Source organism: Pseudomonas frederiksbergensis (assembly GCF_003732275.1).
Classification (GTDB): domain Bacteria; phylum Pseudomonadota; class Gammaproteobacteria; order Pseudomonadales; family Pseudomonadaceae; genus Aquipseudomonas; species Aquipseudomonas frederiksbergensis_H.
On record NZ_MOBM01000039.1, the window covers coordinates 228287 to 343629 of the forward strand.

Consider the following 115343-nt stretch of genomic DNA (forward strand, 5'->3'; position numbering starts at 1 on the left):
AAGCTTTCCTCTCGGAGATGGTTTCGGCGCAGCCGCTGCAAGGCGAGCGCAACATGAGCATGGAATCCCTTTACGAGTATGGCAGCCGTGCCGGCGTCTGGCGGACTCTGAAACTGTTCAAGGAATTCGACATTCCGCTGACCATCTTCGCCGTGGCCATGGCCGCCCAACGCCACCCGGACGTGATCCGCGCGATGGTCGATGCCGGCCACGAGATCTGCAGCCACGGCTACCGCTGGATCGACTACCAGTACATGGACGAAGCCCAGGAACGCGAGCACATGCTCGAAGCGATCCGCATCCTCACCGAAATCACTGGCGAGCGCCCACTGGGCTGGTACACCGGCCGCACCGGCCCGAACACCCGTCGGCTAGTGATGGAAGAAGGCGGTTTCCTCTACGACTGCGACACCTACGACGACGACCTGCCCTACTGGGAACCGAACAACCCGACCGACAAGGCGCATCTGGTGATCCCGTACACCCTGGACACCAACGACATGCGCTTCACCCAGGTCCAGGGCTTTAACAAGGGCGACGATTTCTTTGAATACCTGAAAGACGCGTTTGATGTGCTGTACGCCGAAGGCGCCGAAGCACCGAAGATGTTGTCGATCGGCCTGCACTGCCGCCTGATCGGCCGTCCGGCGCGTCTGGCCTCGCTCAAACGCTTTATCGAATACGCTAAAAGTCATGAACAGGTGTGGTTCAGCCGTCGCGTTGACATCGCTCGCCACTGGCACGAAACCCACCCGTATCAAGGGGCCGCGAAATGAGCCACTTCCAAACCCTGAAGCCATCGACTCTGAGTCGCGACGCGTTTGTCGCCGCCTTCGCCGACATCTACGAACACTCGCCATGGGTGGCCGAGAAGGCCTTCGACCTGGGCCAGGACGCTTCGATCGACGAGATCGAAACCCTGCACCAGCGCATGAGCGACATCTTGTTGAGCGCTGATCACACCAGCCAACTGGCCCTGATCAATGCTCACCCGGACCTGGCCGGTAAAGCCGCCGTCCAGGGTCAGCTTACCGCAGCCAGCACTGAAGAACAGTCTGGCGCGGGTATTCACCAATGCACGGCCGAAGAGTTCCAGCGCTTCACCGAGCTGAACGACGCCTACAAAGCCAAGTTCAAGTTTCCCTTCATCATGGCGGTAAAAGGCAGCAACCGGCATCAGATCCTCGCAGCGTTCGAAACGCGCATTAACAACTCGGTCGACGCCGAATTCAAATGCGCGCTGGCGCAGATCAACAAGATCGCATTGTTCCGTTTACTGACTCTTTAGCTTAGCGAACCTGGCCCGAGTGGATTCATGAACGCCGAAATCACCCAGGGCCCTGCAAGCATCCCAAGCCAACTTATTTAAAGGCAGACAAGAAGAATGAAAGCTTACGCCGTACCTTTCGAGAAGTTCGTCAACCTGGCCGACGCCCGTCTGGGCACCAAAATCATCTCGGTCACCGATGACTGGTTCGCAGACGCCAACCGTCTGTTCCAACCGACCCCGGCCGTGTGGAAGGAGGGTGTGTTCGATGACAACGGCAAGTGGATGGACGGCTGGGAGTCGCGCCGCAAGCGCTTCGAAGGCTACGACAGCGCGGTGATCCGCCTGGGCGTACCGGGCTCGATCAAAGGCGTGGACATCGACACTTCATTCTTCACCGGCAACTTCCCGCCGTCGGCCTCCCTGGAAGCCTGCTTCCTGGCCTCCGGCGAGCCGGACGAAAACACCCAGTGGACTGAAGTGCTGTCAGCCGTCGAGCTGCAAGGCAACAGCCACCACTACCACGAAATTAACAACGACCAGGCCTTCAGCCACCTGCGCTTCAACATCTACCCGGATGGCGGCGTGGCCCGTCTGCGCGTGTATGGCATTCCATTCCGCGACTGGTCGGCAATTGGCGACAACGAGCAAGTTGACCTGGCCGCAGCCCTGAACGGTGGCCGTGCGCTGGCCTGCTCCGACGAACACTTCGGTCGCATGAGCAACATCCTCAACCCGGGCCGTGGCATCAACATGGGTGATGGCTGGGAAACCGCACGTCGTCGTACGCCGGGCAATGACTGGGTGATCGTTGCGCTGGGCCATGCGGGCGAGATCGAAAAAGTCATCGTCGACACCCTGCACTTCAAGGGCAACTACCCGGACACCTGTTCGATCCAGGGTGCATTCGTGAAGGGCGGCACCGACAGCCAGATCGAAACCCAATCGCTGTTCTGGCGTGAACTGTTGCCAAGCCAGAAGCTGGAAATGCACGCCGAACACACCTTCGCCGAGCAGATCAAGGCCCTGGGCCCGATCACCCACATCCGCCTGAACGTGTTCCCGGATGGTGGCGTGAGCCGCCTGCGGGTCCTCGGCAAGGTCGCCAAGTAAGCGGTGAGGCCATTCGCGAGCAAGCCCGCTCCCACATTTGAAATGCATTCCCCTGTGGGAGCGGGCTTGCTCGCGAAGACGCCAGAACAGACAACACAGAACTTAACGAAAAGAAGACCAGCATGCGCACATTGACGATTGAACCGCTGACCAAAGAAGCCTTCGCCCCTTTCGGTGACGTGATCGAAACCGACGGCAGCGATCACTTCATGATCAACAACGGTTCGACCATGCGCTTTCACAAACTGGCGACGGTGGAAACCGCCACGCCAGAGGACAAGGCGATCATCAGCATCTTCCGCGCCGACGCGCAGGACATGCCACTGACCGTCTGCATGCTGGAGCGTCACCCGCTGGGCAGCCAGGCTTTCATTCCGCTGCTCGGCAACCCCTTTCTGATCGTGGTCGCGCCACTTGGCGATGAACCTGTATCAGGCTTGGTCCGCGCCTTCGTCACCAACGGCAGGCAGGGCATTAATTACCATCGCGGCGTCTGGCACCACCCGGTGCTGACGATCGAAAAGCGGGATGACTTCCTGGTGGTTGATCGCAGTGGCACAGGCAATAACTGCGATGAGCATTTTTTCAAAGAGGATGAGCGTTTGATCCTCGCCCCCCACCAATAAGAGAAGGTCTGATCACTCGACGACAGAGTGACAGGCGAGAGGTAAAGACTGTGGAAGCACATCTGTTGGAATGGCTGAACCTGAGCGTGCGCTGGGTTCACATGATCACTGGCGTGGCCTGGATCGGCGCGTCGTTCTATTTCGTCTGGCTGGAGAATAACCTCAATCGGGTCAACCCGAAAAACGGGCTGGCGGGCGATTTGTGGGCGATCCACGGCGGCGGTATCTATCACCTGGAAAAATACAAACTGGCTCCACCGACCATGCCGGACAACCTGCACTGGTTCAAATGGGAAGCCTATTTCACTTGGCTGTCGGGGGTCGCGCTGCTGTGCGTGGTGTTCTACTCCAACCCGACGCTGTACCTGCTGGCTCCGGGCAGCACCCTGAGCGGCCCAGAAGGCGTGGCCATCGGCCTCGGCTCGTTGTTCATCGGCTGGTTCATCTACTCCTTCCTCTGCGACTCAGCCCTGGGCAAACGCCCTGCCCTGCTAGGCGTAATCCTGTTTGTGCTGATCATTGGCGCCGCTTACGGCTTCAGCAAAGTGTTCAGCGGTCGTGGTGCGTACCTGCACGTCGGCGCGATCATCGGCACCATCATGGTCGGCAACGTGTTCCGCATCATCATGCCGGCGCAGCGCGCCTTGGTGGCGGCGATCGCCGAGAACCGCACGCCCGATCCGGCCCTGCCGGCCAAAGGCTTGCTGCGTTCGCGGCACAACAATTACTTCACCTTGCCGGTGCTGTTCATCATGATCAGCAACCACTTCCCGAGCACCTACGGCAGCCAATACAACTGGCTGATCCTGGCCGGGATCGCGGTGCTGGCGGTGTTGGTGCGTCACTACTTCAACACCCGTCATGACAGCCACAAATTCGCCTGGACCCTGCCCGTTGCGGCGGTCGGCATGATTTGTCTGGCCTACGTGACCGGGCCGGCGCCGATGTCCAGCGCACCTGAAGTGGCCAAGGCGCCTGGGACCATCGAGTACCAGCCGCTGCCGGAAACGGCCCTTGGTGGTGGTGCCAAACCTGAAGCGGCAAAAGCAGCACCGGCAGTTGAACCAGCTCAGGCGTCAAATCAGGGGCCGTCGTTCGACAAGGTTCACAGCGTGATTCAGGAACGTTGCGCTGTGTGCCATTCGGCCAAACCGACCAGCCCGCTGTTCAGCGCGGCGCCGGCTGGCGTGATGTTCGATACCCCCGAGCAGATCAAGCTCCAGGCCCCGCGCATCCAGGCCCAGGCTGTTGCCAGCCAGATCATGCCGCTGGGCAACATCACCCAGATGACCCAGCAGGAACGTGACCTGATTGGTGCGTGGATTGTTCAGGGAGCCCAAACCCAATAAGCAACACGCCGTTGTGGCGAGGGGGCTTGCCCCCGTTCGATCGCGAAGCGGTCGTAAAACCAGAGGATGCGGTCCTCCAGATGGGACGCGGTTGTTGGTTTTGGGGCTGCTCCGCAGCCCAACGGGGGCAAGCCCCCTCGCCACAGGTCCACCTGATACAAAAATCACAAGAATAAAAAAGATCCGAGGTGTTGCATGTCCGAGCTATCCGAAGCCCGCATCCCCCACGCACCCGCCATTCAGCGTTTACCCCTTTTGCAACTGATTCTGGTCAGTCAGCAACACGTTCTGCTGATGTATGGCGCAGCCATCAACGACTGCCACGCCCACCCGCATTGACACAGTAAAAACACAACCCCCTGTGGGAGCGAGCTGTGGCGAGGGGGCTTGCCCCCGTTGGGCTGCGAAGCAGCCCCAAAATCTCTGATGTACCAAAGATCTTGTGAGTGCTACGCACTCAAACGGGGGCAAGCCCCCTCGCCACAGGCTCACTCCATAGAGGGTGGCTGCCTGCGCCTCAAAAAATAAAAACAAGAGGGAGCAACAGATGATTCGTACCCAGACAAGCCTGTCGTTCAGCGACACCGGGCTGACCGTCGACAACCGTGCCCCAAACCTGTCCCCGACGCTCTGTTGCGGGGCACTTGAGCCATGGCGCGAGAGTAAGTATTCTCCGCGCCCGCCCGGGTCCGGTCTAAAAAAAAGCGCGAATTCAATTCCTGACCAGAAAGCCAACTTACCCCGGCTCTGGACCGTACCAAGGCATCCCGAAATGACGCTCAATCGACTGTTTTCGAACAGCCGAACGGGCGTTTTTTTGCTTTTCGAAAGCCTTGGCTCAGCTCTTGCTAACAGCATCAAAGCTGACCGAATGGATGATTTTTTTCAGCAGCAAGAAAAGGCGCCACACCAGAGCGCCGACCTTAGAAAAATAACGTGGAACCACCTACTTTTTGGGAGCAACCGAATGAAACGTACGTGCACCAGCCTGATGCTCGCGGGATCCTTGCTGGCCGGGGGCCAGGCAATGGCCGGCGACTTGCTGCAATGGCAGAACAACAGCCTGACCTACCTCTATGGCAAGGACTTCCAGGTCAACCCGCGCATTCAGCAAACCGTCACCTTCGAGCACGCCGATGCCTGGAAATACGGCGACAACTTCGTGTTCGTCGACAAGATTTTCTACAACGGCAAGGAAGACAGCGGCGTCGGCTCGAACACCTATTACGGCGAAATCAGCCCGCGCTTGTCGTTTGGCAAGATCTTCGACCAGAAACTGGAGTTCGGCCCGGTCAAAGACGTGCTGCTGGCCATGACGTACGAGTTCGGTGAGGGTGATACCGAGTCTTACCTGATCGGTCCGGGTTTCGATCTGGCGATTCCCGGGTTCGACTACTTCCAGTTGAACTTCTACCAGCGTCACACCGAGGGCAGCCGCCCGGGTGACAACGTCTGGCAGATCACTCCGGTCTGGTCCTACACCATTCCCGTGTGCGATTCGAACATCCTGATCGATGGTTTCATGGACTGGGTGGTCGACAACGACCAAAACAGCAAAGGCACCTACCACGCCAACCTGCACTTCAACCCACAGATCAAATATGACTTGGGTAAAGCCCTGAACATTGGCGAGAAGCAGTTGTATGTCGGCGTCGAGTACGACTACTGGTCAGACAAGTACGGGATCAAGGACAGCCAGTACTTCAAGACCGATCAGAGCAACACGAGCTTCCTGGTGAAGTTCCACTTCTGATTTAAAGTCAAAAGATCGCAGGTATCGCCAGCTCCTACGAACGTGCGCATCCGGGGTGGGAGCTGCCGCAGGCTGCGATCTTTTGCTTTATGACAACCCCAGAAACCGGCACAGCTCATCCCGCTTGGCCAACGCATCGCGCCGCCCCAGATCAATCAACTCGCTGCAATACCCCGCCTCGAACAACAAATAACTCAGCACCCCCGCCCCGCTGGTCTTGGTCGCCCCTGGCCCGCGCAAAAACAGACGCAAGGCCGCCGGTAATTCCTGGCGATGCCGCGCCGCAATTTCATCGATCGGCTGACTCGGCGAAATCACCAGCACCTCCACTGGTGCCGCTCCCAATACACGACTCGGCGTGCCGTCGGGCAGCAGATGGCTGAACTGATTCAAACGCTGCAGCAACTCGATGTCACTTTCCAGGCTATCAATGAACGTACTGTTGAGCATGTGCCCGCCGATTTGTGCCAGGGTCGGCTGTTGACCGGTATAGGCGCGTTGCAGCGGCTGTTGCGGGTCGACCCCGCGCGGGTTGCCGCTGACGCCCACCACCAGCACACGGCTGGCACCCAGGTGCAGGGCCGGGCTGATCGGCGCTGATTGACGCACCGCGCCATCGCCGAAATATTCTTCGCCGATTTTCACCGGTGCGAACAGCAATGGAATTGCCGAACTGGCCAGCAAATGGTCGACACTCAATTGGGTCGGCACGCCGATTCGCCGATGGCGCAACCAGGACTCGATGGTGCCTCCGCCCTGATAAAACGTGACGGCCTGACCGGACTCATAGCCAAACGCCGTGACAGCCACCGCTTGCAATTGCTGTTGCGCGATGGCCTCGGCAATTCCGGGCATGTGCAGTTTGTCGTTGAGTAAACCGCGCAGCGGTGAGCTGTTGAGCAGAGCCACCGGCACCGGAGCGCCAATCCCCATCAGATTGTGACTGACAAAGCGAGCGGCTTGATGGATCACCCCCGGCCAGTCGCTGCGCAACACCAAATGGCTGCGAAAACCCTGCCAGAAGGCGGTCAGACGCTGAATCGCGCCGCGAAAGTCCATTGCCCCACTGGCCAGGCTGACCGCGTTGATCGCGCCGGCCGAGGTGCCGACGATTACCGGAAACGGATTCGCCGCTCCCACCGGCAGCAGCTCGGCAATCGCCGCCAGCACGCCCACCTGATAAGCCGCCCGAGCCCCGCCGCCGGAAAGTATCAACCCTGTAACCGGTTCAGCAGAACTCATCGCAACACTCCATGGTGCTTAAAAGGATCGGTGGCTCAAGCGCGTTTGGCGTACAGCTTCGGCTCGCCCGGTGGACGGCTCTTGAAGCGTCGATGCGCCCAGAGATATTGCTCCGGACATTCGCGCAACGCGCTTTCGACCCACTGGTTGATGCGAATGCAGTCAGCCTCTTCCGTCTCGCCGGGAAAGCCCTCGAGCGGCGCATGAATCATCAATCGATAACCACTGCCGTCAGCCAGGCGCTCCTGAGTGAACGGCACCACCAGCGCCTTGCCCAGCCGCGCGAACTTGCTGGTGGCGGTGACGGTCGCCGCCTGAATCCCGAACAGCGGCACGAAGATACTTTGCTTGGCGCCGTAGTCCTGATCCGGCGCATACCAGATTGCTCGGCCTGCCCGCAGCAGTTTGAGCATGCCGCGTACATCGTCGCGCTCCACCGCCAGCGAGTCGAGGTTGTGCCGCTCGCGGCCACGGCGCTGAATGTAGTCGAACAGCGGATTCTTGTGTTCGCGGTACATGCCGTCGATGGTGTGCTGCTGACCGAGCAGCGCCGCGCCAATCTCCAGCGTGGTGAAATGCACGGCCATCAGGATGACGCCCTTGCCGTCGCGCTGGGCCTGCTTCAAATGCTCCAGGCCTTCGACATGGGCCAGTTTCGCCAGACGCTTGCGCGACCACCACCAGCTCATGGCCATCTCCAGGAAGGCGATGCCGGTGGAGGCGAAGTTTTCCTTGAGCAGGCGCTTGCGCTCGGCAGCGGACTTTTCAGGGAAACACAGCTCAAGATTGCGCTTGGCAATGCGCCGTCGGTCGCCGGCCACCCGATACATCAATGCGCCCAGAGCGCGACCGATCGACAGCAACGCCGGATACGGCAACTGCACAATCAGCCACAACAGCCCCAAGCCACACCACAGCGGCCAGAAACGTGGAGAAAGAAATGCTGTTCGAAAACGCGGGCGATCCATTAAAGGTTCCGTCAAGACAGTGGCCGCGCATTCTACATCGTTCGACCCGGCTTGCGGCCCGCGGGCGTTCTCGTTATAAGTCTCGGCACTTTTAGTGACAAGTCGTTGTATGCCGACCATGAGCCAAACCGAACCGCTAGACCAAGATCCCGTGTTCCAGTTGAAGGGCAGCATGCTCGCCATTACGGTGCTGGAACTGGCCCGTAACGACCTTGAGAGCCTTGATCGGCAACTGGCCGCCAAGGTCGCCCAGGCGCCCAACTTCTTCAGCAACGCGCCGCTGGTACTGGCCCTGGACAAACTTCCAGCCAACGAAGGCTCGATCGATCTGCCGGGGCTGATGCGCATCTGCCGCCAACATGGCCTGCGTACCCTGGCGATCCGTGCCAGCCGCATTGAAGACATTGCCGCCGCCATTGCGGTCGATCTGCCAGTGCTGCCGCCGTCCGGCGCCCGTGAGCGGCCGCTCGACCCGAACGAAGGCACTGTTGCGAAAAAACCGGAAAAACCACCGGAACCGACCATCAAACCGACCAAAATCATTACCTCGCCGGTACGCGGTGGCCAGCAGATTTATGCCCAGGGTTGCGATTTGGTGGTGATTTCGTCGGTCAGCCCGGGGGCGGAACTTCTCGCCGATGGGAACATCCATGTATACGGCGCGATGCGCGGTCGTGTCTTGGCCGGCGTCAAAGGTGACACGAAGGCCAGGATTTTCTGTCAGCAAATGACCGCCGAACTGGTCTCCATCGCCGGCCATTACAAGGTTTCCGAGGATCTGCGTCGTGATCCATTGTGGGGCGCGGGCGTACAAGTCAGCCTGTCGGGCGACGTGTTGAACATCATTCGGCTTTAACGGATACTGCCGCATTTTCCAAGCATCTCTAAAACGTAGCGAAAACGGCTCAAACGAAGTAGGAAAAAGGCTAAAAGCAGTGTTTACCGGGGGTAAACGCCGCTCAGAACCGGATTCCAGCCAAGGCTGTCCGACTGCAGTAGTTTTTCAAGAGATGTTTTTCAGGGGCTAAACGTCCTTTTTCCTTAGGGGTAAAACACCTTGGCCAAGATTCTCGTGGTTACATCCGGCAAGGGTGGTGTGGGTAAGACCACCACCAGCGCCGCTATCGGTACCGGCCTCGCTTTGCGTGGTCACAAAACAGTAATCGTCGACTTCGACGTTGGTTTGCGTAACCTCGACCTGATCATGGGTTGCGAGCGCCGCGTGGTGTATGACTTCGTCAACGTGGTAAACGGCGAAGCCAACCTGCAACAGGCTCTGATCAAAGACAAGCGTCTGGAAAACCTCTACGTACTGGCCGCCAGTCAGACTCGCGATAAAGACGCGCTGACTGTCGAAGGCGTCGAAAAAGTCCTGATGCAGCTCAAGGAAGACTTCGAATTTGTGGTCTGCGACTCTCCGGCGGGTATTGAGAAAGGCGCCCACCTGGCCATGTACTTCGCTGACGAAGCGATTGTAGTGACCAACCCGGAAGTCTCCTCCGTACGTGACTCGGACCGCATGCTGGGCCTGTTGGCCAGCAAATCCCGTCGCGCCGAAAACGGCGAAGACCCGATCAAGGAACACCTGCTGCTGACTCGCTACAACCCTACACGCGTGAGCAACGGCGAAATGCTCGGCGTCGAAGATGTCAAGGAAATCCTGGCGGTGACCCTGCTGGGCGTGATTCCGGAATCGCAAGCCGTCCTCAAGGCCTCCAACCAGGGCGTGCCGGTGATTCTGGACGACCAGAGCGACGCCGGTCAGGCGTACAGCGATGCTGTTGATCGTCTGCTGGGTAAAACCGTGGACCATCGTTTCCTCGATGTCGAGAAGAAGGGATTCTTCGAGCGACTTTTTGGAGGTAGGTAATGAACCTTTTTGACTTCTTTCGTGCCAGTAAAAAGGTCAGCACCGCGTCGGTAGCGAAAGAGCGTCTACAGATCATCGTGGCGCATGAACGCGGCCAGCGCAGTACGCCGGACTACCTGCCAGCCTTGCAGAAGGAACTGGTGGAAGTGATCCGCAAGTACGTCAATATCGGGTCCGATGACGTGCATGTCGCTCTGGAAAACCAGGGCAGTTGCTCGATCCTGGAACTCAATATCACCCTGCCAGATCGCTGAGTCGATCCGGCGGGAGCCACGGCGGCTCAGAACCTTTGAGCCCGTGTAGGAGTTGCCGCAGGCTGCGATCTTTTGATCTTGTTTTAACAGCAAAATCAAAAGATCGCAGCCTGCGGCAACTCCTACACGGGACAATGAAGGTTCTGAGCCGCCGTTGGCGTTTGTTACGAGGCTGTTTTAATGCCGTTGTCCAACATCCGTATCATCCATCAGGACGCCGCCGTACTGGTGGTGGACAAACCGACCCTGTTGCTCTCCGTCCCTGGCCGGGCTGATGACAACAAGGACTGCCTGATTACGCGCCTGCAAGAAAACGGCTACCCGGAAGCACGAATTGTTCATCGGCTGGACTGGGAAACTTCCGGCATCATTCTGCTGGCCCGTGACCCGGACACTCATCGCGAGCTGTCTCGGCAATTTCACGACCGAGAAACCGAAAAAGCCTACACCGCCCTGTGCTGGGGACAACCGGAACTGGACAGCGGCAGCATCGACCTGCCCCTGCGCTACGATCCGCCGACCAAGCCACGCCATGTGGTGGACCACGAGTTCGGCAAGCATGCCCTGACATTCTGGCGTGTGCTGGAGCGTTGTGGCGACTGGTGCCGCGTCGAGCTGACGCCGATCACCGGCCGTTCTCACCAGTTGCGTGTGCATATGCTCTCCATCGGTCACCCGCTGTTGGGTGATGGGCTCTATGCCCATGAGCAAGCACTCACTGCCTGGCCACGTCTGTGCCTGCACGCGAGCATGCTCAGCTTCACTCATCCCCAGACGGGCGAACGCCTGCGCTTCGAGTGCCCTGCACCGTTCTAAGGCCAATGAGCAACCTGTGGGAGCGGGCTTGCTCGCGAAGAGGGAGTGCCAGTCGACATCCATGTCGCCTGATACACCGCTTTCGCGAGCAAGCCCGCTCCCACAAGGAGATCTCTGGCAGGCACAGATTCGAGTGCAACCCAGCAGCAGGCCGCCGCCAATTCTGTGGCCAATACGTTAAACTGGCGCCACTGCTGTCTGGAGCTTCTTATGCGCGAAGAGTTGAACCAAGGCCTGATCGACTTCCTCAAGGCCTCCCCTACCCCGTTCCATGCCACCGCCAGCCTTGTTCAGCGTCTGGAAGCGGCCGGCTTTATGCGCCTCGACGAGCGCGAGCCGTGGAACACCGAAGCCAATGGTCGTTACTACGTCACCCGTAACGACTCTTCGATCGTCGCGTTCAAAATGGGCCGTCATTCGCCTCTGCACGGCGGTATCCGCCTGGTCGGTGCGCACACCGATAGCCCGTGTCTGCGGGTCAAACCCCAGCCGGAACTGCAACGCCAGGGCTTCTGGCAACTGGGTGTCGAAGTTTATGGCGGTGCACTGCTGGCGCCGTGGTTCGACCGCGATCTGTCTCTGGCCGGCCGTGTGACGTTCCGCCGTGATGGCAAGGTCGAGAGCCAGTTGATCGACTTCAAGGCACCGATCGCGATCATTCCGAACCTGGCCATTCACCTCAATCGCGAAGCCAACATGGGCTGGGCGATCAATGCCCAGACCGAACTGCCGCCGATCCTCGCGCAATTCGCCGGTGACGAGCGCGTGGACTTCCGCGCCGTGCTCACCGATCAACTGGCCCGCGAACATGGCCTGAACGCTGACGTGGTGCTCGATTACGAGCTGAGCTTCTACGACACCCAAAGCGCCGCGGTCATCGGCCTGCATGGCGATTTCATTGCGGGCGCGCGCCTCGATAACTTGCTGTCGTGCTACGCCGGTCTGCAAGCTTTGCTGACAACCGAAACCGACGAAACCTGCGTGCTGGTCTGCAACGATCACGAAGAAGTCGGTTCCTGCTCGGCCTGTGGCGCCGACGGCCCGATGCTTGAGCAAACCCTGCGTCGTCTGTTGCCCGAAGGGGATGAATTCGTACGGACCATTCAGAAATCCCTGCTGGTCTCAGCCGACAACGCCCACGGCGTGCATCCCAACTATGCGGACAAGCACGACGCCAACCACGGCCCGAAACTCAACGCCGGCCCGGTGATCAAGGTCAACAGCAACCAGCGCTACGCCACCAACAGCGAAACTGCCGGCTTCTTCCGCCACTTGTGCATGGCCGAAGAAGTCCCGGTGCAGAGCTTCGTGGTGCGCAGCGACATGGGCTGCGGCTCGACCATCGGCCCGATCACCGCCAGCCATCTGGGCGTGCGCACTGTGGACATCGGTCTGCCGACGTTCGCCATGCACTCGATCCGCGAGCTGTGCGGCAGCCATGACCTGGCGCACCTGGTCAAAGTGCTGAGCGCGTTCTACGCCTGCCGCGAATTGCCGTAGCCCTTGGTGATTAAAAGGTAACTTTTGTGGCGAGGGAGCTTGCTCCCGCTCGGCTGCGAAGCAGTCGTAACTTGGCGAACCCAGTCTCACTGATAACCTGATATTGCTTGTTTTTGGGGCTGCTTCGCAGCCCAACGGGAGCAAGCTCCCTCGCCACGATGATCTTCATCACCTCCGCTCGTCCGAAAGCCGCCTAGACTTGCAATACCCCTCTCCGACAAGGCTGTCACCATGATCTCCATGTCTTCGTTCCACGCCATGCTGATCCCGATTCTTTCCGGGATGATCATGCTGGCCATCGGCTTCAACTTTCGCGACAAGAACGCCGGTGTGTTCGCGATGTGGGTTGGCATGCTGATGATCCTCGCCACCGTGATCTACAAGATCCTCGCCAAACTCAACGAATAAATCCTCACGTGGCTCGCATTGATTTTGACGGGCTCGTACACTCGGCCGATTCGCTCATCCGAGGTTGACCGCCTAGTGTTCGCTCGTCTTTTTGCCCTGCCGTGTTTGTTTCTTGTCTGCCTGATGACACTGCTGCCGATGGCACCTGCCCAGGCAGTCAGTTTGCCGGGGCTGCTCAACGGCTCGGCGAAAACCCAGCCGCAAGCACAAGCGCCGCTGGGGCAGTCGCTGGACGAAGTCATCAAATCCCTGGAAAACGATCAGCAGCGCACCCAGCTACTGACGGACCTGAAAAAACTTCGCGACGTCACCCAAAAGGCTCAGCCGACCACTGAAGAAGGCGTGCTGGGGCTGATCGGCGGCACGCTGGCTGGTTTCGAGAAGCAATTTTCCGGCGCCGACAGCCCTCTCAATCGCTGGTCCGAAGAGGTCGATCTGGCCAAGGATGAACTGGCGGCGCTGATGCTGCCGGCCAATGAATGGCTGCCGATCATCTTCGCGTTCGCTGTGATCCTGATGGTCTGGAGCCTGCTGGCCGCCGCCCTGATCTGGCTCGGTCACCGGGTGCGCATGCGCTTTGGCCTCACCGAAGAATTGCCGCAACACCCCAAGGCCCTGGACATGTTGCGCTTCGCCTTGCGCAAACTCGGGCCGTGGCTGATTGCCTTGGTCATGACGGTTTACATGACCTACGCCCTGCCTTCGTCATTGGGCAAAAGCCTGGCCATGGTGCTGGCCTATGCGCTGGTGGTCGGTACCTGTTTCTCGGCGATCTGCGTGATTGCGTTCTCCGTGCTGGATGGCCCGCATCGCCATCGCGCCTTGTACATCCTGCGGCATCAGGCCTTCCGCCCGTTGTGGCTGATCGGCAGTTTCGCCGCCTTCGGTGAAGCCCTGAGCGATCCACGCCTGGTTGAAAGCCTCGGCAGTCACCTGGCGCACACAGCAGCGACGTTCGCCAATGTGTTGGCAGCGATCTTCACCGGTTTTTTCATTCTGCTTTTCCGTCGGCCCATCGCCCACTTGATCCGCAACCAACCATTGTCCCGGCGCCTGACTCGTCGAGCCTTGAGCGACACGATCGAAATCCTCGGCACCTTTTGGTATCTGCCCGCGCTGGTGCTGGTGGGCATCTCGCTGTTTGCCACCTTCGTCTCCGCCGGCGATACCAGCACGGCCTTGCGTCAGTCACTGATCTGCACTGTGCTGCTGGTGTTGTGCATGGTCATCAACGGGTTGGTGCGCCGCCACTCACTCAAACCGCAACGCAGCGTAAAGCGCCACGCGCTGTATTCGGATCGCCTGAAAAGCTTTTTCTACACCCTCGCTCATCTGCTGGTGTGGCTGGCATTCATCGAACTCGGCCTGCGGGTCTGGGGAATGTCGTTGATCCGCTTCACCGAAGGCGAAGGCCATGAAGTCAGCGTCAAACTGTTCAGCCTCAGTGGCACGCTGATTTTTGCCTGGCTGATCTGGATCCTCAGCGACACCGCCGTGCATCACGCCCTCACCCGCTCGCGCAAAGGCCTGGCCAATGCCCGGGCGCAGACGATGATGCCGCTGATCCGCAACGTGCTGTTCGTGGCGATTTTCATCATTGCGCTGATCGTCGCCCTGGCGAACATGGGCATGAATGTCACGCCGTTGCTGGCCGGTGCCGGCGTGATCGGTCTGGCCATCGGTTTCGGCGCGCAGTCGCTGGTGGCCGACCTGATCACCGGGCTGTTCATTATCATTGAAGACTCCCTGGCCATCGACGACTACGTGGACGTCGGCGGCCATCTGGGCACGGTCGAAGGGCTGACCATCCGCACCGTGCGCCTGCGGGACATCGACGGCATCGTCCATACCATTCCGTTCAGTGAAATCAAAAGCATCAAGAACTACTCCCGGGAATTCGGCTACGCGATCTTCCGGGTGGCGGTGCCCTCCAACATGGACATCGACGAGGCGATCAAACTGATGCGCGAGGTCGGCCAGAAAATGCGCACCGACCCGCTGCAACGGCGAAACATCTGGTCGCCGCTGGAGATTCAGGGTGTCGAAAGTTTCGAGTCCGGCAACGCGATTCTTCGCGCGCGCTTCAAGACTGCGCCGATCAAGCAGTGGGAAGTTTCCCGGGCATTCAACCTGTCGCTCAAGCGACATCTGGATGAAGCCGGGCTGGATCTGGCGACGCCGCGGATGAGTGTCCACGTTGCCACGGCGACGGGTGGGCCGCAGAAAGAATAGCCTTGGCTGTCAGGCCGCCATCGCGAGCAGGCTCGCTCCCACATGGGGTTTTGTGAACGACATAGATCCATTGTGGGAGCGAGCCTGCTCGCGATGGCGGCGACTCGGTTTTTCTGCGAACTAAACCACATCCACCCCGACATGAATCGCATCATGGCGCCAGAACTCCAGGTCACAGTCGATCAGTCGTTGATGTTGATCGTAATTGACCCGGGCAATCCGCAACCCCGGGCTGCCCACCGACACCCGTAAAGCCGCCGCCGCGTCCACCGACAACGCCGTCGGCACAATCTCGAAACGCACCCGCCCGTAGTGCAAGTCGTAATGCCGCGCATACAGCTCGGTCATCGACTGATTCAGATCGAAGTCCAGAATCCCCGGGAAAAACTGCGGGTTAAGATAGTGCTCCACATACAGCACCAATCGCCCGTCAATCCGTCGCGAGCGGCAGATCTGGATCACGCTCGACAGCGCCGGCAACTGCAACCAGGCACACACCGCCGCCGACGCCGGTTGCAACCGCGCCGAAATCACCTCGGTGGACGGCACCCGCCCCTGCGCACTGACCATCGCGTGAAAGTGGCTGCGCTGCATCAGGTTATAAGCCAGTCGCGGTGGCGACACGAACCAGCCGCGTCGCTCCTCGCGATAAATCTGGCCCTGGGCTTCCAGTTGCAACAATGCCTCACGCACGGTGATCCGCGTGGTACCGAACAACTCACTGAGCTTGCGCTCCGCCGGCAACTTGCTCCCGGGCGCCAACAGCCCATGGTCGAGCTGTTCCTGCAGAACCTGCCCGATGGCTGTCACCGCTTTAGTTGTCTCGATGCGCATCAACGTTACCTATCTGGACTAGACCAGCACTGATTCAGGGCAGAACCGTGATTCAAATCGGTTCCTTCAACTGCCTGCAAGCCTAGGCACTGCACATGACTGACAGATGACAAAGCCGCCGAACGGTTGCGCCAGACACCTGCAATTTTATGGCCAAGTCCCTTTCATATCAGCTCTTTAGCCATGGTCTACGCTTATCTCGCACCCCGCGTATCCGAGCGCAGAAAATTCAGGCCGACCGGTCGTCGACATCAAAATGTCATCCAACCCGCCTAAATTGGCTCAGGTATTGCTGACCTAGACCAACACAACCGCAATCGCAGCGTTGAAAACGCCCAAAGGAGCTTCGGATGAAACAGTTTTTCCTGGCATCACTGTTAGGCTCGACCATTGCCCTGTGCACCACCGCCATGGCGGCGGATGATCTGAAAACCCTGGAAGCCGCTGCGAAAGCGGAAGGCGCAGTCAACAGCGTCGGCATGCCCGATGACTGGGCCAACTGGAAAGGCACCTGGGAAGACCTGGCCAAGAAATATGGCCTGAAACACATCGACACCGATATGAGCTCGGCCCAGGAAATCGCCAAGTTCGCCGCCGAAAAAGACAATGCCAGCGCCGACATCGGCGACGTCGGTGCCGCCTTCGGCCCGATCTCGGTCAAGCAGGGCGTGGTGCAACCTTACAAGCCAACTACCTGGGAACAGATTCCGGATTGGGCCAAGGACAAGGACGGTAACTGGGCGCTGGCCTACACCGGCACCATCGCGTTTATCGTCAACAAAAAACTGCTGCACGGTTCTGAAGCACCGACCAAATGGGCCGACCTCAAGACTGGCAAGTACAAAGTCTCTATCGGTGACGTGAGCACCGCGGCCCAGGCGGCCAACGGTGTACTGGCCGCCGCCCTCGCCAACGGTGGTGACGAGAAAAACATTCAGCCAGCCCTGTTGCTGTTCGCTGACATCGCCAAGCAAGGCCGCCTGTCCATGGCCAACCCGACGATCGCCACCATGGAAAAGGGTGAAATCGAAGTCGGTGTGGTCTGGGACTTCAACGGTTTGAGCTACAAGGCCAAGATGGCGAATCCGGATGACTACATCGTGCTGATTCCGTCCGACGGCTCGGTGATTTCCGGTTACACCACCATCATCAACAAATACGCGAAGAACCCGAACGCCGCCAAGCTGACCCGCGAATACATCTTCAGCGATGCCGGCCAAATCAACCTGGCGAAAGGCAACGCCCGTCCGATCCGCGCCGAACACCTGAAGCTGCCGGAAGAGGTCAAGGCCAAGCTGCTGCCTAACGAGCAGTACAAAAAGGTTACGCCGATCAAAGACGCCGATGCATGGGAAAAGACCTCCAAGTCGCTGCCGCAGAAGTGGCAGGAAGAAGTCATCATCAACATGCCGTAACACCGTAGATCCCCATTCGGGGATCTGATGGAGATCCAATGTGGGAGCGGGCTTGCTCGCGAAGGCGGACTTACATTCAACACCTTTGTTGACTGACCCGCCGCTTTCGCGAGCAAGCCCGCTCCCACACTCGACCGCGTACGGTCTGAGCCTTTTCGAATACCTGTTTTGCGGAGTCCCAGCCCTATGAAGCACAACGTCATCCTTGTCGTGCTCGACGGCCTCAATTACGAAGTCGCGCGCCACGCCATGGGGCATCTGCAGGCTTACGTTGGCGCAGGACGCGCGACACTCTACAAACTGGAGTGCGAACTGCCGGCCCTGTCCCGACCGCTTTATGAATGCATCCTGACCGGCGTTACGCCGATCGACAGCGGCATTGTTCACAACAACATCTCGCGCCTGTCCAACCAGCGCAGCATCTACCACTACGCCACCGACGCAGGCCTGAAAACCGCGGCCGCGGCCTATCACTGGGTCAGCGAGTTGTATAACCGCTCGCCGTTCGTGGCCGCCCGGGATCGTCATACCGATGACCCCAAACTGCCGATCCAGCACGGTCACTTTTACTGGAGCGACCACTACCCGGACTCGCACCTGTTCGCCGACGCGGAACACCTGCGTCTGCGCCACACACCGAACTTTTTATTGGTCCACCCCATGAACATCGACGACGCCGGGCACAAGCACGGCCTCGACACCCCGCAGTATCGCAATAGCGCTCGCTCAGTCGACATCATCCTCGCCGATTACCTGCAAGGCTGGCTCGACGCCGGTTACCAGGTGCTGGTGACAGCTGACCACGGCATGAACAACGACCGCTCGCACAACGGCCTGCTGCCCGAAGAACGCGAAGTGCCGCTGTTCGTCCTCGGCGATGCCTTCAGCTTCAACCAAAACGCCGCACCGAAACAGACCGAAATCTGCGGTACCGTCTGCGAACTACTGGGCGTGCCCCACGACAAACCTGTGTGCCGGGAGCTGCTCAAGTGAACGCCATGACCCGCGGTAAATGGCTGGCCGTTCTGTGCCTGGTGCCCTTTGCGATTTTCTTCTTCGTGTTCCAGATTGCCCCGCTGCTCTGGGTGATGATCAACAGCCTGCAATCGGAAGAGTTCGGCTGGGGCCTGGCCAACTTCAGCAAAATCTTCAACTCGAAGTTCTATTTGCAGGCGATCCAGTACAGCCTCGAGATCAGTTTCTGGTCCAGCGTGTTCGGCATCATCATCGCCGTACTCGGCGCCTACTCCCTGCGTCGGGTCGACTCGAAACTGCGCAACTTCGTCAATGCCTTCGCCAACATGACCAGCAACTTCGCCGGCGTGCCCCTGGCCTTTGCGTTCATCATTTTGCTGGGGTTCAACGGCACCTTCACCATCATGCTCAAACAAGCCGGGATCATTCAGGACTTCAACCTGTACTCGAAAACCGGTCTGATCATTCTCTATACCTACTTCCAGATTCCCTTGGGCGTGCTGCTGCTCTACCCGGCTTTCGATGCCCTGCGCGAAGACTGGCGTGAGTCCGCTGCGTTGCTTGGCGCCAACGGCTGGCAATTCTGGCGACACATCGGTTTGCCGGTGCTGACCCCGGCGCTGCTCGGCACATTCGTAATCCTGCTGGCCAACGCCCTCGGCGCGTACGCCACGGTCTACGCCCTGACCACCGGCAACTTCAACGTATTGCCGATCCGCATTGCGGCGATGGTCTCCGGCGACATTTCCCTCGACCCGAACCTGGCCAGTGCCTTGGCCGTGGTGCTGGTGGCGTTGATGACCCTGGTGACCATTGTGCATCAGCTGCTGTTGAAGAGGAGCTACCATGTCTCGCGTTGAACTGGGGCCCGTCGGTGTCTATCACCGCGTCGTGGCGTATTTGCTGTTTGCCATTCTGCTGTTGCCGCTGCTCGGAACGCTGATCTACTCGATCTCCAGCAGTTGGTCCGCGACGATTATGCCCAGCGGTTTTACCTTCAAGTGGTACATCCAGCTGTGGAGCGATCCGCGCTTTCTCGACGCGTTCGGCCAGTCGTTGCTGGTCTGCGTCGGCTCGCTGATTTTGTCGGTGGTGCTGATTCTGCCGCTGCTGTTCGTGGTGCATTACCACTTCCCGAAACTCGACGCATTGATGAACATCCTGATCCTGCTGCCCTTCGCGGTGCCGCCGGTGGTGTCGTCGGTGGGGCTGTTGCAGCTTTACGGTTCGGGGCCGTTCGCGATGGTTGGCACGCCGTGGATTCTGATCGGTTGCTACTTCACCGTGGCGCTGCCGTTCATGTACCGGGCGATCACCAACAACCTGCAAGCGATCAACCTGCGCGACCTGATGGACGCCGCGCAACTGCTCGGCGCCAGCACTTGGCAAGCGGCATTTTTGGTGGTGCTGCCGAACCTGCGCAAGGGTTTGATGGTGGCGTTGCTGCTGTCGTTCTCGTTCCTGTTCGGTGAGTTTGTGTTCGCCAACATTCTCGTCGGCACCCGTTACGAAACCCTGCAGGTCTACCTCAACAATATGCGTAACAGCAGCGGCCACTTCACCAGTGCGCTGGTGATCTCCTATTTCTTCTTTGTGCTGGTTCTGACCTGGGCTGCCAATATCTTGAACAAGGACAAAAGCGAATGAGCTATGTCAGCGTCCAACATCTACAGAAAAACTACGCCGGCACCACGGTGTTCAGCGACATCAACTGCGAAGTCAAAAAAGGTGAATTCGTTACCCTTCTAGGCCCGTCCGGTTGCGGCAAGTCCACCCTGCTGCGCTGCATCGCCGGCCTGACCTCGGTGGACGGCGGCAAGATTCTGCTGGAGGATCAGGACCTCGTCCCGCTGAGCCCGCAAAAACGCGGGATCGGCATGGTGTTCCAGAGTTATGCGCTGTTCCCGAACATGACCGTGGAGCAGAACGTCGCCTTCGGTTTGCGCATGCAGAAGGTCAACGCCGACGACAGCCACAAGCGCGTCGCCGAAGTACTGACACTGGTGGAGCTCAATGACTTCGCCGCCCGTTACCCGCATCAACTGTCCGGTGGCCAGTGCCAACGTGTCGCCTTGGCTCGCTCGCTGGTGACCCGGCCTCGGTTGTTGTTGCTGGATGAGCCGCTGTCGGCGCTGGACGCGCGGATTCGCAAGCACCTGCGCGAACAGATCCGTCAGATCCAGCGCGAACTGGGGCTGACCACGATCTTCGTCACTCACGATCAGGAAGAAGCCCTGACCATGTCTGACCGAATCTTCCTGATGAATCAGGGAAAGATCGTACAAAGCGGCGATGCCGAAACTCTCTACACCGCGCCAGTCGATGTTTTTGCCGCAGGCTTCATCGGCAACTACAACCTGCTGGACGCCGACAGCGCGACGAGACTGTTGCAACGACCGATCACCCATCGCCTCGCCATTCGCCCGGAAGCCATTGAACTGAGCCTGAACGGCGCACTCGACGCGCAGATTCGCAGCCACAGCCTGTTGGGCAACGTGATTCGCTACCGGGTCGAAGCCCGGGGCGTGGAATTGGTGGTGGATGTGCTGAACCGTTCGGCGGCCGACCTGCATCCCGATGGTCAGCGCCTGGCGCTTTCCATCGATCCGACGGCCCTGTGTGAGGTAGCCTGATGACTTTGCTGATGTTGAAGAGAGAACTGCACTGATGGCCCTGGCAATTTTTGATCTGGACGAAACCCTGATCCACGGCGACTGCGCCACCCTCTGGAGCGAGCAAATGGGTCGACTGGGCTGGGTCGATCCCGAGTCGTTCATGCGTCAGAACAACGAACTGATGGACGCTTACAGCCACGGCAAGTTGCGGATGGAGGAGTACATGACCTTCAGTCTGGAACCGATGATCGGTCGCACGCCGGAAGAGCTCGAGCACTTGGTGGCACCGTGGGTGGAAGACTTCATCGAGCCGATCATCTTCAGCGACGCCACCAAAGCCATTGCCGCCCACCGCAAGGCCGGCGACCGGATTCTGGTGATCTCGGCCTCGGGCACGCATTTGGTCAAGCCGATTGCCGACCGTCTGGGCATCGACGAGATTCTCGGCATTGAGCTGGAACTGCTGCACGGGGTGTACAGCGGCAATACCGTTGGCACGTTGACCTACCGCGAAGGCAAGATCACCCGGTTGCTGGAATGGCTGGATGCCGAAGAGGAAAACCTGGAAGGCGCGAGTTTCTATTCCGACTCACGCAACGATTTGCCGCTGCTGCTGAAGGTGGATTTCCCACACGTGGTGAACCCGGATCCGGTGCTGCTCGAACACGCCGAAAAGGCCGGCTGGCCGATCCATATCTGGAAATAAAAGCAAAAGATCGCAGCCTCGCTTCGCTCGACAGCTCCTACAAATGGATTGCTTACACCTGTAGGAGCTGTCGAGCGAAGCGAGGCTGCGATCTTTTGGCTGCCAACCTGATTTCAGGTCAGGCTTTCATCAATCACCAACACCAACTTGCCCGACACCTTATTGGCCGCCAGTTCCGCAAACGCCGCTTCGGCATCCTTGATCGCAAACGTCTTGGCCAGTTGCGGGCTCAAACGCCCTTCGGCAAACAGCGGCCAGACATGCTGGCCAAGATCGCTGAACAAATCGGCCTTGAACTGCTCGTCGCGACTGCGCAGGGTCGAACCCAGCAGTTGCACGCGTTTGGCCAACACCTGCGCCAGATCCAGCTGCGCCTCACGACCGCCCATCAAGCCGATCAGCACCCAACGTCCATCGCGAGCCAGCAGTTTGAGGTTCAACGCTGCATAGTTGCCACCCACCGGGTCGAGGATTACGTCGAACGGCGCAAGATCATTCAAGCTATCCAGATCGCCATTGCGCACTACCCCGCCCTGCGCACCCAACGCTTCGCAGTAAGCCAGACGCTCGGCAGAACCGACGCTGACCCAGCACGGGTTACCAAACGCCTTGCACAGCTGAATGGCAGCTGAACCGATTCCACTCGCCCCGGCGTGCAGGAGAACTTTCTCACCCGGTTTGAGCGCAGCCAGTTGAAACAAATTCAGCCAAACGGTCGCATACACTTCCGGCAATGCTGCCGCCTCGGCCAGAGACAAACCTTCGGGAACCGGCAACACATGCCGTCCGTCGACAACTACCTCTTCGGCCATCCCGCCCCCGGCCAGCAAGGCGCAAACCCGATCACCCACTTGCCAGGATGAGCCCGGGCCGACCTCGCTGATCACCCCGGAACACTCAAGACCCAGTACTTGACTGGCCCCCGGCGGTGGCGGGTAAAGTCCTGCTTTCTGTAACAAATCGGCGCGATTGAGTCCTGCTGCCGCTACTCGGATGCGAACTTGTCCTACATCGCACGTAGGACTCGGCTCTTCAACCCACTCCACTCGCCCCTCAACGCCTTGCAATGCTTTCACAGTGCCTCCATAGTGAGTCTGGACTGAGCCCGAAGCTGTAGCGCCGGGCTTTTTGCATTATGCGACCGGTCCTTGTGGATCCGGCGACTTCAAAGACGGCCTAATATGCGTTATCAATTGTCCCCGCGTCGAATCAGCATGAAGCATCTGCTCCCCAGCACCGCCCTCGCTCTTGTCATTGGTCTCGGTCTTTTGCCGATGTCGAGCAATTCGTTCGCAGCCAACAGCTGGGACAAGCTTCAGCCCGATCGTGATGAAGTCATCGCCAGTCTGAACGTCGTCGAGTTGCTCAAGCGTCACCATTACAGCAAACCACCGCTCGACGATGCACGCTCCGCGATCATCTACGACAGCTATATCAAGCTGCTGGATCCATCGCGCAGCTACTTCATGGCCAGCGATATTGCCGAATTCGACAAATGGAAAACCCAGTTTGACGACTTCCTCAAAAGCGGCGACCTGAACGCCGGGTTCACCATCTACAAGCGCTACCTGGACCGCGTCAAGGCGCGTCTGGACTTTGCCCTTGCCGAGCTGAACAAAGGCGTCGACAAGATCGATTTCACCACCAAGGAAACCTTGCTGGTCGATCGAAAGGATGCCCCTTGGCTCAAGACCCCCGCAGAACTGGACGACCTGTGGCGCAAACGCGTCAAGGACGAAGTGCTGCGGATGAAGATCTCCGGCAAAGAGTCGAAGCAGATTCAGGAAACCTTGACCAAGCGTTACAAGAATCAGCTGACGCGTCTGGACCAGACCCGTGCGGAAGACATCTTCCAGGCATACATCAACACCTTTGCCATGTCCTACGACCCGCACACCAACTATCTGTCGCCGGATAACGCGGAAAACTTCGACATCAACATGAGCCTGTCCCTCGAGGGCATCGGCGCCGTGTTGCAGAGCGATAACGATCAAGTGAAAGTCGTGCGCCTGGTGCCTGCCGGCCCGGCCGACAAGACCAAGCAGGTTGCACCGGCCGACAAGATCATCGGCGTGGCCCAGGGCAACAAAGAGATGGTCGACGTGGTCGGCTGGCGCCTGGACGAAGTGGTCAAGCTGATTCGTGGGCCGAAAGGCACCGTGGTGCGCCTGGAAGTGATTCCGGCCAGCAATGCGCCGAACGACCAGACCACCAAGATCGTGCCGATCACCCGCGAAGCGGTGAAGCTCGAAGACCAGGCGGTGAAGAAGTCGGTCCTCAACCTCAAGCAGGATGGCAAGGACTACAAGCTCGGCGTCATCGAGATCCCGGCCTTCTACCTGGACTTCAAGGCCTTCCGTGCCGGCGATCCGGACTACAAGAGCACCACCCGCGACGTCAAGAAGCTGCTGACCGAGCTGCAGAAAGACAAGGTCGACGGCGTGGTCATCGATCTGCGCAACAACGGCGGCGGTTCCTTGCAGGAAGCCACAGAGCTGACCAGTCTGTTCATCGACAAAGGTCCGACCGTACTGGTGCGTAACGCCGACGGCCGGGTCGATGTACTGGAAGATGAAAACCCGGGCGCATTCTACAAAGGCCCGATGGCGTTGCTGGTCAACCGTTTGTCCGCCTCGGCTTCGGAGATTTTCGCCGGCGCCATGCAGGACTACCACCGCGCACTGATCATCGGCGGCCAGACCTTCGGTAAAGGCACCGTGCAGACCATTCAGCCGCTGAACCATGGCGAACTGAAACTGACCCTGGCCAAGTTCTACCGGGTTTCCGGCCAGAGCACCCAGCATCAGGGCGTGCTGCCGGACATCGACTACCCGTCGATCATCGACACCAAGGAAATCGGTGAAAGCGCCCTGCCGGAAGCCATGCCATGGGATACCATTCGTGCGGCCATCAAGCCTGCGCTTGACCCGTTCAAACCGTACATCACGCAGCTCAAGTCCGAGCATGACGTGCGCACGGCCAAGGACGCGGAGTTCGTGTTCATCCGCGACAAACTGGCCCTGGCGCAGAAGTTGATGAGCGAAAAAACCGTCAGCCTCAATGAGGCCGACCGTCGCGCACAACATGCCGATATCGAAGCCAAGCAGCTTGTCATGGAAAACATCCGTCGCAAGGCCAAGGGCGAAGAGCCGCTCAAAGAGTTGAAGAAAGAAGACGAGGATGCCATCGCGGCGGAGCAGGACAAGACCAAGCCAGAAGACGATGCCTACCTGAGCGAGACCGGGCGGATTCTGCTGGATTACTTGAAACTCAACACCGCGGTTGCCAAGCATTAAGTTATTACAACCAAAATGATGGCAATTTAATGCCAACGCTCCCCGGAGCGTCATCAAACAGTCATCATTCTGTCGTGAAATACAGGACTGGGCGTGCTCTTTAACGAGTGTACGCCCAGTCCTTTTTTTATCGCCAGAGAACGCCATGACCACGACCGAACAGCTGAGTGCCTTGAGCTCGATACTGACTCAAAGCGGTTTGCACAGCCTGTTCCAGCCAATCATTTCCCTCTCCGAACGATGCATCATCGGTTACGAAGCCCTCAGCCGTGGCCCCTCCAATAGTGCGCTGCACTCCCCCATCGCCCCCGTTTCAATGAACAGCAACTGCCCGGCAAACTCTTCCTCAATGTATCCCCGGAATCCCTGCTCGAAGCCGCCCACCAACCCGGACGCACTCTGCAACTGCTGCAGGATTTCGGCATACCACCGAGCCAGGTGGTGATCGAACTCACCGAACAGACACCGACCGACGATTTCCAGTTGCTGCAAACCGCCCTGCATCACTATCGCGCGATGGGTTTTTCCATTGCGCTGGATGATCTGGGTGCGGGCTATTCGAGCTTGCGGCTCTGGTCTGAATTGCGCCCGGATTACGTCAAGATCGATCGGCACTTTATCGACGGCATTCACCAGGACGCGCTCAAGCGTGAGTTCGTCGGCTCGATCCTGCAGATCGCCAAGGCTTCGCGGGCAAAAGTGATCGCCGAAGGCATCGAATTGCCGGAAGAACTGGCGGTATTGACCGAAATGGGCGTCGATCTGGTCCAGGGTTATCTGCTCTGCCGGCCCCAGGAGCACCCACCTCGCGATGCTCGAACCTTGATGCCCAAAAAAGACAGCACTGCGGTGGCTCTGAACGATGAAGTCAGTGACCTCAGTGCCCTGCTCAACGACCAACCGGCGGTGACCAACGACACCCCGACCGCCACCGTGCTGGAAGCCTTCCGCCGCCAGGCCAACCTGAACTCCCTGGCGGTGCTCGACGAACAGGGCCAGCCCTGCGGCATCGTCCACCGTCATTCGCTCTCGGATGCCCTGCTCAAGCCCTTTGCCACCGACCTGTTCGCCCGCAAGCCCATCAGCCGCTTGATGAGCGACGACTTCCTCGCCGTGGAGCTGAGCCAGTCGCTGCAACAGGTCAGCCGCCTGATCACCAGCCGCGCCCGTCAGCGCATCGAAGAAGACTTCATCATCACCCTCAACGGCGGCTATCTGGGGTTGGGCCGAGTGATCGACGTGCTCAAGCTGATTACCGAACTGAAAATCCAGCAAGCCCGCTACGCCAACCCGCTCACCCTGCTGCCGGGCAACGTACCGATCCAGCAGTGCCTGACACGGCTGCTGCAACAGGAACGGGAATCGGTGATCTGCTACGTGGACATCGACAGCTTCAAACCCTTCAACGACATCTACGGCTACGGTCGCGGGGATGAAGTCCTACTGTGCCTGGCGCAATGCCTGAACGATCGCGTCGACCCTTCCCGCGATTTCGTCGGCCATATCGGCGGCGATGACTTCCTGCTGGTACTCGGCCCGGAAGACTGGCGCAAGCGCCTGAATCAACTGCTGGATGACTTCCACAGCCAATGCCGACGCTTCTATCGTAGCGAACACCTGGAAGCCGGCTGCTTCATCGCTCCCAATCGCCAGGGCATAAGGCAAGAGTTTCCATTGCTGTCGCTGTCCATCGGCGTGGTGCATTTGCATCCACAGGCCTGCGGACAACTCGATGCGAGCCAGTTGGCGGAAATGGCATCACAGGCCAAGCATCACGCGAAGAATGTGCCGGGGTATAGCGTGCATGTGATTGATAGCTTGGCGGTGCCTGTCGTCGAAGAGGCACTGATCTCAGGTCATCGGTGATCTTTTGATCTTGCTCTTGTGGTGAGGGAGCTTGCTCCCGTTCGACTGCGCAGCAGTCGCCAAACCAAACACTGCGGTATGCCTGAAAAACCGGATGTCAGGTTTTGGGGCTGCTGCGCAGCCCAGCGGGAGCAAGCTCCCTCGCCACAAAAACCCGCGCGACGCTACTCCGAAGGCCGAGCCCGCAACCGTCGCCCAATCACATCCAGCACATCACACCCATCGCGCAGTGGAATGGCACAGAGCAAGGCAAAGTCGCTGAGTATCGTCGAATCACACTCGACTGAGCCGCGCATGGATAGGTTCTCAAGCACCTGGGTGACGGCACGAATTCGATAGCTGGCGGCGTCGGTCAAGATATCGAGTGGCGCGTGGGTATCGACGAACAGGGTGGGCATGTCGGTGCAGTTGCTGGTGAGCGCCATGAAGCGGCTTTTGGGGTGGGGAATTGGTTTTTCGTAGGGTGGATCAGGGGTAATTGCCGTCATTATTTGATTCCTAACGTATGGATTGGAGCCGCCAGAAATCACTTCCACGCAATAGGTGGCGGCTGTACGCAGGTGTGGAAGACCAGGACGTTAGGCACCTGGCGCACTCGAAAGCGCCCCGCGCACAGCCACCATAAAACACAGACGATAAAAAACGCCGAACTGGTGGCGCTTGATGCGCCTAACGATAGAAGGGCTTCCACGCCCTGTCACTGAATTTGCAGTGACAACCCCAAGACTATCGATGGAGCGCATCGCGCACCAGTTCATGCAAACAGCTACAACTTGAAGGAAATCTCCGATGGATCTGCCCGGCAATAAACGCGCGAGACTTTGCGGGGGATCGATCAGGAAAGAAGTCAGGAAAGGATGATGTTGATGTGGGGCGATTCGCTAATGATCACTCCATTAATCAACAAGCAGGTAAAAACGCAAACGTGGCGGAAGGTTTCCCTCACGCCACGTTCGTTTGTCAGACACACAATGGTTTAATCTGCAGAACCACGAGACGCCAATTCTTTCAATTTGATCTCAGCCAGCGGATGCCCGGCCTTCGCCGCCATTTCCCACCAGCGAGCGGCTTCAACCGGATCCGGCGCCTTGCTCGGCGTTCCCGCGAGGCTGATCACGCCAACCTGATAGGCCGCCTTGCCATCCCCCGCCAAAGCCGCCAGGCGCAGTAATCGCACCCCCTCCTCGCGTGCCCCAAGACCGACGCCGCGAAAGGTCAGAATGTGGCCGTAGAAGCTCTGGGCGCCGACATCACCCAGGTTCGCCATGCGGGCGAACTGGCCCTCAAGCCAACTCCAGCCTCGCGGCTGACGCACAAACCACGACCAGTGGAACAACCGGCGAGCCAGCCAGTAACTGGCCCGCGCCTTGAGTCGTAAAAACACTCAGGCTTCCGCCGACTCGGGGTACTCGTATTCGAACACCCGCACCACTTCCGAGGCATGCCAGGACGCGGCAGCCACGCCATCGGACGGGCCGGAAAAGCGCCCGAGGCGCTCGACACATTCGAAGAAGCCGGTGCGCGGCAAGCGGCTGGCGCCCTGGCTGATCACCAACGAGCTGCGCAACGGCTGCTCGGCTCTGGCATCCAGCGCCGCCAGGTGCTCAAGGGCTGCGGTCAAGGTTTGCATGGCCGGCGTGGGTAGCTGCAAACGCTCCAGCAACGCCCGATAAGTCAAAAGATGGCGCTGACGACGCGCCTGATCCAGCTCCCCCAACAATCCGTCCCAATGTTGACGACTGATGCGTACGCTCACGATTCATCCCTCCATCCTGGCACCGTCAATTCCCAGGCGAGGCTGCGGCGAATAGCAGCGTCGGGTTGACGCTCACCGCTTTCGATCAAGGCGAGATATGACGGGCTGATGCCTACCGTGCGGGCCAGCGCCTCAATGGCGATGCCCTTCCCTTCGCGCAAATTGCGTAGTTGATCCAGACCCGGAAGAATCTGGTCGGATGCCGCCGCGGGAGGCACTGTGGCGTCGCGCGGTGGTTGTTGCTTGATGCCTGCTGCTTTCAGTAGAGCCTGATACTGAGCCCATGGCAGAACCGCATATTCGGGTTCGCCTTCGCGTGTAATTATCTGAATATCCATGACTACCCCGTAGGACAACGACACTTAGCGAGTCGGCGCTTTTCCCTAGAAGTGTAATCCTAACAGCGGCCAAGGTCGCGGGGGTATGAATATGGATGATCCTGAATCGGTTCAGGTTTTTTTCGGGCCCTGAAGTTGCAGTTGTTCCGGGGTATCAGGCAGGCGTTCGACCACCGCGAGCTTTTCCGGCAGCTGACGCTTGCGCCAGGCACGGAAGGCGTTGAGTTCGTCATCGAGGACTTTCATCAACCAGGCCAGCACGGCAATGTCGTCGAGCATGCCGAATACCGGGATGAAATCCGGGATGGCATCCACCGGGCTCAGGAAATACATCAGGCCGGCCACCACCGAGACCATTGCTTTTGGGCTGATGGCCCGGTACTCGCCACGCCAGTAGGCCAGGCAGAGTGCCTGCAACAAACGCAGATCATCTTTGAGTTTACCCAGGCGATTGCCCTGGCTCGCGCCTTTGCTGGCAACAGCGAACAGCAGGGTCGGCAAACGACCACGGGCGAGCAGGCGTCCGGCCAGAGGCAGGAAACGAGCGAAATTCCAGGGCGTTTTCATTTGTTCCTCCCACTGAAATGTTATCCACACAAATTGTGGATAACCTTGTGAACAGAGCTGCATTTCATCGCTGAAAGCCCCGTTTCATAAGGGCCTGACTCAGATCGGGCGTTTTTTACTCACATAAAAAAACCCAAGATTTCATTGACTTGGCGCCTCGGCCCGTCTAGCTATGACGTCCTCACTGGCTATGACTCCAGCGTACCGCATCCGTTCGCTTTGTTTACCTCCCCTGAACCCCAGATGCAACAACGCCCCGCATAAGCGAGGCGTTGTTTTTCGAGCAGACGCTGATTACTTGGCGGCGTCTTGTTTTGCTGGATCCTTGATGGCCAGCAGTTCCAGGTCGAATACCAGCACCGAGTTGGCTGGAATCGCCGGGCTTGGGCTTTGGGCGCCGTAAGCCAGTTCGCTAGGGATGTACAGTTTGTACTTCTCGCCAACGTGCATCAGTTGCAGGCCTTCGACCCAACCCGGAATCACACCGCTGACCGGCAGATCGATCGGGCTGCCGCGCTCGACGGAACTGTCGAAAACGGTGCCGTTGGTCAATTTACCGGTGTAGTGAACAGTCACTACGTCGGTCGGCTTGGGCTGTGCGCCATCGGCCTTCTTGACCACTTCGTATTGCAAGCCGGAAGCCGTAGTGACGACGCCCGCTTTCTTGCCGTTTTCTTCAAGGAACTTCTTGCCGGCGGCTGCCGACTCTTCGCTCATCTTGGCCAAACGCTCTTCGGCACGCTTTTGCAGTGCGGCGAAGGCTTCGACCAATTCTTCATCTTTCAGCTTCTGTTCTTTCTTGCCGACGGCATCTTCGATGCCTTGGGCTACCGCTTTGGAATCCAGGTCATCCATGCCTTCCTGAGCCAGGCTTTTGCCCATGTTCAGGCCGATACCGTAGGAAGCTTTTTGCGCCGGGGTTTTCAGCTCTACGCTGGTCTGCGAATCACAACCCGCAAGTACCAGGCCAACCAGGGCCACCGCCGCCGCCAACCGATGCTGTTTCATGCTATTTCCTTGTTCATGCGCCTAAAGGGCAATCGAGTAAAGCCGCGAGCTTATCAGGCCGCCACGACCAATGGCTACCGGCATGAGAGCAGGAAACGTCTGATAAGTTCAGGTGTTTAAACGCATTTCGGCCATAGAACGATGAAGCTTCTGTCATTTGGCTCTTACAGACTCAAGGACCGGTTCCCACAGCCTCTGACGTAATGGCCTCTTGCCGCACTTCGTCAGCTGAGGCATAAGAGAGCTACAAATTGACAAGGATGTTTATCTTGCGCCTCATATTCCGCTTGCTGATTCTGATCGCAGTATTACTGGGGCTAGGCCTCGCCATAGTGCTGTATTACGTCGCCAACCCGAAATTGCCGGTTTGGTCACCGGCGCAACAGGTGAATTACCTGGAGCAATGGAGCGCCGCCGACCGCCAGGCTTACTACTTCACACCTCAAGGTACCCAGGTCAAAGGCTTGCGTTATGACTGGTTCAACGCCCTGGAATTGCCCTTCTCGCAAAAACGATTCGCCGCACCTGAATACCTCGCACGCTTTGGTTTTCTGATCGACCCGAGCCAGAAAGCCACGCCGAACAACCCCGGTAACCTGCCCGTCGGTTTTGCCCGTCATCAAAACCCCGGCAGCCAGGACGAGTTTCTGGACATCACCTGCGCCGCCTGCCACACCGGCGAATTGCGCTTCAATGGCCAGGCCGTACGCATCGACGGCGGCTCGGCCCAGCATGTGTTGCCATCCAGCGTTCCGACCCTGCGAGGCGGCAGCTTCGGCCAGGCACTGGTGGCCAGCCTCGCCTCGACTTACTACAACCCCTGGAAGTTCGAACGTTTCGCACGCAACGTTCTGGGTCAGGACTACGACGCACGGCATCAACAGCTACGCCAGGATTTTAAAGTCTCACTCGATACCTTCTTGAAAGTGGCCTGGAACGACACCCATCGCGGCCTCTACCCCACCGAAGAGGGCCCCGGCCGCACCGATGCCTTCGGGCGCATTGCCAACGCCAGCTTCGGCGACGCGATTTCACCCGCCAACTACCGTGTGGCCAACGCTCCGGTGGACTACCCGCAACTGTGGGACATGTGGACCTTCGACTGGGTGCAGTGGAACGGCTCGGCGCAGCAACCGATGGCCCGTAATATCGGAGAAGCCTTGGGTGTGGGCGCCACGCTGAATTTCTTCGACAGCAGCGGGCAGCCGCTCAAAGGCGACGACCGCTACCCGTCCAGCGTCCGGGTGCGCGATCTGCACCGGATCGAAGAAACCCTGCAACGACTCAAACCGCCCGCCTGGCCGGAAGCCCTGCTGGGCAACATCGACAAGCCACTGGCCGCAAAAGGCCGCGAACTGTTCGCGGAAAACTGCGCCGGGTGCCATGTACCCCGCGTCACTCAAAGCGACGGCAGACCGGTGCATCATCTGAAATTAGTGCCTGTGGAGGCGATTGGCACAGACCCCGGCGCCGCCAACAATATTGCTGATCATCGCTTCGATCTGACGGCCTTGCAGTGGGATCCGGCAGAGCTTGCGCAACTGGACGTACAACTGCATCCCAAACCCGCAGAACCATTGGATATGAGCCGGTTGTCAGTGGCCAAGGGGCTGGCTTACGTCACTGCTTTCGTGAGCAACCAGGCCTACCGCGAAGCCAACGTGACACCCGCAGAGCGCCCGAACTTGGACGGATTCGGCCTGCCGATCGGCGTTCAGGAATTGCGTAGCTACAAAGCCCGACCACTGGCGGGCGTCTGGGCCACGCCGCCGTTTCTGCACAACGGTTCGGTACCGAGCATTTATCAACTGCTCTCGCCCCAGGATGAACGCACGACCACGTTCTACAAGGGCACCTTCGAATACGACCCCAAACATTTGGGTTATCGCACCGAAGCCTTCACCAACGGTTTTGTGTTCGACACGCGCATCACCGGTAATCACAACAGCGGTCACGAGTTCCGCGCAGGTGAGCGCGGTAACGGCGTCATTGGTCGTCTGCTGCAACCGGAGGAACGCTGGGCGCTGCTGGAATACCTGAAAGTGTTGGGCGGCCCGATGGAGTCGCAATTGCCAGACCGCCGCCTCAGTCAAAAGGATTGACCCATGCTGATTACTCTCTGGTTGCGCCTGGGCGCCTTCCTCGGCAAAACCCTGCTGTGGTTACTGGGTCTGGGCTTGCTCGGCTGGGCGCTGATCATGGCCTGGTCCGCCTGGCAGCATCGCGGCCCGGTATCGGCCGAAGAACTGATTCCGGACGGCGAAGCGGCAATGACCCAGGACATCATCCAGACGGCCGTGCGTATCGTCGATCAACACCGTGAAAGTACCCGCTATCTGCGCGATGCCCATGCCAAGGCCCATGGCTGCGTGAAGGCCGAGGTTCAGGTGCTGCCGGATCTGGCAGCGGAATTACGTCAAGGCGTGTTCAGCGAACCCGGCAAAACCTGGCAAGCGACGATGCGGTTGTCCAATGGCAATGCGTATCCGCAGTTCGACAGCATCCGCGATGCCCGGGGCATGGCGATCAAACTGCTCGATGTGCCTGGTAAACAGTTGCTGAGTGACCGACAAGGGCGCAGCGAACAGGATTTCGTGATGTTCAACCATCCGAACTTCTTTGTCAGTGATGTCGCCGAGTATCGTCAGAATGTGGCCGCTCAGGCTGATGGCAAAAAGGTGACGGCGTTCTTCCCGGGTTGGGACCCGCGCACCTGGCAGGTTCGCCATCTGTTTATTGCACTGGCGACGCTCTCCCCCGCCCCGGCAAGCCCGACGCAGACCACTTACTTTTCGGTGTCGCCGTACAAGTTTGGTGAAGCCAATGCCAAATTCCGGGTGATACCGGATCCTGATAACTGCCCGGCCTACGTGCTGCCCACGCAAAATCAAAACCTGCCGAACTTTCTGCGCAGCGCGCTGAACCAGCAGCTGTCGACCGATCGGGTGCCGGCGTGTTTCGCCTTGCAGATCCAGCGCCAGGATGCGGGTAAATACATGCCGATCGAAGACACCAGCATCGAGTGGCGTGAACACGACGCGCCCTTCGAAACCGTGGCCAGGATCAAACTGCCCGCCCAGGATTTCGACAGGCCGGCGCTGAACCTGCAATGCGACAACCTGTCGTTCAACCCATGGTTCGGTCTTGAAGCCCATAGGCCGATTGGCGGGATCAACCGGTTGCGCAAAGCGGTGTACGAGGCCGTCAGCGACTACCGGCACAGCCGTAACGCAGAACAATAGGCAAGGCAGAAACGAAAAAAGCGACCCGAACAGGTCAATGCTGGTCAGGTGCAGAACCTGTGGGAGCGAGCCTGCTCGCGATGACGGCGGTGAATTCAGCATCAATGTTGGCTGACCCGCCGCTATCGCGAGCAGGCTCGCTCCCACAGGGGCTGCGGTGTTCAAGTCCTAACTGACGGGCGCTGCCCGAACAGGTCGCTTTTTTCAGTGAAGCCAGCACAAAGCCAAATCCCAGACAGCAAAAAGCCCGCATTAAGCGGGCTTTCTGTGGTGATCTGGCGTTCAGCGTTCCAGATACCGAATATGGCGCAGCGGACGGGACTCGAACCCGCGACCCCCGGCGTGACAGGCCGGTATTCTAACCGACTGAACTACCGCTGCGCGTAGCGTTGAAAGTAAGTGGTGGGTGATGACGGGATCGAACCGCCGACATTCTGCTTGTAAGGCAGACGCTCTCCCAGCTGAGCTAATCACCCTTTACCTTCGTTGCGGGGCGCATTGTGCCACAGATTTTCATAAAGTGTTGATTTAATTGATAAAAAATCAAAAAAATCTGAAAACCGGTAAAACGATACACCCTGCAGGAACTTCAGACAGAAAAAAACCCGCGTTAGCGGGCCTTTCCGTGGTGACCTGGCGTTCAGCGTTCCAGGTTACCGAATATGGCGCAGCGGACGGGACTCGAACCCGCGACCCCCGGCGTGACAGGCCGGTATTCTAACCGACTGAACTACCGCTGCGCGTAACACTAAAGCGAATGGTGGGTGATGACGGGATCGAACCGCCGACATTCTGCTTGTAAGGCAGACGCTCTCCCAGCTGAGCTAATCACCCTTCACTTTCGGTGTGGCGCGCATTCTACGGAGCGACCCAACCTCTGGCAAGCACTTTTTTAATTAATTTTCTCAGGCCTTCCAAAGGCTTAGAGAAGGGTTGGCCTATGGCACACGGAGGACAATAATGCCCCCCTTTGTATAAAGGAGAGACTCACCCCATGTGGTTCAAAAACCTGCTTATCTATCGCCTGACCCAAGATCTGCCTTTTGATGCCGAGGCGTTGGAAACTGCACTGGCCACCAAACTGGCGCGTCCATGTGCAAGCCAGGAGTTGACCACCTACGGTTTCGTCGCGCCATTCGGCAAGGGCGAAGACGCGCCGCTGGTGCACATCAGTGGCGACTTCCTGCTGATCGCCGCCCGTAAGGAAGAGCGCATTCTGCCGGGCAGCGTCGTACGCGACGCGGTGAAGGAAAAGGTCGAAGAGATCGAAGCCGAACAAATGCGCAAGGTCTACAAAAAGGAACGCGATCAGATCAAGGATGAAATCATCCAGGCCTTCCTGCCCCGCGCCTTTATTCGCCGCTCGTCGACCTTCGCCGCCATCGCGCCGAAACAGGGCCTGATCCTGGTTAACTCGGCTAGCCCGAAACGTGCCGAAGACCTGCTGTCCACTCTGCGTGAAGTGATCGGCTCGCTGCCAGTGCGTCCGCTGACGGTGAAGATGTCGCCGACCGCCACCATGACCGAATGGGTCACCACCCAGAAAGCCGCGAATGACTTCTTCGTGCTGGATGAGTGCGAGCTGCGCGACACCCACGAAGACGGCGGCATCGTGCGCTGCAAGCGTCAGGACCTGACCAGCGAAGAAATCCAGTTGCACCTGAGCACCGGCAAAGTGGTCACTCAACTGTCGCTGGCCTGGCAGGACAAACTGTCGTTCGTGCTCGACGACAAAATGGTGGTCAAGCGCCTGAAGTTCGAAGACCTGCTGCAAGATCAGGCGGAACAGGACGGTGGCGACGAAGCCCTGGGCCAACTGGATGCCAGCTTCACCCTGATGATGCTGACCTTCGGCGACTTCCTGCCGTCGATGGTTGAAGCGTTGGGTGGTGAAGAGACCCCGCAGGGTATTTAAAGTCGTGTGATGCCTACTGTGGGAGCGAGCCTGCTCGCGATAGCGGAGTTTCAGTCAACATCAATGTTGAATGTCAGTCCTCATCGCGAGCAGGCTCGCTCCCACATTGGTTTTGTGGTGCTACTTAACAATAAGGATCAGGCCATGCGCGCACTGGCTGCATTGAGTCGTTTTGTCGGCAACACTTTCGCTTACTGGGTACTGATTTTCGCCGTCGTGGCGTTTCTGCAGCCGGCCTGGTTCATCGGCTTGAAAGGCGCCATTGTGCCGCTGCTGGGGCTGGTGATGTTCGGCATGGGCCTGACCCTCAAGCTCGAAGACTTCGCCGAGGTCGCTCGCCATCCGTGGCGCGTGGCACTGGGCGTGGTCGCCCATTTCGTGATCATGCCCGGTGTGGCGTGGTTGCTCTGCCAGGTTTTCCACCTGCCACCGGAAATCGCCGTCGGCGTGATTCTGGTCGGCTGCTGCCCAAGCGGCACCTCGTCGAACGTGATGACCTGGCTGGCGCGTGGCGATCTGGCATTGTCGGTGGCCATTGCCGCCGTCACCACCCTCCTCGCTCCGCTGCTGACCCCGGCACTGATCTGGCTGCTGGCCTCGGCCTGGTTGCCGGTATCGTTCATGGAGCTGTTCTGGTCGATCCTGCAAGTCGTGCTGCTGCCGATCGTGCTCGGCGTGGTTGCCCAGCGGGTACTCGGTGATCGAGTGCGTCACGCGGTAGACGTGTTGCCACTGGTGTCGGTGGTGAGCATCGTGATCATCGTCACTGCCGTAGTGGCTGCCAGCCAGGCGAAGATTGCCGAATCCGGCCTGCTGATCATGGCCGTGGTGATGTTGCACAACAGCTTCGGTTACTTGCTGGGTTACTTCACCGGGCGCCTGTTCAACCTGCCACTGGCCCAGCGCAAATCCCTGGCACTGGAAGTAGGCATGCAGAACTCCGGCCTGGGCGCGGCCTTGGCCAGTGCGCACTTCTCGCCGTTGGCGGCGGTGCCCAGCGCGTTGTTCAGCGTCTGGCACAACATTTCCGGGGCGCTGCTCTCGACGTATTTCCGTCGTATGAGCGAGAAAGAAGATCGGCAAATCGCTGCTCAGCAGGCAGCGGATTAAGCCGCAAACTTGATCCTCGGATTAATGATGGGCACTCTATGGCGCAACGCGGGGACGACCTCGCGGCTAGATCGAATCATTAATCCGGGGACGACCCCATCCATCGATGGAGGTCTTTGATGTCCTGGATCATTCTGTTTTTCGCTGGCCTGTTCGAAGTCGGCTGGGCCGTCGGCCTGAAATACACCGACGGCTTCAGCCGCCCTCTTCCTACCGCACTGACCATTGCCGCCATGGCGATCAGCCTTGGCCTGCTGGGCCTTGCCATGAAGGAATTGCCGCTGGGCACGGCCTATGCGGTCTGGACCGGGGTGGGTGCAGTCGGAACGGTGATCGCCGGGATCATTTTGTTTGGTGAATCCATGGCGCTGTTTCGGCTGGCCAGTGTGGCGTTGATCATTGCCGGCTTGGTAGGGCTCAAGGTTAGCGCTTAGGCCACTACCGCTTTCGCGAGCAAGCCCGCTCCCACATTTGACCGCATTCCAATGTGGGAGCGGGCTTGCTCGCGAAGAGGCCCGCAAAGTCACCGACTATCTAACGGCCCCACGCAATTCCCCTACCAAGCCTTGCAATGTCGCCGGTTCAGCCACTTCAACGGCCACCGCCGGCCCCGCCACCAGGGTCACCCGCGACCACAGCCGACGAAACACGCCCTTGTCTGGATCGCGGCTGAAGAAACTCCCCCACAACCCCTGCAATGCCAGCGGAATCACCGGCACCGGTGTTTCTTCGAGAATCCGCGTCAGCCCTCCCTTGAATTCATTGATCTCGCCATCGGCCGTCAACTTGCCTTCTGGAAAAATGCACACCAGCTCACCGTCCTTCAGATACTGGGCGATGCGGGTGAAGGCTTTTTCGTAGATCTGAATGTCTTCCTGACGTCCGGCAATCGGAATCGTCCCCGCCGTGCGGAAGATGAAGTTCAGGACCGGCAGATTGTAGATTTTGTAATACATCACAAAGCGAATCGGCCGACGCACTGCGCCGCCAATCAGCAACGCATCGACGAACGACACATGGTTGCAAACCAGCAATGCCGCGCCTTCATCGGGAATCAGCTCCAGGTTGCGATGTTCGACGCGGTACATGGAATGGCCAAGCAGCCAGATCATGAAGCGCATGCTGAACTCGGGGACGATTTTGAAGATGTAAGCGTTGACGCCGATGTTCAGCAGCGACACCACCAGGAACAGCTGTGGGATCGACAGCTTGGCGAGGCTCAGCAAGACGATCGACACAATCGCCGAGACCACCATGAACAGGGCGTTAAGAATGTTGTTGGCGGCGATCACCCGCGCCCGTTCGTTCTCGACGGTGCGCGACTGGATCAGCGCATACAGCGGCACGATGTAGAAACCGCCGAAAATTCCGAGCCCGAGGATATCGATCAACACCAGCCAGGCGTGGCCAAACCCCAGGACTTCGATCCAGCCATGGCCGGCAACGCTGTCCGGAATTCCGCCGGAATGCCACCACAACAGCAAGCCAAACACCGTCAGACCGAATGAGCCGAACGGCACCAGACCGATCTCGACTTTGCGCCCGGAGAGTTTCTCGCAGAGCATCGAACCCAGTGCGATCCCGACCGAGAACACCGTAAGAATCAGCGTCACCACGGTCTCGTCGCCGTGCATCCATTCCTTGGCATAGGCCGGGATTTGCGTCAGATAAATCGCCCCGACAAACCAGAACCATGAGTTGCCGACGATCGAACGCGATACCGCAGGCGTTTGCCCGAGGCCCAGCTTCAAGGTGGCCCAGGACTGACTGAAAATGTTCCAGTTCAGGCGCATTTCCGGCGATGCCGCTACGGCCCGGGGAATGCTGCGGCTGGCCAGATAACCGAGCACGGCGATACCGATGATCGCTGCGGACACCACCGGCGCGTAGTTGCTGGAGGACATCATGATCCCGGCACCAATCGTCCCGGCGAGAATCGCCAGGAAGGTGCCCATTTCCACCAGACCGTTGCCGCCCACCAGCTCTTCTTCGCGCAAAGCCTGCGGCAGGATCGAGTACTTCACCGGCCCGAACAGCGCCGAGTGGGTGCCCATGGCAAACAGCGCCACCAGCATCAGCGACAGGTGATCGAACATGAAACCCACCGCACCCACCGTCATGATGACGATTTCCCCGAGCTTGATCAGACGGATCAGTGCGTCCTTGGCGAACTTTTCCCCGAATTGCCCGGCCAGGGCCGAGAACAGGAAGAACGGCAGGATAAACAGCAACGCACACAGATTGACCCAGATAGAGCGGTCACCTTCGATTGTCAGCTTGTACAAAATGGCGAGGATCAGCGACTGCTTGAAGATGTTGTCGTTGAAGGCCCCGAGGGACTGCGTGACAAAAAACGGTAAGAAGCGCCGAGTTCGAAGCAAGGTGAACTGTGAGGGGTGACTCATCTTCCATGTGTCCCTTTGGGTGGCGTGGATACTGTTATTGGAATGTAGAGCGTCGATCCAGGCCACAGATTACCTAATCTTTGCAGGTTATTTCTTTAATCCTGCAATGCACGGCGAGACAAATAGCTCACCTCGCCACGCCCCCTCCACCGTCCGTTTGGAAACAAGCAGCCACATCACCGCCAGCATTGCCACCAATACACAACCAAAGACACTGAAAAACGTCAGGTTCAAGGTGCTGGCCAGTTTCAGCGTAGCCAGTGAATAGACACCCAGCGGGAAAGTGAAGCCCCACCAGCCGAGGTTGAACGGGATACCGGCGCGCAAGTAACGCACGGTGATCAACAGCGCTATCAGCATCCACCAGAGCCCGAAGCCCCACAACGTGATGCCGGCCACCAAGCCAAGCCCAGCGGCGATCTCGCCAATACCCGACAGACCGTTGGCGGTAAAGATCGACGGCGCGTCGGCGCCCAACAGCAACATGCCCAATGCGCCGGTACCGATGGGACCGAGGGCCAGCCAGCTCGAGGCAGCCATGTTTTCGTGGGGCAATTTATGCAACGCCATGCGCAGTAACAGGATGGTCAGAATGCTGAATGCCACCGGCAGGGAAAACGCCCAGAGCACGTAGCTGGTCACCAATACCACCAGTTGTGAATGAGCATCGGCCAGGTGCGGCGCCAGCAAGCCACCGCTGGCAGCCGCCACTTCCGCCGCCACCACCGGCAACAGCCAGACGGCGGTCATCTGGTCGATGCTGTGCTCCTGCCGGGTGAACATCATGTAGGGAATCAATACGCCGCAGGCCAGCGACATCGCCACGTCCAGCCACCACAGCACTTCGGCGAGATGAATCACACCGTCACCCCAGCGCGGCAAACCGAATATCAGAAAGCCATTGATGATGGTCGCAAGGCCCATGGGAATGGTGCCGAAAAACATCGAAACCGTGGAATGGCCGAAAATCCGTCGCGCCTCGTCGAAGAACATGACCCAACGGGCGGCATACATGGCCGTGAACACCACAAACAAGGCGATGTTGAATAGCCACAGGCCTTCGGCAAACGCATGCAGACCGGGATTCGACACCGGCAATTGCGCAAGCGCCAGCGCCAATACACCGGTGCCCATAGTCGCCGCGAACCAGTTGGGGGTGAATTGGCGGATGGCCTCACGAGGATGCTGCAAATGACTGAGCGGTTTGATACCGGGTTTAACGCTATGGGTGCAGGTCATGGTGAACTCCTGTCCTCTTGTGAGGTGGAGCTCATGGTAGATCCGAATCGAATATCGATATAACCGGTAATATCTCTAACTGTTATCTGTTTTACAGATATAGCATCAGACGCTGCCTTCAGTCTCGATCACCAATATCCTCGCCACACCCAGCGGATGAGCCACATGCTCGGTGCCCACCGACGCATAAAAGATATCGCCGACTTCGAGTAGCGTTTCCTTTTCCAGGCCTTCTTCGCGATAACGCATCTGCACCTGTCCGTCGAGCACCACGAACACTTCCTGACCGTCGTTGATGTGCCATTTATAGGGCTGATCGGTCCAGTGCAAACGGGTAGTGATGCCGTTCATGTTGGCGATGTCCAGCGCCGCCCAGGCGCGGTCACCGGTGAAGGATTTGCTGCGGATGATCTTCATGGGTCGGTCCGTCGAAATGAAATGGCGGCTCAAAGGCTAACGGTCATCGAACATCGACGCCACAGACTTTGACAGTCTGCACACGCATCAACCCGACCAGCGCCCCAAGCGACAGAATGATCAGCACCGCGCCATAACCATCGGTGGTTGCCACCAGGCCAAAGGTCCGCGTCAGACCGCCAGCCAGCAACGACGGCAAGCAGAACGCCAGGTAACTGAGCGCATAAAACGCCGACATCAAACCCGCCCGCTCATGAGGCAAGGCCAGCGGCACGATGCTTCGCAAGGCACCCAGGAAACCCGCTCCAAAACCGCCGCCCGCCACCAGGGTACCGAAGAAAAACAACGGCAGGCTGGCACTGTGTACCGCCAGCAGAATCAGCGCAACGCCCGCAGGCAGCAGGCTCGCGCCCAACAGCAAGACTTTGTCGGCCGGCCGATTGCGTAAGGTGTAGATCATTAATGCACCGGTCACTGTCAACACGGCCACCGTAGCCCCACCAATCAGATTCGAGGTAGACCCAGTGGCGGTCCGCACCAGAGACGGCGCCAGGGAAGCGAAAAAACCACCGAGCGCCCAAACCGCCAGATCTATCGGCAGCACCCGCCACAGCATACGCCGCGCCTGAATCGGCACATGCAAGGTCGGGCGCAGCGAGGCCCAGGCACCCGATTGCCGTGTGACGCTTTCCGGCAGGCGCCAGACGTACAGCGCTTGCATCACAAACAGCGCGAACAGCACCCAATAGGTCAATTGCAGCGGCAGCGGCGCAAACTCGGCCAACACGCCGCAGCCCATGGCACCCAGCGCCATGCCCAGCAACGGCGCGACGCTGTTGACCATCGGCCCTTGCTGACGGTCGGTGTCCAGCAGCGCCGCACTTAAAACCGCGGTGGCCATGCCCGTGGCAAAACCCTGCAGGACCCGCGCACTGATCAGCCAGGCGACGCTGTCGGCGTTGATAAACAGCAACATCGCCAGCATGTTCAGCAATACGGCGGTAAAAATCACCGGTTTGCGCCCCAGATAATCCGAAAGCGAACCGACCGTGAGCAATGCCGCCAGCAAGCTGAGGGCGTAGACGCCGAAAATCAGGGTCAGGGTCGCTGCCGAGAACTGCAGGAGTTCTTGATACAAGTGATACAACGGCGTTGGCGCGGTGGAAGCGGCGAGAAAACTGAGTAAGGTGATCGCCAGAAACCACAGGCTGGAACGGTTTGACGTTAGACGGGACATAAGCACACTCCGCAAAAGCTAATTTTTTGCTTTTGCGGAGTGTGCTACTGGTAAACGCTTAAAGCAAATTCTTTGTGTTAAGGTCCGCCGCATGGCTATTAAAGAAGGTTTACGTCCTGGTGGCCGCAGCGCCAGGGTGCAAGAGTCGATTCATTCGGCAGTCCGCGCGCTCCTCGAAAAACAGGATCGCGCGAGCGTGACCGTGCCGCAAATCGCTGCCCGGGCCGGGGTGACGCCGTCGACCATTTACCGACGCTGGGGTGATCTGTCCTCGCTACTGGCCGACGTCGCCCTCGCCCGCATGCGCCCCGACAGCGAACCGGCCAACACCGGCAGCCTGCGCGGTGACGTGCGGGCCTGGGCGGAGCAGTATCTGGACGAGATGAGTTCCGAACCCGGGCGGAACATGATGCGCGACGTGCAATCCAGCGCCACGCCGGGCTATTGCGTGACGATCATTGGCGGGCAGTTGGAGACGATTCTGAATCGCTATCCCGAGCAGCCGAAGCCAAGTGTCGATCGACTGATCAATATGGTGGTGGCGCCGACGGTGTTTCGCATCCTGTTTGCAGCGCAGGCGCTGGAGGTTGAAGAGCTGCATCGGTTGATTGATATTGCGTTGAGTCAGTGAGGCCGCTATCGCGAGCAGGCTCGCTCCCACAGTTGATCTTCAATAGACACATAAATAGTGACCGGCATGGATCCAATGTGGGAGCGAGCCTGCTCGCGATGAAGCCCACACAGGCACCAAAGATCTGACGGTCTCCCAACCTGCGACACCCCACCACGCCACGACCTTGGTCGACACTGACTAACTCAAGCGGTCATGCGAGACTGTCCTGACCGGGCGGAGTCCCGGATGTCTTTTGTCTGGAGTTCCCATGTCGCTGTCCATCGGGCTGATCGCCACCGTCGCCCTGGCCTATATGGCCATCCTGTTCGCTATCGCCTTTTATGGCGACCGTCGCAGCACACCGTTGCCGCCACGGGTGCGTGCCTGGGTGTACAGCCTGTCGCTGGCCGTTTATTGCACCAGTTGGACCTTCTTTGGTGCCGTGGGCCAGGCGGCCGAACAACTCTGGTCATTCCTGCCGATCTACCTCGGGCCGATCCTGCTGCTGGTGTGCGCGCCGTGGGTCCTGCAAAAAATGGTGATGATCAGCAAGCAGGAAAACATCACCTCCATCGCCGACTTCATTGCCGCCCGCTACGGCAAATCCCAGTCGCTGGCGGTGGTGGTGGCGCTGATCTGTCTGGTCGGCGTGCTGCCGTACATCGCCTTGCAGCTCAAGGGCATCGTGCTGGGGGTGAACCTGCTGATCGGCGCCGGTGCCGACGCCATGGGCACGCGCGCGCAGGACACGGCGCTGATCGTATCCTTGGTGCTGGCGCTGTTCACCATCGTCTTCGGTACCCGCAACCTTGACGCCACGGAACACCACCGCGGCATGGTGCTGGCAATCGCCTTTGAATCGCTGGTCAAGCTGTTCGCGTTTCTCGCGGTCGGCGCATTCGTGACCTACGGCCTGTACGACGGTTTCGACGACCTGTTCGACCAGGCCATGCTCGCCCCGCGCCTCGAAGCGTACTGGAAAGAAACCATCAACTGGCCGTCCATGGTGGTGCAAACCGGTGTAGCGATGATGGCTATCATTTGTCTGCCCCGGCAGTTCCATGTGACCGTGGTGGAAAACATCGAGCCCCAGGATCTGCGTCTGGCCAAGTGGGTGTTCCCGGCCTATCTGGCGCTGGCGGCATTGTTTGTCGTGCCGATCGCGCTGGCCGGCCAGATGATGCTGCCCAGTTCGGTACTGCCGGACTCATTCGTCATCAGCCTGCCCCTGGCCCAATCTCACCCTGCCTTGGCGATGCTGGCGTTTATCGGCGGTGCTTCGGCGGCGACCGGCATGGTGATCGTGGCCAGCGTGGCGCTGTCGACCATGCTTTCCAACGACATGTTGCTGCCCTGGTTACTGCGGCGTAACAACGCCGAGCGACCGTTCGAAGTGTTCCGCCAGTGGATGCTTTCGGTGCGGCGGGTGAGCATCGTGGTCATTCTGCTGTTGGCCTATGTCAGTTATCGACTGCTGGGCTCTACCGCAAGCCTGGCAACCATCGGCCAGATCGCCTTCGCCGCCGTGACCCAACTGGCCCCGGCCATGCTCGGTGCGCTGTACTGGAAACAGGCTAACCGTCGTGGTGTATTCGCCGGGCTGGCAGCCGGGACATTCCTCTGGTTCTACACCCTGGTGTTGCCAATCGCCGCCAACAGTCTTGGCTTGCCGCTGAGCAGTTTTCCGGGCCTGGCCTGGTTGCAAGGCAACCCGTTGAATCTGCCGATCACCCCGCTGACTCAAGGCGTGGTGCTGTCTCTGGCGGGCAACTTCACCTTGTTCGCCTGGGTCTCGTTACTGTCACGCACGCGGGTTTCGGAGCACTGGCAGGCCGGCCGCTTCATCGGCCAGGAAATCAGCGCCCGCCCGAGCGCCCGTTCGATGCTGGCGGTACAGATCAACGACTTGCTGCAACTGGCCGCCCGTTTTGTCGGCGAAGAACGCGCTCGTCAGAGCTTCATCCGTTTCGCCTACCGTCAGGGCAAAGGCTTCAATCCGAACCAGAACGCGGACGGTGAATGGATCGCCCATACCGAACGCTTGCTGGCTGGTGTACTCGGCGCATCTTCGACCCGGGCAGTGGTAAAAGCCGCCATCGAAGGTCGGGAAATGCAACTTGAGGATGTCGTGCGAATCGCCGACGAAACTTCAGAGGTGCTGCAGTTCAACCGCGCCCTGCTGCAAGGCGCCATCGAGAACATCACCCAAGGCATCAGCGTGGTCGACCAGTCGCTGAAGCTGGTGGCCTGGAACCGGCGCTACCTTGAGTTATTCAACTACCCCGACGGTTTGATCAGCGTTGGCCGGCCGATTGCCGACATCATTCGCTACAACGCCGAGCGCGGCCTGTGCGGCCCCGGTGAGGCGGAAGTGCATGTCGCCCGTCGCTTGCACTGGATGCGTCAGGGCCGGGCCCATACCTCCGAGCGGTTATTCCCCAATGGTCGAGTGATCGAGCTGATCGGTAACCCGATGCCCGGCGGCGGTTTCGTCATGAGTTTCACCGACATCACCGCGTTCCGCGAGGCCGAGCAGGCGCTGACCGAAGCGAACGAAGGCCTCGAGCAACGGGTCACCGAACGGACCCATGAGCTGTCGCAACTCAACGTTGCCCTGACCGAAGCCAAGGGCACCGCCGAATCGGCCAATCAGTCGAAAACCCGTTTCCTGGCCGCCGTCAGCCATGACTTGATGCAGCCGCTGAATGCTGCACGGCTGTTCTCTGCCGCCCTCTCCCACCAGGAAGAAAACTTATCCGGTGAAGCCCGGAAACTGGTTCATCACCTGGACAGTTCACTGCGCTCGGCCGAGGACCTGATCAGCGACCTGCTGGACATTTCTCGCCTGGAAAACGGCAAGATCAACCCTGATCGCAAGCCCTTCATGCTCAATGAGTTATTCCATACGTTAGGCGCCGAGTTCAAGGCTCTGGCGCAGGAACAGGGGCTGAAATTCCGGGTCCGGGGCAGCGCGTTACGGGTCGACAGTGACATCAAACTGCTGCGACGGATTTTGCAGAACTTCCTGACCAATGCCTTCCGCTACGCCAAAGGCCCCGTGCTGCTCGGCGTTCGACGGCGCAATGGCGAGCTGTGTCTGGAGGTCTGGGACCGTGGACCGGGCATTCCGGAAGACAAACTGCAGGTGATTTTCGAAGAGTTCAAACGCCTCGACAGCCACCAGACCCGGGCCGAGAAAGGCCTGGGCCTGGGCCTGGCGATTGCCGATGGGCTCTGTCGTGTGCTGGGTCATACCTTGCGCGTGCGCTCCTGGCCGGGTCGCGGCAGTGTGTTCAGTGTCAGTGTGCCGCTGGCTCGGGCACAAACCGCGGCGCCGGCCAAGGCTGCCGAACTCAATGGTCATGTGCCCAGCGGCGCGCAGGTGCTGTGTATCGATAATGAAGACAGCATTTTGATTGGCATGAACAGTTTGCTCACACGTTGGGGTTGCCAGGTCTGGACCGCGCGCAACCGTGATGAATGCGCGACGCTGCTCGGCGACGGGATGCGTCCGCAATTGGCGCTGGTGGATTACCACTTGGACGATGGCGAGACGGGAACCGAGTTGATGGCGTGGTTGCGTACGCAACTGGGCGAACCGGTGCCGGGGGTGGTGATCAGTGCCGATGGACGGCCAGAGACGGTAGCCCAAGTGCATGCGGCGGGCCTGGATTACCTGGCCAAACCGGTGAAACCGGCGGCGTTGCGAGCGCTGTTGAGTCGGCATTTGCCGTTGTAGGGTGATGATTGAGGTCTGTGTTGCCTTCGAAAAGATCGCAGCCTTCGGCAGCTCCTACAGGATCGGGTTTCCACGCGGTCAATGTAGGAGCTGCCGAAGGCTGCGATCTTTTGCTCTTTATTCGGGTAACTCGGCCAAGCCATCGACATCCGTCATCGCCCGCTCCAGCAGGTCCGCCGGCAAGCTCTTGCTGGCCCGCGCCCCAAGCAACTTGAGCTGTTCGCTGCGACTGACCAGGTTGCCGCGGCCTTCTGTCAGCTTATTGCGTGCAGAGCTGTAGGCCTTGTCCAGTTGCTGCAGGCGATTGCCGACCTCGTCCAGATCCTGAATGAACAACACGAACTTGTCGTATAGCCAACCGGCGCGCTCGGCGATTTCCCGGGCGTTCTGGCTCTGGCGCTCCTGCTTCCACAGGCTGTCGATGACCCGCAAAGTGGCCAGCAACGTGGTCGGGCTGACAATCACGATATTGCGGTCGAATGCCTCCTGAAACAGCGTCGGCTCAGCCTGCAACGCCGCAGAAAACGCCGCTTCGATCGGGACGAAAAGCAGAACGAAATCCAGGCTGTGCAAACCGTCGAGCCGCTTGTAGTCCTTGCCGGCCAGGCCTTTGACGTGACTGCGCAGGGACAGCACATGCTGCTTGATGGCGATCTGGCCGATGGCGTCGTCCTCGGCCGCCACATATTGCTGATAAGCCGTGAGGCTGACCTTGGAATCGACCACGACCTGCTTGTCGCCGGGCAGGTAGATAATCACATCCGGCTGGAAGCGCTCACCGTCCGGCCCCTTGAGATTGACCTGGGTCTGGTACTCACGCCCCTTCTCCAGCCCCGCATGCTCAAGCACCCGCTCGAGAATCAGTTCGCCCCAGTTGCCTTGGGTTTTCTGCCCTTTCAAGGCCCGCGTCAGGTTGGTGGCTTCGTCGCTCAGGCGCAGGTTCAGTTGTTGCAGCCGTTCCAGTTCCTTGGCCAGGGAAAAGCGCTCGCGGGCTTCAGCCTGATAGCTTTCCTCGACGCGTTTTTCGAACGACTGGATACGTTCCTTCAACGGATCGAGCAACTGCCCCAAACGCTGCTGACTGGTTTCGGCAAAACGCTGCTCACGTTCGTCGAAGATTTTGCCCGCCAACTCGGCGAATTGCGCGCGCAGCTCGTCTCGCGAGCCTTGAAGGTCGTTGAGGCGCTGCTGATGGCTTTCCTGCTGCTCACGCAGCTCGGCATTGAGGGAGGCGGCCTGCGCGTCGAGGCGGCGCAACTCAGCCTCTTTGCCAGCGCGTTCGATGTTCCAGGCGTGGGCCGCGTCGCGGGCGTCGTCGCGTTCGATCTGGAGCAGTTCGACTTCACGGCGCACGGCGGCCAGATCGGCCTGTTTGGCGGCGTTGGCCTGGCTCAGGTCGGCGATTTCATCACGGCAGGTGTCAAGCTGAGCATTCAAGCCGTCCTGCGTCAGTTGGGCGATGGCAAGGCGCTCTTCCAGCAGCGCCAGCTCGGCCTGCCCCGCACTCGCCCGACGCTGAAGCTGCCAGGCCAATACCAGTAACGGCAGTCCAGCGCCCGCCAGACCCAGCAATGCGCTGGTCAAGTCCATCGCCATAGCCACTCCTGCCGATTAGATAAAGCGTGAAGGTTAACCAAGGCGTCAGGTCTTGGACAGCTCAGTCTTCGGTCAGGCCCAGTTCCTGTAGTGCGCGTCGGTCGCCCGCACGCGCGGCCAGACGCAACAGTTCCTGGCCAATGCGACGATCACGGGCATTACCGCATTCGCGGCACATCAGCTGGCCGAGACGGCTTTGCGCGGCCACCACGCCTTCACGGGCAGGCTGCTTGAGCAAGCGTCCGGCAAAGTGTTTGACGTTGGCGTTTTCGCCCAGGCGCGGGCTGTCCAGCAGCCACTCGGCCACGCGCATCGAAAAGCGCTTGGGAGGGGTAACACTGGGGGATGTTGAGGGAGTAGAGACTGATACTGAGCGAAACTTCATAAAGCACTGTGGGGCAGATCGGAAGGCGCGCCACTCTACTCTTTTTTTCGTACAGGTAAAGTCGAAAAAAGCCTGCACGCCCGTCCTAGAGCAAGCGCTTGGGACAATCCACAGAAGCTGTGGATAACTCAGTGGACAACCGCCTTTGAACTCGCGCAAAGCCCTGTGGAATGGGGCTCGCAGTCAAACTGACGATTTTTTCACCAGTAAAAAAAAGCGATGTTTTTCATTGACTTAAATTTTCGTTACAGGCACCCACTCCCGTTGAAGCAAGGATGACAGTGGGATGACAGTCCGCGCAACTTATGTGCACAAGTACCTGCGAGGCGGTTATATCGATGCGCTTTTTCGGCGCGTTTTTCCGCAAAGTCTTGGGATAAACCCGGGCAACCCGCTCTACAGATTGATCCTGGCTCGATCGTCTTCTCGGATCAACGGTCGGGTTCCGGGCTATTACGGGGCGCGGGGTCTGCCGGTGGTTCTTCCGATCACTCAACCGGGACTGGTCGGCAGGCACTCCAGCGATCTTTTTTGCGAACAGGCTTCCCTTCAGCCATTCAATCCGTTAGTATCCGCGGCGTTAGTACCAAGCTGAAAGTCAATTCTGGTCGAACAAATCCCCCCGGTCAGCCTTCTCCAAGAGAAGCCTCTACCGACAAAGCGGGATCGACCACCTCGATGGTTTCCAGGTAAATCTTGCGCCAACACAGCCTTTGAATCGAAAGCGAAGGGTGTTGCGAAGCTCACTTACTCTGACCGAACCAACCTGCAAATTGATCAGGATCTTCACCCCGGGCCCAGAACCTTTGCCCTTGCTGTGTTGCCTGCCCTCCTAAGTACCTACCTGCCAGCCCAAGCGCGCCAATTTATCAGCGCTTCAAACTGGCTGCTTTGTTCCAGTCGGGTTCTTCGTTCGACCAATGGTGGTCGTCGTCACTGGAACGTTTTAACTTTGCACGGCTCTTATCCGTGTCGCTTGTAGGAACACCAATTATGTCCACTCAAATCCACACTCAGGATGCCATTCGCACCCTAACCAACGCTTTTGCTCCAATGAACTGCCTGATCATGGCCGCTCGCAAAGGCTGTTTCAGCTTCACTCTGGTCAATGAACACGGCATCGCTCGTCACAGCGAACGCCTGTACCCCGATCAATACTCCAGCGCAGAACCGCTGCAGGCTGTGATCGAACGTACTCGCCAGGCACTGGTTGCCTGAGACGCCAGAAAGGCTGAAAACCTCAAAAGCCCTGCTGAAAAGCGGGGCTTTTTATTGCCCGATATTTCTTATTTCGTGGTCTACGGCTAAGCACCAACCGATATAACGGTTATAACTCGAAGCCGGAAATATTTTAAAAACAGTCCTTTACAGCGAAATAATGACACTACACTTCAACTCAAGCGGCTTGATCCGCTTCCGGCGAGCCTGAATCGATCATTGCTGCCAAGGCCCCCTTCAGGTATCGCCGACCACTTCAGGTTTCGAGGGCTTTATGGGTATCGCTGCCAGCGAACTATGTCGTTATGTGATCCGTCCGACATTGATCTATCTCGGACGCCATAGCGCAACTGCAGAATCCCTGCTGCTGGGCATCGCCGCCAGTCAGTCAGCCCTTGGTTCCGCCCTGCATGACCGCCGTGGACACGGTTTGTATCGAATCGCCGAGCCCCGCCACCAAGCCCTTTGGGATCACTACCTGGCCCTGGACCCCGATAGGGCGAGCCTGGTTCGCGGCCTCGCCAGCCAGCATGCTTTTCTTAGCGGGCCGCATCTGGAATTGACCGTCAACCTGCGTTACGCCACTGCCATCGCCTGGCTGCTGATAGAAGAACAGAACACTCCTCTCCCCGCTTCCGATGACCTCTTGGGAATGGCCCGAATCTGGCGCCAGACTTTCCAGCCCCAAGGTCGTCTGAGAGATTTCACCTACGCCTGGCACACCTGTGTTTCATCGTTGAATCAGGTCGCCTGCTGACCCACCCTTTTCCGAAAATCGCACAACTTGTCGCGATTCTGGTCGGATTGTCCTACAAAACCGCTCTAACTCAAGCGATACAGGCTATAGCGCCCGGACGAAAATGTTGGTAATTTTCGCCCCGGTGATCACCAGGAGTTCTAATAATGAAAAAAGTAATGCTCAAAACCACCCTTAGCCTCGCCGTTGCCTTGGCATCCACCCAGATCTTCGCAAGTGGCTTTGCCATCAACGAACAAAGCATCAGCGGGATGGGCACAGGTTTTGCCGGGCGATCTTCTTCTGCCGACGACGCAAGCACCATTTTCGGCAACCCTGCCGGCATGTCTCGCCTCAAGCGCGAACAAGTGACCGGCGGCGCTGCACTGCTCGACGCACACACTGACATCAGCCACGCCAGCTCCAGCCCGAACAGCGGCAGCAACGATGGCGACATGGTTCCCTTCATCGCCGTGCCGATGGGTTACTACGTCAAGCCAATCGATGACCATTGGGCATTCGGCATTGGCATGTACGCCCCGTTCGGCCTGGTGACCGACTATGAGAACGGCTTTGCCGGCCGTTACTTCGGCAGCAAGAGCGAAGTAAAAATCGTAACCCTGCAGCCAACCGTCAGCTATGCCTTCAACGACAAGGTGTCGATCGGTTTCGGTCCGACCATCAACCGCATTGACGGCACCCTGGAATCGAACCTGTCGATCACCCAGGCCGCGCCGGACGGCAAGGTCAAGATCAAGGGCGACGACACCGCGCTGGGCTACAACATCGGCGTGCTGGTTCAAGCCACCGACAGTACGCGCGTCGGCCTGACCTATCATTCGAAAGTGAAGTACAAGCTCGAAGGTGATACCAAGGTTAACTACAACGTCCTCGCGGCCGTGGGTCAGAACCCAAGCCAGAAGTACGATGCTTCGCTGGACCTGACGACGCCTGAGTCGGTGGACTTCTCGCTCACTCATCAACTCGATGACAAGTGGACCCTCTACGCAGGTAGCACCTGGACTCGCTGGAGCCGCCTGAAAGAAATCACCGTCGAAAACAAAGGCGTTCCGGGCATCCTGAATGGCCAGTTCGGCACCATCACCGAAGAACAGAACTGGCACGACACCTGGGCTCACGCCATCGGCGCGTCCTACCAGCTGAACAAGGAATGGGTGCTGCGTACCGGCCTGTCTTTCGACCAGGCACCGACCAATAACGTCGACCGTTCCCCGCGCATTCCGACAGGCGATCGCAAGATTTTCAGCCTGGGCGCCGGCTGGAGCCCGACCGACGACCTGACCATCGACTTGGCGTACTCGTACCTGCGAGAAGAGTCGGTCAAGGTCAACAACAGCAACAACCGTGGCCAGACCTACAACGCCAAGTATGAAAACTGGGCGAACGGTTTCGGTGTAGGCGCGACCTACCGTTTCTGATGATTCACGGCGAGCTTGGCTCGCTCGCCGCCTGAATTGAAAAAGCCCCGCGCTCTTGTACAGAGGCGGGGCTTTTTAGTGCGCGTCGATCAAGGTTCCGAGGCCAGGGCTTTCTCCACCGCCTCGATGAACTCGGGATTGTCAGGTTTGGTCAGGCTGGAAAAATTGGCGATCACCTTGCCTTGGCGATCGACCACGTACTTGTAGAAATTCCACTTCGGCGAACTGCTTTGTTCAGCGAGAACCTTGAACAAATGCGTTGCGTCATCGCCGCGGACTTTCTGCGGTTCGGTCATGGTGAAAGTGACGCCGTAGTTCACGTAACAGACTTTGGCAGTCTCTGCGCCATCTTTGGACTCTTGTTTGAAGTCATTGGATGGAACACCAATCACCTCAAGCCCTTGATCCTTGTAACGCTGATACAGCGCCTCAAGGCCTTTGAACTGTGGGGCGAAGCCACAGAAACTCGCGGTATTGACCACCACCAGCGGCTTGCCGGCGAAGCGCTGGCACAGATCGATGGATTCCTTGGCACGCAGCTTGGGCAATGAGCCTTGTAACAACTCCGGGCATTCTGCCGCCTGGACCAACCCGGTAAAAGCCGCCAGCAACGCGGGGACTGCAAGCCAGCGCATCAGCATGTCGGTGCATCCTTGAACAATCGTCAGAAAACGAAATTACTCGCCTTCGCCGCTCGCTAGCAAGCACCCATGCCCAACTGCATCAATGCCAAACCACCCTGACGCCAGCCCCACCACGCCAGGGCCAGCAGCAGTACACCGATAGCGATTACAGCCATCCGCGGCCAGAGACTGTTCATGCGGCACTCATCCGGGTTTGCAGACGTGCCACCGGCTGCTCGCGCACCGGCCAGTTCAGGGCTGCGGCCACCAGACTCAAGAGAATCGCCACTTGCCAGATCAAGTCATAACTCCCGGTTCGGTCATACACCACCCCACCCAACCAGCCGCCGAGGAACGAGCCGAGCTGATGGAAGAGGAAAACGATCCCACCGAGCATGGACAAATTTCGTACACCGAACAAGGTCGCCACCGTGCCGTTGGTCAAGGGCACCGTCGACAACCAGAGAAATCCCATGGCCATGCCGAACAAATAAGCCGTGACCTGGGTGACCGGTGCCCAGAGGAACAGCACAATCACCACCGCCCGCAACAGATACAGACCGGTGAGCAAACGCGGCTTGGACATCCGCCCGCCGAGCCAGCCTGCTGTGTAGGTGCCGAAGATATTGAACAACCCGATCAGCGCCAGCACCGTGGTGCCGACGGAGGCTGGCAAGTGTTGGTCCACCAGATAGGCCGGCAAGTGCACGCCAATGAACACCACCTGAAAACCGCAGACAAAGAAGCCGAACGCCAACAGCCAGAATCCTGAATGGGAACAGGCTTCACGCAGCGCTTCAGAGAGGGTTTGCTCGTGCCCGAGAACCGGCAGCGGCTTGTCCTTGAGCATGCTCACCAGCGGCACGATCAGCGCCACCACCAGGCCCAACACCAGCAATGCCGCAGACCAGCCAAGCCAGCCGATCAGCCCCAGTGTGCCGGGCAACATGGCGAATTGACCGAAAGAACCGGCGGCACTGGCGATCCCCATGCCCATGCTGCGTTTTTCCGGTGGCACGGCACGGCCGACCACGCCGAGGATCACCGAGAACGAGGTGCCGGACAGACCGATACCGATCAACAGCCCGGCGCTCAAGGACAAGGTCACCGCCGAATCGGACAGCCCCATGAACACCAGGCCCAAGGCGTACAGAACACCACCGATCAACACCACCTTCGCGGCGCCAAAGCGGTCGGCCATTGCGCCGGTAAACGGCTGCGCCAGGCCCCAGATCAGGTTCTGCAAAGCAATGGCGAAGGCAAACACTTCGCGCCCCCAGCCGAACTCGGCACTCATGGGCGCCAGAAACAGCCCGAAGCCGTGTCGCACACCCAGGGATAATGCCAAGATCAGCGCACTTCCCAACAGAACCCAACCGCATGTACGCCACATTGATGTCATTCTTATTCTCCGGTAGCGGGTATATACCCGCTTAAGATCGAACAAACCGGCCTCAAGCCAGTTCGTCCAGCAATTTCAGCAAGGTTTCACGCTTCTCGGCACCCAGACGGTCAATCAACCGCTGCTGCGCCGCTTCCCAGGCCGGCAAGGCCGCTGCCAGACGCTCGCGCCCGGTCTCGGTGAGCAGGACGATGCGATTGCGCATGTCCTCGCCCTCGACCAGCGTCACCAGACCTTCACCTTCCAGCACCCGCAGATTACGTCCGAGGGTGCTGCGATCCAGGCCCATGGCTTCGGCCAGCGACGAGATGCTCGGCTGATCCAGACGCTGCAGATTGCACAGCAGAGAATACTGGGCAACGTTGATCCCGAAGCCGTCGAGGGCGCCGTCGTAATGCCTGCTGACGCCACGAGCGGCGCGACGCAGGTTGGTACACAAACATTGAGAAGGAAGCATAGTGCGTGTATATACCCGCGGTTAAATGAAAGCAAATTTATTGATACATATTACCTGTGGGAGCGGGCTTGCTCGCGATGGCGGCAGCACAGCCAACATTGGTATCGCCTGACACACCGCCTTCGCGAGCAAGCCCGCTCCCACATGGGCAAGCCTCGCTCGGGATTCAGAGCAGCGCCAATCCCGCCAGCAGTGCCACTTCCAGCAATTCCACCAACGCCCCGGCAGTGTCGCCAGTCGTGCCGCCTAATCGCCGAATCATGACTTGCCGCAACCAGACAAACACCACAGCAGCCAGCGCAAGCGCCCATACAGCGCTGAGGCCCGCGATCAACACACCAGCCACGGCACTGATCACCAACACCTGTTTCCCGGCCAAACGCGGCAGATGGTCGGCCAGCGCTTGCCCCAATCCACCAGGACGCACGTAAGGTGTGGTGAGGAATAATCCCAACAGCGCGCTGCGAGCAATCAGTGGAACGATGATCAGGACTACGCTGTGCTGCTGCTCGATCAACGCCTGCAACGCGGCGAATTTGAGCAGCAACACCAACACCAGCGTCACCACGGCGATCGGCCCGCTGCGCGGGTCTTTCATAATCGTCAGGGTGCGTTCACGGTCGCCGTAACCGCCGAGCCACGCATCGGCGCTGTCGGCCAGGCCATCCAGGTGCAACGCGCCGCTGAGCACGACCCAAACGCTCAGCAGCAACGCGGCGTGAAGCAATAATGGCGCGCCCAGCAATAGCCCGTTCAGCCCCCACAGAACTGCGCCGAACAGCAAACCAACCAGCGGATAAAACAGTAGCGACCGGCCCAGTTCCTCGGGCGTCGGCATGCCCGGCAGACGAATCGGCAGGCTGCTCAAAAATTGCAGGGCGATCCAGAACGGCAACATGGTCAGATCGCTTCCCTTAATGAGACGCCGGATTCGACCGACAACGAGAACAACGCGCCATGGCCAACTTCAACGTTGAGCAACTGCTCACGCGGCAATCCACGCGCTTGAGCCAGCAACAAACGCATGACGCCACCATGGCTGATCAACAAGATTCGCTCACCCGCATAGGCCGCGTGCAGCCGTTCGATGGCCGCCAACACCCGCGTTGAAAAGTCCGCCACCGGCTCACCCTCGGGCGGCGTGAACGAATAAGGATCGGCCCAGAACAAGCCCAACGCCTCAGCGCTGGTTTCCATCAGCGCCGCCGCGCTCTGCCCTTCCCAGGCGCCGAAGTGCAGCTCTTGCAGATCCTTTTCCAGCTGCACCGGCAAACCCAGTTGCGCCCCAAGTTCTTGCGCAAAGCGTGCGCAACGCTGCAACGGCGAACTGACCAGTCGATCCCAGGGCCCCTGCTCGATCACCGCGGCATGCATTTGCTCCCAGCCCTTGCCGGTCAGCGCATCGTCGAGGCTGCCGCGCAAACCGCCGCCGAGTTCGGTTTCGCCATGGCGCAACAGGTCTAGGCGCAAGTTCATGCCGGGCGATCCGCCACCGCGGCTTCCGCGAACGTCGCCATCTGCCCGTGCAGGTCGCAGGCCAGACGCAGCAATGGCACGGCCAATGCCGCACCACTGCCCTCGCCCAGTCGCAGACCGAGGTCCAGCAACGGTTCGGCGTTCAGGGTTTCGAGCACATGGCGATGACCCGGCTCGGCGCCGCGATGACCGAACAGCAACCACTCACGGCAGGCCGGATTCAAACGCACCGCTACCAGCGCGGCGACACTGCAAATAAACCCGTCGACCAACACCGCGATACCTTCCTGAGCACAGGCCAGGTACGCGCCGACCAGCGCAGCAATTTCGAAACCGCCGAGGTTGAACAGGGTCTGCAACGCATCGCCCCGTTGAGCGCTGTGCAACGCCAAGGCGCGTTCGATGACCTGGGCTTTATGGCTGACACCCGCCGCGTTCAAACCGGTGCCCGGCCCGGCCAGATGCACCACCGGGCAATCGAGTAACACGCAGGCTAACGCGCTGGCCGCGGTGGTGTTGCCGATGCCCATTTCGCCACCGATGAACAACTGCGCGCCGGCTGCGATGGCGCGTTGCACACTGTCACGGCCAGCCTGCAAGGCGAGTTCGCCCTGGGCCTGAGTCATTGCCGCCCCTTGGACGAAATTCGCCGTGCCCGGGCCGATGTTCAGGTGACGCACACCCGGCAGATTCAACGACGGCGTGACGGTGCCGAGATCGACCACTTCCAGGGAAGCACCCAACTGCCGCGCCAACACGCTGATCGCTGCGCCGCCGCTGACAAAGTTGAGCAGCATCTGCCCGGTGACTTCCTGCGGAAACGCCGACACTCCTTCAGCAACCACACCATGATCACCGGCAAAAATCGCGATCCACAGCTGATCGAGCGTCGGCTTGACCTGCCCCTGCAAACCGGCCAATTGTACCGCCACCGATTCGAGCTGGCCGAGCGAGCCGGCAGGCTTGGTCAGTTGCTGTTGACGCGCCTGCGCCTGTTCGACCGCTTGCGCGTCGATTGGCTTGCATGGATTCAGCCACCAGGAGTGAGTCATAACGCAGTTCCTTTCAAAGTCAGGGGCAGGCCGGCGACGGTCAGGACGACTCGCTGACAGCGCTCGGCCAAGGCTTGATGCAGCCAACCGGCTTCATCGACATAGCGGCGAGTCAATTCGCCCAGCGGTACGACACCCATCCCGGTCTCGTTGCTGACAAAAATGATTTCACCCGGCAATGACGCCAGGCAGTCCAGCAAAGCTTCGCGTTCGGCCGACAAGCGCTCAGCATCGTCTAGCATCAGCAGATTGGTCAGCCACAGCGTCAGGCAATCCACCAGCAAGCAATGATCGGCACTGGCGGTTTCGCGCAGCACGCGGGCCAGTTCCAGCGGTTCTTCGATCAACGCCCATTCGGCCGGACGACGGGCGCGATGATGGGCCACCCGTTCGTTCATTTCACCGTCCAGAGGCTGGCTGGTGGCGATGTAAGTGACTTGAAGCTGACTGTCTGTCGCCAGTTTTTCAGCCAGGCGACTTTTGCCGGAGCGGGCGCCGCCGAGGATCAGTTGCAGCATGGTCATCAACCTTCTAATTGCTGGTGTAGCGACGTACCCCATCGCGAGCAGGCTCGCTCCCACAAGTTGACCGCGTTCCAATGTGGGAGCGAGCCTGCTCGCGATGGCGGTCTCGAAATCACCTCAAAAACCACAGAGCTCCCGCAACAACCCGGTATCCAGATGCTTCTCCACCAGATCCGCCAGCCGTTCGATATCGCGCTCGCGCAACCCGTGGTAATCCACCTCCTGCACATCCTGCAACCCGGCCCAGCGCAACAGCGCACTGCACGCCGCCGGTGATTCGAACAGGCCATGCAGATACGTACCGAAAATCTGCCCATCGACACTTTGCGCGCCATCGCAGCGACCATCGTCGAGCTGCACCGCGGCGTTTTCCAGCGCCGGCCCGGTGGTCACGCCGGCATGAATTTCATAGCCGCTGACCTCCGCGTCCTCCAGCGCCAGGCGCCCACGCACATTGCGCAACTGCTTCTCTTCTTCAAGCTGCGTTTCGAACGCCAGCAAGCCCAAACCGGCACTGGAACCCGGCGCGCCTTCAAGGCCCAGCGGGTCATGCACCTGCTCGCCGAGCATTTGCAGACCGCCGCAGATACCCAGCACTTTTCCGCCGTAGCGCAAGTGCCGCGAGATAGCCGCGTCCCAGCCGTTGGCACGCAGGTACGCAAGGTCGCTGCGCACGCTTTTCGAGCCGGGAAGAATGATCAGGTCAGCCGGCGAAATTGCCTGACCGGGGCCGATGAATTGCAGGTCCACTTGCGGATGCAGGCGCAGCGGATCGAAATCGGTGTGGTTGCTGATGCGCGGCAGTACCGGCACCACCACGTTGAGCACTTGATCAGCCTTGTCGGTCTGACGCTGATCGAGGCCGTCCTCGGCCTCAAGATGCAGGTCCATTACATACGGCAAAACGCCGATCACCGGTTTTCCGGTGCGCGCCTCCAGCCAATCCAGCCCCGGTTGCAGCAAGGTGATGTCGCCGCGAAAACGGTTGATGATGAAGCCTTTGACCCGTGCCTGCTCGCTGGGCGACAGCAGCTCCAGCGTACCGACCAAATGCGCGAAAACTCCGCCGCGATTGATGTCGGCAATCAGCACCACCGGGCAATCCACCGCCTCGGCAAACCCCATATTGGCGATGTCGCCGGCGCGCAGGTTGATCTCTGCCGGCGAACCCGCCCCTTCGACCATCACCACCGGATACGCCGAGCTCAAACGTTCATGAGAGGCCAGCACCGCTTGCATGGCGATGGCCTTGTAGTCGTGATAAGCGACGGCGTTCATGGTGGTGACTGCGCGACCATGAATGATCACTTGGGCGCCGGTATCGCTATTGGGTTTGAGCAGCACGGGGTTCATGTCGGTGTGCGGTTCGAGGTTGGCCGCTTGGGCCTGCACCGCTTGAGCACGGCCAATCTCGCCACCGTCGGCGGTCACCGCACTGTTGAGCGCCATATTCTGTGGTTTGAACGGCACGACACTCACGCCCTGACGCGTGACCCAGCGACACAGCGCCGTCACCAGTGTGCTTTTACCGGCGTCCGATGTCGTGCCTTGCACCATCAACGTAGTCATTGCGCTTCCTTAACGTAGGCTTCAAGCGCTTGCTCGAGACGCAGCCAATCCGCTTCATCGGCGGGCAAGCCAAACCGCACGCTGCTGTTGTGAGTAAACAACCGCAGCAGAATGCCGCGCCGGGCCATGAACTCATGCAACGCTTCGGCACGCTCGGTGATCAGCCATTGAAACAATGCGCAGCCACCCTGAGGTTTGAAACCGTACTGCTCAAGCAGCAACGCCAGACGCTCGCCGGCCTCGTCAGTGCGAATGCGCTGCCGAGTGTGCCCGTCCGTATCCGTCAGGCACGCCTGGCCCAGTACTCGGGTCGGACCGCTGACCGCCCAAGGCCCGACCTGTTCGGCCAGCAGCTTGAGCAACTTGCGCTCGGCCAGCACAAACCCCAGTCGCACACCGGCCAGGCCGAAAAATTTGCCGAAGGAGCGCAGCACGATCAAGCCGATCTGATTGGCGAATGGCGCCAGACTCAAATGCGGGGTGTTGTCCATGAACGCCTCGTCCACCACCAGCCAGCCACCACGCTGGGCCAACCGCGCATGCCAATCCAGCAGGCGAGCCGGGGTCAGGCTCAACCCCGTGGGATTGTTCGGGTTCACCACCACCAGCACATCGAGGCTGTCGAGAAAGAAATCGACTTCCGACTCCAGCACTTCACGCACGATGTAACCGTTGCGACGCCAGGCTTCGGCGTGTTCGGCGTAACACGGCGACAACACGCCGACCTTGCCGGCCCGGCGCAAACGCGGCAGCAACTGGATCGCCATTTGCGAACCCGCCACCGGCAACACCTGAGCCGCACCGTAATAGTCACAGGCAGCCTGCTCCAGACCGTCATCGGTTTCCGGCAACCGCGCCCAGGCCCGCAGCGGGATCTCCGGGACCGGGAACGGCCAGGGTGCCAGGCCACTGGACAGGTCGAGCCAATCGGCTTCGGCGATACCGTATTCAAGCGCCGCCTTGCGCAAGCGGCCACCGTGCTCAAGCATAGAACTCAGCCCCCACGCATAGAATCAGCAGCCATAACCATACCCCGCGCTGGACCAATTGCCAGCCACGGTCGATGGAATCGGCATCCGCCGGCACGCCTTCGCCCAATGGCGGACGCTGATGCAGTTCACCGTGATAAATCGCCGCCCCGCCCAACTCGACCCCCAGCGCACCGGCACCGGCCGCCATCACCGGCCCGGCATTCGGGCTGTCCCAGGTCGGGCCCTGGGTACGCCAGCACTTCAGCGCCAGTCGGGTTTTGCCCAGCAGCGCGTAGGTCAACGCCACCAGGCGTGCAGGAATGTAGTTCAGAACATCATCAATCTTCGCTGCCGCCCAACCGAAACGTTCGAAGCGTTCGTTGCGATAACCCCACATCGCATCGAGGGTGTTGCTCAGGCGATAGAGCACCACGCCGGGCGCCCCCGCCACGGCAAACCAGAACAGCGCGGCGAATACCGCATCGCTGCCGTTCTCCAGCACCGACTCAGTGGCGGCGCGGGCGACTTCGGTTTCATCCAGCTCGCTGGTCTGACGGCTGACCAGATAGCCAACGCGCCTGCGCGCCTCGATCAGATCATCACTGCGCAGGGCCTTGGCCACTGGTTCGACATGCTCACCGAGACTGCGCATGCCGAGGGCGCAATAGAGCACGAGAATCTCGACGATCCAGCCAACGTAAGGCGCCCAGGAAAGTGCGGTGGCCAGCAAGGTCAGCGGCACGACCGCCATCACCCAGGCCGTAACGCCATGACTGCGCCAGCCGCGGCCACCGGAGTTGAAACGTTGCTCGATGCGATCGGCAAAACGACCGAACGCCACCAGCGGATGCCAGCGTTTGGGCTCACCCAGCAGCGCATCCAGCGCGACCGCGGCGACACACAACAACGCCACACTCATTGACTCACTCCCCAATAATTTTCATACAGCAACTCGCTCAGTGGACGCGCCTGCGCCCAGCCTTCGAGTACCAACATCGGCACCGGATAGAATTCCTTGACCGGCCCCAGGCAAAGAACGGCCAAAGGCTTGGCCCCGCTCGGTAAACCCAGCAAGTCCGCCAGCGCTTTCGGCTCGAACAATGACACCCAGCCCATGCCCAGGCCTTCGGCGCGGGACGCGAGCCAAAGGTTCTGGATGGCACAGGACAATGAGGCCATGTCCATTTCCGGCAATGTACGACGGCCGAAGATATGCCGCTCACGATCGTCCATCAGCGCGGCGACCAGCACCTCGGCGCAGTCGTTGATGCCTTCGACCTTGAGCTTCATGAATTCGTCGGAGCGTTCGCCGAGGGCTTCGGCCGTGCGGATGCGTTCTTCTTCCACCAGCTGCTGGATCTTGCCGCGCAGTGCCCGGTCGCTGATGCGAATGAAACGCCAGGGCTGCATCAGGCCGACACTCGGCGCTTGGTGCGCGGCTTCGAGCAGACGACGTAGTAGTTCGGGCTCGACCGTGCCGCCGCTGAAGTGCCGCATGTCACGGCGCTCTGCAATCGCGCGATAAACAGCTTCGCGTTCGGCCTGGCTGAATGCGTTATCCGTCATGGCCTCTTCGCGAGCAGGCTCGCTCCCACAGTGGACCGCGTTTCTTCAGACAACACACTTTCTAATGTGGGAGCGGGCTTGCTCGCGAAGGCGGCCTCAGGGTCAGGCACAAACAGCGCAGCAATCGCCGATGGATTGGACGGAAAATAGAAATGCACATAGGAGGCCGTCATCCGCCCCTCGCGATAAACCGCCTCCGCCCCTCGCCCGCCATTTGGACTCAGCCCACGAGCAATCGGCTCAAGTTCGGTGCTGGTCAGCGAGTGGTGATAGGTGTGCCCACGCAGCAAACCTTCCGGCAATTCGACCGCCTGCAAGGCCAACGCGGCAAGACGCTTCTGCATCACTGCATCACCGGCCAGCAAGCCGACCAGTTCAGCGCGCATGCCCTCGACATCGGTCAAGGAATCCAGCAAATACAGCATACCGCCACACTCAGCCAGCAACGGTTTGCCCGCTGCGTGGTGAGCGCGGATCGCGGTCAGCATCGGCGTGTTTTGCGACAATGCCACATGGTGCAGTTCAGGGTAACCGCCCGGCAGATAAAGGCTGTCTGCCTCCGGTAGCCCGGTGTCGCGGATCGGCGAAAAGAAAGACAATTCGGCGCCCATGGCCCGCAGCAGATCCAGGCTCGCGCCGTAGGTAAACGCGAAAGCTTCGTCCCGGGCCACGGCAATCCGCACACCGGCCAGCAATGGTTCGGTTGCGATCATTTCAGGCGCGGCGAATTCCACGGCCGGCGGTAGAGCCACATCGCAACTACTGGCCAGTGAGTCGGCCGCCGCATCGAGACGCAGGTCGAGATCATTCAACTCGCTGGCCTGAACCAGACCGAGATGCCGACTCGGCAATTCGATCCCGGTCTCTCGGGACAACGCGCCGTACCAGCGCAAACCTTCAGTCAGGCTGCCTTCGAGCAACTGCGCATGGCGCACGGTGCCGACCCGGTTGGCCAACACACCGGCAAACGGCAAGTCCGGCTGATAGCGTGCAAGGCCCAGGGCCAGCGCGCCAAACGTCTGCGCCATGGCGGTGCCGTCGATCACGCCGAGCACCGGCACACCGAAGTGCCGCGCCAGATCGGCGCTGGACGGCGTACCGTCGAACAGCCCCATGACGCCTTCGATGAGGATCAGATCGGCTTCGCCAGCTGCCTCCCACAATAGACGCCGACTTTCTTGCTCGCCGACCATCCACATGTCGAGTTGATAGACCGGTGCACCGCTGGCGCGCTCGAGAATCATCGGGTCGAGAAAATCCGGGCCGCATTTGAACACGCGAACCTTGCGCCCCTGATTGCGATGCAATCGAGCGAGCGCGGCGGTGACGGTGGTCTTGCCCTGACCGGAGGCCGGCGCGGCAATCAGTACCGCCGGGCATTGACGATGGCTATTCATAAAGTGCAGTTCACAACTCGACGCCTTTTTGCGCTTTGATTCCGGCCTGGAAGGCGTGCTTGATCATGCCCATTTCAGTGACGGTGTCGGCCAGCTCGATCATCTCCGGTTTGGCACCCCGACCGGTGACCACCACATGTTGCATCGGCGGACGGGCCTGCAAGTCGCTGAGCACCTGATCGAGATCGAGGTAGCCGTGCTTGAGGGCGATGTTCAATTCATCGAGCACCACCAGGCCAATGGCCGGATCACGCAGCAGTTCGCGAGACACCGCCCACGCGGCTTCGGCGGCGGCGATGTCACGTTGGCGGTCCTGGGTTTCCCAGGTGAAGCCCTCGCCCATCACATGAAAACGCACTTGCTCCGGGAAGCGCCGGAAGAACAGCTCCTCACCGGTGCTGGTGCGCCCCTTGATGAACTGCACCACGCCGCACTGCATGCCGTGGCCCATCGACCGTGCAAGCATGCCGAACGCCGAGCTGCTCTTGCCTTTGCCGTTGCCGGACAGCACCAGCAGCAAACCGCATTCATTCGGCGAGTTGGCGATGCGTTCGTCGATCACGGCTTTTTTGCGCAGCATGCGCGCCAGATGGCGTTCGTCACGATCGGGGGTATCAGTCATGGGGGAGCTCTCCGTTGAGGCTGGATAACGGCGGGCAGGCACAAGAATAGACGGCAAGAAGCCTGGCATCGCCCACCGTGATGCCGTTGGATGAATCAGGCCGGTCTCCGGGCTCATGAGCGGCTTGCGCCTGACTGCGCGCCTTCCCATGTCGACAGTCGACACAGTGGCTCAAGACGCAGCTTTTACTCATTTACCGTTGCGGGGGCAGCGCCGGGATTGTGATCATTCTTCGTGGGAAGAAATTCACTCACCGGTTTCCCTGTTTCACTCTGTCGACCAAGGTCACAGAGCACCTGAAACAAGCCGCGAAGGTTAGAGGGTTGGGGGGGGAGCGTCAATTAAAGCCGGGGCGCCACTGAGCGAATAACTGCCGTCGATCAATTAACTGGTCATCCAGGGATCGCCGTATTGTTCAAGGAAGCCCACGGTTGACGGGTTGAACCATCGAACGTCTACGCTTCTCTATGATTACGTCAATGCATTCATAGGGAAGATCAGTAATGCGCAAACCCCAACTCGTTCTCATCATCGCGCTCGCTGGAGGGCTCGCCGCCTGTGGTGAAACCTCCAGCCTGCAAGTCTCGGACGGCACCGGACCGTCGCCCAAGCTGCCAGAACCGAATAAAACCCTGATCCCGACGGTGAACATCGCCCCGGCGATCGGCTGGCCTGAAGGCAAGAAACCCGTCGCCGCGACCGGGACTCAAGTGGCGGCGTTTGCCGAAGGCCTCGATCATCCGCGCTGGCTCTATGTGCTGCCCAACGGCGATGTGCTGGTAGCCGAAACCAACGCACCACCCAAACCCGATGATGGCAAAGGCATTCGTGGCTGGGTCATGGGCAAAGTCATGGGCCGCGCCGGTGCCGGCATCCCCAGCCCGAACCGCATCACCTTGCTGCGGGATAAGGACCACGACGGCGTCGCCGAAACCCGCACGGTGTTCCTGGAAAACCTCAACTCGCCCTTCGGCATGACCCTGGTCGGCAATGACTTGTATGTCGCCGACACTGATCGCCTGCTGAGCTTCCGCTATGAAAACGGCGAGACGGCGATCAAGTCGCAGCCAATCAAGGTGGTCGATCTGCCGGGCGGCACGCTGAATCATCACTGGACCAAAAATGTCATCGCCAGCAAGGATGGCAGCAAGCTGTACGTCACCGTGGGGTCGAACAGCAACGTCGGTGAAAACGGCATGGATCAGGAGGAAGGCCGCGCAGCAATCTGGGAAGTGGATCGCGCCACCGGCAATCATCGGATCTTCGCCTCGGGGATTCGTAATCCAAACGGCCTGGCCTGGGAGCCTCAGAGCGGCGCACTGTGGACCGCCGTCAACGAGCGCGACGAAATCGGCAGCGACTTGGTGCCGGACTACATCACATCCGTGAAGGACGGCGGGTTCTACGGTTGGCCTTACAGCTATTACGGCCAGCACGTCGACATTCGCGTCGAGCCGCAAAACCCTGAGCTGGTGGCCAAGGCGATTGCACCGGACTACGCGGTGGGGCCACATACCGCGTCACTGGGCCTGACGTTTGCCGAAGGCAGCAAACTGCCCGCGCCGTTCACTCAAGGTGCCTTCATCGGCCAGCACGGCTCGTGGAACCGCAAGCCACACAGTGGCTACAAAGTGATTTTCGTGCCGTTCAGCGCCGGCAAACCGACCGGGCAGCCGGTGGATGTGCTCACTGGCTTCCTCAATGACGAGGAAAAAGCCATGGGCCGGCCGGTGGGCGTGGTGATCGATCAGCAAGGAGGCTTGCTGGTGGCAGATGATGTCGGGAATAAGGTGTGGCGCGTTTCCGCAGCTAAGTAAATGTCAAAAGATCGCAGCCTTCGGCAGCTCCTACAGGGTGTACGTCATCCCAATGTAGGAGCTCTCGCAGGCTGCGATCTTTTCCGGCAGACGCCTACATCCGCTATGGATTATGTGCCAAGTGCTCGGGTTGCAAGACGCGTTTGGCGCTCAGATAGGCTTTCTGCCAGTAAGCTTTGGACAAGCTGTCCAGCTTGACCGTGCCGCCCGTAGCTGGCGCATGGACAAAGCGGCCTTCGCCGACGTAGATCCCGGCGTGACTGACCTGGGAGCCGCCATTGGTGGCGAAGAAAATCAGGTCGCCGGTTTGCAGGCCTTCCTTGCCGATATCGGGGGCCTGCATGCCGATCATCTCGCGGGTGGAGCGCGGCAAGGAAATGCCTGCGACATCGCGATACACGTAACCGATCAGACCGCTGCAATCGAACCCGGAATCCGGCGTGTTGCCACCCCAGCGATAAGGCGTCCCAACCAGACCCAGTGCGCGAAACAGCACGTCTTCTGCCGCAGGGGAAAAGGCTTGGGAAGGACCGAAAACAATCGGAGCGCGGACCACCGGCGCAGGTGGCGGTGGGCGGCTGGCGCAGGCGCTGAGCAGCGCTGCAAAGAACATGAGTGCGAGGCGGGCCGACATCGTCATAAACAGAACATCCTGATCTGGCTGCGGCTTTTTCCACCGAGAAGGCAGAAAAGAAAACCGCCTGCGTAGAACGCAGGCGGTTTGCCATCAATAATAGATCAGGATTCTAGCGGCTACGCGGCAAACTTCAAGTAAGACTTTAAGTTCGCCTTACAAACTGTCCGCTTACTTGCGTGCCGTGACGATAGCCGGGGCCGCAGTCGGCGCCATCGCGAGTGCGCGCTTGGCTTCGATGAAGGTCTTGTTCCAGTAGCTGTCGCCCAGGCTATCAATCCGGACACCACCGCTTTTGCGGCTGCTGGAGTGGATGAACTGGTTGTCACCCAGGTAGATCCCGGCGTGACTGACACGACCGCGACGACCATTGGTGGCGAAGAACAGCAGGTCACCCGGCTTGAGGGCGCTGCGAGCAACCAGAGGAGCGTCAACGTTGATCATTTCGCGGGTGGAGCGCGGCAGGTTCATGCCGGCCTCTTCACGAAACAGATAACCGATGAAGCCGCTGCAGTCGAAACCAGCCTCGGAGGTGCCGCCGAAACGGTAACGGGTACCGATCAGGGACATGCCACGTTCGAGGATGCTGTCGGCCAGAACCGGAAGCTGGTACGACTTGCCGCCGGCGAAGTCTGCCAGTTCTTTATTGGTGGCCAGCTCTTCCTGGAAAAGAACGGAAGAAGACTGCGCGGTAACTGAATTTGAAACCTGCTGTTGTGGCGCTTGCTGGGACACTGGAGAGTGAGCAGCGCAACCGAACAACAGGGTGACGAGTGCGAGAGGCACGAGGGGTGCGAAGCGATTTAGCATGGGCACGACCGTGGCTGATAGTTTCTAAAGAAGCCGCGACTATGCCCGCTATCAACCTCATTTGCAAATTCAATCGATCTTTATGTGACTTATCGGTTTCTCGTTTACATCTAAGCGCTTAAGCCCATTTTGAACTTTTGCGCAGCCTGTCATCTTGCAGGAAAGCGGATTTGTTGACGCCTGAAATTTGCCGAAACCCGCGTAAAACCTGAGCTTTATCAGGTTTTTTACCAACCAAGGGTTTCTTTCAGGAACGGGATTGTCAGCTTGCGCTGAGCTTGAAGGGAGGCCTGATCGAGGCGTTCAAGCAGCTCGAAAAGCGCACTCATGCTGCGGGTACCGCGGGTCAAAATAAAATGCCCGACCTCGTCGGTCAGGTGCAGGCCGCGACGGGATGCGCGCAACTGCAAGGCACGCAATTTGTCTTCGTCAGAGAGTGGGCGCATCTGGAAGATAAGTGCCAGTGTCAGCCGAGACTTGAGGTCTGCCAGCTTCACCGGCAGTTCGCGCGGGGATGTCGAGGCGGCGATCAGCAGACGCCGGCCGCTGTCACGCAGACGATTGAAAAGATGGAACAGCGCCTCTTCCCAATCCGCCTTGCCGGCGACCGCCTGCAGATCGTCCAGGCAGACCAGTTCGTACTGTTCGAGGTTGTCGAGGATTTCAATGCCGCGGTCCAACAACTCGGCCAACGGCAGGTACACCGCCGGCTCCCCCAGTTGTTCGAAGCGCAGACACGCTGCCTGCAACAAATGCGTGCGCCCTACCCCGTCCTTGCCCCAGAGGTAAATCAGGCTTTCCGTCCAGCCGGCGTCGGCTTCGCAGAGCCGCTCGACATAGCCGAGTGCAGCGGCATTGGCGCCTGGGTAGTAATTGATAAAGGTAGCGTCATCACGCAGACGCACACCTAGGGGCAGCTGAATCGGTTTCATGCTGACTGAACAGTTCCAAAGGAACCGTTAGTGGCCTCTGTGTAAAGTTTGCGAAGTTTATACCCGTGAGGCTGACCGCACAATGCGACAGACCACAAGCAAAATCAAAGGTTTGCGTTAACGTGCTGGTTTTATGACAGTTTCTTTGACGGCGCATGTGACAGCCACGCCAGCGATACGGGCAAACCTGGCACGAAACCAGACTGCCCGCTACGAGCGATTAAAAACTTACAGCTCGGATTCGTCGACACCGCCGTAGATATCTGAATCCTTATACAAATCGTGTACGTGACGCACCAGGACCATGATCACCGCCGCCACAGGCAATGCCAGCAACACACCGGTAAAACCAAACAACTCGCCGCCAGCCAGGATCGCGAAGATCACCGCCACCGGGTGCAGACCGATACGGTCGCCCACCAGCAACGGCGTCAGGACCATGCCTTCCAGCGCCTGACCGACCATGAACACCGCGACAATACCGATCATGGGATATAGATCGCCACCGAACTGAAACAGACCGGCAATCAAGGCCGCACCAATCCCGATGACGAACCCCATGTACGGCACGATCGCCGCCAACCCGGCAATCAGACCGATCAACAGCCCCAGCTCCAGCCCGACGATCATCAAGCCTGCGGCATAGATCACGCCCAGCGCCAGCATCACCAGCAACTGTCCGCGCACGAACGCCCCGAGCACTTCATGGCATTCTCCCGCCAGGGACATGACGCGCTCTTCACGATCACGGGGCAGCAGGCTGCGGATCTTGGCCATCATCAGGTCCCAGTCGCGCAGCAGGTAAAAACTCACCACCGGAATCAGCACCAGATTGGCCAGCCAGCCGATCAACGCAAGGCCTGAAGCCGTCGCCTGACTCAGCACCACGCCGACCACGTCGGTGGTCTGGCCCATGTGCTCGCTGAACGCCGCCTTGAGCTTGTCGAACTTCCAGAAGCCGTCTGACAACCCGATCTTCGATTGCGCCCACGGCACGGCGGTATGCTGCAACCAGTCGAGCATTTGCGGCGCCAGTTCATACAAACGAAACAGCTGCTTGGCGAGCATCGGCACCAACACCAACAGCAACGCGGTGACGATCAATGTGAACAACGCAAACACCGCTACCACGCCCCAGGTCCGTGACAGACCGTACTTCTCCAGCCGATCCACCAGCGGGTCGAACAGATAGGCCAGCAACAGCGCCACCAGGAACGGCGTCAGGATCGGGTGCAACAGGTAAATAAACGCGCAAAGCAGGACCACCCCACCGAGCCAGAACCAACGCCGTGTATCGGCCATGTACCACTCCTGCTTCTATATAAAGAAAAACTACCAGCGAAAACGTAACTGCGGCGTCGGTGCCGGGGCTGGCGCTACAGCAGGTGTCGAGCCAGCAACCACGGGTTGAACAGGCGCCGTGGGGGCTGGCACCTCACCGGCCGCAATTTCCTGCAATTTCGCCAGGGACAACTGCGCCCGCAGTTGCTCGGCGCTGCCGTTGACCCGATAAAGCACGCGGTCGCCGTCGACACTTTGCAGGCGTGCGCCAAAAGGCTCCAGCAAACGCCCGAGCGCTGCATAGCGCTCCAGGTTCATGCCCTGCACTTCCAGCAACTGCTCGCTCGATGCCCCCGGCTTGGCGACAAAACGTGACGCCAAACGCTCGCTGACCGCCAACATCACCGCATCGGCCAGCGCGGCGGTATCGGCACCCTGCACGCTACCGGCTTCTTTCTGATCGCCCAACCACAAACGCCACTTGGCTTGCCATTGGCCACCCTCTTCACGGGCATGCACCGCCAGCAAAGCGTCGGCATTGTAACGGTCGGATGCGCCCCGCAGCGGTGCCGGGTCTGCACTTTCCAGATTCGGCGCAGTGGCAACAATCTGCTCGTTCAGGTCCGCCAGCGGCAAACGCAGCGGCAACCCACGATGTTGAGCCGCTCGACGCAGTGGCGTGGCACTGGCCTGGCCATCGCCGACCAGGCTCGAACCTTCAGTGGAATCGTTCAACCACCAACCGAGAATCGACGGCCGGTTGGCGCCCCACACGGCCAACCCGGCACGGCGCAAGGCCTGTTCGGTGGTGGCCGGATCGAAATCGACTTTCAGCACCTCCGGTGGCCCGGCGTCATAGCCGAACTGACTGATGATTTGCTGAGGGTCTTTGCGCACGGCCGCCAGACCCGGGCTCTGCGCAGCCTTGGGGTCGCCGGTCAGGCGCAACACCAACGTATCCAGCGCCCGCTGAGTCGCCTGATCGCGCTCCTCCGGCGTCTGACTGCTGACAGGCTCGCGCACTTGATAGAGGCTTTTGACTGTTTCGGCATGCCCGGTCAGGCTGACCATGGATAAACAGCCCACGAACAAGAATTTAAGAAAACGCATAAAAGATTCCTGACGACAAGAGCGGCTGGAACAGACCGCATGAAAATGATTGAACCAGGGGTCTGTTGACCACACGTTCAAGCAAAACATTCACCCGATCCCGGTAAGTTTTCGCATTGTCATAACGATAGACGGTTAACGTCGATACCTTATACAGCCATGTAGGACGCCACCAATACGAGCAATATCGGTTTTTTTAACGCGATATGCTCCTGCCCGTCGGCACGAGGATGGCCGCTGCCCCTCAAGCCTGATAAAATCGCGCGCCTTCGCAGACCGGCAACAGCCGGGCGTCCTGAAATTCGCGTACGGCAATTGCCCTTCGCCTGTTTCAGTGGCCCCACTGGACTCGGTCGTTACCCCTGAATCCCCCCTAAAGGCCTGGATCATGAGCAAGCAACCCTCCCTGAGCTACAAGGACGCCGGTGTAGACATCGACGCCGGTGAAGCATTGGTCGAACGCATCAAGAGCGTCGCCAAGCGCACCGCGCGCCCGGAAGTCATGGGCGGCCTGGGCGGTTTCGGCGCCCTCTGCGAAATCCCGGCCGGTTACAAACAACCGGTGCTGGTATCGGGCACTGACGGCGTCGGCACCAAGCTGCGCCTGGCGCTGAACCTGAACAAGCACGACAGCATCGGCATCGATCTGGTTGCCATGTGCGTGAACGACCTGGTGGTCTGCGGCGCCGAGCCGCTGTTCTTCCTCGACTACTACGCCACCGGCAAACTGAACGTCGAAACCGCGACCCAGGTCGTGACCGGCATCGGCGCTGGCTGTGAACTGTCCGGCTGCTCCCTGGTCGGCGGCGAAACCGCTGAAATGCCTGGCATGTACGAAGGCGAAGACTACGACCTGGCCGGCTTCTGCGTCGGCGTCGTGGAAAAGTCCGAAATCATCGACGGTTCCAAAGTCGCTGCCGGCGATGCCCTGCTCGCCCTGCCGTCTTCCGGCCCGCACTCCAACGGCTACTCGCTGATCCGCAAGATCATCGAAGTGTCCGGTGCAGACATCGAAAACATCCAGCTCGACGGCAAACCGCTGACCGACCTGCTGATGGCCCCGACCCGCATCTACGTGAAGCCGCTGCTCAAGCTGATCAAAGACACCGGTGCCGTCAAAGCCATGGCCCACATCACCGGTGGTGGCCTGCTGGACAACATCCCGCGCGTTCTGCCAAAAGGCGCGCAAGCGGTGGTTGACGTTGCAAGCTGGACTCGCCCTGCCGTGTTCGACTGGCTGCAAGAGAAAGGCAACGTCGATGAAAACGAAATGCACCGCGTGCTGAACTGCGGCGTCGGCATGGTTATCTGCGTTGCTCAAGAGCACGTTGAAACCGCGCTGAACGTGTTGCGTGAAGCCGGCGAGCAGCCTTGGGTCATCGGTCAGATCGCCACCGCTGCCGAAGGCGCGGCCCAGGTTGAACTGAAGAACCTCAAGGCTCATTGATGTCCCAGACCTGTGATGTGGTGGTGCTGTTGTCCGGCACCGGCAGTAACTTGCAGGCCTTGATCGACAGCACGCGGACCGGCGACAGCCCGGCCCGCATCGCTGCGGTGATCTCCAACCGCGCCGACGCCTACGGCCTGCAACGCGCCAGGGACGCGGGTATCGATACCCGCACCCTGGATCACAAGGCTTTCGAAGGTCGCGAGGCCTTCGATGCCGCGCTGATCGAACTGATCGACGCCTTCAACCCCAAACTCGTGGTACTGGCCGGTTTCATGCGCATTCTCAGCGCTGACTTCGTGCGCCACTATCAGGGTCGCCTGCTCAATATCCATCCCTCGCTGCTGCCCAAATACAAAGGGTTACACACCCATCAGCGCGCGCTGGAGGCCGGCGATACTGAACACGGCTGTTCCGTACACTTCGTCACCGAGGAACTCGATGGCGGACCACTGGTCGTACAGGCAGTAATACCGGTAGAGTTGCACGATTCGCCGCAGAGTCTGGCGCAGCGAGTCCATACCCAGGAACACCTGATCTACCCGATGGCCGTACGCTGGTTTGCTGAAGGTCGTTTATCACTCGATGAACAAGGTGCTTTACTGGATGGACAGTTACTCGCGGCCAGCGGCCACTTGATTCGAACCTAGGAGATTTTATGCGTCGCGCCCTGCTCTTCGCTTGCGCTCTGCTCGCCCTGCCGTTTGCGCAGGCCGCAGACCTTCAACCCTTCTCCGCCAGCTACACCGCCGACTGGAAACAGCTGCCCATGAGCGGCACCGCCGAGCGCAGCCTGACCAAGCAAGCCAATGGCGCCTGGAAGCTCAGCTTCAAGGCGTCGATGATGATCGCCAGCCTGACCGAAGAAAGCACCCTGACCCTGGACAAGGACACGCTGCTGCCACAGTCCTATCACTTCGAACGTGGCGGTCTGGGCAAAGCCAAGAAGGCTGATCTGGATTTCGACTGGACCAACAAAATGGTCACCGGCACCGATCGCGGTGACGCCGTCAAGCTCCCACTCAACCGCGGCATGGTCGACAAGTCCACCTATCAACTGGCGCTGCAACATGATGTGGCCGCCGGCAAGAAAAGCATGAGTTATCAAGTCGTCGATGACGGCGAAGTCGATACCTATGACTTCCGCGTGCTGGGTTCGGAGAAAGTCGACACCAAGGCTGGCCAGATCGATGCGATCAAGGTCGAGCGCGTGCGCGATCCGACACAAAGCAAGCGCATCACCGTGCTGTGGTTCGCCAAGGACTGGGATTACCTGCTGGTTCGTTTGCAACAGGTCGAAACCGACGGCAAGGAGTACAACATCATGCTCCTCGACGGTACGGTCAACGGCAAGACGGTCAAAGGCAGCTGATCCGCAACGACATGAAAGCCCCGCAAACGCGGGGCTTTTTTTCGTCTGGCATTTGGCTGGGCGAGAGCGATCAGCGCACGGTAAAGCGTTGCTGGGCCAGCAGACGGTCGCCCTGGAACACCATGAAACGCCATTCACCTGGAACGACTTCATGGCTTTCGGTGAACTCGTAAGCCATCAGGTCCTGCGGAGCACCGGGTACCAGTTTTTGAGTGACTTCCAGCTTGTCGTGACGCATGCCATCCGGAGTACGAATGCCCGGCGTTAAATAGAGCAAAGTCAACGGCTGATCTTCGGCGACCTTGCCGGCCAACTGGTAACGCATACCGAATTTGGTACCCAGTTTGGCAGGGACGACTTCGGTCTGCCGGATCTGTTCATTGCTGCAGCGCAAAACTCGCTCGCCCGATTGCAGCTCGGCTTTCGGGCCAGCGAATACACCGTATTCCACTGGGCCTTCGATGCGGACTTCGGCACTGGCCAGACCACAGACGAACATCATTGTGGCCAGGGCGGCTAAACGGGTGAGGTGCATGGTGCGCTCCTTGATTGAGATGAGCGCGAGGGTATGACGCGGGGGTGACAGGACGATGACAACTCTGAGCGCCTACAGGTTCTGCGTCTTGACTTAACGGCATTGGGGCAAGGTCAAATCCCCCGCCAAGAAAGTGGAACGCGAACTTGAAGGAATGCTCTATAACTTCAGGATCTTTTTTGATCGAATGTCTTTTTCCTACCGCCTGCGAGGTTTCCCATGACTGTTACCGTCAATACTGTCTCCGCCGAAGGTTTTCGTCACAGCGTCCAGATCGATGACCACGAACTTTTTGCCGATGTGTCAAAAACCTCTGGCGGCGAAGGCACGGCGCCTGAACCACACGACTACTTCGACGCTGCCCTGGGTGCCTGCAAGGCTCTGACGCTGAAAATGTATGCCAAGAAAAAGGACATCCCGCTGACGGGCGTCGAGGTTGAGGTCACGCGCGACAACAGTGAAGAGCAGAAAGGCAAATACGCCCTGCACGTCGAACTCACGCTCAAGGGTGTGCTCACCGACGCCCAGCGTGACGAACTGCACCGCGTGGCCGACCGCTGCCCGGTACACAAGCTGATGACCACTTCCGACATCAGCATCGAAACCCATCTGTCCGAAGGAGCCTTCAGCCAATAGCGGCAAGGGCTGCGCAAGCGGGTTATGCTCCCTGCGTCACCCGCTCAGCCTGGAATGCACCATGAACACTCCGCTCGTGATCCGCCCTCGCGCCGAAGATGTCGAAGGCCAGCCGATTCTTCGCCCGTTGCCGTCAGCCAAATGCCGCAACGTCGGGCCTTTCGTGTTTTTCGACCACATGCTCGAAACCCGTTACCCGGCGGGCAAAGGCATGAACATCCGTCAGCATCCGCATATCGGCCTGTCCACCCTCACCTACCTGTTCGAAGGGCAAATCCAGCACAAGGACAGCCTCGGCTCCGATCAGGTGGTGAATGCCGGTGATGTCAGCTGGATGACGGCGGGAAGCGCAATTGCCCACGTCGAACGCACGCCCGAACCATTGAAAGACAGCGGCTTTACGATGCACGGCTTACAGATCTGGCTGGCGTCACCCAAGGATCATGAACACGGCCCGGGACACTACAGCCACCATCCGGCGGCCACGCTGCCAATCAGCGATAACCTTGGCGTGAAAATACGGATGATCGCCGGGTCAGGCTTTTGCCTCGAATCGCCGGTACCGGTGCTTTCTCCTACGCTGTACGCCGAATTAAACCTGCAAACGGCGACCACATTACTGATTCCCACCGAGCATGAAGAACGGGCACTGTATGTGCTGAGCGGTGAGGCGCAACTGGATGGCGAGCCGCTGGAGCCGTATTCGCTGGTGGTATTGCCGGCCGGGGAAGAGATGACCTTGTTCGCCGAGAGCGACTGCCATGCCGTGCTGTTTGGTGGCGCACCACTGGATGGGCCGCGACGGATCAACTGGAATTTCGTGGCCAGCGATCCGGCATTGATCGATGAAGCACGTCGGCGCTGGGCTGCCGGGGATTGGCCGACAGTGCCGGGGGAAAGTGAGCGGATCGAACTGCCTTTGGATCTTCGGCGTTAGTAACACCGCCATCGCGAGCAGGCTCGCTCCCACAATGGATCGCACTCGTGCACAAATTCTGTGTGCACTGGAGATCTAATGTGGGAGCGAGCCTGCTCGCGATGTGGCCCGCACTAACACCGAGAGTGCCGGGGCAAAAAACAGCGATCAGCCCTTAAACACTTCATCCAGCAGATTGTGCATCGACATGAACGCACGAGCAGCGGTTTTCACGTCATACATCATCGTGCCCGGCACATTGGCATGGGGATCGGTGAACGAATGCACCGCACCGCCGTAGCTCAGCAACTGCCAATCCACACCAGCGGCATTCATTTCAGCTTCGAACGCCGGCAATTGCTCTTTCGGTACCAGCGGATCGGCCGCACCATGCAGCACCAGCACCGAGCCCTTGATGTTTTTTGCATCGGTCACGTTCGGCGTATCCAGCGAGCCATGGAACGACACCGCCGCTTTCACCGGCGCGCCGGCACGCGCCAATTCCAGCGCGCAGCAACCACCGAAGCAGAAACCGAACGTCGCCAGTTTCGAGGTATCGACTGCCGCCTCGCCCTGCCCTTGCAGTTGTTCGAAAGCAGCCTGCATGCGTTTGCGCAGCAAGGCGCGGTCATTCTTCAACGGCATCATCGCCGCGCCTGCCTCATCGCCGCTCCGCGGACGAATCGACTGGCCGTAAAGGTCCGCGATCAACACCACGTAGCCCTTGGAGGCCACCGACTTGGCGATCTCTTCGGCACCGGCGCTGACGCCCATCCAGTTCGGCGCCATCAACAGGCCCGGGCGCGGGCCTTTATGGTCGGCATCGAAGGCCAATCGGCTTTCATGCGACTGACCGTCGATCTGATAGGCGACGGAACGAACAGTGATTTGGCTCATGACTAACTCCCAGTAAAAAAGCCCCAGAATGAAAAAACCCGCCGAAGCGGGTTTTTTTTACAACGCGGTTAAACCGACAGTTCAACCAGCAGCTTGTTCAGACGGCGCACATAAGCGGCCGGGTCTTTCAAGCTGTCGCCGGCCGCCAGGGCCGCCTGATCGAACAGAATGTGCGACAGGTCGCCGAAGCGCTCGTCGCTCTGCTCGTTGTCGAGTTTCTCGATCAGCGGGTGAGCCGGGTTGAATTCGAAGATCGGCTTCGAATCCGGAACCTTCTGACCACTGGCTTCCAGGATCTGACGCATTTGCAGGCCCAGGTCCTGCTCGCCGATGGCCAGAATCGCCGGGGAATCGGTCAGACGGTGAGAAACCCGCACTTCAGCAACGGAGTCGCCCAAAGCGGTCTTGAGACGCTCAACCAGGCCTTCTTTGGACTTGGCGACTTCTTCCGCGGCTTTCTTGTCTTCTTCCGAATCCAGATTGCCGAGGTCCAGGTCACCGCGTGCCACGTCGACAAAGCTCTTGCCGTCGAAGTCGTTGAGGTAGCTCATCAGCCACTCGTCGATGCGGTCGGTCAGCAGCAGCACTTCGATGCCTTTCTTGCGGAAGACTTCCAGGTGCGGGCTGTTTTTGACTTGCGCGTAGGTTTCGCCGGTCAGGTAGTAGATCTTGTCCTGACCTTCCTTGGCGCGGGCCAGATAGTCGACCAGACCTACAACCTGCTCACCGTCATCGCCCTGAGTGGACGCGAAACGCAGCAGGCCAGCAATTTTCTCTTTGTTGGCGAAGTCTTCTGCCGGGCCTTCTTTCATGACCTGGCCGAAGTTCTTCCAGAAGCCTTTGTATTGCTCAGGCTCGTTCTTCGCCAGTTTTTCCAGCATGTCCAGAACGCGCTTGGTCAGCGCCGACTTCATGGAGTCGATGATCGGGTCTTTCTGCAGGATTTCCCGCGACACGTTCAGCGACAGGTCGTTGGAGTCGACCACGCCTTTGATGAAGCGCAGGTACAGCGGCAGGAACGACTCGGCCTGATCCATGACGAACACACGCTGCACGTACAGCTTCAGGCCTTTCGGCGCTTCACGCTGGTACAGGTCGAACGGAGCACGGGTCGGCACATAAAGCAGCGAGGTGTACTCGAGCTTGCCTTCGACCTTGTTGTGGCTCCAGCTCAGCGGGTTTTCGAAATCGTGAGCAACGTGTTTGTAGAACTCCTGGTATTCCTCGTCTTTTACTTCAGTGCGAGGACGGGTCCACAGGGCGCTGGCGCGGTTGACGGTTTCCCATTCAACGGCCGGTTGCTCTTCACCTTCGACGGCTGCCACTTCTTTCGGCAACTCGATCGGCAAGGCGATGTGGTCGGAGTACTTCTTGATAATGTTGCGCAGACGCCAGCCATCGGCGAACTCGTCTTCAGCGGATTTCAGGTGCAGGACGATGCGGGTACCACGGTCGGCTTTCTCGACAGTGGAAATTTCGAACTCGCCTTCGCCCTTGGACGACCAATGCACACCTTCGCTGGCAGCGAGGCCAGCACGGCGGCTGAATACATCAACTTTATCGGCGACGATGAAAGCCGAGTAAAAACCAACACCGAATTGACCGATCAGGTGCGAGTCTTTTTTCTGATCACCAGACAGGTGTTTCATGAAGTCGGCAGTGCCGGACTTGGCGATGGTGCCCAGATGGGTGACCGCGTCTTCGCGGCTCATGCCGATGCCGTTGTCTTCGAGGGTGACGGTTTTAGCGTCTTTGTCGAAGCTCACACGGATTTTCAGTTCAGCGCCGCCTTCCAGCAATTCAGGCTTGGCCAGCGCTTCAAAGCGTAATTTGTCGACAGCGTCAGAGGCGTTCGAGATCAATTCGCGAAGGAAAATTTCCTTGTTGGAATACAGCGAATGGATCATGAGGTGCAGCAGTTGCTTCACCTCGGTCTGGAAGCCCAGGGTTTCCTTTTGAGTTTCCACACTCATGGTCATCAAACTCCAATCAGATGGCATAAGCCGCGACCTTGAGGTCGGCGGCGGGTTGTCCTCAGAGTTGGGGGCTGAGATCAGGATTTCAAGGGCTCTTCGATTTTGAAGTGAGCGCGGGCCGTGGCAATGGGCTCGGCTTCGGTGCTTTGCCAGGCGGTAATTGCCACATTTGCCACCCGGCGCCCTTGTCGACATACCTGGCATCTGGCCCAGGTATCGCGAAACTGCCCTGCGCGCAGGTAGTCGAGGGAAAAGTCGATAATCTTCGGCACACCGGGCGAGCCGGTGAAGATCAGCAGGTGCAGTGCCGCCGAGAGTTCCATGAAGCCGGCAATCACCCCGCCATGAATCGCTGGCAATAAAGGATTACCAATGTTGTCCTTGTTGGCCGGCAGACGAAACAGCAGCTCATCCCCAACACGCGAGCATTCAACGCCGATCAGCCTGGCGTAGGGAATCAGGTCCAGCAGCGAGGCGTAGTCCCCCTGCGCATGGGCCTGTTGAAGTTGCTCCTTGAACGTGTCGGTCATTTCACACCTCCGGTGATGGCACCGGCAAAACCTTTGGTGCCTTTGATGCTCTTGCCCATGCGCATGAAGGTGCCCACCACATGGGCGATGGGCTGTTCGGGGTCGTCCTGATAGGCAAAACCACGCGCAAAGATTACGTCGGTGGTCACTCGGTAGCATTGGGCGAAACCGTACACGTCCTTGTGCGGCTCGGCGGCATGCATGTAGTCGATGCGCAAGTCGAGCGTCGGACAGACCTCGAACTCGGGCAGCACGCAAAGGGTGGCCATGCCACAGGCAGTGTCCATCAGCGAGGTCAGCGCCCCGCCATGAATCACCCCGGTTTGCGGGTTACCGACGATCTGCGGGCTGTACGGCAAAATCACCGTCAATCCTTCGCTGCTGGCGCTGTGAACGCGCATGCCGAGTACCTGACAATGCCGCAATGCCGACAGGAATCGCGTCGCACGCTCAAAAACGGGGTTTTCGGCCATTTGATAAAACTCTTCTTATGTCTGGGCAAAGTAGCGGGCTAGAAGGCAAAAGTTCCGCAGCAAAACAAACTTATATATCTGTGTGAATTGAGGAACTTAACCCTATTCGCCGTGCTCGAAAGGCCAGTAGATATTTTCCATAAGGAGAAACACCCCATGCGTAAGACTTTAGCTATTGCCTTGATGTTGACCGCTTCCCTCGGTCTCGCTGCTTGCGATAAAAAATCCGAGGACAAAGCTCAAGATGCTAACCAACATGCCGAGCAAGCTCAGGAAAAAATGAGCGAAGCTCAGGATAAAGTGAACGACGCAGCAAAAGAAAACGCCGAAGCTGCCAAAGCTCAGGCCGAATCGAACGCAGCAGCGACAAAAGAAGCCGCGCCAGAAGCACCTAAAAACTAAAAGCGTTTTTAGTGATAAAAGAAAACCCGCCAAGTGCGGGTTTTCTTTTATCTGCGGCTTTTATTTGCAATGCAGTATTAGATCAAAATCGTCCTAAAAGTCGGACTAATCATCAGCAACAACGAACACACTAAACCCACGAACCATACCAGACTGCGCTGCCAGGCCAGATCTCCCCAATAGCACAACAAGTAAATGATGCGTGTGATCACGAAGATGATTGCCAGCGTATCAATCAGCCACCCCGCCGTCTGCGTGGTGTGCGCCATCAACACCCCTACAGCAAACAATATGAACGCCTCGAAACTGTTCTGATGGGCCGCCAATGCGCGGGCGCCAAAACCGGTTAGTTGGGCCTGTTGCTGACGCGGCAGGTGATTGTCGTAACCGCCCTGCTCGTTCATGGCTTTGGCCACCGGAATCTTTGCCACGTAAATCAACAATGCGCTGATAAACACACACCAGAACGGAATACTCATCAAGCAGCCTCCTTGTTTGCTTCAGGCAATGGCGCCTCTGTAGGGGTATAGACCATCACATCTAGAACGTCGGAGTGAAACTCGCGGCGATACAACACCAGCACGACACCGGCACTCATCAACATGAACAACCAGGGGCTGACGAACCACGCCAGCATGGTCATGCCGAAGTAATAGGAACGCAGACCGAAGTTGAACTGGTTGGCCGCCATGGAGATGACACGAGCGGCTCGGGAAGCGAAGGCTTTACGCTCTTGCTCGGACACATGGCGCTCGCCGATCATCGGCGCCGAGCCCACGAGAATGGCCGCAAAGTTGTACTGACGCATGCACCAGCTGAACGTAAAGAACGCATAGACAAACACCAGCGCCAGGCACAACAACTTGATCTCCGACATCCCCTGGGAAGCCTGTTGCACCATCGGGATATCCGCCAGCAACGACACGGCTCTGTCGGATGCACCCAACACCGTGAGAATACCGGCCAGGATAATCAGCGTACTGGAGGCGAAGAACGAGGCATTGCGCTCCAGGTTACCGATCACGCTGGCATCGGCAATGCGGTTGTCGCGCAACAGCATGCGGCGCATCCAGTCTTCGCGATACAGGTGCAGCACGCTGGCCAGGCACGCGGTGTCGCGGCCCTTCCATGAGGCGTAACGGGTGTAACCGCCCCAGCAGACGACAAACCAGAGCGCGGCGAGGATGTGGATCAGATTGGCGTGGATGAACGACATGCAGTTCCCTGTGATGGAGTGGCGGAACACTGAAATCTTGTGGGAGCGAGCCTGCTCGCGATAGCGGTAGCTCAATCAACATCTCTGTTGAATGTAAAGCCGTCATCGCGAGCAGGCTCGCTCCCACATTGGAATTTTGTAGTGCTTCGACGTTAGCGCAAGGAAAAAGACACCGCATCCTGCCCATAAAAAAATGCCCCGTATCGATTGATACGGGGCATTTCTACTTTTCCAGGAAGCAGCTCGAGGCCCGCTTGTGGCGGGCCATGAAGCGGCTTAAGCCAGCGCTTCTTCGCGTTTGCCCAGCAGACGATCGCAAACCACGGCAACCACCAGGGTCATGACCGCCGGCACCAGCCACGCCAAGCCCTGCTCGCTCAGCGGCAGGTGAGCCAGTTGAGTCGGCATCCAGTCGGCCAGACCGGCACCCTTGAGGGCGTCGATCAGGCCGAAGATGAATGACACCAGCATCACTGGACCGACAATGCGGCCCTGCTCATGCCAGAAGTCCTTGCAGAAGCTCAGGGCTACCAGGGCGATGCACGGCGGGTAGATCGCGGTCAGCACCGGGATCGAGAACGCAATCAGCTTGGTGAGGCCCAGGTTGGACACCAACAGGGAGAACGCAGCCAGGATGATCACCAATGTCTTGTAGGACAGTGGCAGTACACGGCTGAAGTATTCAGCACAGGCACAGGTCAGACCGACCGCTGTCACCAGGCAGGCCAGGGAGATCAGCACGGCAAGGAAACCGCTACCCAACGAACCAAACGTGTGCTGAACATACGCGTGCAATACCGCCGCGCCGTTGGCGGCACCGGCGGCCACTTCATGGCTGCCCGAACCGAGACGGAACAGACTGACGTAGACCAGCGCCAGACCCACGCCGGCAATCAGCCCGGCGATGATCGCGTAACGGGTGATCAACGCTGGCGATTCCACGCCGCGGGAGCGGATCGCATTGACGATGACAATGCCGAATACCAACGCGCCCAGGGTATCCATGGTCAGGTAACCATTGATAAAGCCTTGGGAGAACGGTGCTGCGACATATTCAGGAGTGGCCACGCCGATGTCACCGGCCGGCAACGCGAACGCGGCGATGCCGAGAACGGCCAGGGCGATGATCTTCAGCGGTGCAAGGAAACGTCCTACAGTGTCCAGCAGACGGCCCGGATAGAGCGAGATGAAGAACACCAGCAGGAAGTACACCGAGCTATAGAGAAACAGCGCCAGCGGGCTCTCACCGGTCAGCGGCGCCAGGCCCACTTCGAACGACACGGTCGCGGTGCGCGGCGTCGCGAACAACGGGCCAACAGCGAGGTAGCACGCGGCTGCCAGCAGGCCACCGGCGACTTTACCGATCGGGCTGCTCAAGGCATCCATTGCACCACCGACCTTGGCCAGGGCGACAACGGTGATCACCGGCAATCCGACAGCGGTGATCAGAAAACCCAGCGCCGCCATCCAGACATTAGGCCCGGACTGCAAACCGACGATAGGCGGGAAGATGATGTTGCCAGCCCCGACGAACAGGGCAAATGTCATAAAACCCAGTGCCAGGATGTCCTGGCCTTTCAACACTTTCATTAAGGAAATACCACACTACTGAATCGGAATTTAGAGAGGGATTTCCCTTATGGGTGAGGGAAATGCTGTCGGCCCGTATAGGACTGACCCGTTTAGCGCGTCGCTGCCTTGTGGGCCGCGGACGCAAAAATGGCTGCTAGCCTAACGAATTCGCACGACAAACGCACTGTTACAGGGCGAACTATCCGATACGCGACACTTCAATGTCGCGTTTTTGCATGTAAATGATGGACGGCTGCAATTCCGCCATCGCGAGCAGGCTCGCTCCCACATTTAGAACGCGGTCAAATGTGGGAGCGAGCCTGCTCGCGATGAGGCCTTCACCGCCGACACAAATCCCGGAAACGACAAAGGCCACCCGAAGGTGGCCTTTGTTTGGTGAAGCGTCAGCTAAGCGCGAGGCTTACTTGATCGCCCAACCGGTCAGCTCGGACAAAGCCTTGCCGATGTCTGCCAGCGAACGCACGGTTTTAACGCCTGCGTCTTCCAGGGCAGCAAACTTCTCGTCTGCAGTGCCTTTGCCGCCAGAGATGATTGCGCCAGCATGGCCCATGCGCTTGCCCGCAGGGGCAGTCACACCAGCGATGTAGGAAACAACCGGCTTGGTCACGTTTGCCTTGATGTAGGCAGCCGCTTCTTCTTCAGCCGAACCGCCGATCTCACCGATCATTACGATCGCTTCGGTCTTCGGGTCTTCCTGGAACAGCTTCAGGATGTCGATGAAGTTCGAACCCGGGATCGGGTCACCGCCGATGCCGACGCAAGTCGACTGACCGAAACCGGCGTCAGTGGTCTGCTTCACAGCTTCGTAGGTCAGGGTGCCGGAACGGGAAACGATACCGACCTTGCCTGGCAAGTGAATGTGACCTGGCATGATGCCGATCTTGCATTCGCCTGGAGTGATCACGCCTGGGCAGTTAGGACCGATCAGGACTACGCCCAGCTCGTCGCACTTGACCTTGGCATCCAGCATGTCCAGGGTAGGAATGCCTTCAGTGATGCAAACGATCAGCTTGATGCCGCCGAATGCTGCTTCCAGGATGGAGTCCTTGCAGAAAGGAGCTGGAACGTAGATCACGCTGGCGGTGGCGCCAGTGGCAGCTACAGCGTCTTTCACGGTGTTGAACACTGGCAGACCCAGGTGCTCGGTGCCGCCTTTGCCAGGAGTTACGCCACCAACCATCTTGGTGCCGTATTCGATGGCTTGCTGGGTGTGGAAACTACCTTGCGAACCGGTAATACCCTGGCAGATAACTTTGGTGTCTTTATTGATCAGGACGCTCATTATTTGCCCTCCGCAGCTTTAACGACTTGTTGAGCAGCGTCGGTCAGGCTGGTAGCAGCGATGATGTTCAAACCGCTTTCTGCCAGTACTTTAGCGCCCAGCTCAGCGTTGTTGCCTTCAAGGCGAACAACAACCGGGATTTTCACGCCGACTTCTTTCACAGCGCCGATGATGCCTTCGGCAATCATGTCGCAACGAACGATGCCGCCGAAGATGTTGACCAATACTGCAGCGACGTTAGTGTCGGACAGGATGATCTTGAACGCTTCGGTAACGCGTTCTTTGGTAGCACCGCCGCCCACGTCGAGGAAGTTGGCTGGTTTGCCGCCATGCAGGTTGACGATGTCCATGGTACCCATGGCCAGGCCAGCACCGTTGACCATGCAACCGATGTTGCCTTCCAGTGCTACGTAGTTCAGTTCGAACTTGGCAGCGTGCGCTTCGCGCGGATCGTCTTGCGACGGATCGTGGAAAGTCTTCAGCTTAGGCTGACGGTACATGGCGTTGGCGTCGATGTTGATCTTGGCGTCGAGGCAATGCAGATCGCCGTCAGCCTTGATCACCAGCGGGTTCACTTCCAGCAGAGCCAGGTCGTGATCCTTGAACAGCTTGGCCAGACCGACGAAGATCTTGGCGAACTGAGCAACTTGCTTGCCTTCCAGACCCAGCTGGAATGCCAGCTCGCGACCCTGGAATGGCTGAGCGCCAACCAGTGGATCGATAGTGGCCTTGAGGATTTTCTCAGGGGTGTCGTGAGCGATTTTCTCGATGTCCACGCCACCTTCGGTGGAAGCCATGAACACGATGCGACGGCTCGAACGGTCAACGACAGCGCCCAGGTACAGCTCTTTAGCGATATCAGTGCACGATTCAACCAGGATCTTGGTGACTGGCTGACCATTGGCATCAGTCTGGTAAGTCACCAGACGCTTGCCCAACCACTGTTGAGCGAATGCTTTGGCGTCTTCTTTGCTGCGAACCAGCTTTACGCCGCCCGCTTTACCGCGACCACCAGCGTGGACCTGGGCTTTGACAACCCACTCGGTGCCGCCGATTTTGTCGCAAGCTTCTGCTGCTGCTTCCGGGGTGTCTACTGCGTAGCCGGTGGAAACTGGCAGGCCGTACTCAGCGAACAGCTGCTTACCCTGATACTCGTGAAGATTCATGCTTATTACCGTCTTCGTTAGGTACTGCGCATTCGGTGCTGCACTAGTTGAAGTGCCGCACCACCTGTGACTGCTGCTTGCGTAGCTGAGCTACGCAAGACTGCGTCCAGCGGACATTCCGCGGTGAGTCTTGCATGCAAGGCTCACGACGGGCCGTACCGCCGTGGTTTCTTATTGTCTTAACGCTTCTTGCGGTTGGCGATGTGGATGGCGCCGCCATTCACAGCCAAAGCTGCTTCGTGCAAGGCTTCAGACAGGGTCGGATGGGAGAAAACCATCATGCCCAGGTCTTCAGCGCTGGTGCCGAATTCCATACCGATCGCGCCCTGCTGAACCAGTTCTGCAGCGCTCGGGCCAATCACGTGGACGCCCAATACGCGGTCAGTCTTGGCATCGGCAATGACTTTCACGAAACCGCCGGTGTCGTTGGCTGCCATGGCACGGCCACTGGCTGCGAACGGGAAGGTGCCAACGTTAACTTCAACGCCTTCAGCCTTCAAGGTCTGCTCGGTTTTGCCGACCCACGCGATTTCCGGGTGAGTATAAATAACTGACGGGATCAAGTCATAGTTCATCTGGGCTTTGTGGCCCTTGATGCGCTCAACGACCATGATGCCCTCTTCCGAGGCTTTGTGTGCCAGCATCATGCCGCGAACCACGTCACCGATGGCGTAAACGCCCGGTACGGTGGTGGCGCAGTGATCGTCAACATGCACGAAACCGCGCTCGTCCAGGGTCACGCCGCAATCAGCAGCCAGCAGATCAGTGGTCACCGGACGGCGACCAACGGCTACGATCAGCTTGTCGAAAGTGATGTTCTGTTCGCCATTGGCATCGGTGTAGTTCACAACGACTTCGTCGCCGTTCACTTTGGAACCGGTGACGCGAGCGCCCAGCTTGATGTCCAGACCTTGTTTGGTCAGGGTTTTCAGCGCTTCCTTGGAAACGGCAGCATCAGCGGCCATCAGGAAAGTGTCCAGCGCTTCGAGAACGGTCACTTCTGCGCCCAGACGGGACCAGACCGAACCCAGTTCCAGACCGATCACGCCAGCGCCAATCACGCCCAGACGTTTTGGAACCGATTGGAATTCCAGCGCGCCAGTCGAATCGACGATCACATTCTGGTCGACCGGAGCCGGTGGAATGTCGATCGGACGCGAACCTGGAGCCAGAATCACGTTCTCGGCTTCAATGATTTCTACCGAACCGTCAGGCTTGGTGACTTCGACTTTCTTGCCGGCCAGCAGTTTGCCGTGGCCCTGGATCGAAGTCACACCGTTGGCTTTGAACAGGGTCGCAACGCCGGAGGTCAGGCCTTTGACGATGTTGGCTTTACGGCCGACCATTGCTGGCACGTCCATGGTCACGCCAGCGTGGTTGATACCGTGGATCGCGAAGCCGTCTTGGGCTTCGTGGAACTTCCAGGAACTGTCCAGCAGCGCCTTGGATGGAATGCAGCCGACGTTCAGGCAAGTACCGCCGAGGGCCAGTTTGCCTTCCTTGTCGGTGTATTTCTCGATGCAGGCAGTGGAGAGGCCCAGTTGCGCTGCTTTAATGGCAGCCACGTAGCCGCCAGGGCCCGCGCCAATCACTACCACGTCGAATTTCTGAGTCATGTGTCATTCCTTCTCGAATCAAACCGGACGGTCCCTTTTGGGGACCGTCGTGGGACGAAGCTGGTCATTACAGAAGGGCCGTCCATCGCTGAGCGGCCCGTGCAACGAAATCAGATATCCAGCAGCAAACGAGCCGGGTCTTCCAGCAGGTTCTTGATGGTAACCAGGAAGGTCACAGCTTCTTTGCCGTCGATCAAACGGTGATCGTAGGACAGAGCGAGGTACATCATCGGACGGATAACGACTTGACCGTTGATCGCCATAGGACGCTGCAGAATGTTGTGCATGCCCAGGATGGCCGCTTGTGGCGGGTTGACGATCGGGGTCGACATCATCGAACCGAAAGTACCACCGTTGGTGATGGTAAACGTACCACCGGTCATTTCGTCCATCGACAGCTTGCCGTCACGAGCCTTCTTGCCGAAGGTGGCGATGCCGCCTTCGATTTCAGCCAGGCTCATCAGTTCGGCGTTACGCAGAACCGGTACAACCAGGCCGCGGTCGCTGGAAACAGCAACACCGACGTCAGCGTAGCCGTGGTAAACGATGTCAGCACCGTCGATCGACGCGTTGACAGCCGGGAAGCGTTTCAGCGCTTCGGTGGCCGCTTTCACGAAGAACGACATGAAGCCCAGGCGCACGCCATTGTGGGACTTCTCGAACAGGTCCTTGTACTTCGAACGCAGGGCCATGACTTCGGTCATGTCGACTTCGTTGAAAGTGGTCAGCATTGCCATGTTCGATTGAGCTTCAACCAGACGCTTGGCGACGGTGGCCCGCACGCGGGTCATCGGTACGCGCTTCTCGATGCGATCGCCGGCAGCGAACACTGGAGCAGCAGCGGCAGGAGCAGCAGCCTTGGCAGGCGCGGCAGCCGGAGCGGCTTTCTTGGCAGCTACAGCGGCAACAACGTCTTCCTTGGTCACACGACCGCCTTTGCCAGTGCCGGCAACGGAAGCGATGTTGATACCGTTTTCTTCAGCCAGCTTGCGAGCAGCCGGTGCAGCGACAGGATCGTCTTCGCCCGCTTCGGCAGGAGCAGCGGCGGCAGCAGCAGGTGCAGCAGCGGCGGCCGGAGCGGCAGCAGCACTGCCCTCACCGATGGAGCCCAGAACTTCGTCGGACAGAACGGTGTCGCCTTCGTTCTTGATGATAGCGCCCAGCACGCCATCAGCGGTGGCCAACACTTCCAGTACGACTTTGTCAGTTTCGATGTCGACGATCAGGTCATCGCGCTTGACGGCGTCGCCCGGTTTTTTGTGCCAGGTGGCAACGGTGCCATCGGCAACCGATTCCGGGAAAGTGGGGGCTTTGATTTCGATAGCCATTATCTGTGGGTCCTTAAATTCGGTTTCAGGTGCGCGAAGGCGTTAAACAGTAAAGGCGTCTTGCAGCAGTTGTTCCTGCTGCTCAGCGTGCATCGATGCATAACCACAAGCAGGTGCAGCAGAAGCATCACGGCCCGCGTACTCAAGTACGAGAGACTTGTCGTGATTGCCAACGATGCGGCGCATGTGGTGTTGGCTGCAGTACCAGGCCCCCTGGTTCATCGGCTCTTCCTGACACCAAACGATATGTTTGAGGTTGGTGTACGGAGCCAGGACTTCGTTCAAGTCGTCCTCAGGGAATGGGTACAGCTGCTCGATACGCACGATGGCGATGTCATCACGACCTTCGGCACGGCGTTTTTCCAGCAGGTCGTAGTAGACCTTGCCGCTACACAGAACAACGCGCTCGACCTTTTTCGGGTCCAGGGCATCGATTTCCGGGATAACGGTCTGGAACGAACCTTCGGCCAGATCTTCCAGGGTCGAGATGGCCAGTTTGTGACGCAGCAGCGACTTCGGAGTCAGAACGATCAACGGCTTGCGCAGCGGGCGAATCACCTGACGACGCAGCAAGTGGTAGATCTGAGCCGGCGTAGTCGGTACGGCTACCTGAATGTTGTGCTCGGCGCACAGCTGCAGGTAACGCTCCAGACGAGCCGAAGAGTGCTCCGGACCCTGACCTTCATAACCGTGCGGCAGCAGCATGGTCAGACCGCAGAGACGGCCCCACTTGTGCTCGCCACTGGTGATGAACTGGTCGATAACCACTTGGGCACCGTTGGCGAAGTCGCCGAACTGGGCTTCCCAGATCACCAGCGCCTCAGGCGTGGTGGTCGAGTAACCGTATTCGAACGCCAGCACGGCTTCTTCGGACAGGAACGAATCGTACAGGTCGAAACGTGGCTGGCCCTTGTACAGGTTTTGCAGCGGGACGTAGGTACCCGCGTCTTTCTGGTTGTGCAAGACAGCGTGACGGTGCGAGAACGTACCGCGACCGATGTCCTGACCCGTCATGCGAATCGGGTGACCTTCGAACGCCAGGGTCGCGTACGCCATGGTTTCGGCGTAACCCCAGTTGATCGGCAGGCCGCCGGCTTGCATTTTCTGACGGTCTTCGTAGATTTTCGAGACCTGGCGCTGAACCACGAAGCCTTCCGGAATTTCCAGCAGCTTGGCGGACAGTTCCTGCAAGGTTTTCAGATCGAAGCGAGTGTCGTGACGCGCGGTCCAGGCGTGGCCCAGATACGGACGCCAGTCCACGAACAACTCTTTGTTCGGCTCTTTGACCAGGCTTTTTACAACATGCAGACCGTTGTCCAGCGCATTGCGGTATTCGTCGACTTTCGCCTGAACACGCTCTGCGTCCAGCACACCGCCCTGAGTCAGACGATCAGCATACAGCTCACGGGTGGTGCGCTGTTTGGTGATCTGCTGATACATGATTGGCTGGGTGCCGCTTGGCTCGTCGGCCTCGTTGTGGCCACGACGACGGTAGCAGACCAGGTCGATCACCACGTCACGCTTGAACTGCATGCGGTAATCGATGGCCAGCTGGGTCACGAACAACACGGCTTCCGGATCATCGCCATTCACATGGAGGATCGGCGCCTGGATCATCTTCGCAACGTCGGTCGCGTACTCGGTGGAGCGCGAGTCCAGCGGGTTGCTGATGGTGAAACCGACCTGGTTGTTGATCACGATGTGCACGGTGCCGCCGGTCTTGAAACCGCGGGTCTGCGACATCTGGAACGTTTCCATCACCACACCCTGACCGGCGAATGCCGCGTCACCGTGGATGGAGATCGGCAATACCTTCTCGCCGGTAGGGTCGTTACGACGATCCTGACGGGCGCGGACCGAACCTTCGACCACTGGAGAAACGATTTCCAGGTGAGACGGGTTGAACGCCATGGCCAGGTGAACTTCGCCGCCGGTGGTCATCACGTTGGACGAGAAGCCCTGGTGATATTTAACGTCACCGGACCCCAGCTCGACCTTCTTCTTGCCTTCGAACTCGTCGAACAGCTCGCGCGGGTTCTTGCCGAAGGTGTTGACCAGCACGTTCAGACGACCACGGTGGGCCATGCCGATCACGATTTCCTTGGTGCCGTAGGAGCCGGAACGCTGAATCAGCTCGTCGAGCATCGGAATCAGGCTCTCGCCGCCTTCCAGACCGAAACGCTTGGTACCCGGGTATTTGGTCCCGAGGTATTTTTCCAGGCCTTCGCCGGCGGTGACGCGTTCGAGCAGGTGGCTCTTGATGTCGGCGGAGTACGTCGGACGGCCGCGCACGCTTTCCAGACGCTGCTGGAACCACTGGCGCTGCTCGGAATCGGTGATGTGCGTAAATTCAGCGCCGATGGTGCGGCAATATGTCTGCTGCAACGCTTCGTGAATTTCGCGTAGGCTCGCCTCCTCTTTGCCGATGAACAGGTCGCCGGCTCGGAAGGTCGTATCAAGATCGGCATTGGTCAAGCCGTAATGATTGATTGACAGGTCTGCAGGTGCAGGACGCTGCCACAGCCCCAGCGGGTCAAGCTGGGCTGCCTGGTGGCCACGCATACGGTAGGCCTGGATCAATCGCAGCACTTCAACTTGCTTCTTCTCGTGCTCACTGCTCACGCTGCCGGCGGAAACCGGTTGGGCGCGGCGCTGGTTCTTTGCCAGCAAGACGAAATGATCGCGAATTGTGGAGTGCGAAACATCGGTGGCAGTGTTGCCATCAGCAGGCAACTTCTGGAAGTAGGTGCGCCACTCTTCTGGCACAGCGTTAGGGTCGTGCAGGTAGAGCTCGTAGAGCTCTTCCACATAGGCAGCGTTACTACCGGATAGGTAGGCGCTGTTCCACATGCGCTGCATCACGCTTTCTTGCATGCTTGGTCACCCTCGGTTAGGGGAACACCACCGGCGTCGACACCGAGAAAACTTGCAGAAGTCCGAATGCAGCGACTAAAACAAGCCACTTAGGATCACGCTGATAGTCCGGGTACCAGCCCGGATGCCCCTGCTTGTCTCATTTCTTCAAAATAAGAGCCGCAGCCTTATAAGCTGCTGCTCAGGTTAAAACTACGGCGCCGGTTGAAGCCTGCGCCGTAGCATCTACGGGTATTGCGGTCCTACGGGTACAGCAGCTGAATCACACGCCGCTTTGCAGCAGCATGTTACGAATGTGACCGATGGCCTTAGTCGGGTTCAGGCCTTTCGGACAAACGTTGACGCAGTTCATGATGCCCCGGCAGCGGAATACGCTGAACGGGTCATCCAGCGAAGCCAGACGCTCGGATGTCTTGTTGTCGCGGCTGTCTGCCAGGAAGCGATAGGCTTGCAGCAGAGCAGCCGGACCCAGGAACTTGTCCGGGTTCCACCAGAAGGACGGGCACGAAGTCGAGCAGCAAGCGCACAGGATGCACTCGTACAGACCGTCGAGCTTTTCACGCTCTTCAGGGGACTGCAGACGCTCGATGGCCGGAGCCGGCGTGTCGTTCTGCAGGTATGGCTTAACCTTTTCGTATTGCTTGTAGAAGATGCTCATATCGACGACCAGGTCACGGATAACCGGCAAACCTGGCAACGGACGAACGATCAGCTTGTTACGTTTTACGACGGCAGACAGCGGCGTGATGCACGCCAGACCGTTCTTGCCGTTGATATTCATGCCGTCGGAACCGCAAACACCTTCACGGCAAGAGCGACGATAGGAGAAACCTTCGTCCTGCTCTTTGATCAGGGCCAGCACGTCCAGCACCATCAGGTCTTTACCACCGGTATCAACCTGGAATTCCTGCATGAACGGCGCAGCGTCCTGATCAGGGTTGTAACGATAAACACTGACTTGCAACATGGCGGCCACCCTTAATAAGTCCGAATCTTAGGTTCAAAAGTCGGAACAGTCTTCGGCGAGAAGTTCACAGCACGCTTGGTAACGCGCTTGTCACCCGGGAAGTACAGGGTGTGGCACAGCCAGTTTTCGTCGTCACGGTCTTCGAAGTCTTCACGGGCGTGAGCACCGCGGGATTCTTTGCGCACTTCTGCAGCGATGGCCGTGGCTTCGGCCACTTCCAGCAGGTTCTGCAGTTCCAGCGCTTCGATACGCGCGGTGTTGAACGCCTGGCTCTTGTCGTTGATCTTGACGTTGGCGATACGGCCACGCAGATCAGCCAGCTGAGCAATACCCTTCTGCATGTATTCGCCGGTGCGGAACACACCGAAGTAGTTCTGCATGCAGTTTTGCAATTCGCGACGCAGGGTGGCCACGTCTTCACCTTCGGTACGCTCGTTCAGAGCGGACAGACGTGCCAGGGCCGCGTTGATGTCGGCGTCGGTGGCGTCATCGTATTCGATACCGTCGGTCAGCGCTTTTTCCAGGTGCAGGCCGGCAGCGCGGCCGAATACCACCAGGTCGAGCAGCGAGTTGCCGCCCAGACGGTTGGCGCCGTGAACCGATACGCACGCCACTTCACCCACTGCGAACAGGCCAGGGATGATTTCGTCGACGCCTTCGTCGTTCTGGGTGATTGCCTGACCATGAATGTTGGTCGGAACGCCGCCCATCATATAGTGGCAGGTCGGAACAACCGGAACCGGAGCAACAACAGGGTCAACGTGCGCGAAAGTCTTGGACAGTTCGCAGATGCCTGGCAGACGGCTGTGCAGCACTTCCTCGCCCAGGTGGTCGAGTTTGAGCATTACGTGGTCGCCATTCGGACCGCAACCGTTGCCGGCGATGATTTCTTTAACCATCGAACGGGCAACAACGTCACGACCGGCAAGGTCTTTGGCGTTCGGAGCATAACGCTCCATGAAACGCTCGCCGTGCTTGTTGATCAGGTAACCACCTTCACCACGGCAACCTTCGGTGACCAGTACACCGGCGCCGGCGATGCCGGTCGGGTGGAACTGCCACATTTCGATATCTTGTACCGGTACACCGGCACGCAGCGCCATACCAACACCGTCACCGGTGTTGATCAGGGCGTTGGTGGTCGACGCGTAGATACGACCTGCACCGCCGGTGGCCAGTACGGTGGCCTTGGCACGGATATAGGTGGTTTCACCGGTTTCGATGCAGATGGCAATCACGCCGACGAATGCGCCTTCCTGGTTTTTCACCAGATCAACAGCGTAGTACTCGTTCAGGAACGTGGTGCCAGCTTTCAGGTTGCCCTGATAAAGGGTGTGCAGCAGCGCGTGACCGGTACGGTCGGAAGCGGCGCAGGTACGGGCGGCCTGGCCACCTTTACCGTAGTCCTTGGACTGACCACCGAACGGACGCTGATAGATACGACCTTGTTCGGTACGCGAGAACGGCATACCCATGTGGTCCAACTCGTATACGGCGGCAGGACCTTCCTGACACATGTATTCGATAGCGTCCTGGTCACCGATATAGTCGGAACCCTTGACGGTATCGTACATGTGCCAGCGCCAGTCATCGTTCGGATCGGCAGACGCAATGGCGCAAGTGATGCCGCCCTGGGCCGACACGGTGTGCGAACGAGTCGGGAAAACCTTGGTGATCACGGCAGTCTTGTGACCGCCCTGTGCCAGTTGCAGCGCTGCGCGCATGCCGGCACCGCCACCACCAATAATGATGGCGTCGAAAGAAATCGTTGGAATGTTAGCCATGGATCAGATACCCCAGAGAATCTGCACACCCCAGACGAAGTAAGCGAACATCGCAACGCCGCATACTGCCTGGAAAAGGAAACGTACTGCAGTCGCGGACTTGCCCAGCGCCATCGGCGTCAGGTAGTCAGTCGCGATGGTCCACATGCCGACCCAGGCGTGAGCGCCCAGGGCTACAAGGGCCAGCAGACTGAAGATACGCATTCCGTTGTGGGCGAACAGGGCATGCCATTGGTCGTAGCCAATGCCTGGATTCGCAACGAGGTATCCGATCAGGAAGATGAAATAAGCCGCGAGAACGACCGCAGACACACGCTGCGCCATCCAGTCATAGAGGCCCGAACGCGATAGGTTCGTAACGCTGGTTACCATATCCAAACTCCCGCCAGAACGATCAACACCGCAGATACGGCGATAATGATTTGCGAGCCCAGCTTGCCGCCTTCCAGCGTCTCACCGATGCCCATATCCATAATCAGATGGCGCACACCGGCTACCAGGTGATACAGAAGAGCGGACAGGAGGCCCCATGCTACGAACTTGGCCAGCGGACTGGTCAAGCATGCCTTCACGTCGGCAAAACCTTCCTCGGAACCCAGAGACTTGCCCAATGCATACAGCATGAAGCCAAGGCCCAGGAAGAGGATGATGCCGGAAACACGGTGAAGAAACGACGTAACGCCGGTGATGGGGAGTTTGATGGTCCTTAGGTCTAGGTTTACAGGTCGTTGGCTTTTCACGGCTTTTTTTCACACTGAAGAGCCCCTAACAATCAGGGCAAAGTTGTTGGGGAGTGCACTGGTCAGGTAACCACCACCCAGGGATGCGACCCCCAATAAAGCAGGCCCAAAAGCCCCTGGCGGTCGGTGGCCGAGTATAGACAGTTAGGCTACTAATGACAACGCGTTCACCTTCCCCTAATAGCTGATTGCACAAGTGAGATAAAAGGCGTAAATGGCAGTCAATTTCGAGGAAAAAGTCCGGTTAAAGCCTTCTGGAGCAAGACTTTAGGCAAATTGACATTCGAATTTATCTCACTATAGTGGTGCGGGCCCTGCGTGGGGGGTCTGTCTGATGATTTCAAGCATAAATAGGAGGCCACATGGCTGACAAAAAAGCGCAGTTGATCATCGAGGGCGCAGCCCCCGTCGAGCTGCCCATTTTAACCGGCACCGTTGGTCCCGATGTTATCGACGTTCGAGGCCTGACGGCCACGGGCCGTTTCACCTTTGACCCTGGCTTCATGTCGACTGCCTCCTGCGAGTCGAAGATCACCTATATCGATGGCGACAACGGCATTCTGCTGCACCGCGGCTACCCGATCGAACAGCTGGCTGAAAAGTCGGACTACCTGGAAACCTGCTACCTGCTGCTTAACGGCGAATTGCCGACCGCAGAGCAGAAGGCCCAGTTCGTTGGCACCGTGAAGAACCACACCATGGTTCACGAGCAGTTGAAGACCTTCTTCAACGGCTTCCGTCGCGACGCCCACCCGATGGCCGTCATGTGCGGCGTAGTTGGCGCCCTCTCGGCGTTCTACCACGACTCCCTCGACATCAATAACCCGCAGCATCGCGAAATCTCCGCGATCCGCCTGGTTGCCAAGATGCCGACCCTGGCTGCAATGGTTTACAAGTACTCCATGGGCCAACCCATGATGTACCCGCGCAACGACCTGTCGTACGCGGAAAACTTCCTGCACATGATGTTCAACACCCCGTGCGAGATCAAACCGATCAGCCCGGTACTCGCCAAGGCCATGGACCGGATCTTCATCCTCCATGCCGACCACGAGCAAAACGCATCGACGTCTACCGTACGTCTGGCCGGCTCGTCGGGTGCCAACCCGTTCGCCTGTATCGCCGCCGGTATCGCTGCACTGTGGGGCCCTGCCCACGGCGGTGCGAACGAAGCCGTTCTGACCATGCTCGATGAAATTGGCGATGTTTCGAACATCGACAAGTACATCGCCAAGGCCAAGGACAAGAACGATCCGTTCAAATTGATGGGCTTCGGTCACCGGGTTTACAAAAACCGCGACCCACGCGCCACCGTCATGAAGCAGACCTGCGACGAAGTACTGAAAGAACTGGGCATCACCAACGATCCGCAACTCGAACTGGCCATGCGCCTGGAAGAGATCGCCCTGACCGACCCGTACTTTATCGAACGTTCGCTGTACCCGAACGTCGACTTCTACTCGGGGATCATCCTCAAGGCGATCGGCATTCCGACCAGCATGTTCACCGTGATCTTCGCCCTGGCGCGGACTGTCGGCTGGATCTCCCACTGGAAAGAAATGCTCTCCAGCCCGTACAAGATCGGCCGCCCGCGCCAGTTGTACACCGGCTACGAGTCGCGTGATATCACCAAGCTGGAAGACCGCGAATAAGACCTGTCTTGCGATAACGTCTTGAGTTGTACCGGGAACGGCCTCTATTTAGATAGGGGCCGTTTTTGTTTGTGGGGCCTTGTGGGCTCTTTGGTTGTGTACATATCCGTTTCTGCGGTAACGGCTTCTATTGGTTTCGCTTTTACAGCGAGTCACTTTGGAAAAGCGCCAAAGTAACCAAAGCGCTCTTGCCCCTTTCGTTCGGTGCCTCGCCCAGGCTCGGCATGCCCTCGCTCCGGTCCTTCTCCGTGGGCCCGCCGCGATCGGCCATCCATGGCCGTGCGCGGCTAACCCGGCATCCATGCCGGGTTGCCCACTACGCAGAACCTCCTCTCAGCCTCTCGAGGGGGCGGTGCATCAACATCAACAGCTGCAGGCGAGCTAACGCTCGGCCTGTTGAGCGGTGAAAAGCAGAGCGGATGTGCTCTGATTTTTTGTGGGAACTGGTTTGCCGGGTCGCCGCATCGCTGCGATGGCGGCCTGTCAGCCGACCAATCTTCCCGGGATGCACCCAGTCCTACTGTGGGAGCTGGCTTGCCTGCGCAGACGGCCTGTCAGCCGCCCCATCTTCCCCGGATGTACCCAGTCCAACTGTGGGAGCGAGCCTGCTCGCGAAGCTGTTGATCTTGCCGTTGCCGTTGCCGTTGCTTTGGCTTTGGCTTTGGCTTTGGCTTTGGCTTTTGATCTTGATCTTGATCTGCTGCCCCTTTCCCAGAGGCCGAACGCAGGCGTTGCGCAGGGGGCACCGCGGCAGGGATGCCGGAGTGAGGGCATGCCGAGCCTGGGCGAGGCACCGAATGGCGGGGCAAGAGCGCTTTGGTTACTTTCGCGCTTTTCGAAAGTGACTCGCTGTAAGAGCGAAACCGCCAGCCGCCGTGACCGCAGAAACGGATATGTACACCATCAAAAATCCCGGTCGGCTATCAGGCCGCCTTCGCGAGCAAGCCCGCTCCCACAAGGGGCGATAACCGCCCCCAAAAAAAAAGCCCCGATCTCTCGACCGGGGCATTCGTTTTAACGCGGCTTATATATAGAAGCCTTAGTGCGAAACCGCCCCACTCGCCCCCAACCCGGTCTGCGAACGAACAAACTGCGGGAAGAACAGCGCACGTTCGTTCACACCCTCGGCCGACTTGTCAGTGACCGAGAAGAACCAGATCCCGACAAACGCAATGGCCATGGAAAACAGCGCCGGGTATTCATACGGGAAGATCGCCTTCTCGTGACCCAGGATCTGCACCCAGATGGTTGGCCCCAGCACCATCAAGCCAACTGCACTGACCAGCCCCAGCCAGCCGCCGATCATCGCACCGCGAGTCGTCAGCTTCTTCCAGTACATGGAAAGCAACAGCACCGGGAAGTTGCAGCTTGCCGCGATGGAGAACGCCAGGCCCACCATGAACGCGATGTTCTGCTTCTCGAACAGAATGCCCAGGCCGATCGCCAACACCGCCAGAGCGATAGTGGTGATTTTCGAGACACGGATCTCGTCCTTCTCGTTGGCCTTGCCCTTCTTGATCACGCTGGCATACAGGTCATGGGACACCGCCGAAGCACCGGCCAGGGTCAGACCAGCCACCACTGCCAGGATGGTTGCGAACGCCACCGCCGAGATGAAGCCCAGGAAAATACTGCCACCCACCGCATTGGCCAAATGCACCGCCGCCATGTTGTTGCCACCCAACAGCGCGCCAGCCGCGTCCTTGAAAACCGGATTGGTGCTGACCAGCAGGATCGCACCGAAGCCGATGATGAAGGTCAGGATGTAGAAGTAGCCAATGAAGCCGGTTGCATACAGCACGCTTTTACGAGCTTCTTTAGCGTCACTCACGGTGAAGAAGCGCATCAGAATGTGTGGCAGGCCAGCGGTACCGAACATCAATGCCAGACCAAGGGAAAACGCGGAGACCGGATCTTTCACCAGGCCACCGGGGCTCATGATCGCTTCACCTTTAGGGTGAACCTTGATCGCCTCGGAAAACAGCGCGTTGAAGTCGAAGTTGACGTGCTTCATCACCATCAGCGCCATGAACGAGGCACCGGACAGCAACAGCACCGCCTTGATGATCTGCACCCAAGTGGTCGCCAGCATGCCGCCGAACAGCACGTACATGCACATCAGGATACCGACCAGGATCACCGCAACGTGATAGTCGAGACCGAACAGCAGCTGAATCAGCTTGCCGGCACCCACCATTTGCGCGATCAGGTAGAACGCCACCACCACCAGCGAACCGCACGCCGACAGCGAACGGATCTGGGTTTGCCCGAGGCGATAGGATGCAACGTCGGCAAAGGTGTATTTGCCCAGGTTACGCAGGCGCTCGGCGATCAGGAACAGAATGATCGGCCAGCCCACCAGGAAGCCGATCGAGTAGATCAGGCCATCGTAGCCGGAGGTGAACACCAGGGCGGAAATACCCAGGAAGGACGCCGCGGACATGTAGTCACCGGCAATCGCCAAGCCGTTCTGGAAACCGGTGATCTTGCCGCCTGCCGCATAGTAGTCGGCCGCCGAGTTGTTACGCTTGGATGCCCAATAAGTGATGCACAGGGTTGCACCCACGAATGCCACGAACATCAGGATCGCCGAAACATTGAGCGGTTGTTTCTGTACCGCGCCCGTCAGGGCTTCAGCCGCCCAGGCGCCAGGTGCGAAGGCTGCGATGCTCAATAGAGCCATTAGACGCCGGATCATTGCTGAGCCTCCTTGAGAATCGCATTGTTCAAGTCGTCGAATTCGCCATTGGCGCGTCGCACGTAGATGGCCGTCAGGATAAAGGCCGAAACGATCAGCCCGACACCGATCGGAATGCCCCACGTAATCGAAGACTCGGGGCTGATTTTCGCGCCCAGAATATGCGGCCCGTAAGCAATTAGAAGGATGAATCCGGAGTACAGCCCAAGCATGATCGCTGAAAGAATCCAGGCGAATCGTTCTCTCTTGCTGACCAGCTCTTTGAAGCGCGAGCTGTTTTGAATCGAGAGGTAAATGCTGTCGTTCATTGTTTTTATCCTCGCAGCACAGATTTAGTTGGAACGGTATCCACTCTATGCGGCTGCCGGACAGGTTCCAGACGACCTTAGTATTAGAACGACATGACAGAGTCGCCATGGTTCAGCATGCATTAAACAATGTGGGAGCGGGCTTGCTCGCGAAGGCCGGAGTGCCAGCCAACATCGACGCTGAATGACACACCGCTTTCGCGAGCAAGCCCGCTCCCACATAAAAAAGCAAAAGGCCCCTTGGCATTTATGCCAAGGGGCCTTGAGAGGTGCTGATTAGACGCTTCAGGTCAAATCATTTGGTCCAGTCTGCAACGCGATCCGGGTGTTTGGCCACCCAATCCTTCGCTGCCGCTTCAGGCTTGGCGCCGTCCTGAATCGCCAACATGACTTCGCCGATTTCGTCTTTCGATGCCCACTGGAAGTTCTTCAGGAACTTCGCAACTTCCGGCGCTTTGGTTGCCAACTCTTTGCTACCGATGCTGTTCACGGTTTCAGCCGCGCCATAAACGCCTTTCGGGTCGTCCAGGAAGCGTAGTTTCCACTTGGCGAACATCCAGTGCGGCACCCAACCGGTGACGGCAATGGATTCGTTTTTCTTCTCGGCACGGGTCAGCTCGGCAATCATGCCGGCGCCAGAACTGGCCTTGAGGGTGTAGTTGTCCAGGTCGTAGTCCTTGATGGCCTGATCGGTTTTGAGCATCACGCCTGAACCGGCATCGATACCGACGATACGATTTTTGAAGCTGTCGTCGGTTTTCAGATCCGCAATAGACTTGGCCTTGACGTACTCCGGCACAATCAGGCCGATTTTCGCATCCTTGAAGTTCGGGCCGTAATCGACGACCTGATCCTTGTTCTTGGTCCAGTATTCACCGTGGGTCACGGGCAGCCACGCCGACAGCATGGCGTCGAGTTTGCCGGTGGCCACACCCTGCCACATGATCCCGGTGGCAACTGCTTGCAGCTTCACGTCATAACCGAGTTTCTGCCGGATCACTTCTGCGGCCACGTTGGTCGTGGCGACGCTGTCCGACCAGCCGTCTACATAACCGATCGTCACTGCCTTGCCTTCAGCGCTGGCCATCGTAGAACTGATCGCCAGCACCAAAGCGGCACCTGCGCCCAAGAGTCGTCGCATCTTCATCGTTACTTCCCCGAAAGTGCTGCGCTCGACGGATGCCGAGCCGCTCAACGTATTGTTATGGTGCATGGCGCCCCCATCACGCCTCACCGCAAACTCGTTCAAACATCAGCGGAGTACTGACGATTGGATGATCAACCTGACGCCCACGATGACCTGCTCTGCCAGCGACCTCAAGACATCGAGAAACGACATCAGAAGGCCATTAATTGCAACCGTCGCAAATCCATCCGCCACCCGCCCGAACTTTGCATGTCAAAATTATGCAGGCCACCAAGCGCGGGACAAATGCAGGTAACATGCGCGGCTTTGTTCCCAGACGGCCTGACCATGCCCGCGACATCCCGCTTTCCTTTTTTTGCTTATTTATTTGCCTGCCTGCTGGGGCTTTTTGCCCTCGGTGGCTTCTGGTATGGCCTCGGCAAACCGGTGATCCTGCCGGACGTGGCCAGCGCGACGCACAAGCTGCAATGCGCCTCCTACACCCCGTTCGACAAAGACCAATCGCCGTTCGATGTGCCGTTCAAACTGCGCCCCGAGCGCATGGACGCCGACCTCGCGCTACTGGCGACCCGGTTCGAATGCATCCGCACCTATTCCATGACCGGCCTCGAGGCCCTGCCCGATCTGGCGCGCAAGCACGGCTTGAAGCTGATGATCGGCGCCTGGGTCAACAGCAACCCGGTGGACACTGCCAAGGAGGTCGACCTGTTGATCGCCTCGGCCAATGCCAACGCCGATGTCGTGACCTCAGTGATCGTAGGTAACGAAACCCTGCTGCGCAAGGAAGTCACCGGCGCACAGTTGGCGACGCTGATTAACAAGGTCAAAAGTCAGGTCAAACAACCGGTGACCTACGCCGACGTCTGGGAATTCTGGCTCAAACACCCGGAAATCGCCCCGGCAGTAGACTTCCTGACTATCCATTTGCTGCCGTACTGGGAAGACGACCCGTCGAACATCGATGCCGCGCTGCAACATGTGGCCGAAGTGCGTCAGGTGTTCGGCAACAAATTTGCGCCCAAGGATGTGATGATTGGCGAAACCGGCTGGCCGAGCGAAGGTCGTCAGCGCGAAACTGCGCTGCCGAGCCGGGTCAATGAAGCCAAGTTCATTCGCAGCTTTGTGATCATGGCCGAGCAGCAAGGCTGGCATTACAACCTGATCGAGGCGTTCGACCAGCCGTGGAAACGCGCCAGTGAAGGTGCGGTTGGCGGTTATTGGGGGCTGTTCGATGCTGATCGTCAGGACAAGGGCGTGCTGGCAGGTCCTGTTTCGAATGTTCCGTACTGGTCGCAATGGCTGGTGGTGGGTGGCTTGATCTTCATCGGCACGCTGATCCTCGGCGGTCGCGTTCGCAGCACCCGCGCGGCGCTGGTTCTGCCACTGCTCGGCGCCTTGGCGGCCTGTTCGATTGGTGCCTGGGGCGATCTGGCCCGTGTCACCACCCGGTTTGCCAGTGAATGGCTGTGGGTCGCCTTGCTGACGGGGTTGAATCTGTTGGTGCTGACGCATGCCGCGCTGATCTTGAGCACTCGTACCGGTTGGCGTGAACAGGCATTCAACGCATTTGAGCGTCGGGCTGGATGGCTGGTCGCGGTGGCCGGTTTTGCCGCGGCCGTGACGATGCTGGAACTGGTGTTCGATCCGCGTTATCGCAGTTTCCCGAGCGTGGCGTTCATCGTGCCGGCGCTGGTGTATCTGTGCCGCCCGGTGAGCGTGCCGCGCCGGGAGATTGCCCTGCTGACCTTCATCATCGGCGCCGGCATTGCGCCGCAGCTGTATCAAGAAGGTTTGCAGAGCCAGCAGGCCTGGGGTTGGGCGCTGGTGAGTGTGTTGATGGTGGCCGCGTTGTGGCGCAGCTTGCGGGTTCGCAAGGGCTGATCTTCAGCGCGGCAACCGGCCCCATCGCGAGCAGGCTCGCTCCCACCTTTAACCTCGTTCTCATGCTAGATGCGGTCGAATGTGGGAGCGAGCCTGCTCGCGATGACGGACTATCAAACCCCGCGGGACGCCCGAACCAGACGCAAAGCAGCAATCACCACCGCAAACACCGCCAACGTGGTGTTGTACAACGCCAGCGCTGGCAACCCTAACATCAGCGCCAGCACCGCCAGCCACCACCCCGCTCGCCCAGGCAGCACAAAACCGAGCACAGCGGAGACCACGGCGGCCCAGCCCAGCACCTTGAAATGAATCATCAAGCCCAGATTCGACCGAATCTGGCATTCCCAGCGACTGGCCTCGTCAACGCAAATGCCGACCCATTGCGCATCCTCCATGAAGCCATAACGTGCGCCATAACTGGCGGCCAGCCACATTGGCAGAAGAACGAGCAACAGGATCACAGGCAGACGGCGGGACATGAAGCACTCCAATAAACGAAATCGGCGGCCAGCTTAATCCCCCACCAGCCTTACGCAAGCGCTAACAACAGTTAACTGGTCAGCCAATCACTGCAAAGTGTATCGTCCCGCTACCGTTGCTCCGAAATCAGGCCGGTTTGGTACCGATCATGGCACTTTGGCGCAAATCCAATGGTCATAGCCTGCGAACTTCATTCGGCACCTTCCTCTAAGGGATCTAGTCATGCTCCGTTCCTTGCGCTTCGCCGCCCTGTTTGGCGGCTTGATTTTAAGTGCGTCCGCACTGGCGGCCGACATTGATGCCGCCAGTTACGGCTATCCCCTGACCAACCCGTTCGAGGCGACTATCGCCACGACACCGCCGGAGTTACGCCCGGAATTGCCGCTGGACGACGATATCAATCAGGAGGATCGCAGCGTCACATTGCGCCCGGAGCGTGAATTCAGCCTGCCGGACAACTTCTGGCCGGTAAAGAAACTCACCTACCGCATCGCCACGCAAGATCAAGCCGCACCGTTGATCTTCCTGATCTCCGGCACCGGTGCACGCTACGACAGCACCCTCAACGAGTACCTGAAAAAGCTCTACTACAAGGCTGGCTATCATGTGGTGCAGCTGTCGTCGCCGACCAGCTTCGACTTCATGACCGCCGCTTCGCGTTTCGCCACCCCCGGCGTGACCAAGGAAGATGCCGAAGACATGTACCGGGTAATGCAGGCCGTGCGAGCGCAAAACCCGAAACTGCCGGTCACCGACTATTACCTGACCGGTTACAGCCTCGGCGCCCTGGATGCGGCCTTTGTGGCGCATCTGGATGAAACCCGTCGCAGCTTCAATTTCAAGAAAGTCTTGCTGCTCAACCCGCCGGTCAACCTTTACACCTCGATCACCAACCTGGACAAGCTGGTACAGACAGAGGTCAAGGGCATCAACAACAGCACCACTTTCTATGAGCTGGTACTGGATAAACTGACCCGTTACTTCCAGCAGAAGGGCTACATCGACCTCAACGATGCCCTGCTCTACGACTTCCAGCAGTCCAAGCAGCACCTGAGCAACGAACAGATGGCCATGCTGATCGGCACTTCGTTCCGGTTCTCGGCAGCTGATATCGCCTTCACCTCGGACCTGATCAACCGTCGCGGTCTGATTACGCCACCGAAATACCCGATCACCGAAGGCACCACCCTCACGCCGTTCCTCAAACGCGCGCTGCAATGCGACTTCGACTGCTACCTGACCGAACAGGTCATTCCGATGTGGCGCGCCCGCACCGACGGCGGCAGCCTGCTGCAACTGATCGATCAGGTGAGCCTGTATGCGCTAAAGGACTACCTGCACGACAGCCCGAAAATCGCCGTCATGCACAACGCCGACGACGTGATCCTCGGCCCTGGCGACCTGGGTTTTCTGCGCCGGACCTTTGGCGATCGTTTGACTGTTTATCCATTGGGCGGCCATTGCGGCAACCTCAACTATCGCGTCAACAGCGACGCCATGCTGGAGTTTTTCCGTGGCTAAATACCCCCTGCTGATCGCAGCGTTACTCTGTGCAGGCGTCGCCAACGCCGACAACAGCAAAGCCAATGCACCTGTGGTGGTCGATAGTGACGGCTTCAAGGAACCGCTGAGCAAACTCAAATTCAACCCGGGGCTGGATCAGCGCGAGTTCGAACGCTCAACGCTCAACGCGCTGAACGTCTATGACCCGCTGGAAGAGTGGAATCGCCGCGTCTACCACTTCAACTACCGTTTCGACCAATGGGTGTTCCTGCCCGTGGTCAACGGCTATCGCTACATCACCCCAAGCTTTCTGCGCACCGGCGTCAGCAACTTCTTCAACAACGTCGGCGATGTACCGAACCTGGTGAACAGCCTGCTGCAATTCAAGGGGCAGCGTTCGATGGAAACCACCGCTCGCCTGCTGGTCAACACCACCATCGGTGTCGCCGGCCTGTGGGATCCGGCCACCGCCATGGGGCTGCGGCGCCAGAGCGAAGACTTTGGCCAGACACTGGGCTTCTACGGCGTACCAGGCGGCGCCTACTTCGTGCTGCCGATCCTCGGCCCGTCAAACCTGCGTGACACCGCGGGCCTGGTGGTGGATTACACCGGCGAATCGGCAATCAACTTCCTGAACGTGGCCGAAGTCAGCTCCAACCATCCGGAAGTCTGGGCACTGCGCATCATCGACAAGCGCCATCAGAACAGCTTTCGCTACGGCCAGCTGAACACGCCGTTCGAGTATGAAAAAGTGCGCTACGTGTACACCGAGTCACGCAAGCTGCAGGTTGCCGAGTAATTCCGTCGGCAACCAAAAAGGCCATTCGATTTGCGTCGAATGGCCTTTTTTATGCGCGATGTCTCAAACACCACCAATCTACTGTGGGAGCGGGCTTGCTCGCGATGAGGCCATCACATTCACCATCAATGTTGACTGCTAGACCGCTATCGCGAGCAGGCTCGCTCCCACAGGTTCAGGCTTTCACCGTTTTCCAAACCTTGCTGACAGCCATCACCCCAACCAACACCGCCGCACCCGCCACAATCCCGGCCACCGCATTCAGCAACGTCGGTACGATAAACCCGGCCCCGCCAGCACCCGCACTGACGCTCTCGATCCAGTGATGAACCACCGGCACGCCGTGGGTGAGAATCCCGCCGCCGACCAAGAACATCGCCGCGGTGCCGATCACCGACAGGCTTTTCATCATGTACGGCGCTGCACGCAGAATCCCGCCGCCGATGCTTTTGGCCATTTGCCCAGGCTTCTGGGTCAGCCACAGGCCGAGGTCATCGAGCTTGACGATGCCGGCCACCAAGCCATAGACACCAATGGTCATGACGATGGCGATGCCCGAGAGCACGATCACTTGCTGGGTCAGCGAAGCGGCAGCCACGGTGCCCAGGGTGATGGCGATGATTTCCGCCGAGAGAATGAAGTCGGTACGGACCGCACCTTTGATTTTGTCCTTCTCGAACGCCACCAGATCGACCGCCGGGTTGGCCACGGCCTCGACCAGTTCTGCGTGTTCGGCCTGATCTTCAGCTTCGCTGTGCAGGAATTTGTGGGCGAGTTTCTCGAAACCTTCGAAGCACAGGTAAGCGCCACCGACCATCAACAACGGCGTGACCAGCCACGGAATGAACGCGCTGATGGCCAAGGCCGACGGCACCAGGATCAGCTTGTTGAGGAACGAGCCTTTGGCCACCGCCCACACCACCGGGATTTCCCGCTCGGCACGTACGCCGGAAACCTGCTGGGCGTTGAGTGCCAGATCGTCGCCAAGCACGCCGGCAGTCTTCTTCGCGGCCATTTTGGTCATCAACGCCACATCGTCCAGTACGGTGGCGATGTCGTCGATCAGCACCAGCAAACTGCTTCCTGCCATGAATCAGGTTTCCTTCTTGAATGAATGGTGCGCAGCATAGCGCGAGCCGAGGCCAGACGGGGCATTCTTGAGCGCTGCGCGAGGCCGGTGCTACCATGCGCAACCGCCAGAACAGGCAAGGAACTCCTTGGTTTATGAGCACTATCCGCGAGCGCAACAAAGAACTGATCCTGCGTGCCGCCAGCGAAGAATTTGCCGACAAGGGCTTCGCTGCGACCAAAACCAGTGACATCGCGGCCAAGGCCGGGCTGCCCAAGCCCAACGTCTACTACTACTTCAAATCCAAGGAAAACCTCTACCGCGAGGTCCTGGAAAGCATCATCGAGCCGATCCTGCAGGCCTCGACGCCGTTCAACGCCGATGGCGTGCCCGGCGAAGTGTTGAGCGGCTACATTCGCTCGAAAATCCGCATCTCCCGTGACCTGCCCTTCGCCTCCAAGGTGTTCGCCAGCGAAATCATGCACGGCGCCCCGCACCTGAGCCCCGACCTGGTCGAGCAGCTCAACGGCCAAGCCAGGCACAACATCGACTGCATCCAGACCTGGATCGACCGCGGCCAGATCGCCCCGATCGACCCCAACCACCTGATGTTCAGCATCTGGGCTGCCACCCAGACCTACGCCGACTTCGACTGGCAAATCTCTGCGGTTACCGGCAAGGCCAAGCTGGATGAGGCCGACTATGAAGCGGCGGCGCAGACGATTATCCGGTTGGTGCTCAAGGGGTGTGAGCTGGACTGATAGAACGTGGTGCGGCCTTCGCGAGCAGGCTCGCTCCCACAGGATTGATCTGTCTACACAGGCTCTTCAAACAACCGAGATCCATTGTGGAAGCGAGCCTGCTCGCGATGAGCGCGACCCGGTTTCTGATCAAACCCAAATAGCATCCCACAGCGGATAGTCGCCAAGGCGTTCGACCAATCCCGCCCGCAACGGATTCGCCACAACATACCGAGCCAGCTTTACCAAGTCTTCCTCACGACGCAGCGCTCGATCATGAAAGCCTTGCTGCCAAAGGCTGATCTTACGACCGACGGATAGGTTCACCGCTTTGGTACTCAATGATTTGGTCTTTTGCATCAGTCCACTCAGCGACCCCTCCTGCAACTCGATCAACCAATGGAAGTGATCAGGCATGACGACCCAGGCCAGTGAGTTTGCCCAGCCCTGATCCTGGACGGCGCGAAATTGAGCGACGACTAATCGGCCCAAGACAAAATCGTTGAAAACAGGCTCCCTACCGAGGGTGTTGGTGGTGAGCAGGTAAATTCGGTTTGGCTCAGCATAGCGACCAATGCGCAGGCGATTTGAAGCAGGTAAATCAGGCATTCCTTTGCCCCTTTTCATGATCAAGTCATGAAGAAGGCTAGACCTGTGAATGCTTATGGGTGGGACAGACTTTTAGCTGGATGTGTCTGGTAGATGGCCATCGCGAGCAGGCTCACTCCCACATTAGCTCCGCGGCGTTCACAAATTTTGTGTCCACCATTGATCTACTGTGGGAGCGAGCCTGCTCGCGATGGCGACTGTTCAGACGCTGAAGATCAACCAACCATCCCCGCATCCGCCCTCAACCCCTGCCCCTCGATCGCCCTGATCGCACACTGCTCATCAACATCAGACAAATCACCGCTGATCCCCACCGCTCCCAATACATTCCCATCCTGATCCCGAATCAACACGCCGCCCGGTACCGGGACGACGCTGCCCTGCCCCAGGCTATTCAGCGCGGCGAAGAAGGCCGGGCGTTGTTGGGCGTCCTGGGCCAGCAGGCGTGAGCCCTTGCCCAGGGCGATCGCGCCCCAGGCTTTGCCGATGGCGATCTGCGGGCGCAGCAGGCTCGCGCCGTCTTCGCGTTGCAGCGTTATCAAGTGCCCGCCGGCGTCCAGCACGGCAACGGTCAAGGGCGCGGCGGAGATTGCACGGCCTGCGGAGATGGCCTGGTTGGCCAGGTTGACTGCGACGTTCAAGGTTAAAGCGCTCATGGTGCCGTCCTCATTTTGTTATTGGGAAAGCCGTTGGATTGCTTTCTGTTGCGCAATCCGATGCAACAAATAGAACACAATGAATTATTTTTTTGTATACAATAATTCTCGAAAAACGCCACATGCGACGAAAAGCCACAGCTCTTCGGGCTTCCGACGAATGAAACAGCTGCTTGAGAAAATGGATTGACCTGCGCCGTCCGCCGTGAATACACTCTGCGCAAAGCCACTTGTATACAATTACAAAACGTAAGAGGCACAAAACCATGAGCAAAATGAGAGCAATCGAAGCCGCCGTTCTGGTGATGCGCCGTGAAGGGGTTGATACCGCTTTTGGCATCCCGGGCGCCGCGATCAACCCGCTGTACTCCGCCTTGCAGAAGGTCGGTGGCATCGATCACGTCCTCGCTCGCCACGTTGAAGGCGCCTCGCACATGGCCGAGGGCTACACCCGCACCAAGGCCGGCAACATCGGCGTGTGCATCGGCACCTCCGGCCCGGCCGGCACCGACATGGTCACCGGGCTCTACAGCGCCTCGGCCGACTCGATCCCGATCCTGTGCATCACCGGGCAAGCACCGCGGGCCCGGATGCACAAGGAAGACTTCCAGGCCGTCGATATCACCAGCATAGTCAAGCCGGTCACCAAGTGGTCGACCACCGTTATGGAACCGGGCCAGGTGCCTTACGCGTTCCAGAAAGCCTTCTATGAAATGCGCTCCGGCCGCCCAGGCCCAGTGCTGATCGACCTGCCGTTCGACGTGCAGATGGCTGAAATCGAATTCGACATCGACGCCTATGAACCGCTGCCGCTGGCCAAGCCGACCGCTAACCGCGTGCAGATCGAGAAGGCCTTGGCCATGCTCGACCAGGCTGAGCGCCCACTGTTGGTGGCCGGTGGCGGCATCATCAATGCCGACGCCAGCGAGTTGCTGGTGGAGTTCGCCGAGCTGACCGGCATTCCAGTGATCCCGACCCTGATGGGTTGGGGCACGATTCCGGACGATCACCCGCTGATGGTCGGCATGGTCGGCCTACAAACCTCGCACCGTTACGGCAACGCCACGCTGTTGAAGTCGGACGTAGTGCTGGGCGTCGGTAACCGTTGGGCCAACCGTCACACCGGTTCGGTCGACGTTTATACCGAAGGCCGCAAATTCATTCACGTCGACATCGAACCGACCCAGATCGGCCGCGTGTTCACCCCGGACCTGGGCATCGTGTCCGACGCCGCTGCCGCGTTGACCGTGTTCATCGAAGTCGCTCGCGAATGGCAAGCCGCCGGCAAACTGAAAAACCGCAGCGCCTGGCTGCAAGACTGCCAGCAGCGTAAAGCCAGCCTGCAGCGCAAGACTCACTTCGACAACGTGCCGGTCAAACCGCAACGGGTTTACGAAGAGATGAACCAGGTGTTCGGCAAGGACACCTGCTACGTCAGCACTATCGGTCTGTCGCAGATTGCCGGCGCGCAGTTCCTGCACGTCTACAAGCCGCGTCACTGGATCAACTGCGGCCAGGCCGGTCCGTTGGGCTGGACCATTCCGGCAGCACTCGGTGTGGTCAAGGCTGATCCGACCCGCAAAGTGGTGGCGCTCTCGGGCGACTACGACTTCCAGTTCATGATCGAAGAACTGGCGGTGGGCGCGCAGTTCAAGCTGCCGTACATCCACGTTGTCGTGAACAACTCGTACCTGGGGCTGATCCGTCAGGCCCAGCGCGGTTTCGACATGGACTACTGCGTGCAGCTGTCCTTCGACAACCTCAACGCTCCGGAACTCAACGGTTACGGTGTCGACCACGTCGCTGTCGCCGAAGGCCTGGGTTGCAAGGCGCTGCGGGTGTTCGAACCGGATCAGATCCAGCCTGCCCTGCGCAAGGCTCAGGAACTGATCGAGGAGTTCAAGGTGCCGGTGATCGTCGAGATCATTCTGGAGCGCGTGACCAACATTTCCATGGGCACCGAGATCAACGCCGTCAACGAATTCGAAGACCTGGCGCTGGTCGGCAACGACGCGCCAACGGCGATTTCGCTGCTCGATTAACTGCTGACCGTTCCCAGTGTGGGAGCGGGCTTGCTCGCGAAGGCGGCTTCACATCCAACAACGATGTTCGCTGACACACCGCTTTCGCGAGCAGGCTCGCTCCCACAAGGGACCTCACACCTATACGGGAGACCACCATGCCGCGTTTCGCAGCCAACCTGTCCATGCTGTTCACCGAGCAGGATTTTCTTGCCCGTTTCGACGCTGCCGCCAAGGCCGGCTTCAGTGGTGTCGAATACCTGTTTCCCTACGATTTCAGCTCCGCCGAAATCAAGGCCAGGCTCGATGCCAATGGCTTGACTCAAGTGCTGTTCAACCTGCCGGCCGGTGACTGGGCCAAGGGCGAACGCGGTATCGCGTGCTTGCAGGATCGGGTCGAAGAATTCCGCGCCGGTGTCGATCTGGCCATCGCTTACGCCAAAGTGCTGGGCAACACCCAGATCAACTGCCTGGCCGGTATTCGTCCACAAGGCGTCGACGATGCCACCGTGGAAAAGACCTTTGTCGCCAACCTCAAGTACGCGGCCGACAAGCTGCAAGCGGCGGGCATCAAACTGGTGATGGAAGCGATCAACACCCGTGACATCCCGGGCTTCTACCTGAACAACACGGCGCAAGCCTTGTCGATTCGCGAACAGGTCGGCAGCGCCAACCTGTTCCTGCAATACGACATTTATCACATGCAAATCATGGAGGGCGACCTGGCCCGGACCATGGCCGCGCACTTGGGCGAGATCAACCACGTTCAGTTGGCCGACAACCCAGGGCGCAACGAACCGGGCACCGGTGAAATCAATTACCGCTTCCTGTTCGAACACCTGGACCGCATCGGTTATCAGGGTTGGATTGGCTGTGAATACAAGCCGCTGACCACCACCGAAGCGGGTCTGGGCTGGTTGAAAACCCATAACGCGATTTGAAGTTGAAACAGAACCATTGTGGCGAGGGAGCTTGCTCCCGCTCGACTGCGAAGCAGTCGTAAAACCTGCAAACAAGTTCTACCTGACACACCGCAGTGGCTGTTTTGGGGTCGCTTCGCAACCCAGCGGGAGCAAGCTCCCTCGCCACAGGATGTGTCCACCTCAGCCACGCGCACATTATTTGGCTACACAAAAACAAGAGGATTTTCTCATGGCTAAAATCGGATTTATCGGCACCGGCATCATGGGCCACCCAATGGCGTTGAACCTGCAGAAAGCCGGTCACAGCCTGTTCCTGTCGGCACACCACGACCCAGCCCCTGCCGATCTGGTCGCCGCTGGCGCCATCGCCCTGGCGAGCCCGAAAGAAGTGGCCCAGGAAGCCGAATTCATCATCGTCATGGTCCCGGATACCCCGCAGGTCGATGACGTGCTATTCCGCGCCGACGGCGTTGCCGCCGGTGTCAGCAAGGGCAAAGTCGTGATCGACATGAGCTCGATCTCGCCAACCGCCACCAAAGCCTTCGCTGCCAAGATCAATGAGAAAGGCGCTCAGTACCTCGACGCGCCTGTCTCCGGCGGTGAAGTCGGCGCCAAAGCTGCGACCCTGAGCATCATGGTCGGTGGCGATGCCGATGCGTTCGAACGCGCCCTGCCGCTGTTCCAGGCCATGGGCAAGAACATCACCCTGGTCGGTGGCAACGGCGACGGTCAAACCGCGAAAGTGGCGAACCAGATCATCGTCGCCCTGAACATCCAGGCCGTGGCCGAAGCGCTGCTGTTCGCCTCGAAAAACGGTGCCGATCCGGCCAAGGTCCGTGAAGCATTGATGGGCGGTTTCGCATCATCGAAGATCCTTGAAGTTCACGGCGAACGCATGATCAAGGGCACCTTCGATCCGGGCTTCCGCATCAGCCTGCACCAGAAGGACCTGAACCTGGCCCTGGCCGGCGCTCGCGAACTGGGCATCAACCTGCCGAACACCGCCAATACCCAGCAAGTGTTCAGCACCTGTGCGGCTATCGGTGGCAGCAACTGGGACCACTCGGCGCTGATCAAGGGCCTGGAACACATGGCGAATTTCTCGATTCGCAAGTAGGAGCTGCCGAAGGCTGCGATCTTTTGATCTTTACGCCCGACCGTTCACCGCGTTATCCGCAAAAAGATCGCAGCCTGCGGCAGCTCCTACAGGATCCGGTTCATCCCACCAAAAAGGGGTGAACCTTCCAGAGCTGCCGCAGGCTGCCTTCCTCCAATAACAAGAATTCCGGGAGCCCGCCATGTCGGTCGATCCGCAACAACTGATGTGCGAGCTGTTTGCCACAGCCATCGACGCGGCCCATCCGCAGCACGTCCTCGAAGCCCACTTGCCCAAAGATCGCAGCGGTCGGGTGATCGTCATTGGCGCCGGCAAGGCCGCAGCCGCCATGGCCCAGGTGGTCGAGCGCTGCTGGCAGGGCGAAGTGTCCGGCCTGGTGGTGACCCGTTACGGCCACGGCGCCCGGTGCGAAAAAATCGAAGTGGTCGAAGCCGCGCACCCGGTGCCGGATGCGGCTGGTTTGGCTGTCGCCAAGCGGGTGCTGGAACGGGTCAGCGACCTGAGCGAAGACGACCGCGTGATCTTCCTGCTGTCTGGCGGTGGATCGGCATTGTTGGCTCTACCCGCAGCCGGCATCACCCTCGCCGACAAACAGTCGATCAACAAAGCCCTGCTCAAATCCGGCGCGACCATCGGCGAGATGAATTGCGTGCGCAAGCACCTCTCGGCAATCAAGGGTGGACGCCTGGGCAAAGCCTGCTGGCCGGCCACGGTTTATACCTATGCGATTTCCGATGTACCGGGCGATCTCGCCACGGTCATCGCGTCCGGCCCCACCGTGGCCGACCCGAGCACCTCGGCCGAAGCGCTGGCGATTCTCAAGCGTTATGGCATCGAAGTCCCGGCTTCGGTGCGCACCTGGCTGCAAAATCCGGAATCGGAAACGGTCAAACCCGGCGATCCGAGCCTGACCCGCAGTCATTTCCAGTTGATCGCCCGCCCACAGCAATCGCTGGAAGCGGCAGCGGTGAAAGCCCGTCAGGCCGGTTTCAGTCCGTTGATTCTCGGCGACCTGGAAGGTGAATCCCGGGACGTGGCGAAAGTCCACGCCGGCATTGCGCGGCAGATCGTCCAGCACGGCCAGCCGCTGGCAGCACCGTGCGTGATTCTGTCGGGCGGCGAAACCACCGTCACCGTGCGCGGCAATGGCCGTGGCGGGCGCAACGCCGAATTCCTGCTGAGCCTCACCGACAGCCTCAAAGGCCTGCCCGGCGTTTATGCGCTGGCCGGTGACACCGACGGTATCGACGGCTCCGAAGACAACGCCGGCGCCATCATGACCCCAGGCAGTTACGCCCGCGCCGCTGCCCTTGGCCTGAGCGCCAGCGATGAGTTGGACAACAACAATGGCTACGGCTATTTCGCCGCGCTGGATGCGCTGATCGTCACCGAGCCGACCCGCACCAACGTCAACGACTTCCGCGCCATTCTGATTCTCGAGAGCACTAAACATGACGCCTGATAAGAAGGTCAAAATCCTCGCTACCCTTGGCCCGGCCACCAACGGAATCGACGACATCCGTGAGCTGGTGCAGGCCGGGGTCAATATCTTTCGCCTGAATTTCAGCCACGGCGATCATGCCGACCATGCACAGCGCTATCAGTGGATACGTGAAGTCGAGCGCCAGCTGAATTACCCGCTGGGGATTCTGATGGACCTGCAAGGCCCGAAATTGCGGGTCGGCAAATTCGCCCAAGGCAAAGTGCAGCTGTATCGCGGTCAGGCCTTGCGTCTGGACCTGGACCCGACGCCGGGCGATGAACGCCGGGTCAACCTGCCTCACCCGCAAATCATCGCAGCGCTGGAGCCAGGCATGGACCTGCTGCTGGACGACGGCAAGCTGCGCCTGCGAGTGGTGACCAAATACGCCGACGCCATCGACACCACGGTGCTCAATGGCGGCGAGCTGTCGGATCGCAAAGGCGTCAACGTGCCGCAAGCGGTGCTCGATCTGAGTCCCCTGACCGCCAAGGATCGTCGCGACTTGAGTTTCGGTCTGGAGCTGGGGGTGGATTGGGTCGCGCTGTCGTTCGTACAACGCCCGGAAGACATCCGCGAAGCCCGCGCACTGATCGGCGACAAGGCGTATTTGATGGCGAAGATCGAGAAGCCATCGGCCGTGACTCAACTGCGGGAAATCGCCGAATTGAGCGATGCGATCATGGTCGCTCGCGGTGACCTGGGCGTGGAAGTGCCGGCCGAGAGCGTGCCGCAGATCCAGAAAAACATCATCAGTACCTGCCGCCAACTCGGCAAACCGGTGGTGGTGGCGACGCAGATGCTGGAGTCGATGCGCTTCTCCCCGGCCCCGACCCGCGCCGAAGTCACTGACGTCGCCAACGCGGTGGCCGAAGGTGCGGACGCGGTGATGCTGTCGGCGGAAACCGCGTCCGGCGAGTACCCGCTGGAAGCCGTGCAGATGATGAGCAAGATCATCCGTCAGGTGGAAAACGGCCCGGACTATCAGGCCCAACTGGACGTGAGCCGACCGAAAGCCGAGGCCACGGTGTCGGACGCGATCAGCTGCGCCATCCGCCGCATCAGCAACGTGCTGCCGGTGGCGGTGCTGGTGAACTACAGCGAGTCTGGCACCTCGAGTCTGCGTGCGGCGCGGGAACGGCCGACGGTGCCGATCCTCAACCTGACGCCGAACCTGCAGACCGCGCGGCGGTTGACGGTGGCGTGGGGCGTGCATTCGGTGGTCAATGATCGACTGCGCCAAGTGGATGAAGTGTGCTCGACGGCGCTGGAGATTGCCCAGGCACAGGGCATGGCTCAACGCGGCGATACGTTGTTGATTACGGCGGGCGTGCCGTTCGGGCAGCCGGGGTCGACCAATTCGTTGCGCATTGAGACGTTGATTTAAAGAACAGCTTTTGTGGCGAGGGAGCTTGCTCCCGCTCGGCTGCGAAGCAGTCGTCGCTTTGGCATGACGGTTTCAACAGAAAGACCGCATTGCCGATTTTAGGGCCGCTGCGCAGCCCAGCGGGAGCAAGCTCCCTCGCCACATTGATTTAGCGCCCGCTCCAGCCCCATCGCGAGCAGGCTCGCTCCCACAGTTGAGTTGTGTTGTTTACATATCTGACGACTGAACAAAGATTCAGTGTGGGAGCGAGCCTGCTCGCGATGCAGGCGGCACGGTTCCTCTGACACACAGACAAAAAATGCCTGCCAACCACTTCAACACCCACTGCCCCGACTGGGCCACTGCCCTGCTCAATGGCTTCAGCCAGATCTTTCTCCAGCGCCATCCGCTGTGCGGTCTGCTGTGTCTGTTGGCGATTCTGTTCAGCGCGCCGGCCTTGCTCGGCGGTGCGTTGCTGGGAGGGGTCGCCGGGTTGCTCACCGCGCAACGTCGCGGGTACACCAAGGCTGATCGTCAGGCCGGGCTGTTCAGTTACAACGGTATTCTGCTCGGTCTGCTGCTGAGCCTTTATTTCCCATGGTCAGCGCTGTTGCCACCGCTGATCATTGCCGCTGGGGGCCTGAGCGCGATGCTCACCCAGCAGTGGCTCAAGCATTCGCGCGATCATCATTGCCTTCCCGCCTACACCGCACCCTTCGTCGGTATGAGCTGGTTGCTGCTGTCGTTTGCCGCTCCCCAGCAACCCGCGCAGCTGATCGAAATGACCACACTCAACTTGCTCGCCGCGTCATTGAAAGGGCTCGGTCAGGTGC

Annotated in this window: 108 protein-coding genes, 4 tRNA genes, 1 pseudogene and 1 riboswitch (2 of these 114 running past the window's edge); of the genes and pseudogenes, 50 read left to right on the forward strand and 63 right to left on the reverse strand. The window is 59.1% G+C overall.

Annotation, left to right across the window (positions count from 1 at the left end):
• The 7 genes from puuE to BK662_RS27045 all read left to right on the forward strand — a co-directional run.
• Positions 1–776, forward strand: partial view of an allantoinase PuuE gene (puuE, locus tag BK662_RS27010; protein WP_123360097.1) — the 3' portion only. It extends 151 nt beyond the left edge of the window; only the last 776 of its 927 coding nucleotides appear in the window; its start codon lies off the left edge, out of view; it ends in the stop codon at positions 774–776.
• A complete protein-coding gene (gene uraD, locus BK662_RS27015; RefSeq protein ID WP_123360098.1) occupies positions 773–1288 on the forward strand; it encodes a 2-oxo-4-hydroxy-4-carboxy-5-ureidoimidazoline decarboxylase in 516 nt (171 codons plus the stop codon). Before puuE ends, uraD begins: the two co-directional genes overlap by 4 nt.
• Positions 1289–1384: 96 nt before the next feature.
• Positions 1385–2380: an allantoicase gene (gene alc / locus BK662_RS27020; RefSeq protein WP_123360099.1), complete on the forward strand. Its 996-nt coding sequence runs from the start codon at positions 1385–1387 to the stop codon at positions 2378–2380.
• 122 nt (positions 2381–2502) lie between these two features.
• On the forward strand, positions 2503–3006 hold the full coding sequence (locus BK662_RS27030) for an ureidoglycolate lyase (protein ID WP_007898831.1): 504 nt from the start codon (positions 2503–2505) through the stop codon (positions 3004–3006).
• A 50-nt stretch (positions 3007–3056) separates the two neighbouring features.
• Positions 3057–4355, forward strand: a complete 1299-nt coding sequence (locus tag BK662_RS27035) for a urate hydroxylase PuuD (RefSeq protein WP_123360101.1) — start codon at positions 3057–3059, stop codon at positions 4353–4355.
• 195 nt (positions 4356–4550) lie between these two features.
• Positions 4551–4694 (forward strand): hypothetical protein, encoded by a 144-nt coding sequence (locus BK662_RS34945; protein ID WP_185047210.1) that lies wholly within the window; start codon positions 4551–4553, stop codon positions 4692–4694.
• A gap of 628 nt (positions 4695–5322) precedes the next feature.
• On the forward strand, positions 5323–6108 hold the full coding sequence (locus BK662_RS27045; protein ID WP_123360103.1) for an outer membrane protein OmpK: 786 nt from the start codon (positions 5323–5325) through the stop codon (positions 6106–6108).
• 87 nt (positions 6109–6195) lie between these two features.
• On the opposite strand, the gene BK662_RS27050 is transcribed toward BK662_RS27045, so the two are convergent.
• Positions 6196–7350: a patatin-like phospholipase family protein gene (locus tag BK662_RS27050; RefSeq protein ID WP_123360104.1), complete on the reverse strand. Its 1155-nt coding sequence runs from the start codon at positions 7348–7350 to the stop codon at positions 6196–6198.
• Positions 7351–7385: 35 nt separating this feature from the next.
• Positions 7386–8318: a lipid A biosynthesis lauroyl acyltransferase gene (locus tag BK662_RS27055; protein ID WP_123360105.1), complete on the reverse strand. Its 933-nt coding sequence runs from the start codon at positions 8316–8318 to the stop codon at positions 7386–7388.
• A 118-nt stretch (positions 8319–8436) separates the two neighbouring features.
• Here BK662_RS27055 and minC point away from each other — a divergent pair, with 118 nt between their 5' ends.
• From minC to BK662_RS27090, 7 genes are all read left to right on the forward strand, one after another.
• On the forward strand, positions 8437–9174 hold the full coding sequence (minC, locus tag BK662_RS27060) for a septum site-determining protein MinC (RefSeq protein WP_123360722.1): 738 nt from the start codon (positions 8437–8439) through the stop codon (positions 9172–9174).
• 201 nt (positions 9175–9375) lie between these two features.
• Positions 9376–10188 (forward strand): septum site-determining protein MinD, encoded by an 813-nt coding sequence (gene minD / locus BK662_RS27065; RefSeq protein WP_007898841.1) that lies wholly within the window; start codon positions 9376–9378, stop codon positions 10186–10188.
• Complete coding sequence (gene minE / locus BK662_RS27070) at positions 10188–10442, forward strand: cell division topological specificity factor MinE (protein ID WP_007898843.1); 255 nt, start codon at positions 10188–10190, stop codon at positions 10440–10442. The genes minD and minE overlap by 1 nt, the downstream gene beginning before the upstream one ends.
• Positions 10443–10622: 180 nt before the next feature.
• Positions 10623–11258 carry an RluA family pseudouridine synthase gene (locus tag BK662_RS27075; RefSeq protein ID WP_109628722.1) on the forward strand — a complete coding sequence of 212 codons (636 nt, stop codon included), beginning with the start codon at positions 10623–10625 and terminating at the stop codon, positions 11256–11258.
• A 210-nt stretch (positions 11259–11468) separates the two neighbouring features.
• Positions 11469–12758 (forward strand): M18 family aminopeptidase, encoded by a 1290-nt coding sequence (locus BK662_RS27085; protein WP_123360106.1) that lies wholly within the window; start codon positions 11469–11471, stop codon positions 12756–12758.
• Between the two features lie 231 nt (positions 12759–12989).
• Positions 12990–13166, forward strand: a complete 177-nt coding sequence (locus BK662_RS34950; RefSeq protein ID WP_008005668.1) for a hypothetical protein — start codon at positions 12990–12992, stop codon at positions 13164–13166.
• Between the two features lie 75 nt (positions 13167–13241).
• Positions 13242–15398 carry a mechanosensitive ion channel family protein gene (locus tag BK662_RS27090; protein WP_123360107.1) on the forward strand — a complete coding sequence of 719 codons (2157 nt, stop codon included), beginning with the start codon at positions 13242–13244 and terminating at the stop codon, positions 15396–15398.
• 120 nt (positions 15399–15518) lie between these two features.
• On the opposite strand, the gene BK662_RS27095 is transcribed toward BK662_RS27090, so the two are convergent.
• A complete protein-coding gene (locus BK662_RS27095) occupies positions 15519–16232 on the reverse strand; it encodes a UTRA domain-containing protein (RefSeq protein ID WP_123360108.1) in 714 nt (237 codons plus the stop codon).
• A gap of 350 nt (positions 16233–16582) precedes the next feature.
• Here BK662_RS27095 and BK662_RS27100 point away from each other — a divergent pair, with 350 nt between their 5' ends.
• The 6 genes from BK662_RS27100 to BK662_RS27130 all read left to right on the forward strand — a co-directional run bounded on the left by BK662_RS27100 (position 16583) and on the right by BK662_RS27130 (position 21943).
• The gene (locus BK662_RS27100; RefSeq protein WP_123360109.1) at positions 16583–17647 is read left to right on the forward strand and encodes an ABC transporter substrate-binding protein; all 1065 of its coding nucleotides are present in this window, start codon (positions 16583–16585) and stop codon (positions 17645–17647) included.
• Between the two features lie 186 nt (positions 17648–17833).
• Positions 17834–18640: an alkaline phosphatase family protein gene (locus BK662_RS27110; RefSeq protein WP_123360110.1), complete on the forward strand. Its 807-nt coding sequence runs from the start codon at positions 17834–17836 to the stop codon at positions 18638–18640.
• A gap of 5 nt (positions 18641–18645) precedes the next feature.
• On the forward strand, positions 18646–19482 hold the full coding sequence (locus tag BK662_RS27115; RefSeq protein ID WP_185047203.1) for an ABC transporter permease: 837 nt from the start codon (positions 18646–18648) through the stop codon (positions 19480–19482).
• The gene (locus BK662_RS27120; RefSeq protein WP_123360112.1) at positions 19469–20269 is read left to right on the forward strand and encodes an ABC transporter permease; all 801 of its coding nucleotides are present in this window, start codon (positions 19469–19471) and stop codon (positions 20267–20269) included. Before BK662_RS27115 ends, BK662_RS27120 begins: the two co-directional genes overlap by 14 nt.
• Entirely contained in the window at positions 20266–21255 is a 990-nt protein-coding gene (locus BK662_RS27125; RefSeq protein WP_123360113.1) for an ABC transporter ATP-binding protein, read from the forward strand. The genes BK662_RS27120 and BK662_RS27125 overlap by 4 nt, the downstream gene beginning before the upstream one ends.
• A 34-nt stretch (positions 21256–21289) precedes the next feature.
• Positions 21290–21943 carry an HAD family hydrolase gene (locus BK662_RS27130; RefSeq protein ID WP_123360114.1) on the forward strand — a complete coding sequence of 218 codons (654 nt, stop codon included), beginning with the start codon at positions 21290–21292 and terminating at the stop codon, positions 21941–21943.
• Between the two features lie 113 nt (positions 21944–22056).
• Here BK662_RS27130 and BK662_RS27135 read toward each other — a convergent pair whose 3' ends face one another.
• On the reverse strand, positions 22057–23019 hold the full coding sequence (locus tag BK662_RS27135) for a zinc-binding dehydrogenase (protein ID WP_123360115.1): 963 nt from the start codon (positions 23017–23019) through the stop codon (positions 22057–22059).
• A 138-nt stretch (positions 23020–23157) separates the two neighbouring features.
• On the opposite strand from BK662_RS27135, the gene BK662_RS27140 reads away from it, so the two are divergent.
• Both BK662_RS27140 and BK662_RS27145 read left to right on the forward strand, forming a co-directional pair.
• Positions 23158–25239, forward strand: a complete 2082-nt coding sequence (locus BK662_RS27140) for a carboxy terminal-processing peptidase (RefSeq protein ID WP_185047193.1) — start codon at positions 23158–23160, stop codon at positions 25237–25239.
• A 145-nt stretch (positions 25240–25384) separates the two neighbouring features.
• Positions 25385–27105 (forward strand): annotated as a pseudogene (locus BK662_RS27145) (bifunctional diguanylate cyclase/phosphodiesterase).
• Positions 27106–27269: 164 nt separating this feature from the next.
• Here BK662_RS27145 and BK662_RS27150 read toward each other — a convergent pair.
• The 6 genes from BK662_RS27150 to bamJ all read right to left on the reverse strand — a co-directional run bounded on the left by BK662_RS27150 (position 27270) and on the right by bamJ (position 30774).
• Positions 27270–27593: a hypothetical protein gene (locus tag BK662_RS27150; protein WP_123360117.1), complete on the reverse strand. Its 324-nt coding sequence runs from the start codon at positions 27591–27593 to the stop codon at positions 27270–27272.
• Positions 27594–28081: 488 nt separating this feature from the next.
• Positions 28082–28489 (reverse strand): SEL1-like repeat protein, encoded by a 408-nt coding sequence (locus BK662_RS27155; RefSeq protein WP_123360118.1) that lies wholly within the window; start codon positions 28487–28489, stop codon positions 28082–28084.
• Positions 28490–28861 (reverse strand): hypothetical protein, encoded by a 372-nt coding sequence (locus BK662_RS27160; RefSeq protein ID WP_007898892.1) that lies wholly within the window; start codon positions 28859–28861, stop codon positions 28490–28492.
• Positions 28858–29199: a helix-turn-helix domain-containing protein gene (locus tag BK662_RS27165; protein ID WP_123360119.1), complete on the reverse strand. Its 342-nt coding sequence runs from the start codon at positions 29197–29199 to the stop codon at positions 28858–28860. The genes BK662_RS27160 and BK662_RS27165 overlap by 4 nt, the downstream gene beginning before the upstream one ends.
• A 111-nt stretch (positions 29200–29310) precedes the next feature.
• The gene (locus tag BK662_RS27170) at positions 29311–29766 is read right to left on the reverse strand and encodes a YkvA family protein (protein ID WP_123360120.1); all 456 of its coding nucleotides are present in this window, start codon (positions 29764–29766) and stop codon (positions 29311–29313) included.
• Positions 29767–30060: 294 nt separating this feature from the next.
• Complete coding sequence (gene bamJ, locus BK662_RS27175) at positions 30061–30774, reverse strand: BamJ family beta-barrel-assembly machinery protein (RefSeq protein ID WP_123360121.1); 714 nt, start codon at positions 30772–30774, stop codon at positions 30061–30063.
• 269 nt (positions 30775–31043) lie between these two features.
• On the opposite strand from bamJ, the gene BK662_RS27180 reads away from it, so the two are divergent.
• Positions 31044–32876, forward strand: a complete 1833-nt coding sequence (locus BK662_RS27180) for a di-heme-cytochrome C peroxidase (RefSeq protein WP_123360122.1) — start codon at positions 31044–31046, stop codon at positions 32874–32876.
• A gap of 3 nt (positions 32877–32879) precedes the next feature.
• The gene (locus BK662_RS27185; protein WP_123360123.1) at positions 32880–34016 is read left to right on the forward strand and encodes a catalase family protein; all 1137 of its coding nucleotides are present in this window, start codon (positions 32880–32882) and stop codon (positions 34014–34016) included.
• A 304-nt stretch (positions 34017–34320) separates the two neighbouring features.
• Here the strand turns inward: BK662_RS27185 and BK662_RS27190 are convergent.
• The 4 genes from BK662_RS27190 to BK662_RS27205 form a co-directional block, all read right to left on the reverse strand.
• Positions 34321–34397: transfer RNA gene (locus BK662_RS27190), tRNA-Asp, on the reverse strand.
• A gap of 19 nt (positions 34398–34416) precedes the next feature.
• A tRNA-Val gene (locus BK662_RS27195) sits at positions 34417–34492 on the reverse strand.
• A gap of 187 nt (positions 34493–34679) precedes the next feature.
• Positions 34680–34756, reverse strand: a tRNA-Asp gene (locus tag BK662_RS27200).
• Between the two features lie 18 nt (positions 34757–34774).
• Positions 34775–34850, reverse strand: a tRNA-Val gene (locus tag BK662_RS27205).
• Positions 34851–35010: 160 nt separating this feature from the next.
• On the opposite strand from BK662_RS27205, the gene rdgC reads away from it, so the two are divergent.
• From rdgC to sugE, 3 genes are all read left to right on the forward strand, one after another.
• Positions 35011–35931, forward strand: a complete 921-nt coding sequence (gene rdgC / locus BK662_RS27210; protein WP_052967943.1) for a recombination-associated protein RdgC — start codon at positions 35011–35013, stop codon at positions 35929–35931.
• Between the two features lie 144 nt (positions 35932–36075).
• On the forward strand, positions 36076–37041 hold the full coding sequence (locus tag BK662_RS27215; protein ID WP_123360124.1) for a bile acid:sodium symporter family protein: 966 nt from the start codon (positions 36076–36078) through the stop codon (positions 37039–37041).
• Between the two features lie 119 nt (positions 37042–37160).
• Positions 37161–37475 (forward strand): quaternary ammonium compound efflux SMR transporter SugE, encoded by a 315-nt coding sequence (gene sugE / locus BK662_RS27220; RefSeq protein ID WP_038979745.1) that lies wholly within the window; start codon positions 37161–37163, stop codon positions 37473–37475.
• Positions 37476–37571: 96 nt separating this feature from the next.
• Here the strand turns inward: sugE and BK662_RS27225 are convergent, their stop codons facing one another.
• From BK662_RS27225 to BK662_RS27240, 4 genes are all read right to left on the reverse strand, one after another.
• Complete coding sequence (locus tag BK662_RS27225; RefSeq protein ID WP_123360125.1) at positions 37572–39446, reverse strand: MFS transporter; 1875 nt, start codon at positions 39444–39446, stop codon at positions 37572–37574.
• Between the two features lie 87 nt (positions 39447–39533).
• On the reverse strand, positions 39534–40685 hold the full coding sequence (locus BK662_RS27230) for a TDT family transporter (protein ID WP_123360126.1): 1152 nt from the start codon (positions 40683–40685) through the stop codon (positions 39534–39536).
• A gap of 105 nt (positions 40686–40790) precedes the next feature.
• A complete protein-coding gene (locus tag BK662_RS27235) occupies positions 40791–41102 on the reverse strand; it encodes a cupin domain-containing protein (RefSeq protein ID WP_123360127.1) in 312 nt (103 codons plus the stop codon).
• Positions 41103–41145: 43 nt separating this feature from the next.
• Positions 41146–42339: an MFS transporter gene (locus tag BK662_RS27240; RefSeq protein WP_123360128.1), complete on the reverse strand. Its 1194-nt coding sequence runs from the start codon at positions 42337–42339 to the stop codon at positions 41146–41148.
• 91 nt (positions 42340–42430) lie between these two features.
• Here BK662_RS27240 and BK662_RS27245 point away from each other — a divergent pair, with 91 nt between their 5' ends.
• Together BK662_RS27245 and BK662_RS27250 are read left to right on the forward strand one after the other, a co-directional pair.
• Positions 42431–42970 (forward strand): TetR/AcrR family transcriptional regulator, encoded by a 540-nt coding sequence (locus tag BK662_RS27245; protein WP_123360129.1) that lies wholly within the window; start codon positions 42431–42433, stop codon positions 42968–42970.
• Between the two features lie 250 nt (positions 42971–43220).
• On the forward strand, positions 43221–46691 hold the full coding sequence (locus BK662_RS27250) for a hybrid sensor histidine kinase/response regulator (protein WP_123360130.1): 3471 nt from the start codon (positions 43221–43223) through the stop codon (positions 46689–46691).
• Between the two features lie 117 nt (positions 46692–46808).
• On the opposite strand, the gene BK662_RS27255 is transcribed toward BK662_RS27250, so the two are convergent.
• The gene (locus tag BK662_RS27255) at positions 46809–48173 is read right to left on the reverse strand and encodes a DNA recombination protein RmuC (RefSeq protein WP_185047204.1); all 1365 of its coding nucleotides are present in this window, start codon (positions 48171–48173) and stop codon (positions 46809–46811) included.
• 175 nt (positions 48174–48348) lie between these two features.
• A complete protein-coding gene (locus tag BK662_RS27260; protein ID WP_123360132.1) occupies positions 48349–48672 on the reverse strand; it encodes an SEL1-like repeat protein in 324 nt (107 codons plus the stop codon).
• 993 nt (positions 48673–49665) lie between these two features.
• On the opposite strand from BK662_RS27260, the gene BK662_RS27270 reads away from it, so the two are divergent.
• The 3 genes from BK662_RS27270 (at position 49666) to BK662_RS27280 (ending at position 52065) form a co-directional block, all read left to right on the forward strand.
• Complete coding sequence (locus BK662_RS27270; protein WP_007898912.1) at positions 49666–49890, forward strand: hypothetical protein; 225 nt, start codon at positions 49666–49668, stop codon at positions 49888–49890.
• A 274-nt stretch (positions 49891–50164) separates the two neighbouring features.
• A complete protein-coding gene (locus BK662_RS27275; protein WP_123360133.1) occupies positions 50165–50647 on the forward strand; it encodes a hypothetical protein in 483 nt (160 codons plus the stop codon).
• Between the two features lie 146 nt (positions 50648–50793).
• Positions 50794–52065 carry an OmpP1/FadL family transporter gene (locus BK662_RS27280; protein WP_123360134.1) on the forward strand — a complete coding sequence of 424 codons (1272 nt, stop codon included), beginning with the start codon at positions 50794–50796 and terminating at the stop codon, positions 52063–52065.
• 89 nt (positions 52066–52154) lie between these two features.
• Here the strand turns inward: BK662_RS27280 and BK662_RS27285 are convergent, their stop codons facing one another.
• From BK662_RS27285 to cobO, 14 genes are all read right to left on the reverse strand, one after another.
• Positions 52155–52706, reverse strand: coding sequence for a glutathione peroxidase (locus BK662_RS27285; protein WP_123360135.1), 552 nt, complete (start codon positions 52704–52706; stop codon positions 52155–52157).
• Between the two features lie 56 nt (positions 52707–52762).
• Positions 52763–52885, reverse strand: a complete 123-nt coding sequence (locus BK662_RS35570) for a hypothetical protein (RefSeq protein WP_256580749.1) — start codon at positions 52883–52885, stop codon at positions 52763–52765.
• Positions 52882–54090, reverse strand: a complete 1209-nt coding sequence (locus BK662_RS27290; protein WP_123360136.1) for an MFS transporter — start codon at positions 54088–54090, stop codon at positions 52882–52884. Before BK662_RS27290 ends, BK662_RS35570 begins: the two co-directional genes overlap by 4 nt.
• A 52-nt stretch (positions 54091–54142) precedes the next feature.
• Positions 54143–54547, reverse strand: a complete 405-nt coding sequence (locus BK662_RS27295) for a MarR family winged helix-turn-helix transcriptional regulator (protein ID WP_048394362.1) — start codon at positions 54545–54547, stop codon at positions 54143–54145.
• Between the two features lie 166 nt (positions 54548–54713).
• Positions 54714–55445, reverse strand: coding sequence for an adenosylcobinamide-GDP ribazoletransferase (locus BK662_RS27305; protein ID WP_123360137.1), 732 nt, complete (start codon positions 55443–55445; stop codon positions 54714–54716).
• Between the two features lie 2 nt (positions 55446–55447).
• Positions 55448–56023 carry an alpha-ribazole phosphatase family protein gene (gene cobC / locus BK662_RS27310; protein WP_123360138.1) on the reverse strand — a complete coding sequence of 192 codons (576 nt, stop codon included), beginning with the start codon at positions 56021–56023 and terminating at the stop codon, positions 55448–55450.
• On the reverse strand, positions 56020–57075 hold the full coding sequence (gene cobT, locus BK662_RS27315; protein WP_123360139.1) for a nicotinate-nucleotide--dimethylbenzimidazole phosphoribosyltransferase: 1056 nt from the start codon (positions 57073–57075) through the stop codon (positions 56020–56022). Before cobT ends, cobC begins: the two co-directional genes overlap by 4 nt.
• Positions 57072–57593 (reverse strand): bifunctional adenosylcobinamide kinase/adenosylcobinamide-phosphate guanylyltransferase, encoded by a 522-nt coding sequence (gene cobU, locus BK662_RS27320; protein ID WP_123360140.1) that lies wholly within the window; start codon positions 57591–57593, stop codon positions 57072–57074. Before cobU ends, cobT begins: the two co-directional genes overlap by 4 nt.
• A 123-nt stretch (positions 57594–57716) precedes the next feature.
• On the reverse strand, positions 57717–59168 hold the full coding sequence (locus BK662_RS27325; RefSeq protein ID WP_123360141.1) for a cobyric acid synthase: 1452 nt from the start codon (positions 59166–59168) through the stop codon (positions 57717–57719).
• Positions 59165–60157, reverse strand: a complete 993-nt coding sequence (gene cobD / locus BK662_RS27330) for a threonine-phosphate decarboxylase CobD (protein ID WP_123360142.1) — start codon at positions 60155–60157, stop codon at positions 59165–59167. Before cobD ends, BK662_RS27325 begins: the two co-directional genes overlap by 4 nt.
• Positions 60150–61058: an adenosylcobinamide-phosphate synthase CbiB gene (cbiB, locus tag BK662_RS27335; protein WP_123360143.1), complete on the reverse strand. Its 909-nt coding sequence runs from the start codon at positions 61056–61058 to the stop codon at positions 60150–60152. Before cbiB ends, cobD begins: the two co-directional genes overlap by 8 nt.
• Positions 61055–61705 (reverse strand): 5,6-dimethylbenzimidazole synthase, encoded by a 651-nt coding sequence (gene bluB, locus BK662_RS27340; protein ID WP_123360144.1) that lies wholly within the window; start codon positions 61703–61705, stop codon positions 61055–61057. The genes cbiB and bluB overlap by 4 nt, the downstream gene beginning before the upstream one ends.
• Complete coding sequence (locus BK662_RS27345) at positions 61702–63102, reverse strand: cobyrinic acid a,c-diamide synthase CobB (protein WP_123360145.1); 1401 nt, start codon at positions 63100–63102, stop codon at positions 61702–61704. Before BK662_RS27345 ends, bluB begins: the two co-directional genes overlap by 4 nt.
• A gap of 10 nt (positions 63103–63112) precedes the next feature.
• Positions 63113–63724, reverse strand: coding sequence for a cob(I)yrinic acid a,c-diamide adenosyltransferase (gene cobO / locus BK662_RS27350; RefSeq protein WP_008071512.1), 612 nt, complete (start codon positions 63722–63724; stop codon positions 63113–63115).
• Between the two features lie 81 nt (positions 63725–63805).
• Positions 63806–64039, reverse strand: a riboswitch (cobalamin riboswitch).
• Positions 64040–64227: 188 nt separating this feature from the next.
• Between cobO and BK662_RS27355 the strand changes: the two genes are divergently transcribed.
• Positions 64228–65541 carry a PQQ-dependent sugar dehydrogenase gene (locus tag BK662_RS27355; RefSeq protein WP_123360146.1) on the forward strand — a complete coding sequence of 438 codons (1314 nt, stop codon included), beginning with the start codon at positions 64228–64230 and terminating at the stop codon, positions 65539–65541.
• Between the two features lie 103 nt (positions 65542–65644).
• Here BK662_RS27355 and BK662_RS27360 read toward each other — a convergent pair whose 3' ends face one another.
• The 5 genes from BK662_RS27360 to BK662_RS27380 form a co-directional block, all read right to left on the reverse strand.
• Positions 65645–66181 (reverse strand): C40 family peptidase, encoded by a 537-nt coding sequence (locus BK662_RS27360; protein ID WP_123360147.1) that lies wholly within the window; start codon positions 66179–66181, stop codon positions 65645–65647.
• A 165-nt stretch (positions 66182–66346) separates the two neighbouring features.
• Complete coding sequence (locus tag BK662_RS27365) at positions 66347–66985, reverse strand: C40 family peptidase (protein ID WP_123360148.1); 639 nt, start codon at positions 66983–66985, stop codon at positions 66347–66349.
• Between the two features lie 227 nt (positions 66986–67212).
• Positions 67213–67917 carry a DnaA regulatory inactivator Hda gene (hda, locus tag BK662_RS27370; RefSeq protein WP_007898944.1) on the reverse strand — a complete coding sequence of 235 codons (705 nt, stop codon included), beginning with the start codon at positions 67915–67917 and terminating at the stop codon, positions 67213–67215.
• 228 nt (positions 67918–68145) lie between these two features.
• Entirely contained in the window at positions 68146–69219 is a 1074-nt protein-coding gene (locus BK662_RS27375) for an AI-2E family transporter (RefSeq protein ID WP_123360149.1), read from the reverse strand.
• Positions 69220–69249: 30 nt separating this feature from the next.
• Positions 69250–70308 (reverse strand): DUF2066 domain-containing protein, encoded by a 1059-nt coding sequence (locus BK662_RS27380; RefSeq protein ID WP_123360150.1) that lies wholly within the window; start codon positions 70306–70308, stop codon positions 69250–69252.
• Between the two features lie 388 nt (positions 70309–70696).
• On the opposite strand from BK662_RS27380, the gene purM reads away from it, so the two are divergent.
• The 3 genes from purM to BK662_RS27395 are packed head-to-tail and all read left to right on the forward strand — an operon-like array spanning position 70697 to position 73127.
• Entirely contained in the window at positions 70697–71755 is a 1059-nt protein-coding gene (gene purM, locus BK662_RS27385; RefSeq protein ID WP_010456810.1) for a phosphoribosylformylglycinamidine cyclo-ligase, read from the forward strand.
• A complete protein-coding gene (gene purN, locus BK662_RS27390) occupies positions 71755–72405 on the forward strand; it encodes a phosphoribosylglycinamide formyltransferase (protein WP_123360151.1) in 651 nt (216 codons plus the stop codon). Before purM ends, purN begins: the two co-directional genes overlap by 1 nt.
• Before the next feature lie 8 nt (positions 72406–72413).
• The gene (locus BK662_RS27395) at positions 72414–73127 is read left to right on the forward strand and encodes a DUF3108 domain-containing protein (RefSeq protein ID WP_123360152.1); all 714 of its coding nucleotides are present in this window, start codon (positions 72414–72416) and stop codon (positions 73125–73127) included.
• A gap of 70 nt (positions 73128–73197) precedes the next feature.
• On the opposite strand, the gene BK662_RS27400 is transcribed toward BK662_RS27395, so the two are convergent.
• Positions 73198–73662: a DUF3859 domain-containing protein gene (locus BK662_RS27400; protein ID WP_123360153.1), complete on the reverse strand. Its 465-nt coding sequence runs from the start codon at positions 73660–73662 to the stop codon at positions 73198–73200.
• Between the two features lie 219 nt (positions 73663–73881).
• Here BK662_RS27400 and BK662_RS27405 point away from each other — a divergent pair, with 219 nt between their 5' ends.
• Complete coding sequence (locus BK662_RS27405; protein WP_123360154.1) at positions 73882–74298, forward strand: OsmC family protein; 417 nt, start codon at positions 73882–73884, stop codon at positions 74296–74298.
• Between the two features lie 61 nt (positions 74299–74359).
• A complete protein-coding gene (locus BK662_RS27410; protein ID WP_123360155.1) occupies positions 74360–75235 on the forward strand; it encodes a pirin family protein in 876 nt (291 codons plus the stop codon).
• Positions 75236–75382: 147 nt separating this feature from the next.
• On the opposite strand, the gene BK662_RS27415 is transcribed toward BK662_RS27410, so the two are convergent.
• The 4 genes from BK662_RS27415 to BK662_RS27430 form a co-directional block, all read right to left on the reverse strand.
• Positions 75383–76111: a dienelactone hydrolase family protein gene (locus BK662_RS27415; RefSeq protein ID WP_123360156.1), complete on the reverse strand. Its 729-nt coding sequence runs from the start codon at positions 76109–76111 to the stop codon at positions 75383–75385.
• A gap of 68 nt (positions 76112–76179) precedes the next feature.
• Positions 76180–78084 carry a molecular chaperone HtpG gene (htpG, locus tag BK662_RS27420; protein ID WP_123360723.1) on the reverse strand — a complete coding sequence of 635 codons (1905 nt, stop codon included), beginning with the start codon at positions 78082–78084 and terminating at the stop codon, positions 76180–76182.
• A gap of 80 nt (positions 78085–78164) precedes the next feature.
• Positions 78165–78617 (reverse strand): PaaI family thioesterase, encoded by a 453-nt coding sequence (locus BK662_RS27425; RefSeq protein ID WP_030131718.1) that lies wholly within the window; start codon positions 78615–78617, stop codon positions 78165–78167.
• On the reverse strand, positions 78614–79090 hold the full coding sequence (locus tag BK662_RS27430; RefSeq protein ID WP_123360157.1) for a PaaI family thioesterase: 477 nt from the start codon (positions 79088–79090) through the stop codon (positions 78614–78616). Before BK662_RS27430 ends, BK662_RS27425 begins: the two co-directional genes overlap by 4 nt.
• Before the next feature lie 156 nt (positions 79091–79246).
• On the opposite strand from BK662_RS27430, the gene BK662_RS27435 reads away from it, so the two are divergent.
• Complete coding sequence (locus BK662_RS27435) at positions 79247–79492, forward strand: hypothetical protein (RefSeq protein WP_123360158.1); 246 nt, start codon at positions 79247–79249, stop codon at positions 79490–79492.
• A 77-nt stretch (positions 79493–79569) separates the two neighbouring features.
• Here BK662_RS27435 and BK662_RS27440 read toward each other — a convergent pair whose 3' ends face one another.
• The 12 genes from BK662_RS27440 to sdhC all read right to left on the reverse strand — a co-directional run bounded on the left by BK662_RS27440 (position 79570) and on the right by sdhC (position 94058).
• Positions 79570–79971, reverse strand: a complete 402-nt coding sequence (locus BK662_RS27440) for an MAPEG family protein (RefSeq protein ID WP_123360159.1) — start codon at positions 79969–79971, stop codon at positions 79570–79572.
• Complete coding sequence (locus BK662_RS27445; protein WP_030131722.1) at positions 79971–80708, reverse strand: DUF599 domain-containing protein; 738 nt, start codon at positions 80706–80708, stop codon at positions 79971–79973. Before BK662_RS27445 ends, BK662_RS27440 begins: the two co-directional genes overlap by 1 nt.
• Positions 80709–80984: 276 nt before the next feature.
• Complete coding sequence (gene brnQ, locus BK662_RS27450; RefSeq protein ID WP_123360160.1) at positions 80985–82298, reverse strand: branched-chain amino acid transport system II carrier protein; 1314 nt, start codon at positions 82296–82298, stop codon at positions 80985–80987.
• A gap of 403 nt (positions 82299–82701) precedes the next feature.
• Positions 82702–83583 (reverse strand): succinate--CoA ligase subunit alpha, encoded by an 882-nt coding sequence (gene sucD, locus BK662_RS27455; protein WP_007898976.1) that lies wholly within the window; start codon positions 83581–83583, stop codon positions 82702–82704.
• Entirely contained in the window at positions 83583–84749 is a 1167-nt protein-coding gene (gene sucC / locus BK662_RS27460) for an ADP-forming succinate--CoA ligase subunit beta (protein ID WP_007898980.1), read from the reverse strand. Before sucC ends, sucD begins: the two co-directional genes overlap by 1 nt.
• Positions 84750–84928: 179 nt before the next feature.
• Positions 84929–86365: a dihydrolipoyl dehydrogenase gene (gene lpdA / locus BK662_RS27465; protein ID WP_007898983.1), complete on the reverse strand. Its 1437-nt coding sequence runs from the start codon at positions 86363–86365 to the stop codon at positions 84929–84931.
• A 110-nt stretch (positions 86366–86475) separates the two neighbouring features.
• The gene (gene odhB, locus BK662_RS27470) at positions 86476–87693 is read right to left on the reverse strand and encodes a 2-oxoglutarate dehydrogenase complex dihydrolipoyllysine-residue succinyltransferase (protein WP_123360161.1); all 1218 of its coding nucleotides are present in this window, start codon (positions 87691–87693) and stop codon (positions 86476–86478) included.
• Between the two features lie 42 nt (positions 87694–87735).
• On the reverse strand, positions 87736–90567 hold the full coding sequence (locus BK662_RS27475; RefSeq protein ID WP_030131726.1) for a 2-oxoglutarate dehydrogenase E1 component: 2832 nt from the start codon (positions 90565–90567) through the stop codon (positions 87736–87738).
• 262 nt (positions 90568–90829) lie between these two features.
• Positions 90830–91534 carry a succinate dehydrogenase iron-sulfur subunit gene (locus tag BK662_RS27480; RefSeq protein WP_007898989.1) on the reverse strand — a complete coding sequence of 235 codons (705 nt, stop codon included), beginning with the start codon at positions 91532–91534 and terminating at the stop codon, positions 90830–90832.
• An 11-nt stretch (positions 91535–91545) separates the two neighbouring features.
• Positions 91546–93318 (reverse strand): succinate dehydrogenase flavoprotein subunit, encoded by a 1773-nt coding sequence (gene sdhA / locus BK662_RS27485; protein ID WP_038979682.1) that lies wholly within the window; start codon positions 93316–93318, stop codon positions 91546–91548.
• 3 nt (positions 93319–93321) lie between these two features.
• Positions 93322–93690 (reverse strand): succinate dehydrogenase, hydrophobic membrane anchor protein, encoded by a 369-nt coding sequence (sdhD, locus tag BK662_RS27490; protein WP_008071469.1) that lies wholly within the window; start codon positions 93688–93690, stop codon positions 93322–93324.
• A complete protein-coding gene (gene sdhC / locus BK662_RS27495) occupies positions 93684–94058 on the reverse strand; it encodes a succinate dehydrogenase, cytochrome b556 subunit (RefSeq protein ID WP_123360162.1) in 375 nt (124 codons plus the stop codon). Before sdhC ends, sdhD begins: the two co-directional genes overlap by 7 nt.
• Before the next feature lie 362 nt (positions 94059–94420).
• On the opposite strand from sdhC, the gene gltA reads away from it, so the two are divergent.
• The gene (gltA, locus tag BK662_RS27500) at positions 94421–95710 is read left to right on the forward strand and encodes a citrate synthase (RefSeq protein WP_007898998.1); all 1290 of its coding nucleotides are present in this window, start codon (positions 94421–94423) and stop codon (positions 95708–95710) included.
• A gap of 1039 nt (positions 95711–96749) precedes the next feature.
• Here the strand turns inward: gltA and BK662_RS27510 are convergent.
• From BK662_RS27510 to BK662_RS27520, 3 genes are all read right to left on the reverse strand, one after another.
• A complete protein-coding gene (locus BK662_RS27510; RefSeq protein WP_123360163.1) occupies positions 96750–98408 on the reverse strand; it encodes a cation acetate symporter in 1659 nt (552 codons plus the stop codon).
• Positions 98405–98716 carry a DUF485 domain-containing protein gene (locus BK662_RS27515; protein ID WP_123360164.1) on the reverse strand — a complete coding sequence of 104 codons (312 nt, stop codon included), beginning with the start codon at positions 98714–98716 and terminating at the stop codon, positions 98405–98407. The genes BK662_RS27510 and BK662_RS27515 overlap by 4 nt, the downstream gene beginning before the upstream one ends.
• Positions 98717–99011: 295 nt before the next feature.
• Complete coding sequence (locus tag BK662_RS27520) at positions 99012–99863, reverse strand: glycine betaine ABC transporter substrate-binding protein (protein WP_123360724.1); 852 nt, start codon at positions 99861–99863, stop codon at positions 99012–99014.
• Positions 99864–100148: 285 nt separating this feature from the next.
• Here BK662_RS27520 and BK662_RS27530 point away from each other — a divergent pair, with 285 nt between their 5' ends.
• Positions 100149–101744 carry a glycoside hydrolase family 17 protein gene (locus tag BK662_RS27530; RefSeq protein WP_123360725.1) on the forward strand — a complete coding sequence of 532 codons (1596 nt, stop codon included), beginning with the start codon at positions 100149–100151 and terminating at the stop codon, positions 101742–101744.
• 113 nt (positions 101745–101857) lie between these two features.
• Here BK662_RS27530 and BK662_RS27535 read toward each other — a convergent pair whose 3' ends face one another.
• A complete protein-coding gene (locus BK662_RS27535) occupies positions 101858–102226 on the reverse strand; it encodes a hypothetical protein (protein ID WP_123360165.1) in 369 nt (122 codons plus the stop codon).
• 223 nt (positions 102227–102449) lie between these two features.
• Here BK662_RS27535 and mlaY point away from each other — a divergent pair, with 223 nt between their 5' ends.
• Both mlaY and BK662_RS27545 read left to right on the forward strand, forming a co-directional pair.
• The gene (gene mlaY, locus BK662_RS27540; RefSeq protein ID WP_123360166.1) at positions 102450–103748 is read left to right on the forward strand and encodes a lipid asymmetry maintenance lipase MlaY; all 1299 of its coding nucleotides are present in this window, start codon (positions 102450–102452) and stop codon (positions 103746–103748) included.
• Positions 103741–104529, forward strand: coding sequence for an MlaA family lipoprotein (locus tag BK662_RS27545; protein WP_123360167.1), 789 nt, complete (start codon positions 103741–103743; stop codon positions 104527–104529). Before mlaY ends, BK662_RS27545 begins: the two co-directional genes overlap by 8 nt.
• 175 nt (positions 104530–104704) lie before the next feature.
• On the opposite strand, the gene BK662_RS27555 is transcribed toward BK662_RS27545, so the two are convergent.
• Positions 104705–105619 (reverse strand): DUF808 domain-containing protein, encoded by a 915-nt coding sequence (locus BK662_RS27555; RefSeq protein WP_123360168.1) that lies wholly within the window; start codon positions 105617–105619, stop codon positions 104705–104707.
• 134 nt (positions 105620–105753) lie between these two features.
• On the opposite strand from BK662_RS27555, the gene BK662_RS27560 reads away from it, so the two are divergent.
• On the forward strand, positions 105754–106359 hold the full coding sequence (locus BK662_RS27560) for a TetR/AcrR family transcriptional regulator (RefSeq protein ID WP_123360169.1): 606 nt from the start codon (positions 105754–105756) through the stop codon (positions 106357–106359).
• A gap of 129 nt (positions 106360–106488) precedes the next feature.
• On the opposite strand, the gene BK662_RS27565 is transcribed toward BK662_RS27560, so the two are convergent.
• Positions 106489–106947, reverse strand: coding sequence for an REP-associated tyrosine transposase (locus BK662_RS27565; RefSeq protein ID WP_123360170.1), 459 nt, complete (start codon positions 106945–106947; stop codon positions 106489–106491).
• A 215-nt stretch (positions 106948–107162) separates the two neighbouring features.
• On the reverse strand, positions 107163–107603 hold the full coding sequence (locus BK662_RS27570) for a GlcG/HbpS family heme-binding protein (RefSeq protein WP_123360171.1): 441 nt from the start codon (positions 107601–107603) through the stop codon (positions 107163–107165).
• A gap of 266 nt (positions 107604–107869) precedes the next feature.
• On the opposite strand from BK662_RS27570, the gene gcl reads away from it, so the two are divergent.
• The 6 genes from gcl to BK662_RS27605 form a co-directional block, all read left to right on the forward strand.
• Positions 107870–109645: a glyoxylate carboligase gene (gene gcl, locus BK662_RS27575; RefSeq protein ID WP_123360172.1), complete on the forward strand. Its 1776-nt coding sequence runs from the start codon at positions 107870–107872 to the stop codon at positions 109643–109645.
• A gap of 137 nt (positions 109646–109782) precedes the next feature.
• Positions 109783–110565: a hydroxypyruvate isomerase gene (hyi, locus tag BK662_RS27580; RefSeq protein WP_123360173.1), complete on the forward strand. Its 783-nt coding sequence runs from the start codon at positions 109783–109785 to the stop codon at positions 110563–110565.
• A gap of 211 nt (positions 110566–110776) precedes the next feature.
• Entirely contained in the window at positions 110777–111664 is an 888-nt protein-coding gene (locus tag BK662_RS27590) for a 2-hydroxy-3-oxopropionate reductase (RefSeq protein WP_123360174.1), read from the forward strand.
• A gap of 181 nt (positions 111665–111845) precedes the next feature.
• Positions 111846–113126, forward strand: a complete 1281-nt coding sequence (locus tag BK662_RS27595; RefSeq protein WP_123360175.1) for a glycerate kinase type-2 family protein — start codon at positions 111846–111848, stop codon at positions 113124–113126.
• Positions 113116–114531, forward strand: coding sequence for a pyruvate kinase (gene pyk, locus BK662_RS27600; protein WP_123360176.1), 1416 nt, complete (start codon positions 113116–113118; stop codon positions 114529–114531). The genes BK662_RS27595 and pyk overlap by 11 nt, the downstream gene beginning before the upstream one ends.
• A 298-nt stretch (positions 114532–114829) precedes the next feature.
• On the forward strand, positions 114830–115343 hold the 5' portion of the coding sequence (locus BK662_RS27605) for an urea transporter (protein WP_123360177.1). The gene runs 401 nt beyond the window's last position; only the first 514 of its 915 coding nucleotides appear in the window; its start codon is at positions 114830–114832; its stop codon lies beyond the right edge, outside the window.

Excerpts from the sequence above, each read along its gene's own strand:
- BK662_RS27375 (WP_123360149.1), bottom strand. The coding sequence starts at position 69,219 with ATGGCCGATACACGGCGTTGGTTCTGGCTCGGTGGGGTGGTCCTGCTT.
- BK662_RS27560 (WP_123360169.1), top strand. The coding sequence starts at position 105,754 with ATGAGCACTATCCGCGAGCGCAACAAAGAACTGATCCTGCGTGCCGCC.
- rdgC (WP_052967943.1), top strand. The coding sequence starts at position 35,011 with ATGTGGTTCAAAAACCTGCTTATCTATCGCCTGACCCAAGATCTGCCT.
- gltA (WP_007898998.1), top strand. The coding sequence starts at position 94,421 with ATGGCTGACAAAAAAGCGCAGTTGATCATCGAGGGCGCAGCCCCCGTC.
- BK662_RS27185 (WP_123360123.1), top strand. The coding sequence starts at position 32,880 with ATGCTGATTACTCTCTGGTTGCGCCTGGGCGCCTTCCTCGGCAAAACC.
- minE (WP_007898843.1), top strand. The coding sequence starts at position 10,188 with ATGAACCTTTTTGACTTCTTTCGTGCCAGTAAAAAGGTCAGCACCGCG.
- cbiB (WP_123360143.1), bottom strand. The coding sequence starts at position 61,058 with ATGAGTGTGGCGTTGTTGTGTGTCGCCGCGGTCGCGCTGGATGCGCTG.
- BK662_RS27440 (WP_123360159.1), bottom strand. The coding sequence starts at position 79,971 with ATGAGTATTCCGTTCTGGTGTGTGTTTATCAGCGCATTGTTGATTTAC.
- brnQ (WP_123360160.1), bottom strand. The coding sequence starts at position 82,298 with ATGAAAGTGTTGAAAGGCCAGGACATCCTGGCACTGGGTTTTATGACA.
- BK662_RS27280 (WP_123360134.1), top strand. The coding sequence starts at position 50,794 with ATGAAAAAAGTAATGCTCAAAACCACCCTTAGCCTCGCCGTTGCCTTG.
- cobC (WP_123360138.1), bottom strand. The coding sequence starts at position 56,023 with ATGAACTTGCGCCTAGACCTGTTGCGCCATGGCGAAACCGAACTCGGC.
- BK662_RS35570 (WP_256580749.1), bottom strand. The coding sequence starts at position 52,885 with ATGAACAGTCTCTGGCCGCGGATGGCTGTAATCGCTATCGGTGTACTG.
- BK662_RS34950 (WP_008005668.1), top strand. The coding sequence starts at position 12,990 with ATGATCTCCATGTCTTCGTTCCACGCCATGCTGATCCCGATTCTTTCC.
- BK662_RS27215 (WP_123360124.1), top strand. The coding sequence starts at position 36,076 with ATGCGCGCACTGGCTGCATTGAGTCGTTTTGTCGGCAACACTTTCGCT.
- BK662_RS27325 (WP_123360141.1), bottom strand. The coding sequence starts at position 59,168 with ATGACTACGTTGATGGTGCAAGGCACGACATCGGACGCCGGTAAAAGC.
- BK662_RS27055 (WP_123360105.1), bottom strand. The coding sequence starts at position 8,318 with ATGGATCGCCCGCGTTTTCGAACAGCATTTCTTTCTCCACGTTTCTGG.
- hda (WP_007898944.1), bottom strand. The coding sequence starts at position 67,917 with ATGAAACCGATTCAGCTGCCCCTAGGTGTGCGTCTGCGTGATGACGCT.
- BK662_RS27590 (WP_123360174.1), top strand. The coding sequence starts at position 110,777 with ATGGCTAAAATCGGATTTATCGGCACCGGCATCATGGGCCACCCAATG.
- cobT (WP_123360139.1), bottom strand. The coding sequence starts at position 57,075 with ATGACTCACTCCTGGTGGCTGAATCCATGCAAGCCAATCGACGCGCAA.
- BK662_RS27355 (WP_123360146.1), top strand. The coding sequence starts at position 64,228 with ATGCGCAAACCCCAACTCGTTCTCATCATCGCGCTCGCTGGAGGGCTC.
- BK662_RS27345 (WP_123360145.1), bottom strand. The coding sequence starts at position 63,102 with ATGAATAGCCATCGTCAATGCCCGGCGGTACTGATTGCCGCGCCGGCC.
- purN (WP_123360151.1), top strand. The coding sequence starts at position 71,755 with ATGTCCCAGACCTGTGATGTGGTGGTGCTGTTGTCCGGCACCGGCAGT.
- BK662_RS27245 (WP_123360129.1), top strand. The coding sequence starts at position 42,431 with ATGGCTATTAAAGAAGGTTTACGTCCTGGTGGCCGCAGCGCCAGGGTG.
- alc (WP_123360099.1), top strand. The coding sequence starts at position 1,385 with ATGAAAGCTTACGCCGTACCTTTCGAGAAGTTCGTCAACCTGGCCGAC.
- BK662_RS27570 (WP_123360171.1), bottom strand. The coding sequence starts at position 107,603 with ATGAGCGCTTTAACCTTGAACGTCGCAGTCAACCTGGCCAACCAGGCC.
- lpdA (WP_007898983.1), bottom strand. The coding sequence starts at position 86,365 with ATGACTCAGAAATTCGACGTGGTAGTGATTGGCGCGGGCCCTGGCGGC.
- BK662_RS27415 (WP_123360156.1), bottom strand. The coding sequence starts at position 76,111 with ATGAGCCAAATCACTGTTCGTTCCGTCGCCTATCAGATCGACGGTCAG.
- BK662_RS27510 (WP_123360163.1), bottom strand. The coding sequence starts at position 98,408 with ATGATCCGGCGTCTAATGGCTCTATTGAGCATCGCAGCCTTCGCACCT.
- BK662_RS27530 (WP_123360725.1), top strand. The coding sequence starts at position 100,149 with ATGCAGGTAACATGCGCGGCTTTGTTCCCAGACGGCCTGACCATGCCC.
- BK662_RS27425 (WP_030131718.1), bottom strand. The coding sequence starts at position 78,617 with ATGACCGACACGTTCAAGGAGCAACTTCAACAGGCCCATGCGCAGGGG.
- BK662_RS27110 (WP_123360110.1), top strand. The coding sequence starts at position 17,834 with ATGAAGCACAACGTCATCCTTGTCGTGCTCGACGGCCTCAATTACGAA.
- hyi (WP_123360173.1), top strand. The coding sequence starts at position 109,783 with ATGCCGCGTTTCGCAGCCAACCTGTCCATGCTGTTCACCGAGCAGGAT.
- cobD (WP_123360142.1), bottom strand. The coding sequence starts at position 60,157 with ATGCTTGAGCACGGTGGCCGCTTGCGCAAGGCGGCGCTTGAATACGGT.
- BK662_RS27480 (WP_007898989.1), bottom strand. The coding sequence starts at position 91,534 with ATGTTGCAAGTCAGTGTTTATCGTTACAACCCTGATCAGGACGCTGCG.
- BK662_RS27290 (WP_123360136.1), bottom strand. The coding sequence starts at position 54,090 with ATGACATCAATGTGGCGTACATGCGGTTGGGTTCTGTTGGGAAGTGCG.
- BK662_RS27140 (WP_185047193.1), top strand. The coding sequence starts at position 23,158 with ATGAAGCATCTGCTCCCCAGCACCGCCCTCGCTCTTGTCATTGGTCTC.
- uraD (WP_123360098.1), top strand. The coding sequence starts at position 773 with ATGAGCCACTTCCAAACCCTGAAGCCATCGACTCTGAGTCGCGACGCG.
- bamJ (WP_123360121.1), bottom strand. The coding sequence starts at position 30,774 with ATGAAACAGCATCGGTTGGCGGCGGCGGTGGCCCTGGTTGGCCTGGTA.
- BK662_RS27225 (WP_123360125.1), bottom strand. The coding sequence starts at position 39,446 with ATGAGTCACCCCTCACAGTTCACCTTGCTTCGAACTCGGCGCTTCTTA.
- pyk (WP_123360176.1), top strand. The coding sequence starts at position 113,116 with ATGACGCCTGATAAGAAGGTCAAAATCCTCGCTACCCTTGGCCCGGCC.
- BK662_RS27260 (WP_123360132.1), bottom strand. The coding sequence starts at position 48,672 with ATGAAGTTTCGCTCAGTATCAGTCTCTACTCCCTCAACATCCCCCAGT.
- BK662_RS27365 (WP_123360148.1), bottom strand. The coding sequence starts at position 66,985 with ATGCTAAATCGCTTCGCACCCCTCGTGCCTCTCGCACTCGTCACCCTG.
- BK662_RS27275 (WP_123360133.1), top strand. The coding sequence starts at position 50,165 with ATGGGTATCGCTGCCAGCGAACTATGTCGTTATGTGATCCGTCCGACA.
- BK662_RS27360 (WP_123360147.1), bottom strand. The coding sequence starts at position 66,181 with ATGACGATGTCGGCCCGCCTCGCACTCATGTTCTTTGCAGCGCTGCTC.
- BK662_RS27030 (WP_007898831.1), top strand. The coding sequence starts at position 2,503 with ATGCGCACATTGACGATTGAACCGCTGACCAAAGAAGCCTTCGCCCCT.
- BK662_RS27100 (WP_123360109.1), top strand. The coding sequence starts at position 16,583 with ATGAAACAGTTTTTCCTGGCATCACTGTTAGGCTCGACCATTGCCCTG.
- gcl (WP_123360172.1), top strand. The coding sequence starts at position 107,870 with ATGAGCAAAATGAGAGCAATCGAAGCCGCCGTTCTGGTGATGCGCCGT.
- BK662_RS27515 (WP_123360164.1), bottom strand. The coding sequence starts at position 98,716 with ATGAACGACAGCATTTACCTCTCGATTCAAAACAGCTCGCGCTTCAAA.
- BK662_RS27120 (WP_123360112.1), top strand. The coding sequence starts at position 19,469 with ATGTCTCGCGTTGAACTGGGGCCCGTCGGTGTCTATCACCGCGTCGTG.
- BK662_RS27305 (WP_123360137.1), bottom strand. The coding sequence starts at position 55,445 with ATGTTGCCGTTCTGGATCGCCCTGCAATTTTTGAGCAGCCTGCCGATT.
- BK662_RS27125 (WP_123360113.1), top strand. The coding sequence starts at position 20,266 with ATGAGCTATGTCAGCGTCCAACATCTACAGAAAAACTACGCCGGCACC.
- BK662_RS27595 (WP_123360175.1), top strand. The coding sequence starts at position 111,846 with ATGTCGGTCGATCCGCAACAACTGATGTGCGAGCTGTTTGCCACAGCC.
- BK662_RS27405 (WP_123360154.1), top strand. The coding sequence starts at position 73,882 with ATGACTGTTACCGTCAATACTGTCTCCGCCGAAGGTTTTCGTCACAGC.
- purM (WP_010456810.1), top strand. The coding sequence starts at position 70,697 with ATGAGCAAGCAACCCTCCCTGAGCTACAAGGACGCCGGTGTAGACATC.
- BK662_RS27410 (WP_123360155.1), top strand. The coding sequence starts at position 74,360 with ATGAACACTCCGCTCGTGATCCGCCCTCGCGCCGAAGATGTCGAAGGC.
- htpG (WP_123360723.1), bottom strand. The coding sequence starts at position 78,084 with ATGAGTGTGGAAACTCAAAAGGAAACCCTGGGCTTCCAGACCGAGGTG.
- BK662_RS27555 (WP_123360168.1), bottom strand. The coding sequence starts at position 105,619 with ATGGCAGGAAGCAGTTTGCTGGTGCTGATCGACGACATCGCCACCGTA.
- BK662_RS27240 (WP_123360128.1), bottom strand. The coding sequence starts at position 42,339 with ATGTCCCGTCTAACGTCAAACCGTTCCAGCCTGTGGTTTCTGGCGATC.
- BK662_RS27085 (WP_123360106.1), top strand. The coding sequence starts at position 11,469 with ATGCGCGAAGAGTTGAACCAAGGCCTGATCGACTTCCTCAAGGCCTCC.
- BK662_RS27520 (WP_123360724.1), bottom strand. The coding sequence starts at position 99,863 with ATGAAGATGCGACGACTCTTGGGCGCAGGTGCCGCTTTGGTGCTGGCG.
- mlaY (WP_123360166.1), top strand. The coding sequence starts at position 102,450 with ATGCTCCGTTCCTTGCGCTTCGCCGCCCTGTTTGGCGGCTTGATTTTA.
- sdhA (WP_038979682.1), bottom strand. The coding sequence starts at position 93,318 with ATGGCTAACATTCCAACGATTTCTTTCGACGCCATCATTATTGGTGGT.
- BK662_RS27535 (WP_123360165.1), bottom strand. The coding sequence starts at position 102,226 with ATGTCCCGCCGTCTGCCTGTGATCCTGTTGCTCGTTCTTCTGCCAATG.
- BK662_RS27230 (WP_123360126.1), bottom strand. The coding sequence starts at position 40,685 with ATGACCTGCACCCATAGCGTTAAACCCGGTATCAAACCGCTCAGTCAT.
- BK662_RS27130 (WP_123360114.1), top strand. The coding sequence starts at position 21,290 with ATGGCCCTGGCAATTTTTGATCTGGACGAAACCCTGATCCACGGCGAC.
- BK662_RS27165 (WP_123360119.1), bottom strand. The coding sequence starts at position 29,199 with ATGGATATTCAGATAATTACACGCGAAGGCGAACCCGAATATGCGGTT.
- BK662_RS27270 (WP_007898912.1), top strand. The coding sequence starts at position 49,666 with ATGTCCACTCAAATCCACACTCAGGATGCCATTCGCACCCTAACCAAC.
- BK662_RS27295 (WP_048394362.1), bottom strand. The coding sequence starts at position 54,547 with ATGCTTCCTTCTCAATGTTTGTGTACCAACCTGCGTCGCGCCGCTCGT.
- BK662_RS27430 (WP_123360157.1), bottom strand. The coding sequence starts at position 79,090 with ATGGCCGAAAACCCCGTTTTTGAGCGTGCGACGCGATTCCTGTCGGCA.
- odhB (WP_123360161.1), bottom strand. The coding sequence starts at position 87,693 with ATGGCTATCGAAATCAAAGCCCCCACTTTCCCGGAATCGGTTGCCGAT.
- BK662_RS27075 (WP_109628722.1), top strand. The coding sequence starts at position 10,623 with ATGCCGTTGTCCAACATCCGTATCATCCATCAGGACGCCGCCGTACTG.
- BK662_RS27475 (WP_030131726.1), bottom strand. The coding sequence starts at position 90,567 with ATGCAAGAAAGCGTGATGCAGCGCATGTGGAACAGCGCCTACCTATCC.
- sucC (WP_007898980.1), bottom strand. The coding sequence starts at position 84,749 with ATGAATCTTCACGAGTATCAGGGTAAGCAGCTGTTCGCTGAGTACGGC.
- BK662_RS27380 (WP_123360150.1), bottom strand. The coding sequence starts at position 70,308 with ATGCGTTTTCTTAAATTCTTGTTCGTGGGCTGTTTATCCATGGTCAGC.
- BK662_RS27235 (WP_123360127.1), bottom strand. The coding sequence starts at position 41,102 with ATGAAGATCATCCGCAGCAAATCCTTCACCGGTGACCGCGCCTGGGCG.
- sucD (WP_007898976.1), bottom strand. The coding sequence starts at position 83,583 with ATGAGCGTCCTGATCAATAAAGACACCAAAGTTATCTGCCAGGGTATT.
- bluB (WP_123360144.1), bottom strand. The coding sequence starts at position 61,705 with ATGACGGATAACGCATTCAGCCAGGCCGAACGCGAAGCTGTTTATCGC.
- BK662_RS27150 (WP_123360117.1), bottom strand. The coding sequence starts at position 27,593 with ATGACGGCAATTACCCCTGATCCACCCTACGAAAAACCAATTCCCCAC.
- BK662_RS27565 (WP_123360170.1), bottom strand. The coding sequence starts at position 106,947 with ATGCCTGATTTACCTGCTTCAAATCGCCTGCGCATTGGTCGCTATGCT.
- cobO (WP_008071512.1), bottom strand. The coding sequence starts at position 63,724 with ATGACTGATACCCCCGATCGTGACGAACGCCATCTGGCGCGCATGCTG.
- minC (WP_123360722.1), top strand. The coding sequence starts at position 8,437 with ATGAGCCAAACCGAACCGCTAGACCAAGATCCCGTGTTCCAGTTGAAG.
- BK662_RS34945 (WP_185047210.1), top strand. The coding sequence starts at position 4,551 with ATGTCCGAGCTATCCGAAGCCCGCATCCCCCACGCACCCGCCATTCAG.
- BK662_RS27250 (WP_123360130.1), top strand. The coding sequence starts at position 43,221 with ATGTCGCTGTCCATCGGGCTGATCGCCACCGTCGCCCTGGCCTATATG.
- BK662_RS27095 (WP_123360108.1), bottom strand. The coding sequence starts at position 16,232 with ATGCGCATCGAGACAACTAAAGCGGTGACAGCCATCGGGCAGGTTCTG.
- BK662_RS27395 (WP_123360152.1), top strand. The coding sequence starts at position 72,414 with ATGCGTCGCGCCCTGCTCTTCGCTTGCGCTCTGCTCGCCCTGCCGTTT.
- BK662_RS27045 (WP_123360103.1), top strand. The coding sequence starts at position 5,323 with ATGAAACGTACGTGCACCAGCCTGATGCTCGCGGGATCCTTGCTGGCC.
- BK662_RS27445 (WP_030131722.1), bottom strand. The coding sequence starts at position 80,708 with ATGTCGTTCATCCACGCCAATCTGATCCACATCCTCGCCGCGCTCTGG.
- BK662_RS27050 (WP_123360104.1), bottom strand. The coding sequence starts at position 7,350 with ATGAGTTCTGCTGAACCGGTTACAGGGTTGATACTTTCCGGCGGCGGG.
- BK662_RS27115 (WP_185047203.1), top strand. The coding sequence starts at position 18,646 with ATGACCCGCGGTAAATGGCTGGCCGTTCTGTGCCTGGTGCCCTTTGCG.
- sdhD (WP_008071469.1), bottom strand. The coding sequence starts at position 93,690 with ATGGTAACCAGCGTTACGAACCTATCGCGTTCGGGCCTCTATGACTGG.
- BK662_RS27285 (WP_123360135.1), bottom strand. The coding sequence starts at position 52,706 with ATGCTGATGCGCTGGCTTGCAGTCCCCGCGTTGCTGGCGGCTTTTACC.
- sugE (WP_038979745.1), top strand. The coding sequence starts at position 37,161 with ATGTCCTGGATCATTCTGTTTTTCGCTGGCCTGTTCGAAGTCGGCTGG.
- BK662_RS27400 (WP_123360153.1), bottom strand. The coding sequence starts at position 73,662 with ATGCACCTCACCCGTTTAGCCGCCCTGGCCACAATGATGTTCGTCTGT.
- BK662_RS27435 (WP_123360158.1), top strand. The coding sequence starts at position 79,247 with ATGCGTAAGACTTTAGCTATTGCCTTGATGTTGACCGCTTCCCTCGGT.
- BK662_RS27170 (WP_123360120.1), bottom strand. The coding sequence starts at position 29,766 with ATGAAAACGCCCTGGAATTTCGCTCGTTTCCTGCCTCTGGCCGGACGC.
- cobU (WP_123360140.1), bottom strand. The coding sequence starts at position 57,593 with ATGCTGCAACTGATCCTCGGCGGCGCCCGCTCCGGCAAAAGTCGCCTG.